The sequence below is a fragment of the Cupriavidus sp. genome, from assembly GCF_057315035.1.
Window position 1 is genome coordinate 646,052 of record NZ_DBHKYV010000001.1, and the last position, 115,343, is coordinate 761,394.

At 62.1% G+C, this 115,343-nt stretch carries 89 protein-coding genes, 1 tRNA gene and 2 pseudogenes (2 of these 92 running past the window's edge); 37 read left to right on the forward strand and 55 right to left on the reverse strand.

The features are described 5' to 3' along the window. Window positions 1–2,737: the 5' portion of a DEAD/DEAH box helicase gene (locus ACO550_RS03065; RefSeq protein WP_485994175.1), read on the reverse strand. The gene continues 587 nt to the left of window position 1, outside the view; the window shows 2,737 of its 3,324 coding nt (coding positions 1–2,737); the start codon lies at window positions 2,735–2,737; its stop codon lies beyond the left edge, outside the window. Between the two features lie 1,192 nt (window positions 2,738–3,929). Here ACO550_RS03065 and ACO550_RS03070 point away from each other — a divergent pair. The 3 genes and pseudogenes from ACO550_RS03070 (at window position 3,930) to ACO550_RS03080 (ending at window position 7,272) form a co-directional block, all read left to right on the forward strand. After that, window positions 3,930–5,492, forward strand: a complete 1,563-nt coding sequence (locus ACO550_RS03070; protein ID WP_315594769.1) for a recombinase family protein — start codon at window positions 3,930–3,932, stop codon at window positions 5,490–5,492. Further along, window positions 5,489–6,394 (forward strand): annotated as a pseudogene (locus ACO550_RS03075) (ParB/RepB/Spo0J family partition protein). Before ACO550_RS03070 ends, ACO550_RS03075 begins: the two are co-directional and overlap by 4 nt. Beyond that, window positions 6,391–7,272: a plasmid partitioning protein RepB C-terminal domain-containing protein gene (locus tag ACO550_RS03080; protein WP_315594768.1), complete on the forward strand. Its 882-nt coding sequence runs from the start codon at window positions 6,391–6,393 to the stop codon at window positions 7,270–7,272. Before ACO550_RS03075 ends, ACO550_RS03080 begins: the two are co-directional and overlap by 4 nt. Before the next feature lie 430 nt (window positions 7,273–7,702). On the opposite strand, the gene ACO550_RS03085 is transcribed toward ACO550_RS03080, so the two are convergent. The 11 genes and pseudogenes from ACO550_RS03085 to ACO550_RS03135 form a co-directional block, all read right to left on the reverse strand. After that, window positions 7,703–8,227: an AAA family ATPase gene (locus ACO550_RS03085; protein ID WP_315594767.1), complete on the reverse strand. Its 525-nt coding sequence runs from the start codon at window positions 8,225–8,227 to the stop codon at window positions 7,703–7,705. Window positions 8,228–8,230: 3 nt separating this feature from the next. Beyond that, window positions 8,231–8,692, reverse strand: coding sequence for an ASCH domain-containing protein (locus ACO550_RS03090; RefSeq protein ID WP_315594766.1), 462 nt, complete (start codon window positions 8,690–8,692; stop codon window positions 8,231–8,233). Beyond that, window positions 8,652–10,217 (reverse strand): GNAT family N-acetyltransferase, encoded by a 1,566-nt coding sequence (locus tag ACO550_RS03095; protein WP_315594765.1) that lies wholly within the window; start codon window positions 10,215–10,217, stop codon window positions 8,652–8,654. Before ACO550_RS03095 ends, ACO550_RS03090 begins: the two co-directional genes overlap by 41 nt. Before the next feature lie 400 nt (window positions 10,218–10,617). Then, window positions 10,618–10,869 (reverse strand): hypothetical protein, encoded by a 252-nt coding sequence (locus ACO550_RS03100; RefSeq protein ID WP_315594764.1) that lies wholly within the window; start codon window positions 10,867–10,869, stop codon window positions 10,618–10,620. 18 nt (window positions 10,870–10,887) lie between these two features. Next, the gene (locus ACO550_RS03105) at window positions 10,888–12,747 is read right to left on the reverse strand and encodes a TniQ family protein (protein WP_485994122.1); all 1,860 of its coding nucleotides are present in this window, start codon (window positions 12,745–12,747) and stop codon (window positions 10,888–10,890) included. Next, window positions 12,744–13,124: a hypothetical protein gene (locus ACO550_RS03110; protein ID WP_315594763.1), complete on the reverse strand. Its 381-nt coding sequence runs from the start codon at window positions 13,122–13,124 to the stop codon at window positions 12,744–12,746. Before ACO550_RS03110 ends, ACO550_RS03105 begins: the two co-directional genes overlap by 4 nt. A gap of 615 nt (window positions 13,125–13,739) precedes the next feature. Then, a pseudogene (locus tag ACO550_RS03115) lies at window positions 13,740–14,126 on the reverse strand (TniQ family protein); the annotation flags it as partial. Next, entirely contained in the window at window positions 14,123–15,088 is a 966-nt protein-coding gene (locus ACO550_RS03120; RefSeq protein WP_315594762.1) for a TniB family NTP-binding protein, read from the reverse strand. The pseudogene ACO550_RS03115 and the gene ACO550_RS03120, both read right to left, overlap by 4 nt. 9 nt (window positions 15,089–15,097) lie before the next feature. After that, on the reverse strand, window positions 15,098–17,065 hold the full coding sequence (locus ACO550_RS03125; protein WP_315594761.1) for a Mu transposase C-terminal domain-containing protein: 1,968 nt from the start codon (window positions 17,063–17,065) through the stop codon (window positions 15,098–15,100). After that, the gene (locus ACO550_RS03130; RefSeq protein ID WP_315594760.1) at window positions 17,025–17,612 is read right to left on the reverse strand and encodes a TnsA endonuclease N-terminal domain-containing protein; all 588 of its coding nucleotides are present in this window, start codon (window positions 17,610–17,612) and stop codon (window positions 17,025–17,027) included. The genes ACO550_RS03125 and ACO550_RS03130 overlap by 41 nt, the downstream gene beginning before the upstream one ends. Before the next feature lie 362 nt (window positions 17,613–17,974). Continuing rightward, the gene (locus ACO550_RS03135) at window positions 17,975–18,397 is read right to left on the reverse strand and encodes a helix-turn-helix domain-containing protein (RefSeq protein ID WP_315594759.1); all 423 of its coding nucleotides are present in this window, start codon (window positions 18,395–18,397) and stop codon (window positions 17,975–17,977) included. A 483-nt stretch (window positions 18,398–18,880) separates the two neighbouring features. On the opposite strand from ACO550_RS03135, the gene ACO550_RS03140 reads away from it, so the two are divergent. Next, a complete protein-coding gene (locus tag ACO550_RS03140; protein WP_315594758.1) occupies window positions 18,881–19,942 on the forward strand; it encodes a DUF4238 domain-containing protein in 1,062 nt (353 codons plus the stop codon). Here the strand turns inward: ACO550_RS03140 and ACO550_RS03145 are convergent. The 6 genes from ACO550_RS03145 to dnaA all read right to left on the reverse strand — a co-directional run bounded on the left by ACO550_RS03145 (window position 19,924) and on the right by dnaA (window position 30,164). Beyond that, window positions 19,924–20,883, reverse strand: a complete 960-nt coding sequence (locus ACO550_RS03145; protein ID WP_315594757.1) for an AbiU2 domain-containing protein — start codon at window positions 20,881–20,883, stop codon at window positions 19,924–19,926. The genes ACO550_RS03140 and ACO550_RS03145 overlap by 19 nt on opposite strands. Window positions 20,884–21,341: 458 nt before the next feature. Beyond that, window positions 21,342–22,430, reverse strand: a complete 1,089-nt coding sequence (locus ACO550_RS03150) for a hypothetical protein (RefSeq protein WP_315594756.1) — start codon at window positions 22,428–22,430, stop codon at window positions 21,342–21,344. Further along, window positions 22,427–23,719 carry a hypothetical protein gene (locus tag ACO550_RS03155; RefSeq protein WP_315594755.1) on the reverse strand — a complete coding sequence of 431 codons (1,293 nt, stop codon included), beginning with the start codon at window positions 23,717–23,719 and terminating at the stop codon, window positions 22,427–22,429. The genes ACO550_RS03150 and ACO550_RS03155 overlap by 4 nt, the downstream gene beginning before the upstream one ends. A 556-nt stretch (window positions 23,720–24,275) precedes the next feature. After that, window positions 24,276–26,801 (reverse strand): DNA topoisomerase (ATP-hydrolyzing) subunit B, encoded by a 2,526-nt coding sequence (gene gyrB, locus ACO550_RS03160; protein ID WP_315594754.1) that lies wholly within the window; start codon window positions 26,799–26,801, stop codon window positions 24,276–24,278. A 185-nt stretch (window positions 26,802–26,986) separates the two neighbouring features. After that, window positions 26,987–28,102 carry a DNA polymerase III subunit beta gene (gene dnaN, locus ACO550_RS03165; RefSeq protein WP_315594753.1) on the reverse strand — a complete coding sequence of 372 codons (1,116 nt, stop codon included), beginning with the start codon at window positions 28,100–28,102 and terminating at the stop codon, window positions 26,987–26,989. Between the two features lie 364 nt (window positions 28,103–28,466). Beyond that, window positions 28,467–30,164 carry a chromosomal replication initiator protein DnaA gene (dnaA, locus tag ACO550_RS03170; protein WP_315594752.1) on the reverse strand — a complete coding sequence of 566 codons (1,698 nt, stop codon included), beginning with the start codon at window positions 30,162–30,164 and terminating at the stop codon, window positions 28,467–28,469. Between the two features lie 853 nt (window positions 30,165–31,017). Here dnaA and rpmH point away from each other — a divergent pair. The 11 genes from rpmH to ACO550_RS03225 all read left to right on the forward strand — a co-directional run bounded on the left by rpmH (window position 31,018) and on the right by ACO550_RS03225 (window position 39,783). Then, on the forward strand, window positions 31,018–31,152 hold the full coding sequence (gene rpmH, locus ACO550_RS03175; protein ID WP_008650850.1) for a 50S ribosomal protein L34: 135 nt from the start codon (window positions 31,018–31,020) through the stop codon (window positions 31,150–31,152). 144 nt (window positions 31,153–31,296) lie between these two features. Further along, window positions 31,297–31,728, forward strand: a complete 432-nt coding sequence (gene rnpA, locus ACO550_RS03180; RefSeq protein WP_315594751.1) for a ribonuclease P protein component — start codon at window positions 31,297–31,299, stop codon at window positions 31,726–31,728. A gap of 8 nt (window positions 31,729–31,736) precedes the next feature. Further along, complete coding sequence (gene yidD, locus ACO550_RS03185; protein ID WP_315594750.1) at window positions 31,737–32,027, forward strand: membrane protein insertion efficiency factor YidD; 291 nt, start codon at window positions 31,737–31,739, stop codon at window positions 32,025–32,027. A 22-nt stretch (window positions 32,028–32,049) separates the two neighbouring features. Further along, the gene (gene yidC, locus ACO550_RS03190; protein WP_315594749.1) at window positions 32,050–33,726 is read left to right on the forward strand and encodes a membrane protein insertase YidC; all 1,677 of its coding nucleotides are present in this window, start codon (window positions 32,050–32,052) and stop codon (window positions 33,724–33,726) included. Between the two features lie 129 nt (window positions 33,727–33,855). Further along, window positions 33,856–34,626 (forward strand): trans-aconitate 2-methyltransferase, encoded by a 771-nt coding sequence (tam, locus tag ACO550_RS03195; protein WP_315594748.1) that lies wholly within the window; start codon window positions 33,856–33,858, stop codon window positions 34,624–34,626. An 89-nt stretch (window positions 34,627–34,715) separates the two neighbouring features. Further along, window positions 34,716–35,477, forward strand: a complete 762-nt coding sequence (locus ACO550_RS03200; protein ID WP_315594747.1) for a CHAD domain-containing protein — start codon at window positions 34,716–34,718, stop codon at window positions 35,475–35,477. Window positions 35,478–35,524: 47 nt separating this feature from the next. Further along, window positions 35,525–36,952, forward strand: coding sequence for a tRNA uridine-5-carboxymethylaminomethyl(34) synthesis GTPase MnmE (gene mnmE, locus ACO550_RS03205; protein ID WP_315594746.1), 1,428 nt, complete (start codon window positions 35,525–35,527; stop codon window positions 36,950–36,952). Between the two features lie 214 nt (window positions 36,953–37,166). Next, window positions 37,167–37,664 (forward strand): hypothetical protein, encoded by a 498-nt coding sequence (locus tag ACO550_RS03210; RefSeq protein ID WP_315594745.1) that lies wholly within the window; start codon window positions 37,167–37,169, stop codon window positions 37,662–37,664. A gap of 112 nt (window positions 37,665–37,776) precedes the next feature. Next, window positions 37,777–38,373, forward strand: coding sequence for a TetR family transcriptional regulator (locus ACO550_RS03215; protein ID WP_315594744.1), 597 nt, complete (start codon window positions 37,777–37,779; stop codon window positions 38,371–38,373). A gap of 68 nt (window positions 38,374–38,441) precedes the next feature. Further along, window positions 38,442–39,002, forward strand: coding sequence for an OB-fold protein (locus ACO550_RS03220; RefSeq protein ID WP_315594743.1), 561 nt, complete (start codon window positions 38,442–38,444; stop codon window positions 39,000–39,002). Window positions 39,003–39,195: 193 nt separating this feature from the next. Next, entirely contained in the window at window positions 39,196–39,783 is a 588-nt protein-coding gene (locus ACO550_RS03225; protein ID WP_315594772.1) for an Sbal_3080 family lipoprotein, read from the forward strand. A 22-nt stretch (window positions 39,784–39,805) separates the two neighbouring features. Here ACO550_RS03225 and ACO550_RS03230 read toward each other — a convergent pair whose 3' ends face one another. The 6 genes from ACO550_RS03230 to ACO550_RS03255 form a co-directional block, all read right to left on the reverse strand. Further along, complete coding sequence (locus tag ACO550_RS03230) at window positions 39,806–41,818, reverse strand: methyl-accepting chemotaxis protein (RefSeq protein ID WP_315594742.1); 2,013 nt, start codon at window positions 41,816–41,818, stop codon at window positions 39,806–39,808. A gap of 196 nt (window positions 41,819–42,014) precedes the next feature. Continuing rightward, window positions 42,015–42,989: a M14 family metallopeptidase gene (locus ACO550_RS03235; RefSeq protein WP_315594741.1), complete on the reverse strand. Its 975-nt coding sequence runs from the start codon at window positions 42,987–42,989 to the stop codon at window positions 42,015–42,017. 21 nt (window positions 42,990–43,010) lie between these two features. Next, window positions 43,011–43,991 (reverse strand): tripartite tricarboxylate transporter substrate binding protein, encoded by a 981-nt coding sequence (locus ACO550_RS03240; RefSeq protein ID WP_315594740.1) that lies wholly within the window; start codon window positions 43,989–43,991, stop codon window positions 43,011–43,013. 118 nt (window positions 43,992–44,109) lie between these two features. After that, the gene (locus ACO550_RS03245) at window positions 44,110–45,045 is read right to left on the reverse strand and encodes a LysR family transcriptional regulator (protein ID WP_315594739.1); all 936 of its coding nucleotides are present in this window, start codon (window positions 45,043–45,045) and stop codon (window positions 44,110–44,112) included. Between the two features lie 47 nt (window positions 45,046–45,092). Beyond that, window positions 45,093–45,965: a metal-dependent hydrolase gene (locus ACO550_RS03250; protein WP_315594738.1), complete on the reverse strand. Its 873-nt coding sequence runs from the start codon at window positions 45,963–45,965 to the stop codon at window positions 45,093–45,095. Further along, the gene (locus ACO550_RS03255) at window positions 45,962–46,831 is read right to left on the reverse strand and encodes an SDR family NAD(P)-dependent oxidoreductase (RefSeq protein WP_315594737.1); all 870 of its coding nucleotides are present in this window, start codon (window positions 46,829–46,831) and stop codon (window positions 45,962–45,964) included. Before ACO550_RS03255 ends, ACO550_RS03250 begins: the two co-directional genes overlap by 4 nt. 641 nt (window positions 46,832–47,472) lie before the next feature. Between ACO550_RS03255 and ACO550_RS03260 the strand changes: the two genes are divergently transcribed. The 5 genes from ACO550_RS03260 to ACO550_RS03280 all read left to right on the forward strand — a co-directional run bounded on the left by ACO550_RS03260 (window position 47,473) and on the right by ACO550_RS03280 (window position 53,298). After that, window positions 47,473–48,414 (forward strand): TetR family transcriptional regulator, encoded by a 942-nt coding sequence (locus ACO550_RS03260; protein ID WP_315594736.1) that lies wholly within the window; start codon window positions 47,473–47,475, stop codon window positions 48,412–48,414. A gap of 219 nt (window positions 48,415–48,633) precedes the next feature. Beyond that, window positions 48,634–49,488 carry a DUF1571 domain-containing protein gene (locus tag ACO550_RS03265; RefSeq protein ID WP_485994137.1) on the forward strand — a complete coding sequence of 285 codons (855 nt, stop codon included), beginning with the start codon at window positions 48,634–48,636 and terminating at the stop codon, window positions 49,486–49,488. Between the two features lie 228 nt (window positions 49,489–49,716). Beyond that, on the forward strand, window positions 49,717–51,084 hold the full coding sequence (locus ACO550_RS03270; protein ID WP_315594735.1) for a DUF2957 domain-containing protein: 1,368 nt from the start codon (window positions 49,717–49,719) through the stop codon (window positions 51,082–51,084). A gap of 60 nt (window positions 51,085–51,144) precedes the next feature. Then, window positions 51,145–52,425, forward strand: a complete 1,281-nt coding sequence (locus ACO550_RS03275) for a DUF2957 domain-containing protein (protein WP_315594734.1) — start codon at window positions 51,145–51,147, stop codon at window positions 52,423–52,425. Window positions 52,426–52,440: 15 nt separating this feature from the next. Next, window positions 52,441–53,298 carry an OmpW/AlkL family protein gene (locus ACO550_RS03280; protein WP_315594733.1) on the forward strand — a complete coding sequence of 286 codons (858 nt, stop codon included), beginning with the start codon at window positions 52,441–52,443 and terminating at the stop codon, window positions 53,296–53,298. 147 nt (window positions 53,299–53,445) lie between these two features. Here the strand turns inward: ACO550_RS03280 and ACO550_RS03285 are convergent, their stop codons facing one another. Genes ACO550_RS03285 through ACO550_RS03295 form a run of 3 tightly spaced genes read right to left on the reverse strand, consistent with a single transcriptional unit; the run spans window position 53,446 to window position 59,383 of the window. Next, window positions 53,446–54,915 (reverse strand): efflux transporter outer membrane subunit, encoded by a 1,470-nt coding sequence (locus ACO550_RS03285; protein ID WP_315594732.1) that lies wholly within the window; start codon window positions 54,913–54,915, stop codon window positions 53,446–53,448. A 2-nt stretch (window positions 54,916–54,917) separates the two neighbouring features. Then, window positions 54,918–58,070 (reverse strand): efflux RND transporter permease subunit, encoded by a 3,153-nt coding sequence (locus tag ACO550_RS03290; RefSeq protein WP_315594731.1) that lies wholly within the window; start codon window positions 58,068–58,070, stop codon window positions 54,918–54,920. 41 nt (window positions 58,071–58,111) lie between these two features. Continuing rightward, a complete protein-coding gene (locus ACO550_RS03295; RefSeq protein WP_315594730.1) occupies window positions 58,112–59,383 on the reverse strand; it encodes an efflux RND transporter periplasmic adaptor subunit in 1,272 nt (423 codons plus the stop codon). A 436-nt stretch (window positions 59,384–59,819) separates the two neighbouring features. On the opposite strand from ACO550_RS03295, the gene ACO550_RS03300 reads away from it, so the two are divergent. Further along, a complete protein-coding gene (locus ACO550_RS03300) occupies window positions 59,820–60,542 on the forward strand; it encodes a TetR family transcriptional regulator (protein WP_315594729.1) in 723 nt (240 codons plus the stop codon). Here ACO550_RS03300 and ACO550_RS03305 read toward each other — a convergent pair. Continuing rightward, entirely contained in the window at window positions 60,532–61,611 is a 1,080-nt protein-coding gene (locus ACO550_RS03305) for an ABC transporter substrate-binding protein (RefSeq protein ID WP_315594770.1), read from the reverse strand. The genes ACO550_RS03300 and ACO550_RS03305 overlap by 11 nt on opposite strands. 273 nt (window positions 61,612–61,884) lie before the next feature. Between ACO550_RS03305 and ACO550_RS03310 the strand changes: the two genes are divergently transcribed. Beyond that, on the forward strand, window positions 61,885–62,604 hold the full coding sequence (locus ACO550_RS03310) for a response regulator (protein WP_315594728.1): 720 nt from the start codon (window positions 61,885–61,887) through the stop codon (window positions 62,602–62,604). A 1-nt stretch (window position 62,605) separates the two neighbouring features. Further along, entirely contained in the window at window positions 62,606–64,099 is a 1,494-nt protein-coding gene (locus ACO550_RS03315; RefSeq protein ID WP_315594727.1) for a sensor histidine kinase, read from the forward strand. 6 nt (window positions 64,100–64,105) lie between these two features. Here the strand turns inward: ACO550_RS03315 and ACO550_RS03320 are convergent, their stop codons facing one another. The 9 genes from ACO550_RS03320 to ACO550_RS03360 all read right to left on the reverse strand — a co-directional run bounded on the left by ACO550_RS03320 (window position 64,106) and on the right by ACO550_RS03360 (window position 79,150). Continuing rightward, entirely contained in the window at window positions 64,106–64,954 is an 849-nt protein-coding gene (locus ACO550_RS03320) for a ChaN family lipoprotein (RefSeq protein WP_315594726.1), read from the reverse strand. Then, a complete protein-coding gene (locus ACO550_RS03325) occupies window positions 64,951–65,334 on the reverse strand; it encodes a DUF2149 domain-containing protein (protein WP_315594725.1) in 384 nt (127 codons plus the stop codon). Before ACO550_RS03325 ends, ACO550_RS03320 begins: the two co-directional genes overlap by 4 nt. Further along, a complete protein-coding gene (locus ACO550_RS03330; RefSeq protein WP_315594724.1) occupies window positions 65,331–65,849 on the reverse strand; it encodes a MotA/TolQ/ExbB proton channel family protein in 519 nt (172 codons plus the stop codon). The genes ACO550_RS03325 and ACO550_RS03330 overlap by 4 nt, the downstream gene beginning before the upstream one ends. 86 nt (window positions 65,850–65,935) lie before the next feature. Then, window positions 65,936–69,937 (reverse strand): cobaltochelatase subunit CobN, encoded by a 4,002-nt coding sequence (cobN, locus tag ACO550_RS03335; RefSeq protein ID WP_315594723.1) that lies wholly within the window; start codon window positions 69,935–69,937, stop codon window positions 65,936–65,938. Window positions 69,938–69,965: 28 nt separating this feature from the next. Beyond that, window positions 69,966–72,230, reverse strand: a complete 2,265-nt coding sequence (locus ACO550_RS03340; protein WP_315594722.1) for a TonB-dependent hemoglobin/transferrin/lactoferrin family receptor — start codon at window positions 72,228–72,230, stop codon at window positions 69,966–69,968. A gap of 345 nt (window positions 72,231–72,575) precedes the next feature. Beyond that, a complete protein-coding gene (locus ACO550_RS03345) occupies window positions 72,576–75,788 on the reverse strand; it encodes an efflux RND transporter permease subunit (protein ID WP_315594721.1) in 3,213 nt (1,070 codons plus the stop codon). A 4-nt stretch (window positions 75,789–75,792) separates the two neighbouring features. Then, window positions 75,793–77,046 (reverse strand): efflux RND transporter periplasmic adaptor subunit, encoded by a 1,254-nt coding sequence (locus tag ACO550_RS03350; protein ID WP_315594720.1) that lies wholly within the window; start codon window positions 77,044–77,046, stop codon window positions 75,793–75,795. Between the two features lie 265 nt (window positions 77,047–77,311). Then, a complete protein-coding gene (locus ACO550_RS03355) occupies window positions 77,312–77,956 on the reverse strand; it encodes an MOSC domain-containing protein (protein ID WP_315594719.1) in 645 nt (214 codons plus the stop codon). A gap of 180 nt (window positions 77,957–78,136) precedes the next feature. Next, window positions 78,137–79,150, reverse strand: a complete 1,014-nt coding sequence (locus tag ACO550_RS03360; protein WP_315594718.1) for an NAD(P)-dependent oxidoreductase — start codon at window positions 79,148–79,150, stop codon at window positions 78,137–78,139. A 520-nt stretch (window positions 79,151–79,670) separates the two neighbouring features. Between ACO550_RS03360 and ACO550_RS03365 the strand changes: the two genes are divergently transcribed. Beyond that, window positions 79,671–81,524, forward strand: a complete 1,854-nt coding sequence (locus ACO550_RS03365; RefSeq protein WP_315594717.1) for a phosphoenolpyruvate carboxykinase (GTP) — start codon at window positions 79,671–79,673, stop codon at window positions 81,522–81,524. A 137-nt stretch (window positions 81,525–81,661) separates the two neighbouring features. Here the strand turns inward: ACO550_RS03365 and ACO550_RS03370 are convergent, their stop codons facing one another. Together ACO550_RS03370 and ACO550_RS03375 are read right to left on the reverse strand one after the other, a co-directional pair. Further along, window positions 81,662–82,351, reverse strand: coding sequence for a response regulator (locus ACO550_RS03370; protein WP_315594716.1), 690 nt, complete (start codon window positions 82,349–82,351; stop codon window positions 81,662–81,664). Continuing rightward, window positions 82,348–83,730: a cache domain-containing protein gene (locus ACO550_RS03375; protein ID WP_315594715.1), complete on the reverse strand. Its 1,383-nt coding sequence runs from the start codon at window positions 83,728–83,730 to the stop codon at window positions 82,348–82,350. Before ACO550_RS03375 ends, ACO550_RS03370 begins: the two co-directional genes overlap by 4 nt. Before the next feature lie 379 nt (window positions 83,731–84,109). On the opposite strand from ACO550_RS03375, the gene ACO550_RS03380 reads away from it, so the two are divergent. The 3 genes from ACO550_RS03380 (at window position 84,110) to ACO550_RS03390 (ending at window position 87,062) form a co-directional block, all read left to right on the forward strand. Beyond that, a complete protein-coding gene (locus tag ACO550_RS03380; protein ID WP_315594714.1) occupies window positions 84,110–86,185 on the forward strand; it encodes a carbon starvation CstA family protein in 2,076 nt (691 codons plus the stop codon). Between the two features lie 16 nt (window positions 86,186–86,201). After that, complete coding sequence (locus tag ACO550_RS03385) at window positions 86,202–86,396, forward strand: CstA-like transporter-associated (seleno)protein (RefSeq protein WP_315594713.1); 195 nt, start codon at window positions 86,202–86,204, stop codon at window positions 86,394–86,396. A 231-nt stretch (window positions 86,397–86,627) separates the two neighbouring features. Continuing rightward, the gene (locus ACO550_RS03390) at window positions 86,628–87,062 is read left to right on the forward strand and encodes a hypothetical protein (RefSeq protein WP_315594712.1); all 435 of its coding nucleotides are present in this window, start codon (window positions 86,628–86,630) and stop codon (window positions 87,060–87,062) included. Between the two features lie 142 nt (window positions 87,063–87,204). On the opposite strand, the gene ACO550_RS03395 is transcribed toward ACO550_RS03390, so the two are convergent. Further along, window positions 87,205–87,453 (reverse strand): hypothetical protein, encoded by a 249-nt coding sequence (locus ACO550_RS03395; protein ID WP_315594711.1) that lies wholly within the window; start codon window positions 87,451–87,453, stop codon window positions 87,205–87,207. A gap of 188 nt (window positions 87,454–87,641) precedes the next feature. On the opposite strand from ACO550_RS03395, the gene ACO550_RS03400 reads away from it, so the two are divergent. Then, entirely contained in the window at window positions 87,642–88,565 is a 924-nt protein-coding gene (locus ACO550_RS03400) for a LysR substrate-binding domain-containing protein (RefSeq protein WP_315594710.1), read from the forward strand. Window positions 88,566–88,648: 83 nt separating this feature from the next. Here the strand turns inward: ACO550_RS03400 and ACO550_RS03405 are convergent, their stop codons facing one another. The 4 genes from ACO550_RS03405 to ACO550_RS03420 form a co-directional block, all read right to left on the reverse strand. Further along, window positions 88,649–91,372, reverse strand: coding sequence for a DNA topoisomerase III (locus ACO550_RS03405; protein ID WP_315594709.1), 2,724 nt, complete (start codon window positions 91,370–91,372; stop codon window positions 88,649–88,651). Between the two features lie 159 nt (window positions 91,373–91,531). Further along, a complete protein-coding gene (locus tag ACO550_RS03410) occupies window positions 91,532–91,939 on the reverse strand; it encodes a thioredoxin domain-containing protein (RefSeq protein ID WP_315594708.1) in 408 nt (135 codons plus the stop codon). A 36-nt stretch (window positions 91,940–91,975) separates the two neighbouring features. After that, on the reverse strand, window positions 91,976–93,103 hold the full coding sequence (gene dprA / locus ACO550_RS03415) for a DNA-processing protein DprA (RefSeq protein WP_315594707.1): 1,128 nt from the start codon (window positions 93,101–93,103) through the stop codon (window positions 91,976–91,978). A gap of 42 nt (window positions 93,104–93,145) precedes the next feature. After that, window positions 93,146–94,321 (reverse strand): LysM peptidoglycan-binding domain-containing protein, encoded by a 1,176-nt coding sequence (locus ACO550_RS03420; RefSeq protein WP_315594706.1) that lies wholly within the window; start codon window positions 94,319–94,321, stop codon window positions 93,146–93,148. Between the two features lie 164 nt (window positions 94,322–94,485). On the opposite strand from ACO550_RS03420, the gene def reads away from it, so the two are divergent. The 8 genes from def to ACO550_RS03460 all read left to right on the forward strand — a co-directional run bounded on the left by def (window position 94,486) and on the right by ACO550_RS03460 (window position 102,885). Beyond that, a complete protein-coding gene (gene def, locus ACO550_RS03425) occupies window positions 94,486–94,992 on the forward strand; it encodes a peptide deformylase (protein WP_315594705.1) in 507 nt (168 codons plus the stop codon). Between the two features lie 114 nt (window positions 94,993–95,106). Next, window positions 95,107–96,111 carry a methionyl-tRNA formyltransferase gene (gene fmt, locus ACO550_RS03430; protein ID WP_315594704.1) on the forward strand — a complete coding sequence of 335 codons (1,005 nt, stop codon included), beginning with the start codon at window positions 95,107–95,109 and terminating at the stop codon, window positions 96,109–96,111. A 169-nt stretch (window positions 96,112–96,280) separates the two neighbouring features. After that, entirely contained in the window at window positions 96,281–97,141 is an 861-nt protein-coding gene (htpX, locus tag ACO550_RS03435) for a zinc metalloprotease HtpX (RefSeq protein WP_315594703.1), read from the forward strand. 147 nt (window positions 97,142–97,288) lie between these two features. Continuing rightward, a complete protein-coding gene (gene rsmB / locus ACO550_RS03440) occupies window positions 97,289–98,662 on the forward strand; it encodes a 16S rRNA (cytosine(967)-C(5))-methyltransferase RsmB (RefSeq protein ID WP_315594702.1) in 1,374 nt (457 codons plus the stop codon). 10 nt (window positions 98,663–98,672) lie between these two features. Then, the gene (locus ACO550_RS03445; protein ID WP_315594701.1) at window positions 98,673–99,509 is read left to right on the forward strand and encodes a DUF4390 domain-containing protein; all 837 of its coding nucleotides are present in this window, start codon (window positions 98,673–98,675) and stop codon (window positions 99,507–99,509) included. Further along, entirely contained in the window at window positions 99,506–101,974 is a 2,469-nt protein-coding gene (locus tag ACO550_RS03450) for a PAS domain-containing sensor histidine kinase (protein ID WP_315594700.1), read from the forward strand. The genes ACO550_RS03445 and ACO550_RS03450 overlap by 4 nt, the downstream gene beginning before the upstream one ends. A 56-nt stretch (window positions 101,975–102,030) precedes the next feature. Next, the gene (locus ACO550_RS03455; protein ID WP_315594699.1) at window positions 102,031–102,750 is read left to right on the forward strand and encodes a response regulator; all 720 of its coding nucleotides are present in this window, start codon (window positions 102,031–102,033) and stop codon (window positions 102,748–102,750) included. A 59-nt stretch (window positions 102,751–102,809) separates the two neighbouring features. Continuing rightward, a tRNA-Phe gene (locus ACO550_RS03460) sits at window positions 102,810–102,885 on the forward strand. Window positions 102,886–102,980: 95 nt separating this feature from the next. Here the strand turns inward: ACO550_RS03460 and ACO550_RS03465 are convergent. From ACO550_RS03465 to ACO550_RS03500, 8 genes are all read right to left on the reverse strand, one after another. Further along, complete coding sequence (locus ACO550_RS03465; protein WP_485994151.1) at window positions 102,981–103,529, reverse strand: Abi family protein; 549 nt, start codon at window positions 103,527–103,529, stop codon at window positions 102,981–102,983. Then, window positions 103,456–103,629, reverse strand: coding sequence for a hypothetical protein (locus ACO550_RS03470; protein ID WP_485994177.1), 174 nt, complete (start codon window positions 103,627–103,629; stop codon window positions 103,456–103,458). Before ACO550_RS03470 ends, ACO550_RS03465 begins: the two co-directional genes overlap by 74 nt. Window positions 103,630–104,510: 881 nt before the next feature. Further along, the gene (locus ACO550_RS03475) at window positions 104,511–106,004 is read right to left on the reverse strand and encodes a dihydrolipoyl dehydrogenase family protein (protein ID WP_315594698.1); all 1,494 of its coding nucleotides are present in this window, start codon (window positions 106,002–106,004) and stop codon (window positions 104,511–104,513) included. 73 nt (window positions 106,005–106,077) lie between these two features. Continuing rightward, window positions 106,078–106,977 (reverse strand): patatin-like phospholipase family protein, encoded by a 900-nt coding sequence (locus tag ACO550_RS03480; RefSeq protein ID WP_315594697.1) that lies wholly within the window; start codon window positions 106,975–106,977, stop codon window positions 106,078–106,080. A gap of 8 nt (window positions 106,978–106,985) precedes the next feature. Further along, on the reverse strand, window positions 106,986–107,402 hold the full coding sequence (locus ACO550_RS03485; protein ID WP_315594696.1) for a hotdog domain-containing protein: 417 nt from the start codon (window positions 107,400–107,402) through the stop codon (window positions 106,986–106,988). Window positions 107,403–107,595: 193 nt separating this feature from the next. Then, window positions 107,596–109,110: a tripartite tricarboxylate transporter permease gene (locus ACO550_RS03490; RefSeq protein WP_315594695.1), complete on the reverse strand. Its 1,515-nt coding sequence runs from the start codon at window positions 109,108–109,110 to the stop codon at window positions 107,596–107,598. A gap of 34 nt (window positions 109,111–109,144) precedes the next feature. Then, the gene (locus tag ACO550_RS03495; RefSeq protein WP_315594694.1) at window positions 109,145–109,618 is read right to left on the reverse strand and encodes a tripartite tricarboxylate transporter TctB family protein; all 474 of its coding nucleotides are present in this window, start codon (window positions 109,616–109,618) and stop codon (window positions 109,145–109,147) included. 217 nt (window positions 109,619–109,835) lie between these two features. Next, window positions 109,836–110,804 (reverse strand): Bug family tripartite tricarboxylate transporter substrate binding protein, encoded by a 969-nt coding sequence (locus ACO550_RS03500; RefSeq protein WP_315594693.1) that lies wholly within the window; start codon window positions 110,802–110,804, stop codon window positions 109,836–109,838. A gap of 424 nt (window positions 110,805–111,228) precedes the next feature. Between ACO550_RS03500 and ACO550_RS03505 the strand changes: the two genes are divergently transcribed. Further along, window positions 111,229–111,723 (forward strand): hypothetical protein, encoded by a 495-nt coding sequence (locus tag ACO550_RS03505; protein WP_315594692.1) that lies wholly within the window; start codon window positions 111,229–111,231, stop codon window positions 111,721–111,723. 30 nt (window positions 111,724–111,753) lie between these two features. Here the strand turns inward: ACO550_RS03505 and ACO550_RS03510 are convergent, their stop codons facing one another. The 3 genes from ACO550_RS03510 to dinB form a co-directional block, all read right to left on the reverse strand. After that, window positions 111,754–113,532 (reverse strand): diguanylate cyclase, encoded by a 1,779-nt coding sequence (locus tag ACO550_RS03510; RefSeq protein WP_315594691.1) that lies wholly within the window; start codon window positions 113,530–113,532, stop codon window positions 111,754–111,756. A gap of 173 nt (window positions 113,533–113,705) precedes the next feature. Further along, window positions 113,706–114,935: an MFS transporter gene (locus ACO550_RS03515; RefSeq protein ID WP_315594690.1), complete on the reverse strand. Its 1,230-nt coding sequence runs from the start codon at window positions 114,933–114,935 to the stop codon at window positions 113,706–113,708. A gap of 108 nt (window positions 114,936–115,043) precedes the next feature. Then, a protein-coding gene (gene dinB / locus ACO550_RS03520; protein ID WP_315594689.1) for a DNA polymerase IV crosses the window boundary here: on the reverse strand, window positions 115,044–115,343 show its 3' portion. The gene runs 867 nt beyond the window's last position; the window shows 300 of its 1,167 coding nt (coding positions 868–1,167); the start codon falls outside the window, past its right edge — the gene reads right to left on this strand; the stop codon is at window positions 115,044–115,046.

Genomic DNA, 115,343 nt, shown 5'->3' on the forward strand with positions numbered 1-115,343 from the left:
GCAGCCGAGGATCGCAACACGCCTGACGCAGCTTGAGCAATGCCTCGAGAACGATGATATGGCTACGCGCGAGGCCTTTTTCAGCTACCACGTCACGAACCTTCTTCTGCATCGCCGTGCGCACGGTTTCGTACAGGTCACGCTGAATGCCGTCGAGTTCCACGGTCCGCACAATGGTTGTCTTCGGCGGCAACTCCGTGGCCACCTCGTCCTTGGTCCGCCGCAGCATGAATGGCCGGATACGCCGCGCCAGCAGGTCGCTCCGCGAGGTATCTCCCATTTTTTCGATCGGTGCGCGCCAGCGCTGCGTGAAGTCCTGGCGCGTGCCGAGGAATCCCGGCAGCAGGAAGTCGAACAGCGTCCACAGTTCACCAAGATGGTTCTCGAGCGGAGTCCCTGTGAGACAGAGCCGATGCCGCGTATTCAGCTTGCGGATGGTCTGCGCCGCCTTGGTCGACGCATTCTTGACGTACTGCGCCTCATCGAGAATCAGCAGATGGTAGTCATGCTGGCTGAATGCCGCTTCGTCACGCCACAACAGCGCATAGGTGGTCAGGACCAAATCATGTCCGGCGATCTCGTCGAAGCGCTCCTGACGCTGGGATCCGTGCAAGGCCAGCACGCGAAGTCCCGGAGCGAAGCGCCGGGCTTCGTCACACCAGTTTGCCACCAGCGTGGTTGGCACGACGATCAATGCGGGACGGTCGAGCCTGCCTGCCTCCTTTTCCTTAAGAAGATGGGTCAGCGTCTGGATGGTCTTGCCTAGCCCCATATCATCGGCCAGCACGCCCGACAGTTCGTGTTCGCGCAGGTATTGCATCCATGCCACGCCCTGCTTCTGATAGGGACGCAGCTCCGCATGCAGTCCGACCGGCATGGCAACCTCTGCCATGCCAGCGCCGGTCATCAGGCGTTGCGCAAGGGTGCGGATCGAGGCGTCCCCGTGAAACTCCCAGCGACCGGTCTGGTCGAGCGCGTGGATGCGCGCAAGGTCCAATGGCGGAATGCGGATATGCGCGTTGCGCGCATCGAACAGACCGATCAATGCGCCCACTACGGGCTTGATCCGGTCGGCGCGCAAGCTGAACCACGCTTTGCGATCGATTGTCAGCCAGACCGGCTCATCGTCGGGCACGGCATCCATCTTGCCCGCCAACCAACGCGCCTCGCGTGTAAACAACTCAGCCAGCAAGGGCTCCAGGCGCATCGTCTTGCCGTTGACCTGAATGCCCATCTCCACGTCGAACCACCCATCACCGGCCTGACGCAAGCTGCCATCGATCTCGTCGACTTCCACGATGCTGTACCGAAATGCGCTTTCCTGTACGACTTGCCACCCTCCCGCCTTGAGCCTGGGTACTACGCGCTTCAGGAAATCGGGCCAGTTATGGCGGTGGTCGGGCCTCAGGACACCGTCCGGAAACGACCTGGCCCTGTTTGAAGCTTCCTGACGTGAGATGCTGACGAAGCCACTCTTCGTCAGTTCCGCCAGGTATTTCCGTTCCGCTTCGAAATCACGTTTGACCTTGATGACATCGCCAGTGGAGGTCCGGATGATCGTGTCAGGCGCAGCGGGCGCGAAAGCATGCCCTGCGTAGTCAAAATTGAGCGCCGCGAAGTCGATTTTTGTGTCGGCCCAGTTCGGCAACATGTCGAGCGTCAGGACTGGCACTGGCGCGACGTCGATCTCTCGTACTGCGGCTGAGTTGAACGATGGTGGAGCGGGAACATCGGGAGCCACGTCACTGAGTACGCTGCCGACAAGATCCACCTCGTGTGGCGCAACTGGCGGCATTGTAAGCAAGTCTGCAATCTGTTCTCCAGCCCACGGCATATCCAGAACACCGGCCTCACCCGACTCCGGATCCGCATACCAGCATGGCAGCGTCGATGTGAACAGCAACTCAGCGGGCGGATCGATGTGCAAAGCCGGCCGCAAGTTCTTGTCGCTGCCGACTTCCCAGCATAGCTCGGCACGGCGTGCGGCACCGCGAATCGCCTTCACCGGGATGTCCCTTTGTTCGAGATCAGCTGTGACCCCGACAAACGCCCGGCCCGTGGCGATCAGCATCTCGAGGATGGCCGCGCCGGTCGCGCCACGCACGAAAAAGCCGATCGAATAGTCGAATTGAGAGGCACCCAGACACAAGCCGCGCAGGATCGGCAAATCCTCTTCCGCAACGAATTTCGGCGGCTCGCCCAGCGCCGTCTCCACGTTATGCCAAGGCTTCTCGAATGCCTTGATATGGCCATCCGAATCGATGCGCGACTTGTAGATCTGGACCACACAGTCGCGAAACATGGGCGCCAGCACGTAAGCCAGCGCATGAGTCGTGCTGGCAGTCTTCTTTTTGGACTTGCCGCGCCGCGCGCGGAATCCTTCGAGCCAGGTTACCAGTTCGGAGCGAACGACATTGCCGGAGCACGGTTCCAGATCCATTTCCAGATCCAGATCCGGTTCCGGCGCCAGACCGGCCATCAGCACCGCTGCCACATGCTTGCAGTTGTAGCCGACCGGGCATGTGCAACTGCCTTCGACCCAACTACCTTTCCTTCCTGCGAGCAACTCTATTCGCACACGATACGGATGTGCGCGGGAACCTTGTACGAGGGCCGTCAGGAACTCACCATCAATCCATTCTAGATCCCTCACGGCGCTTACGTAAGAAAGCGCTTTGGATACTGTGTGTGCACCAAGCCACTCAGTGACTTGCATGCGCTCGAATGAATCGGACATCATGGTGTACATCCCAAGCGCCCGGGCGTCGTGCTGCAGGCGTCGTCTAGAAACACATATTATGTACGTCGGCTGCCCTTAGGAAAAAAGCCCCGCACATCGATCAGACATGCAGGGCTTTTTATCAGGCCAGCGGCGGGTGCGATGAACCTACTCTTCGCACACTGGTGGAGTTTCAACCCACCTTGTCGGGTGACAAAGAAAGCGAAAAACGTACCGTTGACTCAAAAGTGGATTTTCACTTCTGTTGACAGACTCAGCGAGTGGATGTGTCACGGTTAGTGAAAAAATCCGCGATTTGTGTCACAGATAGTGAAAACATATTTTTCCGGTCCAAATTGGCCTATTGACCCGTCCGGCCGACGGCTACTTTAACTGTCACCAGGTTTCGATTGCCTGTCGATTCGTGACGAACCGATGATCATCAAAAGGGCCCCATCTCGCCGGGGGCTGAATTAGGACCCTTCCTACGTACTCTTCCAGCAAGCGAAAAAAGGCGAGGCGGTCCAATTTCGAGCAAGAATCCGAAAAACTATCCGATATAGGTATCGTTTTCTACACTTCTGCCTAGAAGCGTATCGGGCGGCATCAACTTGATGTCTACAACCAGAGCACGCGGCGCGTCGCGTGATCCGTGAGGGGGCATCGTGAAGATCCGAAAGTGCTCGAATTGCGGCCGACTCTTTGACGTGCGCCCACAGTCACCAGCCCAGCTATATTGCTCATCGCCGGAATGCCAGCGACGTCGACGCGCCGAATGGCAGCGGACGCGCCGGGCGACAGATCCCGACTACAGAGAGAACCAAGCTCGCGCTCAGGAAGCTTGGGTACAACGTCATCCGGACTACTGGAAGTTGTACCGACAACAACACCCCGACTATAGCGCTCGCAATCGCACCCAGCAGACTCAGCGCACATCCGCGAAGCGTCTTGCAAAGATGGACGCCTGCGAACCGTCGCCACCCTCACTCAAGGACGTCTACATGATTGCGCCGGCCTTCATGCATCGTCGTCGCAAGATGGACGTCTGGCTGGTCCGAATCGTTGCCCTACAGTGCGTCCCAGCTTCGGATCGTTGCTTGCAAAGAGAAGACGTGTAACCCGGCCCCGGCGATTTGCTAAAACTAGTTCGTATGCCCGTTGATCGCCTGGCCTGATCCTCGTGAGCATGCGAGAGCAGCGAATCGCCATCATGCAGTCGTACGCCATACAAGCTGACGCGGCACCTGAATCCACCGTTCGTGCGGCAGAGTACGTTCGCATGTCTACGGAGCATCAGCAGTACTCAACAGAAAACCAGCGCGCCAAGATCCGGGAATACGCCGCGAGTCGGGGGCTATCCATCGTTAGGACTTATGCTGACGAAGGCAAAAGTGGGCTGCGCATTGATGGACGGAGAGCGCTCCAAGAACTGATCCACGATGTCGAGACCGGATCCGCAGATTTCCAAGTAATTTTGGTGTACGACGTAAGTCGTTGGGGTCGATTCCAGGACGCCGACGAAAGCGCCTATTACGAATACATCTGCCGCCGTGCAGGCCTCCAGGTCGCATATTGCGCCGAGCAGTTCGAAAACGATGGATCGCCAGTATCCACCATTGTCAAAGGTGTGAAACGCGCGATGGCCGGCGAGTACAGCCGAGAGCTGTCGTCCAAGGTATTCGCCGGCCAGTGTCGTCTAATTGAGCTCGGATTTCGTCAAGGCGGTCCCGCAGGTTTTGGCCTTCGTCGAGTACTTGTAGATCAACATGGTGTGATGAAGGGGGTTCTAGACAGAGGCGAACACAAGAGCCTCCAAACAGACCGAGTCATTTTGATGCCAGGGCCGGACAGCGAGACTCGCACCATCAATCTCATCTACACCTGGTTCATCAATGAAGCACTCAACGAATATGAAATCGCTGCCCGCTTAAATAGCATGGGGATCGAAACCGACTTCAGTCGGCCTTGGAGCCGATCGACCATAAGGGAGGTACTGACGAACGAGAAGTACATCGGAAACAACGTCTATAACCGCGTTTCCTACAAGCTAAAAAAGGCTCGCGTTGTAAACACGCCTGACATGTGGATCAGGAAGGAGCACGCGTTCGAGCCGATCGTGCCTGCAGACGTCTTCTACACTGCCCAGGGAATCATGCGAGCGAGGGCCCGTCGCTACTCCGAAGATGAGCTTATTGAGCGTCTGCGCGCACTGTACAAGAGCCGAGGGATCCTGTCTGGCTTGATCATCGATGAGACCGAAGGCATGCCATCGTCGTCCGTCTACACCTACCGGTTCGGAAGCCTAATTCGCGCTTATCAAGTCGTTGGCTTCACCCCAGCTCGTGACTATCGCTACATTGAGGCAAATCGCTTCCTAAGGAAGCTGCATCCGGACATTGTCGAGGATACAGAGCATCGAATCGCTGATCTTGGTGGATTCGTCGAGCGGGATCTCGCAACCGACATACTCGCCATCAATGGGGAGTTTTCAGTCTCAATTGTCCTAGCCCGCTGCCAAACGTCATTGAGCGGACGTAATCGATGGAAAGTTCGATTCGATACCAGTCTACTGCCCGATGTGACGGTTGCCGTTCGACTCGACCAGCAAAACGTCGCACCGTTGGACTACTACCTCCTACCCCACTTGGACTTCTCCAGGCAACGCATCAATCTCGCGGAAAGGAATCCTGCAGAACTTGAGAGCTATCGATTCGATACTCTCGACTATCTTTATGGAATGGCTGCCCGCGCGAAGCTTCGGAGGGCAGCATGATCGAGCGCCCCATTCCTGGTGAAGTACGCATGGTACCGATTGACCGTGTTTAGGTTCTCAATACCCGAGAGCGAAACGGAAAAGTCTTTGAAGAGATTGTCACCAACATTAAAACCATCGGGCTGAAGAAGCCCATTACCGTAACTCCGCGACCAGCCGCGGACGGCGGCGAAAGGTACATGCTGGTTTGTGGTGAAGGCAGATTGAAAGCCTTTCGCTCTCTTGGCGAAACGATGATACCGGCTCTGGTCGTCAATGTAAGCGACGAAGATGCTTTCATCATGAGTCTGGCAGAAAACATCGCAAGACGGCAGTGTCGGTCATTGGAGCTACTCGCAGGAATCCGGCAACTGCATGAACAAGGGTATGCCCCAAAGGTAATTGCAGAGAAGACAGGGCTCAGACATTCCTACGTTCATGGCATTCTCACGCTATTGCGACAGGGAGAAGAACGACTTCTTGTGGCCGTTGAAAAAGGAACGATCCCTCTCAGCGCTGCAATGGCCATTGTTGGTGCCGGCGACGACGACAAGGCCATCCAGGCCGCCCTTCAAGACGCATATGAGACAGGCAAGCTGCGAGGGAAACAGTTGATGGACGCCCGTCGTGTCATTGAGCGTCGGCAAACTCTCGGCCGTACAGCGGCTCGCCGTATGCCTCGAGGATCGGGGACCGATGTTTCCACATCGAGCCTGGTAAGAACGTATCAAAACGAAGTGGAGCGCCAGCGAGCTATGGTACGAAAGGCGGAGTTCGCACAACAAAGATTACTGTTCGTCGTAGGCGCTCTGCGTCAACTATTCGCTGACGAAAACTTCGTCAATCTCCTTCGAGCGGAGGACCTTGCAACGCTTCCCAGGTATTTGTCGGAACGCGTTCTGGCAGGAGGGTACTCAAAATGAGCGGCATCACACTCGGCTTCATTCCGGAGCCTCGCTGCCTGCCGGTAGCCTGCATTCTTCCGTCCCGTCGGATACCTGAAGGACTGGGTACCTCTAGAAAGTTCAAACAGATCAAGTCCTCCATTGAGGAGATCGGCCTCATCGAGCCATTGACAGTAACGTCCGCGAACGAACAATCCGGGCAGCATGTCCTGCTCGACGGTCACATACGGCTTATCGCCCTACGCGACCTGGGCTTCGTCGAAGCGTCCTGTCTGATTGCGACCGACGACGAAGCGTACACATACAACAATCGAATCAACCGACTTTCCACAATCCAAGAGCACTTCATGTTGAGGAGGGCAATTGAACGTGGTGTATCCCCCGAACGCTTGGCGCGAGCGTTCAGCGTTGACATCACGCACATTCAGAAGAAGATCAACCTGCTGAATGGAATATGCCCAGAGGCGACTGAGCTACTTAGGGATCAGCAGTTCTCGCCAGAACTAGGCCGGGTGATTCGCAAGATGAAACCCACGAGGCAAGTGGAATGCCTTGAGTTGATGGTATCCGCCAACAACCTCACCGTCGCCTATGCAGAGGCGTTGCTCGTTGCCACACCAGTCGAACTACTCATCGATGGGAAGAAGCCCAGCAAACTCTTAGGCATTAGTCAGGAGCAAATGGCCAAGATGGAGAGGGAAATGACCAACCTTCAGGGTCAGTACCGTCTCGTCGAGCAAACATATGGGCAAGATATCCTGAATCTCGTCCTAGCCAAAGGTTACCTGGCAAAGCTACTGGAGAACCAGCCCGTCGCGAACTTCCTTCGGCTGAGACAACCTGACTTGCTTGCCGAGTTTGAACTGATTGTCCAGACTGTTTCGTTAGATCAGTAATTGCGCAAAAGTGATTCTCAGGTTCATTCACCCCTCTTTTACGCCGTTAGCGTGGAGACGCAGAAAGTAGAGAGGAGCCCGTCCAGATGCCGATCTGCTCTGTCCTCTACATGTGGAGTCGGAACGCTGCTCTTCGAGTGGCGAGCTTCCTATCGGCCGTCGTCTCCTGTCTTCCACATTCCGACAAAATACGTTTTAAGTGCATTCCGATCGGCGACATAGCTAGCGCTGCCAGCATAAGTGGCCCAAAAACAATGGAGCATCACTGCAGTGCGACTTCACCGTGCATGTACCCGACAAGATGAAGGTTGATTAGTCCGCGCAGAAGATGCGACAGCGGATGCAATTTAGCTCATCTCTGGCATACCAGAGGCACCGGTCCGGCAACTGGCTTGGCGATGCTACTTGCGTCAACCGGCTCAGACTCTCGTCAACCTAGAAGCCCGAGAACTGTCTCTCGTAATGCAGCCTCGGTGGGCGCGCTTAGTCTTACGAGTGGTATAGCCAGCTCGCTACAAACAAACTCTGCATGCTCTGATTCCAATTTGGCGAAAACCTTGATCTCCGCTCGGTCCCAAGTATCGTCGCCACGGCGCATTAGCCGCTCAGCAATGGTTTCTGTCGCCTCTTCAAGGAGAATCACTCCCTGAATGGCAAGCTGGGAAAACGTATCGACCCCAATCTTCTCGTGGACACCCACGGCCCGTCGCAGCACGAAATGACCATCCAGGACGATCGTCTGCCCGCCTTGCTGGAGTCGCTGCACTGAAGCAACCAAGGCACGTTGGTTGGCATCGATAGCGCCAACCTCTCGTGACATCGTCCAATTCCCTACGCCTTGCTGTTCCTTGATGAGTTGGCTTGCAGTTGCATGGCGCAGGCCAAGGCTCTCACACACAGGTTTAAGACCAAAGGTCTTACCGACTGCATGAATTCCCGCCACGAACAACGACATGCCCTACCCCTTCTGTCCAGTAACCTTGTGCTCCAACTTCATGAACTCCTTCGCATTCAAGTACCTGAAAGATTGGGGAGGCACAAAATTACTGATCACTTCGGTGGGGTTTAGGTGCTTTACTGCACTAATAACTCGTCCTAGCAAGACCGCGACGCCTTGGGATTTTCCGTCAAAGTACGCTCGAAGCTCCTGCCGCGTCAGCCCTCCGCCCATTTCGGCGCACGTCTTCCACAGCCTCGAAGGAGGAGCAATGACAACATCTTCCACCTCAACAAATCCGACGATCCTCTGGACCGGTGAACTCGCATAGAGGACGATCATACTCACATCCTCCGCAGCCCAAGAACGACGAAACTCAACGCGCTTGGTCCCGGAAAGAATGAGGTCCGCATACTTCGGCTTGATAGAAAGCAAGACAGCTCTACCGCCCGGACGCGGAAAGGACTCTTGAAAAAGCGACATCGGAAACCTTACGTATAGATTGAATGGGGCCCGTCACGACCCCATCCAGCAGGAGCCGGCCATACGGAACTACCGCTGGCAAGTGACCGACTAGTCGAAAGAGGATCACCTTGGTTGGCTTCTGGGCCAAGTCGTCAATCTCGCCAATGCTATACACAGTACGGCGACTGACTACGCTGGCGATTTGCGCACCATCGCTGGATACCTCAAATTGCTCGACCACACCCAGCGACGTTACTGCCTTCTCGTCATCTGTTCGATAGAACAGCAATATATCCCCGGGGACGATTGAATTTGTCTGGGCGTGACATAGGTATGCGAGCTTGATGGCATTGCCAACGTTACCTGTTGGCACAAACAACCTGGGTTGTAGTGGTGAGTAGTCGGGGAACAGGACCTCATGAAAGTGCGGTTGAATCGGTACTAGGAATTTCTGCACTGCCGCATCGGTTCGATAATGCGGGAAATATCGACGGATGTACTCGGCCGCTGACACGTCCTCCACCGGCGGCCGTTCCACCGGGTGCGACTTCACCAGTACCGTATCTCCACGATAGACACCCCGCTCCTCGAATCCAAAGTCCATCAGGACGCGAATGAGGTAGTCTTGGCTCTCAGGCCTTGCGGTGATAAAGATATGTTCGCAGGCGTTTTCCGTCGCGTACCGGAAGGCTGCTTTTAGGAACAGCTCGCCGATCTTTCGCCCGCGCACTGACTCGCCAACCTTGAAGGTGCAGAGCTTTAGCGCAGGGCCATTCAAGATATCGCCGGCATCGTTCAAGACTTCGTCAGTTTGAACCTGGTAGATGCATATTGCAGTCAGCGTACCGGTGTCGTCTCGGTAGACCCAGGCTCGTCGGTCTTCTCGCGCTTTGCGGCGAAACCAGTCGTCAAAGCCTGCTTGCCCTTGGGTTGCCGGATATCCGTTGCGAAGACTGTCAAAGAACGACGTTGAAAGCTCCGGAGTGAGACTGTGAAGTGGGGCATCCTGAATGTTGGGCAGAAGAATCTGCCGTGTCTCGTGAAGACGCTTTAGCCAGTCTTCCGCGGTCTGAATTGTGTAAACACGATTTGCGAGACCGCGAGCACGGGCCTTCGTGTGGATACCCCGATCTTCAGTAATTAGGGCGTGGACAGCGTCACAATGCAGTGCGTATAGAAGCTCATTGTCACAGGCATCGTTTGGGCTAGTATCGGACGTGTTCCAGACACATGGTGCAGGCTCCTGCAGCGCAGGGTACTGTCGAACTCGCTGTAGGTTCCGCTGCCGCCGCTCTTCGTTGGTATCTCGCTCGAAGTCGGCGACATTCGCAGGGTGGTACATCAACTGATGACCACCAATGCTAGCCAGACGGACGAAATTTGCCAGGTTGCCTTCAAGCACCTGGTAAGAATCCTGAAGCGGTATCAGGACATTCGTGTCCAGCAAGAACCGTAGGCGCTGCGGCACGATGGCTATCCCCCTGCGCTTCCGCTCACCCCCGAAATGGGTCCAAATGGCACCCTTGGCCTGATCGGCCGCCATGTACGCAAAATACATCCGCGCATTGAAGGCCGGACACGCTCCCACGGACTGCAAACCAGTCCGACATCAGCTCGTCTGGATGCCAGAGGGTGCCGCGTCTTCAAAGGAAAGTGCCTATAGTGAGAGTTGTGTCGCTCATCTTAGCAAAATAACCTACCAATTACCCTTCCCAGAAAGGTGGGGTAGCGGCAAGAATGGCAAGCAGATAAGCGGGACGACTCCGGAGCATAAAGCAAATTGCAGCTCAGCAGCGCTTGCTCCACCGCCTTTGCTGATGATGGCTCTTGGTCGGAAACAACAGCTTTCAGTGGAGATAAAACCAGGTGCCGGTCGCAATGATCGAGAATTCAGTCTTGTTCCGAGAAACTGCCCCTCGTACCTCGACCGTTTATTGATCGATCTACAATTGACGGGCGACTTTCATACCCTCAGCAACACTTACAGTAACCAATTCCCGTCGTCCGTCCGGCCATTCGCGCACCACATAACCAGGAAATTCCTCGTCACTATAGTAGATTGGGTTACCAGCCCGAAGATGCTCTCTGGCAACCTTTCCGTCATCGCGACGAAGACGGTCCTCGAAGCGTCGCCAGAACTGACGTTCCTCTTCAGGAGACATTTTTTCCAGCTGTGTAATGTTCCAGTCGGCCATCGGTTTCTGACTCCAGATTTAGTTCCCACACAGTGACCGCGAGGCACTTTGATGAGAGGCCCCCCCTTCAACTTTGAGATGGATCTCTGCTAGGTTGTTTGCGACGTCATCTCGCTGATAAAAATACTGTCGGGCGCCGTCAACCGTAGGCCCACATACCGGCCGAGCCGACAGGATAGCAAGTAGCCTGCGTGGTGCCATCCCCTGAGAGATAGCCAGCTCTGCGAGAGATATGTATCGCTGACCAAACGCCCTTAGCGCATCCCAGCTTACACGCCGGACACCGTTGTCTTCCTCTGCAAGCAGTAGTCCGCGGTAAACCAGTTGATACGCAACCTGCTGTTTGACACCCAAGCATTTCGCTGCCGTGTCCACGGACATCCAGGAACTGGTCTGAGCTCGATGCGCATCTAACCAGGAGCGAAGGGATTCCGTCGGTATGCCCGCCCGCCCCATCCCCCGGCCAACGGTTGTGGTGCTGGCAATGGTCACGTCGCCCGCAAGAAGCGCCCGTACTATTGCGGGGAACTCTCCGGTACGCAAGCGCCATGTCCGGAGTATGGTTGCCAAAGCCATATTCGCCTTGGACAAGCCGCTGACCATTGGCAACTCTGTGATGGACAACAACTTGCATGCGTCTTCCTTAGACAACCACCATACCGACGCGCTTGTTCGCCGCGGATCTATCCATGCGCGCAGAAGCCCCGCATCGATAAGCTCGCGTACTCGTTCTCGCCTCAGCCCTAACAAGTGCGCAGCCTCGCGTAAAGACAGGCTATCGGCTTTGCAAGCACTCACGCCCTTCGCATCGTCGCGATGCACTGCCATTGTCGTTCGTCCAGAGGCGTGCGTTACAGCGTGTCCACGAATTATGCCGAGGGACGCCAGCCGTCGTACGGTCGCCTTGCTGGCACACGCTGCCTGTGCAATCTCCTCTGGTGGTCTATGCAGATGTGCTGCGATCGTCCTAGGCTGAAGTCTGCGATTGCGTCGTCCCAAGAGTCCAAACCAGTTTTCATGCAGGTATGTCTCGAACTCTTGCCGCAGGAAGTCTAGTGAGCTGTCGTGCAGATCTCGATACAGGACGCGATAGAGTGGTCCGAATGCGTCGTCGATGTGGGTTGCAAGAGGGCGCGCGCCTCGAATGCGGGCCAGCAGATGCTCGAAGTTCGTCGGCCATTTCTCTAGGATGCGGGATGCACCCTTTGCAAGTTCAAAGGAAACATGCAATTCGTGTAGACGCTTCTGCTGACCAGGGCGAGTCGCGAACGGATCTTTGTCAAATCGCCCCAAGTACATGACCATGCGTATCCAGATAGCCGGCGTAATTCTGCCCGGCTCACCGCGTCTATACGTCAAGGCTTGCGCCAGTATCTTGTGGAGATCTACAAGGGCACGTTCTACAGGCTCTGGTGAAGCGCGCTCTAGCCTGTATCCGCAGGCGCACGTCGATACTGAGCATCGCTCTAGTGGCTGACTCTCGGTGCATTGCGGACAGTGATCCATCAACTTCACCTCGTGCTGAGCACACACGCAACAGAGCTTTACTCCCCATTCACCTCGCAGGTAATCCCCCTCGGACAAGCACTTCGGGCACCAGCGCATGAAGTAGTGGTTGAAGTCATCCCGGCGCAATCCGAACACGTCGGAAAGTTCCTCGCAGTAACGAGGAAATGGTCCGCGAAGACGAGCAAGCTCCGACGACCGCAGGCTCAGAGATGTCCGAAGCGAGGCTCTGTTTGCTTGAATCACTCGACAAAGCTCCCTGGGACTCTCGTATCCGTTGGCCGATGCAACTCTTACGAGATAGCCGAAGGCAAGCTCACCAGCATATGGCCGCGGCCGAATCAGGAAACCCCTTGAGTGCCTCACGGTCACTGACCATGCATCTGGTTAGCCGCAGCGATCATGCGGTCCAGCACAGTGCTTGGTGTCATCACGAGCGTGCCCCAAAGCTGACGCAAGAAGGCATCCTCATCGGAGTCCTCAAACTGGGGACATGACGCAATCCACGCTTGAAAAGCAGAATGGCATTTTTGAGGCTCAATGCCATCAGTGGCAATCCTGAAGAGCTCATTCAGCAGGTCAATAGCTCGTGCCTCCCGGCCTTCCGGGTAGGCGGTTACATACCCCGTCATTTCCGAGACAACAGCGGGATCGTTAGTGGCACACCCCTGCCTGAGGGACGTCCACCATAAGCGCAAAGCTTCGATTTTTCCCGCTCTCTGGTAATCGCCCAGCTTGGGGTTGAACATTACAAAAGTACGCGCTGGAAATGGCGCTCGTACCGAATCGATCAAGCGGAGGACGACTTGCTCTACCGTACTATCAGCAAGCGATATAGAAGTCGCAGCTCTCGTGTGTTGGATTCCATGCCAAATTGCGGAATCATCTTCTATGAGTATTAGGGGGCGACCATCGTTCCTACAAGCCCTGCGCACGAGGCGAATGAGACCATCTTCCAGATTGCGCGGCCATCTGGCCAAGAGGTCGTACTCCCACCGATGAGGTGCCGAACGAGCCTTGGATTTCAGTCGATCACTGTGAGCAAATGCCGGTGGCATGCCACGCATCAGACAGTCAACAATCAGGCGCCGAAGCCCATGAAGGACATACAGCGACTCGATCACAGTCGCATAGGGAAGCGGGGACCCGTCGTTCGCTTGCTTAGCTCCTTTGTCCTTTGGTTGAGGTATGGGGAGATCCGACGCATGGCAGATCGTGGAGGCTTGCTTGTCTTCCATAATTCCGGCCGGCTCAATCCGACCATCAGTGACTACAGCTCCGCAGTGACAATGCCAATCTGGGTGCAGGGAGGGCCATTCATATCTACTGCCGCACCGGCGGCAACTATTGACCAATCTGCAACGATGGAAAGGACATGCACTTATCAGAGGCATCTCCCATAGAGCGAAGTGAATCCCCTTTTCCGCAATACACGCTGGACAAAGTACAAGGCGCGGCCACTTCAACCGCGTCGCACGAATGCTAGAAATGTGTGTTCGCCACAGTCCCCTCCACGCTGCTGACCAATCGCACGCGCTGACGCGGGCACGACGACCAAGCAAAGCCTCGATCTTCTCCCATGTACATGGGTCAAGTGCCGCGATCCCTTGCCCGTATATATTGCCAACCAGAGTAGATGTATCTGCGGGGATCGCATGTCCATTGAGCGAGTGGGCTCGATAGACGTAGCCAGCAAGACTCTCCCCATACTGATGAGACGGTCGGATCGGAAAGCTATCAAGGAGTATCACTTTCGTACTCGAACTCGGTCTCGGTACGGCACAGTCAGAACTTGCTCAAATGGCTCGTTGGCGCGATTCAGTCGTCGGAACTCAAACCGCTCGTTGAATGGATTGAGCTGATCCACACCTTCCCACCAAACGTCCTGCGTGAAGGCTATCTCCAGAGTTTCAGGCCCGACATTTGGTAGCTCTTGCTCAAGGGCTAAGCGAATGCCGCCAGCGAGCAGCTTCTTGATGTAGGCAACCCGCCCGTCGCACGCGAAATATATGCGTTGCGCCATCTCACTCCACCCCATCGATCCACATGAAACCGGAATCGGAAAATTGTCACCAAGTGATAGAAAGAGTTGCAGACACTCAGCTTCGACACTTGTTTCACCCTGTTGCCCCATCTGTAGATACCTGCGCCGGGAGAATCGCCGTCGCACTTGCTCGTTGACTTGGAGCAAGCTCGCTACCCGCGGAAGGCCGAGTAATACGGTCGGAACACCGACTTCGTCCATGACAGTCTTCAGCCAGTCTCCGACGAGGTACTGAGTTGGCATCTGGCCACGGTCCCGAATATGTTGTGCCTCATCGATCAGCAGGAGTTCCACCGATACAGCACGTGCCAGCTTGACCGCGCGAGCTGTCTTCGCTGAGACGGTTCCTCTGGTGGGTGATGGGTCTCCGAGGCGCGCTAGCATCGCTTCGGTGACTGCTGCAATGGTGGCCACGGGAGGGATCGAGACATGCAGCACGGGAACCACGTCTCTTTCGGCCACGGCGACGCGAGGATAGCGAGTCGCGAAGTCTTGGCACAGCGTAGTTTTCCCAGTGCCACTCTCGCCCAGTACGAGTAGATGTTGGGCGATGCCGGCTTCCCGATACAGACGCAGAAGACTCTCTATGTCGTTGAACGCCGCCACATAAGCAGGGAACTGGAGAAGGTCGTCGTTGAAGCGTTCGAGGACCGAGTGTATTGATTGCATCGCCGTACCTCACCGCTTCACGCTAAACGAAGCATAGCGCGCTGTTGGTAGATCATCGTCGGATGCTGTAACGCTTGACCTCGCTGGAGCCACCGGCCTTGCCGGAACTAGCTGGACATCAGATTGCGGATTCGAGCTGCTGATTCCTCGAATCGCTGCAGCCTTTCTTCGATGCCCTTGCTTCCGACTCTGCATTAGTTTCTGGACTGCTGCGACCAACTCATATTTTGCCCGCTCCAGCGCGCCCTTGTTTTCGGTTGTCTCACCTTGTTCGCGCAATTGCGCCCTAATTAGATCATTCTGACGTGAGGTCAAGTTTCTCGCGTAGTTCTGATCTGCGGCAAGCACTGATATCGGCGACTCCTGGTGTGGGCCCCAGACTTGAATGACGCCGAGGTCTTCAGGGTCGAAGAGAACCCGGACGCGGACGCCCTCTCCGTATCGGGTCAGTATGGTCTGTAGCTCATCGTCGCAGTAGCGGATGCCGTGGAGCCATATCCCGTCACGGCGTAGTGACCGCTCCTCGGTCAAACCTATGCGTCGCTGAAGATCCTGGAAGTCGGCAGGCAGACCCGGCGTCCGGTGTCGCAATCCTTCTTCCCATTTATGCCACGGCGTAACACCAAGCGCTCGATGCCTTTGCTGCGCGTAAATGTCGATCACCCACTTCTCGAAGATGTGCTTGAATTCGGCCACCGTCAAAACTGCATGCTTCAGCGGATCGTAGTCGCCGCGATGATGCATGCGTGCGAAGCTCGTACCGGGGAGCTGATGAGCAAGGAAATAATTGATCGTCTTAAGATACCGCTCGACTACCCCCTTAAATCGCGGCTGATGTTTGGGGCAGTACTGAATGCGGATGTCGAGATCAAAGCAAACGCTCTCCAGATCACGCCCATGGAACTCGAGCCCGTTGTCAACGACCAAGACGTCGGGGCGCCCGTAGCATGGCCATTCTTTTGTAATTGTGATATTCGCTAGTGCAGGTACAGCAGCGGTCTTTGGGAGGATCGCATGGCGAAGTGCAGCCATCACTGCGGCGGCGGATGGGCTATCAAAGCTCACATGGTAGCCGAGTAGCATGCGACTGAAATGATCGACAACGACGGTAAGGGTTGGACGGCCCAGTGGTAGCCACGTCCTTTCATCAATGAGGAACAGGTCGAGAGGCGTGTGGTCGATCTCCACTCTCTCCAGGATGCGATTGCATTGCACTCCGGCCTTGTTTAGGCGCAGCTTTCGATCCGCCACGTTCTTGCCTTCTCGCAATGCGACGTGGTCGTACACGTCGGCACGCGCCAGCATTCGATACACGGTACGCAGCACCGGGCGTTTGAGCTGTTCTGCGGGAAGCCTCGTGCGATTCTCCTGCTCGATCTTCTTGATAAGATAGGTATAGATTGTCGGGACCGTCGCTCGAGGCGATGCGTTTATTGCTTCCTGCATCGCTTCGGCAGCAAGCTTGAGGATTTCTGAATCTTGCCGAAGGTTACGGCTACCGCGACGATCGGACCGAGGAATCAATACGCGCCGGTCCTGATGACACCTGTAACGTGAATACCACCGATACAGCGATGTAACGCTTGGGGGGGTGGAATCTCCGATCCGATCTGCCACAGCTGCAATGAATGGCTTCATAGCTTGCGGAGTGAACGCAACGCCGTCACTCTCTAACAACGACTGTACGTAGTGCCAACGTCGCGCCAGTTCGGTTTGAACGTGCGCTGGCAGTTCGTCTAGCGCCCGCGAGTAGATGGGCGGTGCGTTCGCGCTCGATATGCTCGCGGCCTGCGGCCGTACCGACACCCGTCCTTCGGCATAGTCGGATAGTAGGCGTTGGCGTGTTATCGACATGAATTGCCCATCCTCAAGCCGTTCGAGTAGCAAATCGCCGTTGGGTTGAAGGCGATCGATTCGGAAAACCGTGCTGTCCCAACTAAAAGTCGTGCCGCGGAGCAATACGAAACCAGGCATCATCTCCCTCCTTTGTTATATGGAGTGGAGTTTCAGGGAGAATCGGTTGGTCTAGATCGCAGCGCAGTAGGCCGGCGAGTAGCATGCTGTAAGGCTCCACGCCGCGATCAAGAAACAAAGTGGTGGCCGAAGAGATCGGCAAGGGAAACCTGAACGCGTGCCGGTCTAGCGCGGCCTTGTATGCAGAAATCGGTTGGCGAATACGCGGTGCAAGATGGTAGATTTGGCGCAGATTTGCCTGACGGGGCTCCATCCGCAATGTACTGTCGTCCAGTACCAGAAAGCACTGGTCCGATCGCTGCAGATGCATTCGCACGCGATCGAGCTTGTGTCGCACCGCCTCATCAGCCAGGCCGCTTAGTGCTTTGACTTCGACGAGTACGCTGTCCCCATTGCTTAGCGTCAGTTCGAAATCTGGCGTATAGCGTCGCAATCGCGGTCCATCCGGATAGCGTAGCGTGTTAGGTTGCTCTCGATACGCTGAGATCCGCGGCGAAGCTTCAAACAGATAGATTGCGTCGAGTTCTAGTAGCCCTTCGTGATGGACCATCCGACCGTTTTTGCGGCTCGGAAACTTGCCGCGAACTATGCCACCAGTGGGCCTGACTATTCTTCTCGCTCTTATATGAGGCTCGCCAGCGGGCCTTTGCCCGTGCCACAAGCCTCGCCAGGGTGTTGCCGACATGAGCGTCTCCCTGCCGGGTCGCTCCGGACCCAGCATTCGTCACTTGATACGCCTGTCTACGGACGTACGAACAACGCGTATGCGTCTTGTACGCTCGGATTACATTTAGGCGCTGAGTGGGAGGCTTGACGCTGGTGGGAAGGATGACGATACTGAAGGGGCCAACCGTGGGTATCGTCAGATGCCTACACCAGCGGGGCAAGCCGAAAGGTTTGTCCCGTTTCTTTTTACATGCTCACCTCCACTTTGCTGCGGCGTTTGATGCGCCGATTCAGCTTTGGGCCGGGCTCTGCAAAGACCCCTCTCAGGTCCAAAGCGTCTCGAATCATCTTGATTTGTAGCGGATGTAGTTCGTTCACCTGGTCACGCAGCTCCTTCAGCATCCAGTAAACGTCCGGGGAGCAATCTCCGTTCAACGCTAGCTTTCGCTGAGAGGCTTCGGCAATACTCCGAAGTTCTTGCCGCTCTCCTTCGCTCATGCCGAGCGCGGCAATCAATCTCTCTATGAACTCTGGCGTTGGTGGGCCTTTGACACCAATCTCTAATGCCGAGATGTAGCTTTGCTCATACCCGAGCAAATCCGCCAGTTCCGACTGTCGGATTTCGCGGCGCATGCGCAATTCGTAGAGATAATGGGAAAACGGGCTCATTGCTACCTACGCCTGCAATTGGAACTAAAGCCAGCGTAGGTAGCATTTAGTTTCGAGTCAAGGCAAATATCGAACCTAAGTCATTGACTAAAAACATATTTTTAGTCAATCAAAAGAGGCCATTTAGTTTTTATTCAGGCGGCGACATATCCGTCGTGAGCTTAATTCTCAGGCCAACAATTTAAATTTTAGGTATGACCAGTCACATATTTCCTTCGGACGAACCAACTGGTCGCGTGCTAACGGTATCCAAACCACCCTACGACCCGCTTGCGGCCGTGGTCGACCAAAGTGAGGAAGAGTGAGGGCAGACATCGGGCCACATTGTCTGCTCACGCACCAATCGCATGCGACTGAGCAGTCGCCTGGCATGCCGGCGCTCGAGGCGGCGGAAGGGGCGCTGGTGAGCGGCCTGAAAAGATTAGAATGCGCATCTGCAGCCATCGAGCATGCAAGTAATCTCGATTTGATGTGTCGTGCAGCATGCGGGAGACAGATTTGGACCGCACACCGAAATTGCAGGGGCCTAAGAGACAGCACTACCTCCCACGCATGTATCAGAAGGGCTTCGCTACAGAGGGAGGCGTGGCCGTGTTTGATCGTCATACAGGCGAAACCAGGCGTCAGACGGTGGAGAACACTGGCCTAGAGACGCACATCTACACTTTCGAGGATGACCAAGGGCGGCGACGGTACGAGATTGAAGAGATGCTCTCCCAGGTCGAAACCGGGCTGGCAGATGCGATTCCTCGATTCGAAGCCGCAAAGGGCTACACGGCCACCGATGTCGAGTTCTTGATCAGCTTCATCGCTTTCGCGGAGTTACGCACACCTGGCGCAATGACCGAGGCCAAGCGAGTAAAAGCCGGCTTCGTCGATGTTGTGGCACAAGTCGCAACGGAATCCGTGGAACGGACCATGAAGCTTCTCGCCGCTATGTATCGTGACAAGGGGGAGCGCCGGACGCATGAAGAGCTGCTAGCGGAGGCAGAGGGGATCGTGAAGTTCGTTCGCGGCGGCCAATACGACATCGAGGTGGACCCACAATCTGCGCTGATGGACAACCTCCGCCTGTGGAAGACGGTCGTAGACTCACTGATACACAGAGATCTGCAGATTATCAGACCAACCGACCCTCGGTCGCGGTTCATGACCTCCGATTCGCCTGTGGTGTTGGAATCCCGCTTCGGTGAGGACCGCGTTGGCTTCGGCTCAGACGAGGCCATGATCCTTTTCCCCCTCACTGCGACATGCCTGATCTTGCTAAGCGGCAACGGAGGGCGGCAAGGCATCGGCACCGCGGACGCACGGCGCGTGGACCACATGAACGAGGTGCTCGCGCTCAACGCGCATCGGTACATTATCAGCGGCGATGACGACGGCCTGCAGCGCTTGGTGGAGCGGCTTCAGATCGCGAGAACGAAGCGCGCTCCGAAACATGTCGTCAGCCGGTTCCCAACTGAAGACGGCGCCATTGCATTCGTCCAACGTGTTCTGCCCCACCGATCACCACCGGTGAAAATCGATCAGAACGACCCTGCGTGAGCCTTCGGCTCGTCGTCCGCGTCTGGCTGCGACACTAGAAACTGTTGATCGTATCCACTCTCCGCACAGCTCCACCCATCGCGCTCTCGGGAGTAGTCCGCCCAGAACTGTTGCAGGTCAGGCAACGTCTTACTGAGTGCGAACGGTGCATCCAAGTGCTGCGTTACGTCGTACTGCGGCGTTGCGACTACTTGAGAGCGATCGCTGTCGTAGAAGATCGCAGTCGAGATGAAATTGCTAACTTGGCAGAGCGTTCTCAGCGACTCGTCGATGTCGTTATATGTAGGTAGCTCAATGGCATCGGTGAGATGCTCAGCGTGAGCAATCACTTTATCCGTGTACGTCGTCACGCGGCGAATAGCATCGGACGTTAGCGCCGCGGACAGCTTGTCCAGCACCGACAGACTGATTAACTGCGCAGGATCGCGCCCTTCGCCGTCGCTTAGTTGGTCGAATCGCTTATGCTTGTATTGCGAGTGAACCCAATCGATGTGGCCGCGGTGAACCGCGTCCGCATTATCAACGCTGGCCTCGATGACATGGCGGAAATACTTCTCCTTCTCCACTTCGTAGTCATACGGATCGCCGCCAACTTCGACATAGTGCTGCCGCGTTAGAAGCTCTTGGCCGCCGCGCAAACGCGCAATGATTCCGGCAAGTGAACCCGCGCGCTTGTCCTTATCCACTAGCCTCCTGATTCCTGTAGCGAGTAACACTGCATGACCTGCGGCCGTCAGACGCCACGCTACGCCACTGACAGCCCTCCCCTCCTCAATACGCCTCGCCTCGTTCAACATCCGGAAGACGGCGTCAGAGAGAAAAAGGCTTCTTAGCTGGGACGCGACGGAGCTGGCCTGCTTGCCGGACAGTTGCTCGAGGCACGCAGACCGGAGCTCGTCGTAGAGTTTCATGCGGGCCTGCGCCTTGCGGTCGTTCGTCATTGGAGCATGCACGAGATATATAAGCTTCGGGAAGCGCCGGGTGAACCCAACTTGAAGGGAAGCCCGATAGCAAGGAGCATCCAATTCTTGGTTCGACGCGTGAACACTATCGATGAGAACGCACCAGTGCGACGCCAACGTCGGCACAGCGCTGAGTTTAAGGCCAGCGTCGCCGCGGAGCATTGAATAGAGGCCTTGAGCGGCCGATGTCTTCCCGCTGTTGATCGGTTGATCGCGCCGACGAAGATGGAAATCTTGTCATCGAAGTCAGTGACGACGTCACGCAGCCTGCGGTAGTTCCGTAGGCGATAGGCCTGAAGCTTCATGGGTGTTTTCGGTTAATTCGGCTGGAAGCCGCCCCAGAAGTCACCCGCCGCAGGCTCGGGGCGAGTGGCAGTCTCCAGCCATCTGTACAAAAGCAGGCCGCTCCAAGGACAAGCCTTTGGTCCGTCAGCGTGTTACACGGATGCAGTCGTTAGACACTCTTTAAGATGCTCCGAGCAATCCTGTAGCAATCGAGACAGTGAGCCAATATATCGATTCGCTGAAAGAGCAAACTGCCGCGCACGCGGATTGGACATCAGCTCATCCTTGATCCGAGCATCCGCCAGCAAAGTAGGTGTGGCCATCTCACGAAATGCCAAGTCCTTGATGGGTAGTGCAGAGCTGCCCGCAAGAAGTGGCGCATCTAGCAATGAGCGGATCAGCTCAACGAATGAGTCCCAGCCTGGCAGTTGAACCTCCTGGCCGTCCTCTTGACGGTTTGCGTGTAGGGCCGCCTGCAGCCGCTTACGAAGCTCATATCCTTCGCGGCCACCCCAAATGTAGTTACGCAATGACTTCTGGAAAGCCTCCAGTTTCATTTCGGGATCGAACAGGGTGTTGAACTCGCGAACGATGCCCGCAAGGAATGTGATGGCTTGGCTAACAACGATCCCATACAACATCCGGTGTTCGGGCTTAGAAACGTCAAACTCGCCTTCCGTTTGCTTCAGCCTCGAAAGCAATGTTCGAAAGCCAGCTGCTGGGTTCTGCTCAAAAGCCGCTTCGCTCGTGAGGTACTCAACCAAAATTGCGACTCTCGGAAATTTGATGCGCATATTCCACAGCGCATCCCAGGCAGATAAATTGTCCAAGTAGGTTATCTGGTTCACATAATTGGTTGACGAAGCCTGAGCGTACTGGTCGAACAGCTTCTCCGAGAACAAATGGACGCCAACTTTGCTTGCAGCGAGGCGATGGCCCTGCGGCGCAGCTTTGACAAGAATGACGAACGCTTCGTCAGCTGCAACGAGGTGCAGTAGTCCTGCTGCCCATAGTGCTCGATTTACCCCACTGGTCTTTGCCAGCGTCTTGCAATCGAAAATGAGGCGACGTGCGGGAGCTTCGCCTGCAGGTTGCACGCCAAGTACGTCTACGTCCGTAATATCCGATATGGAGTCAGATGTGTCTCCGGAAAATCTGACTAGGCATTCCATGTAAGGAACGTACCCGTGTGCCACGCAATAGCGAACCGCCTTTTGTTTTTGGGCTGAGTCTTTGATCATTTGAGATCGAGTAAGAGTTGTTCCATTTCGGCCTTGGCTTGTTCATCCAGGGCAGGTCGCGGCGTCTGTCTTAGTGCTGTCGAGGCGAGAATCGATTGCACATATGACTCGTCGCGCTGAAGAGCAATGCGCGCGTCTTCGGACACTCCTGCCGACAAGGGCTCTCCTCTCTGGAAAATGGTGATGGCATCGTTGACTGCCTGCATGTTTTCGGGCGTATCGATCAGATGAAATTGGTACCAACCAGAAGTACCGGTGGGCACTAGACGTCCCACTCGGAGAGTAACCAAGTTGGTGTACTGAAGCGCCGCTTCAGTACTCGCTTTAATCTTCTTATTGTCGCGGAGGGTTTCTAGCAGTCTGACCGGGGAACGAATTGCAAACTTGCTTGGTAGAAGCTGGCCCTTACGAACTGCGGCGACGATAGCCATGGTTCGTTCATAGATTTCGCGAGAAGCGCCGTCCATCGCGCGGCCACCAGGTCTTGGTGTGAACACAAAGTGCTCATCAGTATTAGATGCGGTGTTCCGCAGACTCGGCGGACGCAGAACGCCGTCCGCAACCATTTCCGTGAGTAATTGCAGCTCCGCCTTGGTCAGCTTGGTTCCGTTGATCTCGCCGGTACCTATGATGAGGGAAAGCGGCCAACCTTGAGCCTTCTTGAGGAGGTCCAGGACGCGTTGAACACCTTTAGCGCCACCTGCCGCAGCGTGATTTGCAAGCGCGTCCAAACTATCCGCAAAGTAGAACGGGCTAACTAAAACATCCTGTCCTCTCGCCCGCTTAGGAATCACCAGTCCCCCCGTCTGGGTGATGAGTTCGACGCGGGAAAAGACTTGCGTCGGTGCCCCCAATCTCCCGATGAGAGCATCCCGTTTTTCCGGTTTGCTCTTGAGCTCACTCAAAACCGCAATGGCAACTTCTTCGTGTTCGTTGAGGCTAATCGTCCCAACGTATTCACCTAGGCCGCTGTAGACCGAAGAGAAGTGGGGAACATCGGGGATAACCGAGTTGAGAGTCTTGCCAGTCGTGACAAGCTGGACATAACCAATCTCAGCGAGGATTTCTAGGACGGGCTGAAGTGCCATCGCAGGAATATCGAAGTAGTGATCTGCAACCGGCCTCAGAACCTCCGCTTTGATCTCTCCCAACCCCCGAATATTAAGGGCTAGTTTGCCTGCCATCCCAACCAGCGGGAGGTGGGCGAACTCAGGGACACTAGCTCGCGCTAAACCCACTTGCAAGTCGTGCGCAAATTCCGCCTTCACCTGATTCGATGTCGCTGTCATATCTGTCCCTCATATTCTTTGTTACACACATTCTATTATGTAGCGCGAAACATGGGAGTCTGGCGGCAACGTACGGCGGATCCTGTCGAGCCAAATTCAGGCAGTAGACGGATTCCATATCTGAAGACGACCGCCCGCTCAGCGTTGGGTGAACGCCATTGAGCCGCAGTGTGCGAGGGTTGCCAATCGCTGCCAAGCAGACGGAGGGGTGCATCACGCGAGAAGGACCGGAACGGGTTGCGGATTCAACCGGTCGCTCAGGAAGTGCTGTGCCCTTCGGAGTGCTTCGGTGCGAGCTTCATTAGCCAGCCTCGGTGCCACATCATTTGACCAGCCGTATCGGCCCTTTCTACCCGGAGAACGCTGCAACAGCCCCGACAACGCGTCTCGCCTTTTCTAAGATGACGGTCGCTACTCACGTCAGAACTCTCCAGCAGACCGCTCGTCAGCGTCTGCTTACGAAAAAACCGCCACGAAGGCGGTTTTTTCATTTACTGCGTCACAAAATTTTCAATAACTTGGCACGGTTTTCACTTTCTGTGTCATCCGACACACCTCAAACATCAATATTGCGCGCCACCAGTGCATTGCTTTCAATGAAGTTGCGGCGTGGCTCGACCTCATCGCCCATCAGTGTGGTGAAGATCTGGTCCGCGGCGATTGCGTCTTCGATCTGTACCTTGAGCAGGCGGCGTTGCGTGACGTCGAGCGTGGTTTCGAACAGCTGCTCGGGGTTCATTTCGCCAAGGCCCTTGTAGCGCTGGCGCGTTACGCCGCGTTCGGCTTCGCTCAGCAGCCACTGCATGGCCTGGTGGAAGTCCGCCACGGTCTGCTCGCGCATCTTCTCACCCTCGCCGCGCTTGACGCGGGTGCCGTCCGGGATCAGGCCCTGGAACGTGGTGGCCGCGCGGGCCAGCGCAGCGTAGTCCGCGCCATGCACGAAATCGGCATCGAGGTGCGACAGGCGCACGTTGCCGTGATGGCGACGCGCAATCATCAGGCGATGCTTGTCGGTCTTCTCGTCGAATTGCGCATAGACGTCGGCGGTGCCATCGTCGTTCACCGCGGCGCCGAGCAGCGTCTTGGCGTGCATTTCGGCAAGCTTGGCCTTCAGTGCCACGGCCGAGGCCTCGGCTGCGGCGGCATTGTCGAGGTCCAGCGCCACGCCATCGGCGATGGCACGCAGGGCCTCGGTATCGACGATGCGCGACAGCCGGCCGATCACCCCTTCGGTCAACTGGTACTGGCGGGCCAGTTCGCCAAGCGCGTCAGCGGCAATCTCGCTGCCATCCGGGCGGATCAACGCGGCCTTCTCCATTGCCAGCTTCAGCAGGTAAGCATTCAGCTCGGTGTCGTCCTTGATATAGCGCTCTTCCTTGCCGTGCTTGATCTTGTAAAGCGGCGGCTGGGCAATGTAGACGTAGCCACGCTCGATGATGTCCGGCATCTGGCGATAGAAGAACGTCAGCAGCAGCGTACGGATGTGCGAGCCGTCCACGTCCGCATCGGTCATGATGATGATGCGGTGATAGCGCAGCTTTTCGAGGTTGTAGTCGTCCTTGCCGATGCCGGTGCCAAGCGCGGTGATCAGCGTCAGCACTTCCTGGCTCGACAGCATCTTGTCGAAGCGCGCGCGTTCCACGTTCAGGATCTTGCCCTTGAGCGGCAGGATTGCCTGGAACTTGCGGTCGCGGCCTTGCTTGGCCGATCCGCCTGCGGAGTCACCCTCCACCAGGAACAGTTCGGATTGCGCGGGATCCTTTTCCTGGCAGTCGGCCAGCTTGCCGGGCAGGCCCATGCCGTCCATCACACCCTTGCGGCGCGTCATTTCGCGCGCCTTGCGCGCGGCTTCGCGCGCGCGGGCAGCATCGACGATCTTGCCGCAGATGATCTTGGCGTCGTTCGGCGTTTCCAGCAGGAAATCGGCCAACGCCTTGCCGACCAGTTCTTCCACCGGCAGGCGCACTTCGGACGACACGAGCTTGTCCTTGGTCTGCGAGCTGAACTTCGGCTCGGGCACCTTCACCGACAGCACGCAGGCCAGGCCTTCGCGCATGTCATCGCCACTGGTTTCGATCTTGGCCTTCTTGGCGATCTCGTTTTCTTCGATGTACTTGTTGATGACGCGCGTCATCCCCGCACGCAGGCCGGTCATGTGGGTACCACCGTCGCGTTGCGGAATATTGTTCGTGAAGCAGAGCACCTGCTCGTTGTAGCCATCGTTCCACTGCATGGCCACTTCCACGGCGATACCGTCCTTCTCGGCGTTCGCATAGAAGATGTTCGGGTGCAGCGTCGTCTTGGCGCGGTTGATGTACTCGACGAAACCCTTCACGCCGCCCGAGAACGCGAAGTCCTCTTCCTTGCCGGTGCGCTGGTCAACCAGCTTGATATGCACGCCATTGTTCAGGAACGACAGTTCGCGGATGCGCTTGGACAGCACCTCGTAGTGGAACTCGACGTTCGTGAAGATTTCCTCGTCGGCCAGGAAATGCACTTCGGTGCCGCGCTTGTCGGTGGCACCGACGATCTTCATCGGCGACACTTCGACGGGCTGGCCATCCGGACCCGTTACGGTCTCGACGATGCGGTTCTGCACTTCGCCCTTGGCGAATTCGATCAGGTTGACCTGGCCATCGCGGCGCACGGTCAGGCGCAGCCACTTCGACAGTGCATTCACGCAGGACACGCCCACGCCGTGCAGGCCGCCGGACACCTTGTAGCTGTTCTGGTTGAACTTGCCGCCGGCGTGCAGCTCGGTCATCGCGATTTCCGCGGCGCTGCGCTTTGGCTCGTGCTTGTCGTCGAACTTCACGGCAGGAGGAATGCCACGGCCGTTATCGACGATCGAGATCGAGTTGTCGGTATGGATCGTGACCAGGATCTCGGTGCAATAGCCGGCCAGCGCTTCGTCGATCGAGTTGTCCAGCACCTCGAACACCAGGTGGTGCAGGCCGGTGCCGTCCGATGTATCGCCGATATACATGCCGGGACGCTTGCGCACCGCTTCCAGGCCTTCCAGGATCTGGATCGAAGAGGCGCCGTAAGTGTTTTCCTGCTGCGGTTTCTGCTGATCGGTCATGTTTTCCTACTCACGATACTCACGGCAATGGCGGAGAAAACCGGACCCTCGCCTCGGTGGCGACGGGTGCGGCAATACCGCCATTGCGGGTTACTTAAAAACGGCAAAAGGGGCGGATCGCCTGGATCCGGCCCCTGCTGCGGTGTGTGCCCGATTGTGTATGGATGGCGACTCGGTCTTGGCCATCAAATGCGCATCGGCATCACGACGTACTTGAAGTTGTCGTCTTCCGGCACGGTAATCAGCGCACTCGAATTGGAGTCGCCGAGGCTGACCTGCACCTGCTCGCTCTTGAGATTGCCGAGCACGTCGAGCAGGTAGGTCACGTTAAAGCCGATATCGAGCGCGTCGCCCGAATAATCGAGTTCCAGTTCTTCCTGCGCCTCTTCCTGATCGGCGTTGGTCGAGCTGATTTTCAGCACATGCGTATCCAGGATGCAGCGCACGCCCTTGAACTTGTCCGTGGTCAGGATCGCGGTACGTTGCAGCGCCTGCTGCAGCTGGACCCGGTCGATCGCGAACGCATTCTTGTAGCCCTTCGGGATCACGCGCTGGAAATCCGGGAACTTGCCTTCCACGAGCTTGCTGATCAGCTCCACATTGGCAAACGTGAACTTGACCTGGTTCGCGGCCAGCTGCACCTGTACGGGATCATCGTTGTCCTCGAGCAGGCGTTGCAGTTCCAGGATGGTCTTGCGCGGGATGATCACTTCCTGGCGCGAACCCACGCCGGTAGCTTCGTTCTCGAGCTCCACGCCGCAGTACGCCAGCCGATGGCCATCGGTTGCCACCGCCATGACCTTCTTGCCGTCGACCACCAGCAGCATGCCGTTCAGGTAATAGCGGATATCCTGCTGCGCCATCGCGAAGTGGACCATCGCCAGCAGGTGCTTGAACGTCTTCTGCGGCAGGCTAACGCTCGCGTTGAATTCGGCGGCTTCCGCCACGGTCGGGAATTCCTCGGCGGCCAGCGTCTGCAGCGCGAATCGGCTCTTGCCCGATTGCACCGTCATGCGCTTGTCGTTCAGCGACAGTGCCACGTCGCCGTCAGGCATCGCACGCAGGATGTCCAGCAGCTTGCGCGCGGCCACGGTGGTTGCCACGTCGTCGCTGCCAACGCCGCATTCCGCATGCGTGGTGATCTGGATTTCGATGTCGGTCGAAAGGAAGGATACGTTCGAGCCGGACTTGCGAATCAGCAGGTTGGCCAGGATCGGGAGGGTGTGGCGGCGCTCCACGATGCCGCTCACGATTTGCAGCGGACGCAGCAGATTGTCTCGCGAGGTTTTGACCAATTGCATTGAATTTATCCTTCGTCGGTTGTCGTCGGCGACCGCGGAATAAGGCGATACTCCGTGATATCCAAATTCACTTAGGAATCAAGGAGTTAATGTCGCGCATTGTACCAAGGATAAGCCGCTGCGGTGAAGCGGGACGAATCCGGCGGGCGCCCGGCTGTGCACAAAATGCCACGCTTGGGTCACCACTCCCGCCAACTCGTCCCGACTCACCGCAAAGCCTTATCTGAGGCCGAATTCCCGCGATACAACAGTTGCACTGGCGTCCGCTTGCCGCCGGACGCGCACCCAGTAGTATGCCAGCCCGGCAAGGCCGGCTTTCAAAAACCCGTTCGGGCATCGGCGCGCCAGGAAACGGCGCGCCCGTTCACCCCTTGAGCGTCTGCTCCAGCACGTGCAGTTCGTGATTGAGCTGCGCGTCCTTGCTGCGCTCGTCGGCAATCTTGCGCACCGCATGCAGCACCGTCGTGTGATCGCGGCCACCGAACAGTTCGCCGATCTCGGGCAGGCTCTTCTGCGTCAGTTCCTTGGCCAGGTACATCGCGATCTGGCGCGGCCGCGCGATATTGGCCGGCCGCTTCTTCGAGTACATGTCCGCGACCTTGATGTTGTAGAAATCGGCACAGGTCTTCTGGATGTTCTCCACGGAGATCTGGCGGTTCTGCACGGTCAGCAGGTCCTTGAGCGCCTCGCGCGTGACATCGATCGTGATGTCCTTGCCGTGGAAGTTCGAGAACGCCAGGATCTTGCGCAGCGCGCCTTCGAGCTCGCGCACGTTGGAGCGCAGGTGCTTGGCCACGAAGAATGCGACTTCCTCGGGCACGCTCACGTTTTCCGCGGCCGCCTTCTTCATCAGGATGGCCACGCGCATTTCCAGTTCGGGCGGCTCGATCGCCACCGTCAGCCCGGAATCGAAACGCGAGATCAGGCGGTCGTCGATGCCGGTGATCTCCTTCGGATACGTATCGCTGGTGATGATCACCTGCGCACGGTTCGCGATCAGCGCCTCGAACGCATAGAAGAACTCTTCCTGCGTGCGGTTCTTGCCCGAGAAGAACTGGATATCGTCGATCAGCAGCAGATCCAGCGAGTGGTAATACCGCTTGAATTCGTCGAACGCCTTCCGCTGGTAGGCCTTCACCACGTCAGACACGTACTGTTCGGCGTGGATATAGCGGATGCGCGCGCGCGGGTTCTCCATCAGCATGAAGTTGCCGATGGCATGAATCAGGTGGGTCTTGCCCAGGCCCACGCCACCATACAGGTAGAGCGGGTTGTAGGACTTGCCCGGGTTGTTGGCCACCTGGATCGCCGCGGCACGTGCCAGCTGGTTGGCCTTGCCGGTCACGAAGTTGTCGAACGTCAGGATCGGGTTCAGGCGCGAGCGCTCGTGTACCGTGTCGTTCGGCTGGGCGCCTGCGGCGGCCGGCTGCTGGGAAGGCATACGGTGAGAGCGGGCACTGGCTTCGGACGGATCCATCTGGGCCACGTCGATCTCGCCCATATCCGGCATCTGCGCACCGCCATTGCCCTGCAGCGGGTGTCCGGTCGGCGAAGCACCACGATTCGGCATCGACCCGGGCGCCGACGGATAGGGCGCCTGGCCAGCCATCGCACCGTAGCCGGCCTGACCGGCATTCACCTGGCCGGGATAGTCGTTGTAGCCGCCCATCTGGGACGGATGCGGCTGGTGCACTGGCGCGCCCGCAGGGCCGCCAGGGTAGGGCGCGCCGCCCGTACCCATTGCAGCGTGAGCGCCGCCATGATCAAGGCCCTGCTGCATGGCCTGCTGCGTATAGGTAGCTGCGCGCCCCGACGCTGCGGGATCCAGAACAAAGTGAACGCTGACCTGCGTTTCCCAGTATTCGCACGCGAGCGCGGTAATGCGGCCCGAGAACTGGCTCTTGACCCAATCGAGCTTGAAGCGGTTGGGCGCGGCAATGCGCAGCGCATGGGCTTCCTCGTCGAACGCGACGGGCGCCAACGGCTTGATCCAGGTCTTGAACTGTTGCGGCGTCAGCTCGCGCTCGAGTTGCGCAGCTGCCGCCTGCCAGAAATCTTGCATGTGTTCTTCTGAGTGATCGTACCGCCCTATGGACGGCATTTCACGAGTGGCGCGGCGCTCACTCCCAGCGAGACCTCCTGCATGCCTGAGGCGTCATTCCCGAACGCGAAAGGCAATACGCCGTCCACGAATGCAATGCATCGCAACGGCGGTCAACATGGGTATACGTTTTCGGTATACCGAAGGCAGGCAGTCCCGGGTTGTGCGTGTGCCACGCGGCCCGTGTAGTGTTTGGACCGGGATTGTACCCCCCGCCCCAAGTTATCCACAAAGGATAACCCTGTGGACAAGTTGTGAAGATTCAGTGGATTTGTGTGCACAACCGGTGTGGATAGCCGCCACCCGAGAGGCTCGAAACGGTTGATAATCCATCGGAAACAAGGACTTGATGGCTCCCGCTACTACATATGGGTGACCCCCGATACCCACAGAGTTACCCACCGTCTGTTGTGGACAATGGCGCACCGGCGTTTACCTGCATCAGATTCGGCCCGCACATGCGCGTTGGAATTGGCCATCTGGATCCTTGACACTCGCGACGAAAATCGGTTAAATGGCGGGTTCTGCGATGCGGCAGGGGATCACGTATGCGCATCGCCGGGTCTGGCCCGTACCGCCACGTGTAAACACGGCGGCATCAGGCAAGCGGCCTGATCCCCGCCAGTGCTTGGCCCCAGCGGCGAAGCCAGCGGCGGCCGGCAGCAAGACAGAACCAGAATCGTCGGCATCGCCGCAGCAACCTCGCAGCAATTGTGTCTGCAGTGCGGCAGCCCCATGCGAACCATACGCGGCGGCAAAGGCGCACCGGCACCAGCCGACGCCCGGAAAGCCCGGATCAACCAGAGAGTGCAACATGAAACGTACCTACCAACCTTCCGTTACCCGCCGCAAGCGTACCCATGGTTTCCGCGTGCGCATGAAGACCCGCGGCGGCCGTGCCGTGATCAACGCACGTCGCGCCAAGGGCCGCAAGCGCCTGGCTATCTGAGCGCCTGGCGACCGGCCGGGACGGCAGTGATCGCGATGGCTCGCCATCGCACCTGACACTGCCCCCCCCCCTGCCAAGCGCCTCGCACTCAGGATGGCCAGGAACGCCGCCGCCGAAGCCCGCTTCCCGCTAGCTTTGACCAGCGTGTCGGACCATGCCTTTCCCAAAGCCGCGAGGCTTACAAAGACGGATGAGTTTTCATCCGTTTTTGCTTTGCGGCCCCGGCGTCGAAGTACGCACTTCGTGCTGTACGTGCGCGCCAACGGCCTGGCCCAGGCCCGGCTGGGGATCGTCGTCGGCAAGAAGTTCGCACCGCGCGCGGCCGAGCGCAATCTCGTGAAGCGCATGGTGCGGGAACTGTTTCGCGGCAGACAGGCCCAATTCGCGGGCCGTGACATCTTGTTACGGTTGCAGGCAAAGTTTCCGCGTGCGGACTTTGCCAGCCGGGCTGCCATACGGCGTGCCTGCCACGCCGAACTGAGCGGCCTGCTGGATGTTGCAGCAAAGCCGTTACCAGTCCCGGCCGCACCGTCGCCGGCTGCCGAAGCACCGGCTACACCCGCGGCGCCCGCCTGACCATCACCATGAAGCGAATCCTGCTTGCCCTGCTGCGCATCTACAAGATCGCCCTGAGTCCTTACCTGGGCTCGCAGTGCCGCTTCATGCCAACGTGTTCCGACTATGCCCGCGACGCCATCGTCAGCCATGGCCCCGCGCGTGGCACCTGGATGGCCGCGTGCAGACTCTGCCGTTGCCATCCTTTCGCAAAGGGCGGGTATGATCCCGTGCCCGAGCCTGCAGTAAGCAGTACTGGCACCACGGTGCCCGCCGCACCTGGCCGCCCGACTGTCACGGTCCGGCTCCCCAGACCCTGATTTCCTCCGACCATAGCGAGACATGGATATCAAACGCACCATCCTGTGGGTCATCTTCTCGATGTCCCTCGTGCTGCTCTACGACAACTGGCAGCGCGCCAACGGCCACGCGTCGATGTTCTTCCCGAGCGCCAACACGCAACAGCAGGCCGCCCCTGCCAATGGCGCGAGCGGCGCAGCGGCCCAGGGTGACGTGCCCCGCGCCAGCGCGACGAACGCTTCGGCACCTGGCGCCGTTCCTGGCGCACCGCAGGCTGCCGCCCAGCCCACCGGCGAGAAGGTCGTGGTCACCACTGACGAAGTGCGTGCCGAGATCGATACCGCCGGCGGCATTCTGTCGCGCCTGGAGCTGCTCAACGAGCACGAAAAGGACGGCAAGCCGGTTGTGCTGTTCGAACGCGACGCCACGCGTACCTATCTGGCCCGTTCCGGCCTGATCGGCGGCGACCTGCCCAACCACACCACGGTGTTCACCGCCGCCCCGGGTGCCCGCACCCTGGAGTCGGGCCAGGACAAGCTTGACGTGGTGCTGACCGCAGAGAAGAACGGCGTGAAGTTCGTCAAGACCTACACGTTCCGCAAGGGCAGCTACGTGGTCGATGCCCGCTTCGACGTCACCAACGCAGGCACCGCGCCGGTATCGCCGACGCTGTACCTGGAACTGGCACGTGACGGCAGCAAGGTGGAACAGTCGCAGTTCTACAGCACGTTCACGGGCCCGGCCATCTACACGAACGCCGACAAGTACCACAAGCTCAGCTTCGAGGACATCGCCAAGGGCAAGGCCACCGTGCCGGCTGCTTCCGACAGCGGCTGGGTGGCGATGGTGCAGCACTACTTTGCCTCGGCCTGGATCCCGCAGACCGGCAAGCAGCACACCTTCTACGCCGAGCAGATCGATCCGAACCTGTACCGCGTGGGGATCCAGCAGCCGCTGGGCCAGATCGCCCCGGGCGCCACGGTGAGCACCGATGCCCGCCTGTTCGCCGGTCCTCAGGAAGAGCGCATGCTCGAGAAGATCACGCCGGGCCTGGAACTGGTCAAGGACTATGGCTGGCTGACCATCCTGGCCAAGCCGCTGTTCTGGCTGCTGGAAAAGCTCCATGGCTTCCTGAACAACTGGGGCTGGTCGATCATCGCGCTGACCGTGCTGATCAAGCTGGTGTTCTTCCCGCTGTCGGCTGCCAGCTACAAGTCGATGGGCAAGATGAAGGACCTGCAGCCGCGCATGACGGCCATCCGCGAGCGCCACAAGGGCGATCCGCAGAAGATGAACCAGGAGATGATGGCGCTGTACCGCACCGAGAAGGTCAACCCGCTCGGTGGCTGCCTGCCGATCGTGATCCAGATCCCGGTGTTCATCGCGCTGTACTGGGTGCTGCTGTCGTCGGTGGAAATGCGCGGTGCCCCGTGGCTGGGCTGGATTCACGACCTGTCGGTTCCGGATCCGTTCTACATCCTGCCGGTCGTGATGGCCGTGTCGATGTTCGTGCAGACCAAGCTGAACCCGACCCCGCCGGATCCCGTGCAGGCCAAGGTCATGATGATCATGCCGCTGGTGTTTTCGTTCATGTTCTTCTTCTTCCCGGCCGGCCTCGTGCTGTACTGGGTTGTGAACAACATCCTGTCGATCGCCCAGCAATGGCAGATCAACCGGATGCTTGGCAAGGGCAAGGCCGCCGCGGTGGCCAAGAGCTAAGCGCAAGCGATCGAACCCGATCTACAAGGAACCCGGCCTGGCGCCGGGTTTTTTGTTTTCCTGTTTGAGGCGTATGCTTCGAGTCTTATATAAGACTTCGCAACCAACGAACCTCAAAAAGGGGATGCCATGACCTGGTCGGCCAGCCAATACGTACAGTTCGAGGATGAACGGACCCGCCCGGTGCGGGACCTCGTGGGGGCCATTCCCACCGCCACTGCCCGGCGCGTGGTCGATATCGGTTGCGGGCCTGGCAATTCCACCGAAGTGCTGGCCGCGCGCTACGGCGATGCCCAGGCGACTGGCCTGGACAGCGACGCCGACATGATTGCCGCCGCCCGCAAGCGCCTGCCTGACCTGCAGTTCGATATCGCCGACGTCACACAATGGCAAGACGCGGGCCCCTGGGACGTGATCCTGGCCAATGCGGTGTTCCAGTGGGTACCCGATCACGCGACGCTGTTTCCGTCGCTGGTCGGAAAGCTCGCCCCGGGCGGCAGCCTGGCGGTCCAGATGCCGGACAACCTCAACGAGCCACCGCATTTGCTGATGCGCGAGACGGCCCTCAAGGGGCCCTGGTCGGCCAAGCTCACGGCCGCCGCCGATGCCCGCACCGCGCTGGCTTCGGAACGCTGGTACTACGAGATGCTGAAGCCGCACTGCTCGCGCGTGGATATCTGGCGCACGATCTACCAGCATCCGCTGAAAGGCGGTGCCGCCGCGGTGGTCGAATGGTTCAAGGGCAGTGGTCTGCGCCCGTTCCTGGCACCGCTGGACGATGCCGAGAAGGCCGACTACCTGGCCCAGTATGAAGCCGCGCTAGCCAGCGTCTTTCCAGCGATGGCCGACGGCACGGTGCTGCTGCCGTTCCCGCGCGTGTTTATCGTCGCAACGCGATAGCAGGCTCGGCCTCCGGCGCCGGGGTGCGCCATCGCCTACACTAGACGGACGCTGCGCAGTCATTCTCTTTCCTGATCAGAGATACCGCCATGAGCCGCCAGCCTTTGCTGCACCGGAAGATGCGCCCCGCCGCCGCGTTCGTCGCCTTGGGCGAAAGCGGCTTGCGCAGCGTCAACGACCTGCTCGACACCTTGCAGCATCGTGACCAGGTGGAGGATATCCACGCGCTGCGCGTAGCCGTGCGTCACCTGCGCGCCGTCAGCTGGGCGTTTGGCCCCGTCCTGCCTGAGCCGGTCAGGCTGCGCTGGAAGCAGGCGCTACGCGACGTGGCCAACGCGGCTGGCGATGTACGCGACTGGGACGTCTTTATCGCCGAAACGCTTGCCCCGGCATTGGCGCAGCAGCCCGAAGACCCCGTGCTGGTCGCGCTGATCGACACCGCCCAGGCAAGGCGTGCCACTGCGCATGCCTCGATGATGTCGCGGCTGTCGCGCTATCGGCAGTCGCCGCTGCCCACACTGAACCGCGACCTGCTGCATCTGTCAGAACAGAAGTCCGACGGGCGCATGGAAACCTTTGCGCCGCGCCGCATCCGCAAGGCACGCCGCCGGGTGCGCGATCTGGCGCGCATCGCGCGCGATGGCCAGACCGCGCATGTCCACAAACTACGCATCGGCAACAAGCGCCTGCGCTATGCGATCGAGGCCCTGTCCGACGTGCTGCCGGGCCGCTATCGCAAGCGCCTGCGCAAGAAACTGGTAGCGCGGCAGACCGAGCTCGGCGCCGTGATCGATGGCGCCGTTGCGCGCCGCCTGATGAGCGAATGCCTGTCAGTTGGCCCGCAAGCCTGAACCGCGGCCCCTCGGTTTTGCAAAAGCGATCTGCGACAATACTGCCCATGACTGCAAACCAGCTTCCCATTGCCGCGATCGCCACCGCACCGGGCCGCGGCGGCATCGGCGTCGTACGCGTGTCGGGCCCCGATGTCGGCACCGTGATGCGCGCTGTTTGCGGGCGCGCCTTGCAACCGCGCCATGCCACCTACCTGCCGTTCCTCGATGGGCACGGCAAGGTCATCGACCATGGCCTGGCACTGTACTTCCCGGCACCAAACTCCTACACCGGCGAGGAAGTGCTTGAATTGCAGGGCCATGGCGGCCCGGTGGTCATGCAGATGCTGTTGTCGCGCTGCCTCGAGGCCGGCAAGTCCATTGGCCTGCGCGTGGCCGAGCCGGGCGAATTCACACGCCGCGCGTTCCTGAACGACAAGCTCGACCTGGCCCAGGCCGAGGCGGTAGCCGACCTGATCGAGGCCAGCACCGAGGCAGCCGCACGCTCTGCCGCACGTTCGATGGAAGGTGAGTTCTCGAACGCGATCCACGCGCTGGTTGAGAAGGTGATTCACCTGCGCATGCTGGTGGAAGCCACGCTCGACTTCCCCGAGGAAGAGATCGATTTCCTCGAAGCCTCGGACGCCCGCGGCCAATTGGCACGCATCCGCGAGGATCTTGCCGGCGTTCTCAAGCAGGCGCGCCAGGGATCGTTGCTGCGCGAAGGACTTTCAGTGGTGCTGGCCGGCCAGCCTAACGTTGGCAAGTCGTCGTTGCTCAATGCACTCGCCGGCGCGGAACTGGCCATCGTCACGCCGATTGCCGGCACCACGCGCGACCGCGTGCGCGAGACCATCCAGATCGACGGCATTCCGCTTCATATCATCGACACCGCCGGCCTGCGCGACGACGCCGCCGACGAAGTGGAGCGCATCGGCATCGAGCGCACCTGGGATGCGATTCGCCGCGCCGATATCGTGCTGCATCTGGTGGATGCCGCCGACTATCTGGAGCACGGCATTTCCGAAATCGACGACCATATCGACGACCGCCTGAGCGGACACCTGCCACCGGGCTCGCCAATCGTGCGCGTGGTTAACAAGATCGATCTTGCGCCTGCTGCCGGTGCGATGGGATTCGCTGGCAACCGTCCGCATGTGGTAGCCGCCAACGGCCCCAATCCGACCGAGATCTGGATCTCGGCGCGCAGCGGCACCGGCATCGACCTGATGCGCGGCGAACTGCTGCGCCTGATCGGCTGGCAATCTGGCAACGAAGGCACCTTCCTGGCACGCGAACGCCATCTCACAGCGCTACGCAATGCACAGTCGCACCTCGACTGCGCGGTGGAACGCGCCGAACAGAACGCCCAGGCGCTGGACCTGTTCGCGGAAGAACTGCGACTGGCACAGGACCACCTGAACAGCATCACGGGCGAGTTCACCAGCGATGACCTGCTCGGTACGATTTTTACGCGGTTTTGTATTGGGAAGTAAGCAGTCGATTCTGCTGGAGCACAGTTGCGCATCCCTTGATATCAATCAGCCCCGCCTGTGAAGCCGACAAGGCAAAGCAGGCCTGCCAGCGTTCCGGCCGGGAGGTCGTCGACCATTTTGTCGACGCCGACAAAATGGTCTCCTTGGGTTCCAGAGCCAAGCGAAAGGTGGAAGACTTTCCCCTCTCCCGCTACCTGAACGTACAGCAAGCCCCATGAACACCTCTGCGCGCAGCCGCTCACTCACTTCCGGCGAAGTGTCCCTGGCCCGCGAGATCTATGCGGACTCGGTCGACTACGATCGCGTGCGTATCCACTACCGCAACTTTGTGTTCTGGCAAGGCGCGCGCTACATCATCACGCCGAACGGGCAGATCTACCTTGGCCGCAGGTTGCGCGGTATCGCGGACTTCAGCAAGACCGGCCTGCCGATGCAGGGCTTGTTCATCCACGAGATGGCACACGTCTGGCAGCATCAGCATGGCGTCCGTGTCTTGCTGCGCGGCGCTATCGAGCAGATCCTGCATTTCCTGGGCTTCGACCAGTATCGATACCGGCTGGAAGCAGGCAAGGCACTCGCGGCATACCGGCTTGAACAGCAGGGCGAGATCCTGCGCGACTATTTCCTGGCGCGCCGGGGGCAGAACGCACCGTACAGCGCCGGGCAGTACCTGGCGATGCTTGGCGGACATGACACCACCACCATCGTGTGACACCGCGCGGGTGTGCGTGTTGCATTGAACCGAAGTCTCATTCAAACCGAACCGCGTTGACTTGCGGTGCGATGTGGCGGACCATCGGCCACACAGCGACCTGGAGCAGATCATGCCGCGCGTATCGAAGGCGGAAGCGGAGAAGAACCGCGCAATCATTGAGCAGGTATCGTCACGGTTGTTCCGTGAGCAGGGTTTCCACGGCATCAGCGTGGCCGACCTGATGGGCGCCGCCGGCCTGACGCATGGCGGCTTCTATGGCCATTTCGAATCCAAGGACGCACTGGCGGCCATTGCCTGCACGCGCGCCTTCGAGGAGTCGGAAGCACGTTGGCGCAAGCGCGTGGACGATGCACCGGACCGCACCGCGGCCCTGACGGCGCTGATCGACGGCTACCTCAGCGCACGCAACCGCAATAGCGCAGGCACCGGCTGTCCGGTGGCGGCGCTGGCCAACGACGTGGCACGCGAGCCGGACAACAAGCCAGTGCGTGCAGCGTTCCACGAAGGCCTCGAGAATCTGCTCGAGATCCTGTCCGGCATCCAGACCAGTGCCGACGACGCTGCCAATCGCAGCACGGCGCTGGCACAGATGGCCACGCTGGCCGGTGCCCTGATGCTGGCGCGCGCCACGCAAGGCACCCCGCTGTCGAATGAGGTGCTCACCGCTGCCAGGTCGTTCCTGCTGGCGCAGGTGGTTGAAAGCTAGGCGCGCTACACTGGCGGACTTCCCTACCTTTTTCCGCCCCAAGGCTCGGTTCCAGCCACCCTCAAAAGATGTTGAGTCGCCTCCAGCAAACCCTCATTGCCGTCGTTGCCGTTGTTGTGTTGTGCCTGCTGTGGTTTGTCGGCAACGACAAACAGGCCACTGTGCCGGTCGATACCGCTGGCGTATCGGACACACCCGCCAGCGTGCCGCGCGGTATTCCGCGCAATGGCACGCTCGACCCGATCAGCATCGATCCGAACCGTTCGGCCGATCCGCTGCCCCAGTACCAGGCAGACGGCCTGGCCGATGACTATCGCGACAACGCCGGGGCCGCCGACGACCTGTACCGGGGCAAATACTTCATTGTCGAAGGCGTGGCCAGCGGTATCCGGCGTGACGATGCCAAGGTATTCCTGGAAATCCGCACCAACAATCCGGGCGAAGTGGTTCGCGCGGGCCTGCTGCAGCAGCAGGTCTGTGGCCCGGCCGGGCGCACCTGTGAAGTCGAGGCGCGCGCCACGATGGTTCGCCGTGGCCAAAAGGTGGCGGTCGAGTGCACGGGTGCGGGTCTTGGCGATGGTGGCACGCCGTTGCTGGCCGACTGCCTGATTCGCGGCGGCGCCAACTAGGATTGGCGGCGCGGTAAAGCGCCGCCGGCACTACATCTGGATTTGGGGCCTCTGTCGCCTGCTGTTCGGCGCTTTGAATCGTTGCCGCTACGCCTACAGTACGCAGGCACGCTGCCGGCAATGCGTCCCTGAACCGCCACCGATTGGCGCCCCGGGCCGCCGGCACCCTCGCCGACGCGATCCAGGATCCATGATGAAGAGAGTAACGATTGCCGCCATGCTGGCCTTGCTGGCCACCGGCTGTTCCACGTACCAGAGCGTGACGCCGGTTGACCGCGCCGACCAGCCCGACCCCATTGCCGGCTACCGGCCCGGCGCCTATGGCGGCCCGGCGCAGTTCCGCGTGGACGGCAACCAGGTGGTGGGTGCCGACGGCGCATTGTTCTGCGTGATCACCAATCAGGTGAATGGCAATGCCTTCGTGGAGAGTTTCACGAAAGCGCTGCGGGCACGCAACTTCGAAGTGAAGATACTGCCACCGTACTCGTCGGTGGCATCGTGCCCGATGACGGCCACCTATAGCGCGCAACGCCAGACCTATATCACGCCGTTCCTGGTGTCGGCCGACATCGTGGTATTCCGCAATGGCGAGCGCGTCGGCAAGGCCGTGTTCAATGCCAACCGCAGCGCGGGCGGCGTGAACCTCAGCCATCTGATCCAGCCCGATGCCAAGATCGAGGATCTGGTCGACCAGCTGTTCCCGGGCCTGAAGCCCCAGCCGGCGCCTACGCAGGCCGCACCGGCACCGCAACCGGCATCGGGTACGGCGCCAGCGGCCTGAAGCCAGGCCGCCCTGGCGCCGCTCAGGCCAGGCGGAACACCTCCACCGCCTGGCGCAGCTCCTGCGCCTGGTGATGCAGGCTCTCCGCGGCTGCGGCAGCTTCTTCCACCAGCGCGGCATTCTGCTGCGTGACGGAATCCATCTCGGCCACCGCACCGCTTACCTGGGCCAGCCCCTGCGACTGCTCGCGTGACGCCACGCTGATATCGCCCATCAGTACGGCAATGGCTTCCACGCGACGCACCATGTCGTCGATGGCGGTGCCCGCCTGCTGCACGGATTCATTGCCGCTCTTCAGATCCGTCACGGTACGCTCGATCAGTTGCTTGATCTCGCCCGCCGCATTGGCACTGCGCTGCGCGAGGCTGCGCACTTCGCCCGCCACCACGGCAAACCCGCGTCCATGCTCTCCCGCGCGTGCCGCTTCCACGGCCGCATTGAGCGCAAGGATATTGGTCTGGAACGCGATACCGTCGATCATGCCGATGATGTCGACCACCTGCTGCGCATTGCGATGAACATCGGCCATGGTGGTCACCACGCGACCCACCGTAGTCCCGCCGGCACGGGCCGCATCGGCGGCGCTGGCCACGGCCTCATTGGCATCGTGCGCGTTATCGGCGTTCTGCTTCACCGTGGCGGACAGCTGCTCGATACTGGCCACCGTCCGCTCCAGGCTGCCGGCCTGCGATGCCGTGCGTGCCGACAGGTCGGCATTGCCACTGGCAATCTGGCTGGTACTGCCGGCAATCGCGCCGACACTGCCGCGCACCTTGTCGACAATGCCCGTCAGCCCCTGGCCCACGCCGTCGATGGCCCGCATCAACTGGCCGATTTCGTCGTTGCGTGCGCTATCCAGACGCGCGGTCAGGTCGCCCGATGCCAGGCGTCCGGCCACATCGGCGGCATCGGCCAGCGGCCGGCTGACCATACGGCGCAGCAGCCACCAGAATGCAGCTGAGACCGCCAGAGCGGCCAGCAAGCCGCCCGCCAGGAAGCGGTTGCGGCTGGCTACCAGCTCATCGCGCAACGATGCCAGCGGCACGGTACCCGCAATCAGCCATTGCCATTCGGGGTAGGTCGCAAACGCGGTCAGCCGCTCGGTGGGCGCGCTGTTGCCGATCGCCACCGTATTGACCACCGCACCATCCTTGGCGGCGATCATGTCGCGCACCCAAGGCTTGCCTTCACCATCCTTCGCGTCGATCTGCACGGTACCCTCGGAACCCGAGCGGTCCACCATCACCTTGCCCTGGTCCGCACCGGGCTTGGCATCGATGACGATAAACTGGCCATCGGCGCCAATGTTCTTGCGACGGATGCGGTTCTTCAGCGCTGCCAGTTCGGCTTCCACGTTCACGCCGACAAAAAGCGCACCGACGATCTTGCCAGCGGCATCGCGCACCGGTTCGTACTTGCTCATATACGGCTTGCCGAACAGCCATGCCAGCGACCGGTAGGCTTTGCCGGCAGCTACTGCCGCATAAGCCGGACTGGCGCGGTCGAGCACGGTACCAACAGCACGCTGGCCGTCCTGCTTCTTGAGCGAAGTGGTCACGCGGATATAGTCATCGCCAGTTCGTGCGAACACCGTGGCCACTACACCACCGGTATTGGCGAAGAACTTGTCCGGTACCTCGAAGCTGTTGTTAAGGACCAGTTCACCGCTGCGAAATGCGGGCGTGGCCTTGCCAGCCACCTCGATGGTCTGCGCGGGGTCCACCGCGTATGGGCCGGGCAACACCGCGGCCAAGCTCAGCAGGAAGCGGTCGGCCTCCTGCAGCATGGTGTCGTCGAGCTGGGCTACCAGTTCGCGCAGCGTCGCGCTTTCGGCGCTGATGGCCTCGCGGGCCTGCGTTTCGAGCTGGTTCATGCTGCTCAGCGACAGCGCCAGCGAGAAGGCACCAAACGCAACGACCTGGACGGCGAGCACGACCAGCGCAATGCGCGTGCCGATGCTCCAGCTGCCGGCCAGCGCGCGCACGCGGCCAGCCGACGCCTGCCTGGGCAGGGTAAGGGAAGAAGTAGAGTACAAGGGGCGCTCCGTGAATAACGCCATGCGCCGTCATGGCGCACGGATGACGCCTGCTCTGCCGGCAGGTCGTCACCACTGCGTTATCGGATGAGCAGACATCCACCTTGAATTCAGGAAATGCTTACTCTAGTTCGCCCTTGCATATGTCATGGAGTGACATGAAATGGCACTTGCAGCGGTGGTGCTGCAACCATTTTTACAGGTCAAGCTGCCCAAGGCGAACGACTGTGACACCGGGCCGCAACTGACGCAACGACGGCATCACCAGCACGCAGTTCGGATATGGCGTCACCACTGGCGCACCATCGCGCCAGCCAATCACGGTACCGGCTTCGTCAAACGTTTCCAGCCCCGTGTACGGACCGGCAAAGCGGAAATCCATGCTGCTGGCGACCACGGGTTCGGTGACGCGCACCACGCGCTGCCCGGCGGCCACCGGACGCAACCAGCCGTGCGGCAGATCGCCCGGCTCGATGATGCCCGCGTTCAGCAGGAAGCGGGCGGTACTGTCGCGCGCCACGTCCACCGCCGACGTCTCCCAGTGCTGGCCACATTCGATCAGCAGTGCATTGCGCGGGCTGGCGGCGTCGCCAAAGTCAGCGTAGTCGCGCATGCGGCGGCCCTCTGGATGGCCTTCGTCGACGATGATGTCGGCCGGGGCGCCAACCGCGCGCGATAGCGCAATACCTTTGTCCAATGGACCCGAGACAATCAGCGGACGGCTTTTCTCGTGCATCGAGTGCAGGTCGAGCAGCAGGTCCACCGTATCGATCACCGGACGCATGGCGCGCGCACGACGCAGCTCCGACGAATCACGCGACAGGTCGTCCAGCACGCTGGACGTCCACACCCGATTGAAATCCTGGTCGACGAAACGCGACGCGTCGGGCTGCGCCGCATCGAAGGTGGCGTAGGCGTCAACGTTCGCGAACGAGAGCGTCAGCTTGCCGCGCCGCGGACGCAGGCCATGTGCGAGCAAGCCGGCCACGGTGATGGCGCCGCACACTTCGTTGCCATGCGTCAGCGCATTGATCATCACATGCGGCCCGGGCAAGCCGCTGTCGAATGTGTGGACGTAGGCGATGCCGGTGTTGCCTGCGGCATACGGACTGATATCGGGAAACTCGACTTCGACCGGGTAGGCCTCGAAGGACGGGGGACTTTGCGTCATCTCTGGACTTCCTTGGCGGTGTTATTCGTGGATATCGGCGGCCTTGACGATGGCGCGGTACTTGCCGGTTTCACGTTTCACGAAGCTGCCGAATTGGGCTGGATTGGCGGGCGAAACCTCCACGCCAGCCTCAGCCAGCTTCTTGCGCACGTCCGGCATGGCCAGTACGGCCTGCATTTCAGTATTCAGCCGATCGATAATCGAGGTAGGTGTAGACCTAGGCGCCATCAATCCGAACCATACTCCCATGTCCACACCCTTCAGTGCCGGGGTCTCGGCCAACGCCGGTACGTTTGGGGCGACGCTGGCGCGCCTGGCTTCGGTCACGCCATAGACGCGTACGCGGCCGGCCTGGATATGCGGCAGCGCCGACGACAGCACCATCACCGCCAGGTCGATCTGGCCGCCGAGCAGGTCGGTGGCCATGGCCGAGGCGCCCTTGTACGGCACGTGCGTGATATTGACCTTGCCCTGCTGCTTGATCAGTTCGCCAGCCAGGTTCAGCGGCGTACCCACGCCCGACGAGGCATATGACAGGCTGCCGGGCTTGGCCTTGGCCAGTGCGATCAGTTCGTTGGCGTCCTTGGCCGGCAACTGGAGCTTGCCCACCAGCACCATCGGCTGCGTGCCGACAAACGTGATCGGCGCCAGGTCTTTCTCGCCGTCATAGCGCACGGCCTGATTGGTCAGTCGGGCAATCGATACTTCGCTGCCCGAACCCATCAGCAGCGTGTAGCCATCGGCTTCGGCCTTGACCACCTTCTGCGCGCCAATCGTGCCGCCGGCGCCACCCAGATTCTCGATCACCACGCTCTGGCCCAGGCGCTTGCCCAGTTCGGGCGCCACCGTGCGTGCCACCAGGTCGACACTGCCACCTGCCGTGTAGCCAACCACGAGCGTGATGGGCTTGGTCGGGTAGGCGCCAGTAGCACCAGCGGCACCTACAGCGAAAGCACAACTGGCAAGGGATGCGGCAACGGCCGCGCGCAGCAGGGTCTTCATGATTTCTCCGGCAGAACTTGTGTGGATGTTTTCCGGCGATGTTAGAGAGCGCGCGAGGTCATGACGTGCGGCTTTGGCAACGGGGATTGCCGTTTCGGCAATGAGCCAGATTGGTGCGCTACGCGGTGGCGGCGCGCCAGAATGCCTCCGCCAGCGGGCGCATTTGCGCGCGTGGCCGGTACAGGCGAATATCAAGCGCAAGGTCGGCCGAATCGCCGCCCTGCAGATCGGCGCGCACCAGTCGTCCGGAGTGCAGATCGTCGGCGATCAGTCGCGCGGGCAACCATGCCAGCCCCATTTTCTGGCGCACCATCTCATGAACCGATTCGGCGAAATCGCTGACGGCAATCACGTCGAGCCAACTGGCCAGCTTGCGACGCGCAATTTCCTGGTTGACCATGCGGCCCATGGTCAGGGTTTCCGCATAAGCGATCATTGGTACCGCCGCGGTGCGCGCGCCGGTCTTCGGTTTCTGCAGCCGAAACTCCGGTCCGCCACGTGCGGTGGCCGCCGCCACGCACACCAGCCGCTCCACACCGACCGGATGAAACTGGTAACGGGCGTCGTCGAGCATGACGGGCAGGTCGTGCGGACTGTAGCAAAGCAGGAAATCCGCATCGCCTTCGGTGAACATCTCGAGCGCATCGTGCGTGGCGTGCGTCGACAGCCGGGTGCGGAAGCCGGCGCCGGCCGGGTCGTCACGCAACGCTTCTCGCAAACCGGCCAGCCATGACGGCACCATCGAACGCGCAAGCGTCTTGCCGGTGGCAATCGTGACGGTGCTGGCATCGGCGCGATGCGCGGCACGCAGCGACAGCCGTGCTTCATCGAGCGTGCGCAACGCTGTCTGCGCGGCCTCCAGGAATTGCCGTCCTTCGTTGGTCAGCCTGACCGGAAATGCGCTGCGATCGATCAGCGGCGCCCCGGCCCAGACTTCCAGCGCCTGCATGCGGCGGCCAAACGCCGGTGGCGTGACATTGCGCAGCTCGGCAGCGCGCGCGAGACTACCGGCCTGCGCGAGACAGACGAAATCTTCGAGCCAACGGATATGCATGGGGACGGCTGAGAGTGTTGCCGCATTGTAGCGAATCCCCTCGGTTTTCAGGCAGCACTGCGGATCGATGGCGCTCGCGTGCTTGCGCCGGCGCGAATCGCCGTGTCTTCGATCTCCGCAATCAACGGCATGATGCGACTCAGTTCGGCACGGTTGTCGTGGTCCCACGGATGGAATCCGGGCCGGAAGTAGTCGAGCCATTCCGGAATCATCTTGCGCAGCACGCCCGGTGATCCCCACAGGAAGTTCACGACCCGTGCGAAGCCCGACAGCTTGTTACGGCAGCTCTTGTCCGCCATGACCAGGCGTACGTGGAACACGAACACCAGCGCCCAGAACGTTACGGTAGTGCTCAGCATCGTGAACGTGCGCAGCAAATATCGATACGGCCCCGGTTTCATGACCGCGTTCCAGACATCGTAGGCCACGGCCTTGTGCTCGGTTTCCTCCAGCGCATGCCAGGTCCAGACCTGGCGATAGCCGGTTTCCGATTCCCCCATATGACGCGGGTCCGACAGCATCCCGCCTGCGAGCATGGCCGTGTAGTGTTCGAGCGCGATGGTATGCGCGAGCTGCCATGACTTCGGCAAGATCCTGCGCAGCAGGTTCAGCAGCTTCGCCACGCTGTTGTCGAGCTGCGTCGCGGGCAAGCCGGCATCATCCATCAAGCGGTTGTAGAGAATATGCTCGCGCGTGTGCATCGCTTCCTGCCCGATGAATCCGGTCACGGCCTGCTTGAGCTCGGGATCGGTCATGCGCTCGCGATAGTTGCGCACGCTGTCCATGAAAAAGCGTTCGCCGGCCGGAAAGAAGATCGACAAGGCATTGATGAAGTGGGTGACGTGCTGCCCGCGCTCATGCCAATCGCAGATGCGTTGCGGCGGAAGGTGAGGGTGTACGTCGCGGCGGACAGGCATCATGATGCGAGCTCCTGGGTTACCCATTGCTTGCGCTTGCGCCGCGTCTCGCGCACTACCAGCGATTGGTAGGTGGCTGGCAGCAGTCGCGCCATCGCGTCGGCCGCGTAGGCATCGGGGCCGACCAGCACGCGACGCTTGTTGGCGCGCACGCCGTCCAGAATCACACGTGCCGCCTTGTCGGCCGTGGTGATGAAGAATTTTTCGAACTCTTCACGCCCTTGCAGTGCGTCGCGCACCAGCAATCCGTTGACGCTAGGCGACACACGGCTGGCGCGCGCGATGTTGGTCTTGATACCGCCCGGATGCACGCTGGTGGCCGACACGCCGCAGTCCATCAGGTCCAGTTCCTGCCGCAGCGATTCGGTAAAGCCGCGCACCGCATACTTGCTGGCGTTGTAGGCGCCCATGCCCGGTTGCGCGAACAGTCCGAACACGCTCGACGTATTGACGATATGGCCTGCGCCGCTCGCCTTCAGATGGGGCAGGAACGCCTTGGTGCCATGGACAACGCCCCAGAAGTTGATGCCGATGATCCATTCCAGATCGTCGTAGCCCATGCCTTCGACGGTGCTCGATAACGCCACGCCGGCGTTATTGAAGATCATGTTCACGCGCCGGTGCACCTGCACGACTGACTCCGCCCAGGCGTGGACCGCGGCGCGCTCGGCCACGTCGACGCGGTCGAGCGTTACCGTCACGTCCGGTGCGGCACATTGCACATCGGCCAGCGTCTGGGCCAGTCCCGCCTCATTGCAGTCGGACAACGCCAGATGGCAACCCTGCCGCGCGAGCTGCACCGCCAGGCAACGGCCCATGCCCGAGCCTGCGCCGGTAATCGCGGCAACCTTGTCGCGGAAATCCTTCATGCATGTCTCCTGTTCGAGCCATCTCAGATCGCCTGAAGCATTGCTCCATTTTTTGGGCATTTCCAGCAACGCATGGCGCACATGAAACGCCATGCATGCCGTGAAGATGGCGTGTCCGGTAGCCGTCAGTCGTGCGTTTGAAACCTGTGGCCCAATGCAAAAAAATCCGGTCGATTTCGGCAGAATTGCAACGCAGTCATCGCAGACGAAAAACCGAACGGAGACACGAAGCCCACAACAGCATCCCACTATTATTCGTCTGATGAATTTAATCGCCGCAAGAGTGACATAGAAAATTGATACGATTCATCAACCCGGCGGCCTGTTTGTCGTGGATGACTCGGTGCTCTTTCACCAGCATTGGTGCCAACCAGCATTTGTCAGTGATTGCATTGGCGGCGCAGAATGCTTGCATGCTGATCGAGACCATCATGGCGTGATGTGGTTTTTGCCATGCAGAATCGGGCTTGCAATTTAGAGCGAGACCTCGAAAAATGGTCTTGTGAAACACACGGAGCGGTAGATAGGCTCCACCCAACCGTTTCAAGCATCCGTATGCCGATAGAGCGCGGAGCAGGGCGGTCGCGGATGTTTCATTTTTTTTGCAGGGGTCCACAGCGCATTTGAGCGAGAGACGCCCCATGAAGACCGGGAAAACCACCGCAGGAGACACCAAGGCTCGCATCCTCGATGCGACCGAGAAGTTGTTCATTGAGGTCGGCTATGAAGCGACTTCGCTCAGACAGGTTACGTCACGGGCGATCGTCAATCTGGCCGCCGTCAATTATCACTTCCGCAGTAAGGAAATCATGATGCAGTCGGTGCTCAGTCGCCGGCTGGATCCGCTCAATACCCGACGGCTCGCATTGCTCGATGCATGCGAGGCACGCTGGCCGGGTAACGACATACGTTGCGAACACGTGATGGGCGCACTGTTCGTGCCCGCGCTGCAGATGGCGCGCGAGCCCGAACTGGGCGGCCCGTCGTTCCTGCGCCTGCTTGGGCGCGTGTATTCCGATACGTCCCCGTTCATCCAGTCCTGGTTGATGGGGCACTACGCACCGGTGTTCGGACGCTTCTTCGAGGCGTTTGCGCGCGCGCTGCCGGACGTGCCGCGCCAGGAGCTTGGCTGGCGCCTGCATTTCGCCCTCAAGGCGCTGGCAGGCGTACTGGCTGGCGATGAACTCGGCAACCTGATGCCTGCATTCACGCAAGGCAAGCGGATGAGCGACGCGCAGGTTCTGGCGCAACTGACATCGATGGTGGTGGCCGCGCTCAAAGCTCCATCGCCCGCGACGCAGGAGCTTGGCGCATTGCAGGATGTGTTCGAGATCGGCGAGACCCAGTATGCCGACGAGCAGGCCCATCTCGCAGCGTTGGCCGCCACGGTGGAAAGCGAGGCCGAGCAGGTCGCGGCAGCCGCCGCAGCTGCGGTGAACCGCGCCCGACGCAGTGCGCGGACTGTTCGCAATGAGGGCGCATCGCGCTCGGCCACCGCCAGCATGACAGTGCGTCGTGAGCACTGCGCCACCTTCCCCAGCAATCCGCTCGACGACTGGATGCGCACCCGCCCCAGGACCTAGCCGCGCGTCGCGGCGGTCTCCATCGGGACCGCCGCGCATACGGCACCGAGCCGCGACGGCTTCCGTCGCTTCCGCTTTCGACATCTTGATTCGCCACGCAAACCGCGAGGCGTGACCCGCCGCGCGCCGCGGTTTCCCGCGTGCATTCGCCTGCTGTGCTCCGCACATGCGGGAGGGCCTCGTCTTGCCATAAGAAAACGATAAGACAGGAGACACGCGATGAAGCAACTGCAACTGCTTGTGATTGCCGCATTCGGTGGCATGCTCGGCTGCCTGGCCACTCCGCCCGCACGTGCGGCAACACCCTACGACGGCCTGCCTACCGCACAGCAAACGTCGCTGCTCGCCAAGCAGACTGCCAGCAGCGAACTCGCGGCAATGAGCGACGCGCAGGTACTGGCCGTGTTCGACGCGCTGCAGCCCGATGCACTGTTGACGTGGGCACGCCAGGAGATCAACCGCTTCCCCGAGTACGAGTACGCGATGACACGGCAGGAGCGGCTCAACGGACAGTGGCAGGACAAGCCCGCACGCATGGTGATCCGCTACCGCCATATGCCGCGGCAGCTCTATGCGAAGTGGTTGCCCAATGGCGCGCAGGCGGGGCAGGAAGTCATCTACGACGAAACCCGGCGCAAGGACGAGATGTACGGCCATCTGGGCGGCATCATGGGTTTCACGTCGATCTGGACCGCTATCGACGGCACGCTGGCGAAGTCGCAATCGAACCATACCGTGCGCGACCTGGGCTTCCAGTTCGTACTGTCGATGCTCGAGCGCGACGCAAAGACCGTGCGTGCTGAGGGCCTCTCCGAGAAGTACAGCCGCGTCGAGATCGTGCAGGAGCAGGGTACGCGCATGGTGGCACTGACATGGGAACTGCCCGAAGGCGCGCCGAAGTACTACGCGAAGAAGGTACAGCTGATGTTCGACCTCAAGCATCCCTGGCCACGCGCGGAAACGGCATGGGACGCCGACGGCAACATGGTCGAGAAGATCGTGTTCGAGAAGGCCGTGAAGAAGACCTTCGATGCAGCAACGTTTGACCCCTCGAACAGCGAATACAAGTTCTGAAGTTGCCGAAGCATGGTGCTTCCGTCCGTTTGAATTCGTGCACATGTGATGGTTTGCGCGGTTTGAACAGTGACGCGACGCGCTTGGCTGCCAACGGCACACGGAGCGGCAGCGGTGTTTGGAACGTGCGCTCTATTGCGCGTCGGCGCTTGAAACGCGAGATTCCGACCACCGTGCGACTTCCCGGCAACAGACCGGCGCACCGGCCATAAGAACGAGGAGACAACCATGCAGCAGTCGAAACTTCGACGCACCATTTGCGCCTTGGCTGGGGTAAGCCTGACGATCGCCTTAACTGCGTGCGGCGGTGGCGATGGCGACCCGGGCGGCACCACGCAACAGGCAACCGCCCAGCAATGTGCCAACAATGGAACGTGCACACCATCCGGTCCCACCGTGAATGCCCCCACCGCTGTCATCTGCCCGAGCGTGCTGGACTACAACACCACGTACACCGGCGGATCAGGCGCCGGCGAATTCCTGAAGATCCAGCTCGACAGCGTCAAGGGTACTTACAGGATCCAGATCCTGGAGTCGGCCGTACCGAAGCAGGTCAACACGGTCTATCCCACCCGTGCAGGCGTCACGCTCACCGGCACGATGTCGCATCCGGCCAAGCCGCTACCCACTGCTGCGCAAAACGATTGTGCGTTCGAGCTGAAGACCGTCATGGCCGACGACGGCATCTCCGAGGTCATCATCGATCCCGCACATCCTCCCATCCTGTTCGTGGGCAACGGCGTGGCCGGCGGCGGCATTCCTGGTGCGACGATCGCGTACGACCCGGGACTTGGTGGTATCGGAGCGATTCCGTCCACCACCTTCCCGACCTACCCGGTGCTCGCCTTTGCCCAGACCGAAACCGACTTCAGCAAGGTAGCAGGTACCTACAACGTGCTGGGCTACCACCTGGTACCTTCCGGCGGTGACTTCACGCAGATCGGCGTGAACTTCGTCCCGGCAATCGCGCGCACGGTGGAAGCGCTCAATGCGAACGGCAGCTGCACCGCGGCATCGGGCAACTGCGTCACCACCGGCCACGCGTGGGAGCTGCGACCGGGCAGCGACGGCGCCTTCGAAAGCAACAACAACAGCGGCATCACGCCGTACCCGTACTTCTACAAATCAGCGTGGTTGGCGGGGTCCAACACGCTGTCCAAAGGCGTGCTGATCGTCGGCAAGCTCGAAGGCAGGCTCGTGCCCTTGCTGGTGCGCGTGGGCTACGCGCGCGTGGATCTTCTTGCCGGCGCTCTCAGCGTCGATGACGAATCCGGGATCGCACTGTTGTCGCCTACGGTGAAGACTTCCGCGGCAGACCTGAAGGGCGGCTATATCGGCTCCGGCAGCGACTTCAAGTACACCGCCTCGGCACTGCGCGACAACGTCGGCGCGTGGCTCGATCCGCAAGATCCGTCGCTTACGCCCACCGGCGCCTTCCAGATGGATTTCACGCAGGCCACGCTGCCTGGCGTGGTGACCACCGTCGACAACAGCGGCCTTGCCGGCTCGCTCATCACCACGGGCCCAGTCTACGCACACCTGTTCGGCCCTGACAGCAATCCGACCTTCCGCGTCAGTGCGGTGGCCAGCCGATAGCGAACGTGAGCCGAAACGAACCCTGCCACACACATAAGAAAGCCCCAAGGAGACGCCAACATGCAGCTGCCGCAATTGCTTGATCCGCTCGCCGCCACCACGCGGCGCACCTGGGTGCCACGCCTGGCGCTGGCCCTCACCACCATCACGTTGCTGGCCGCGTGCGGCGGCGGCGATGGCGGTAGCGGCGGCACTTCCACGCCCGCGGCGGTCACGCCGCGCCTGTGCCCCGCGTCGGTCGACTACTCGACGCCATATATCGGCGGCACGGGCTCGGGCGAACTGGTCAAGGTGCAGATCGACACCAACAGGAAGACCTGGGCCGTAACGTTCCTCGATTCATCGGTGCCGCGCACCACGGGCACTGTCTCGCCCACGCGCTCCGATCCCACCGACAGCAAGAACGTGATGACCGGCACATTGGCGCAGGAAACCGGCCTGCCCACCGATAAACTCAACCAGTGTGCATTCGTGCTGCAGGGAGCGAGCCTCGATGCCTCACGCCCGGCCAAGCTGTTCCTGGGAGAGGGCGTAATGGGTGGCACCATCCCCGGCGCGCGTATCCAGTTCAACGGTTTGCTCGGCGCTGGCGCGGTGCCCGACACCACGTTCCCGTACTTCCAGTTCATCGGTTTTGTACAGACCGAAAACGACCTGGGCAAGGTCGCCGGCATCTACAACGGCTCTGGCTACCACGAGATTCCCTCACAGAATTTTGCGCCGGTCGCGCAGGACTACAAGATGTCGCTGGCCGCCGATGGCTCGTTCACGGTGTGCGACAACAAGTCGGGGGGCACCTGCAAGCAGAAGGGCAACAAGTTCGTCGCGCAGTCCAACGGCACGCTGCTGTCGACCAGCTACGAAGGCGAACAGGCACCTACGCTGGGGGCCGTGAAAGGGCGTGCATACCTGATCGTCGGCAAGCTGCGTGGCGCGCTAGTGCCAGTCATGATCCGTGTCGGCTATGCCAGTGACAACCTTGCCAGCTCACCGGGCGCCGACGACGAGATCGGTATCGGCATGATGGCGCCGGCGGTATCGGCCACGCAGGGCAGCGTCAATGGCGAGTACGTGGGCGTCGACAGCAACTTCGACTACAAGACCACGGCGCTTGTCGGCGCCGAGGCCGCGATGCTCGATCCGTTCCATGCCTCGGATGCGACGCGGGCCATTGCGCTGAAGCTCGACTTCTCGCAAACCACCGCAGGCGTGATCACTACCACGCGCAAGGAAGGCACGGCCGGCATCACCGGCAAGCTGATGTTCACGGGCGGAGTGTTTGGTTTCCTGGAAAACCGCAATGGCAGCCCGTATTTCACGATCGGCGCCTTTGTCGAATAACCCCGGGGAGACAACATGCAAAAGCAAATAGCTCGTCTCACCCCGGCACGGCTGCTGTGTGCCGCCACCGCGCTGATCGCCTTCGCAGCAATACCCGCCCATGCCCAGAAGGCTGGTGACAACGTAGTGTCAGCCGGCTGGTTCCATATCCAGACCTTTGGCACCAGCGGGCCGCTGACCACCAATGTGGTCGATGTCCCAATCAACTATCCGCTTGGCCTGCCGTCGTCGTTCTCGGCACCGGGCAGTGGCTTGTCGACCTCGAACGCGGACACACTCGGCCTTACGTTCAGCCATTTCGTCACCGACCATATTGCAATCACCGGCGTGGGGGGCATTCCGCCCGAGTTCAAGATCTATGGCCACGGCGAACTGATTCCGCCAGGTCCCGCCGGCGCGCTAGGTCACCAGAGCCTCGGCGATCCGTCGCTGAATCCGATCATCACGCGCGCGCGCCAGTGGAGTCCTGCGGCCATGGTGCAGTATCACTTCCGCTCGCCGGGCGTGACATTCCGGCCGTTCGTGGGTGTGGGAGTCTCGTACAACTTCTTCACCGATATCAAGGTGAATCCGGCGTTCGCACAATCGGTGAACAATAACCTCGGCGCAATCCTGGCCGCTGGCGCGGGGATTCCGGGGCCGACTTCGGTCAGTGCCGATGCGTCGTCATCATGGGCGCCGATCTTCAATATCGGTGGCACCTATAACTTCAACGATCACTGGGGCGTAACCGGTGCCGTGACGTATATCCCGCTGAAATCGGAATCCACCATGACGATCAAAGCGTCAGACGGCACCGTACTGTCAACGTCGAAGACCACGTTGCGGCCCAATCCGATTGTTTTCTTTCTTGCGGCGACGTACAAGTTCTAAAACCAACTACCTCTGTCACGCGTGTGTTTGCTCCCCTCTCCCGCACGCGGGAGAGGGGCGGGGGAGAGGGCCAGCGCATCCGTTTGCGATCAACATAAAAAAAGGCGAAGCCGCAGTGGCTTCGCCTTTTTTGCTTGCAAACCGACCTTACTGCGTGGTGGTTTGCGGCGCTGTCTGTGCGACTGCGCCGGTTTCGATCAGGCCGCCGCCCAATGCGCGATACAAATCGATGGCATTGGTCAGCCGCAACTGGCGCGCCTGCACCAATGCCTGCTCGGCCGAGAACAACTGGCGTTGCGCATCGAGTTCGTCGAGGTAGCTGGCTACGCCGGTGCGGAAACGCAGGCGCGACAGTTCGTAGCGCGCGGCTTCCGCATTGCGTTGCTGCTCCTGGCCCGCAACCTGCTCTTCAAGCGTGCCACGTGCCACCAGCGCATCGGCCACTTCGGCAAATGCGGTCTGGATCGTCTTCTCGTAGTTGGCGATCTGGATGTTCTTGCGCACGTTGGCGAGGTCCAGGTTCGACAGGTTGCGGCCGTAGTCGAAGATCGGCAGCGTCAACTGCGGCGAGAACGACCAGATACCGGTACCCGAATCGAACAGTCCCGAGAACGACGGGCTGATGGTGCCTGCGCTCGCCGTCATCGTGATGCGCGGGAAGAATGCCGCGCGCGCTGCGCCGATATTGGCATTGGCGGACAGCAGCGCCTGCTCGGCCTGGCGCACGTCGGGACGCTGCGTCAGCAGATCCGAAGGCAGGCCCTCGGGGATATCGCTGATGATGCGTTCGTCGGACAGACGCGTCGGCGCGGGCAGATTCTGGATCTCGGCGATCGGCTTGCCTACCAGCACTTCAAGCGCGTTCTGCGCCTGTGCGCGCTGGCGTGCCAGTTGCGCGGCACTCACGCGGGCCTGTGCGACCAGCGACTCGTTGTCGCGCAGGTCGAGCGCCGACGTGGCACCGGCATCGAAACGCTTCTGTGCCAGTTCGTAGGTGTCCTGGCGCGCTTTCAACGTATCGCGTGCCAGGTCGTACTGCTCGGCGGCGGCACGCTCGGCCAGATAGGCCTTGGCCACTTCCGACACCAGCGAGATATACGCGGCGCGATGCGCCTCCTCGGTGGAGAAGTACTGCGCCAGCGCCGCATTCGACAGGCTGCGCACGCGGCCGAAGAAGTCGAGCTCCCACTGCGTTACCGACAAGCCAACCTGGTAGATATTGCCCGTGAACGACTGGCCCGTGCCCGATGACAGCCCCGAGATCTTGCCGCGCTGGAAGCTCGCGTTGCCGTTCACGGTGGGCAGCAGGTCAGCGCGCTGGATCTGGTACTGCGCGCGCGCTTCCTCGATGCGCAACGCCGCGGTGCGCAGGTCGCGGTTGTTTTCAAGCGAGGTGGCGATCAGCACCTGCAGACGCGGATCGGTGAAGAACTCGCGCCAGCCGATGTCGGTGGCCCGGCGCGTTTCGCCGGTCTTCACTTCGGCCGTGGCGTAGCCATCCGGCGCGGCCGGGTAGCTGCCCGCCACGGGCGCGGCAGGGCGATCATAGTGCGGTGCCAGCGTGCAACCGCTCATCACCCCGGCCACCAGCAGCAATGTGGTCAAAGTCTTGGTCATAGTCAGATTTCCTTCTGGCCTTCCAGGCGCGCCTGTTCACGCTCATGCTGGGCCTTGCTGCCCTTGAAGCGCCCACGCACCACCACGAAGAACACCGGCACCAGGAAGATCGCCAGCACCGTGGCCGTAATCATGCCGCCCATCACGCCGGTACCAATGGCGCGCTGGCTGCCCGAACCGGCACCCGTGGAGATTGCCAGCGGCAACACACCGAGGATAAAGGCCATCGACGTCATCAGGATCGGGCGGAAGCGCAGATGCACCGCTTCCAGCGTCGCGTCGATCAGGCTGCGTCCCTGCGCCTGCAGATCCTTGGCGAATTCCACGATCAGGATCGCGTTCTTCGCCGACAAGCCAATCGTGGCGATCAGGCCCACCTTGAAGTACACGTCGTTAGGCATGCCACGCAACGTGACACCAAGCAGTGCGCCGATCACGCCAAGCGGCACCACCAGCAGCACCGCCACCGGAATCGACCAGCTCTCGTAGAGCGCGGCCAGGCACAGGAACACGATCACCAGCGACAGCGTGTAGAGAATCGGCTCCTGCGAACCGGCCAGGCGCTCTTCGTACGACTGGCCCGACCATTCGAAGCCAAACCCCGGCGGCAGCTTGGCGAAGTTCTCTTCCATCACGCGCATGGCTTCGCCGGTGGACTTGCCCGGCGCGGCCTGGCCAGCCAGCTTCACGGCCGGCATGCCGTTATAGCGTTCCAGTCGCGGCGAACCCATGATCCACTGCGAGGTCGAGAACGCGGCAAACGCCACCATGTCGCCATTGGCATTGCGCACGCGCAGCTTGGTCAGGTCGTCGGGCAGACGGCGGTCGGCACCTTCGGCCTGCACTATCACGCGACGTACACGGCCTTCGTAGATGAAGTCATTCACATACGAGGAGCCGAACGCAATCGACAGGGTCGAGTTGATGGACGCCACCGATACACCAAGCGCGCGGGCCTTCTCGCGGTCGATGTCGATGCGCAGCTGCGGCGCGTCTTCCTGGCCTTCCGGACGCACGCCCTGCAGCGCCGGCGATTTGGCCGCCATGCCCAGCATCATGTTGCGCGCTTCCATCAGCTTGGCGTGCCCCTGGCCGGTACGGTCCTGCAGGCGGAAGTCAAAGCCCGACGAGTTGCCGAGTTCGGAAATTGCCGGCGGGTTCAGCGGGAAGATGATCGCGTCCTTGATGAACGACAGTGCGCCAAACGCACGGCCCACCAGCGCCTGCGCGGTCTGGTCCGCACCGGGACGCTCCTTCCAGTCCTTGAGTCGCACGAACGCGATACCGCCGTTCTGGCCGCGGCCAAAGAACGAGAAGCCCGCCACCGTGATCATCTGGTCCACCACCTTCGATTCCTTCTGCAGGTAGTAGTCCTCGATCTGCTTGAGCACACCGATCGTGCGCTCCTGCGTGGCACCCGTGGGCAACTGCACCACGGTAATCATGTAGCCCTGGTCTTCGTCAGGCAGGAACGACGACGGCAGGCGCTGGAACAGCAACACCACGCCGGCGATGATCAGCGCATAGATGATCAGGTAGCGGCCGCTGCGCTTGAGGATGCGCGCCACAATGCCCTGGTAGCCCGTGGACGCCGTAGCGAACGTGCGGTTGAACCAGCCGAAGAAACCCTTCTTCTCGTGGTGATGGCCAGCTTCCACCGGCTTGAGCAACGTTGCGCACAATGCCGGGGTCAGCGTCAGTGCCAGCAGCGCCGAGAATGCCATCGACGAAATCAGCGACAGCGAGAACTGGCGATAGATGTTGCCGACCGAGCCCGAGAAGAACGCCATCGGGATGAACACCGCGGTCAGCACCAGCGTAATGCCGACGATGGCACCCGTGATCTGGCCCATGGCCTTGCGGGTGGCCTGGCGTGGCGAGAGACCTTCCTCGCTCATGATCCGCTCGACGTTCTCCACCACCACGATCGCGTCGTCCACCAGGATACCGATGGCCAGCACCATGCCGAACATGGTCAGCACGTTGATCGAGAAGCCGAACGCCAGCAGCGTACCAAACGTACCCAGCAGCGCCACCGGCACCACCAGCGTCGGGATCAGCGTGGCGCGGAAGTTCTGCAGGAACAGGTACATCACCAGGAACACCAGCACCACGGCTTCCAGCAGCGTCTTGACCACTTCCTCGATCGAGATCTTGACGAAGGCCGAGGTGTCGTACGGCACGCTGTATTCGTAGTCCGGCGGGAAGAAGCGCGACAGCTCTTCCATCTTCGCGCGCACGGCGTTGGCCGTGGCCAGCGCATTGCCGGTAGGTGCCAGCTTGATGGCGATGGCCGAGGCCGGCTTGCCGTTGATGCGGGCCAGCGTCGAGTAGTCGGCACCGCCCAGTTCCACGCGGCCCACGTCCTTGATGCGTACCGACGAACCGTCCGGGTTCACGCGCAGCAGGATATTGGCGAACTGCTCGGGCGTGGTCAGCCGGCTTTCGGTGTTCACGGTCGCGTTGAGCTCGGTACCCGAGGGCGACGGCGTGCCACCGAGTTCACCAACCGCGACCTGGATGTTCTGCTCCGACACCGCTGCCGTGACGTCGAGCGGCGTCAGGTTGAAACCGGTCAGCTTGGCCGGATCGAGCCAGATACGCATCGCGTATTCGGTACCGAACAGGTCGGCCGCGCCCACGCCGGGCACGCGGCGAACCGAGTCCACCACCTGTGCCGATACGAAGTTGCCCAGTTCGATCGCGTCCGACTTGCCTGACTTGGACGAGACCGTGATGAACATCATGTAGTTGTTGCCGGCCTTGTCGACCCTCACGCCCTGTTGGCGCACTTCCGCCGGCAGACGCGCTTCCACGCGCTTCAGGCGGTTCTGCACCTCGACGGAATTCAGGTCCGAACTGGAGCCCGGCGCGAACGCGATATTGATCGTGGCCAGCCCCGACGATTCACTTTGTGATTCGTAGTAGAGCAGGTTGGGGGCGCCATTGAGCTCCTGCTCGATTGGCGTGACCACCGAGTCCTCGATCGTCTTGGCCGACGCACCGGGGTAGGTGGTGGTCACCGTGATGATCGGCGGGGCGATATTGGGATATTGCGCGATCGGCAGTTGCAGGATCGCCAATACCCCGCCCAGCGCGATGATCAGCGCGAGTACCCACGCGAACACCGGCCGGTCGATAAAAAACTTCGCCATGAATCTGGCTCCCTAAATGTTGCTTGGTCGAAGGCGGAGGATCAGCCCTGCTTGGCCGCGGACTTGTCGTCGGCCTTGGCGTCCCTGGCATCCTTGCCGGCCGCCGGCTTGTCGCCCTGCGCGGTGGCGTCAGAGGCCGGTGCCGCGGCCGGCGCTTCGGCCGTCTTCGGCGCCTGGAACGGCACGGCCTTGGCCGGTGCACCGGGTCGTACCTTCTGCAGGCCTTCCACGATCACCTTTTCACCGCCCTTCAGGCCTTCGGTCACCACCCAGCGATCACCGATTGCCTGCGGCGCCTTGACCGGCACCGCGGCTACGTTGCCGTCGGCACCCACCACCAGCACGCTGGCACCCTGGGCGCTGCGGATCAGCGCGCGCTGCGGCACGGTCAGTGCGTTTTCATCGATACCCTGTTCGATCTTCACGCGCACGAACGTGCCGGACAGCAGTTCACGCCTGGGATTCGGGAATTCGGCCCGCAGCGTGATCGCACCGGTGGTCGGGTCGACGGTCATGTCCGTGAACAGCAGCTTGCCGGTGGCGGCATATTCCTTGTCGCTGGCTTCGGGGTACAGGTGCACACGCGCACCGCCGTTCACGCCCTTGACCTTGCCGGATTCGATCGCGGCACGCAGGCGCGCCACTTCGGAAGCTGGCTGGGTGAACGTCACCCAGATCGGATCGACCTGTTCGACGGTGGTCAGCTTGGTGGCTTCGCCCTTGCCGACGAGCGCGCCTTCGGTCACCAGCGCACGGCCCACGCGGCCCGAGATCGGCGACGTGACCGTGGTGTAGCCGAGGTTGATCTGCGCGGTGGTAACGGCGGCCTTGGCCGCGGCGATATCCGCATTGGCCTGTCCGGCCGCAGCCACGGCATCGTCGAACTCCTGCTTGCTGACGGCGTTGACTGCCACCAGCGGCTTGTAGCGTTCGGCCTTCTGGCGCGCCGATACCGCATTGGCCTCGGCACGCTCGAGCTGGGCCTTGGCCGACGCCAACTGGGCCTGGTACGGGGCGGGATCGATGCGGAACAGCACCTGGCCGGCCTTCACTTCGCCGCCTTCGGTGTAGTTGCGCGACAGCACGATACCTTCCACGCGCGCCCGCACTTCAGCGGTACGCACGCCTTCGAGACGGCCCGGCAATTCATTGACGACGGCAACGGCAGACGGCGTGACGGTAACCACACCCACTTCCGGCGGCGGCATGGCGCCGCCCTGCGGCGCTTTCTGGCCGCAGGCGGACAACGCCAGGGCTGTCGCGGTGACGACAGCAGCGGCAGCTACGCAACGGATACGTTGGGACTTCCTCATCGATAACCCCATTAAGGCAATTTGAGATCTGCCGCGGCGACCCAGACGTACCAGGGTGACGTCAGGGGACATGCGCACCCCGGGGAGGGATGCGGCGGCTAAAAAGTGATGCTTGAATCAGGTGGACCCCGGGTGGCATGACCAACTGGTCACAGAGACGGCGTAAAAAACGCCTTGGCCGAATCCCGAGCAAGCGCGTAGTATAGATACATTCGCGCATGTATGTAAGCGAAACTTTCAATTTGGCGCCTTTTGCAACACATGGCACCAATTGCGAGCATTGGAATGTTCGGGCTTTTCGAGCACGATTGTTCCAATCACGGTACGATGCGGCCCGCCAGTGCCATCGTGCAATTTGGAGAGAACCGTCCTGCGCAGCAAATGCGAGGGCGTCAGGAGACCCGGGCGGCAAACCACTGCCCCGGGAAAAGAGGAAATGGTCAGACGTACCAAGGAAGAAGCGCTAGAGACGCGCAACCGGATTCTGGATGCGGCGGAGGCCGTGTTTCACGCCCGTGGCGTGGCACGCCCGTCGCTGGCGGACATTGCCGAAGCGGCAGGTGTCACGCGCGGTGCGATCTACTGGCACTTCAAGAACAAGAGCGATGTGTTCGCTGCCATGTGCGATCGCGTCAACCTGCCGGTGGAAGCGCTCTGCGCGCCCGAGCGTCCGGCCCTGCAGGAAGATCCGCTGGGCGGCATCCGCGACATCTGCGCGTTTGTGTTCCGTCAAACCGTGACCAATCCGCAGTGGCGTCGCGTGTTCGAGATCATCTTCCACAAGTGCGAGATGGTCGAGGACAACGGTGCCATTTTCGAGCGCCAGCGCCAGTCCCACGTGGAAGGTACGGTCAAGATGCGCGAACATCTGCGCCTGGCCATGGAGCGCGGCCAGTTGCCGGCCGACCTCGACCTGGACCTCGCCGTGATGGCCTTCCACGCCGCGATCGGCGGCGTGCTGGCCCACTGGCTCTTCTCCCCCGAGGATTTCGACCTGAACCGCGAGGCCGAGCGCCTGGCGGACACCTTTATCGACACGCTGCGCCTGTCGCCAGCGCTGCGCAAGGGCTATGTGCCGCGCCCGATGGCCCCGCTCGACGCGGAAATGGCGGCGCTGTGCGAGCGCCAGCCGCAGCAAGTGGCCGCCGTCAACTCCTGAGCGCGTCGCGCCAGCGCGCGAGAAACGCCTTCTTGCGCAGTGCATCCTGCGCCGCCAGCAACCCCGGCCCCACGCTGATCGGCTTGAGCGCATAGCCAAGCCGTTCGGCCAGCGCATTGGCCGTGTGGGTACTGTCGGTATCGTTGCGGATCGTATAGAGCTGCGACGTGGACTGGCCTAGCAGCACCTGGCCTTCGCGCGACAACAGGTAGTCGAGCCACAGCCGCGCGGCATTCGGCCGCGGCGCCGTGCGGGCGATGAACGCCACACGCGACAGCACCAGCGTGTAGTCACGCGGCGCGATCACCCCGATCCCTGCGCCGCGCTCCATCAGCGACAACGCATACGACCCCAGCAGGTTATAGCCGAGCACCAGTTCGCCACTGGCGATGCGTTCGATCATCTCGGACGTCGACGGCGACAATTGCACGCGTGCGCGGCCCAGCGCCTGCGCGAGATACCAGAATTCGCTGCCCATGCGCGCATCCTGCTGCGCCAGCAGATACCCCACGCCCGAGCGCTCCACGTCATACGTGACCACCTTGCCGCGCCACTGCGGCGCACGCTCCTGCAGCAGCCGCGCCAGTCCGCTGCGGCTGCCCGGCACATGGGCGCCCTTGAAATGCGCACGGTTATAGACGATTACCGCGGGCTCGAACGTGGTGCCCCATGCCTCGTCGCGCCACACCGCCCAGCCGGGCAAGCCGGCGCGTTCCGGCGAGTCGTAGCGCTGCGCATGGCCATCGTTGACGAGCTTGATCTGCAAGTCCATCGCGGTGCTCCAGAGTACATCGGCGTACTCCGCGTGCGCCGCCTCGCGGCCGGGCTGCACCGGCCCCTGACCCGTGCTCTGCGCCAGGAAGCGCTGGTGAAGTTCCAGCGTGTTCAGGTCCTGGTAGCGCACACGCACGCCCGGATAACGGGCTTCAAATCCGCGGATCAGTGGCGTCACCACTTCAAGATCGGTCGACGCATAGACGTTCACCGTGCCTTCGCGCTGCGCACGCGCAATGATGTCGGCGTAGTCGGCCGGGTAGCCGTCTGGCACGCGCGGCGCGGTCTGCGCCATGACCGGCAGGCTGGCGGCCAGTGCGGTGCCGGCAAGCAACAGCTGGCGGCGTGTGGCGTTGGCGGAATCAGGTTGGTAGCGGGGCGCGGTGGACACGGGATCGGGATCGGGGAGCAAGGCGTGGCGCTGGATCGTGCGACCGGATCGTGGTCCTTATTGTTGGTCTCGATAACGCCAGCGGACCCCACCGGGCGGGGCGGAGGTATTATAGGCGCCCGCGGGACGCACGGGCGCCCTGCGCGACACAACGAGAGCGGGCAGAGGAGGTCCGGCATGCGCATCCTGCTGGTGGAAGACGAAGTGGAACTGGCCCGCTGGGTGGCGCGCGCACTGGAGCAGGGCGGATTCGTCATCGAGCACGTCACCGATGGCCTGCAGGCCGACGCCCGCCTGGCAGCCGAGGAATACGATGCCGTGGTGCTGGACCTGCGCCTGCCCGGCAAGGATGGCCTGGCCGTACTGAAGACCATGCGCGGCCGCGACGATCGTACGCCGGTACTGATCCTGACCGCGCAGGACACGCTCGATGAACGCGTGCGCGGCCTGAACCTCGGCGCCGACGATTACCTGCCCAAGCCTTTCGCGATTGCCGAACTCGAGGCCCGCATCCTGGCACTGATTCGCCGCAGCCGCGGCCGCGCGCACCCGCGCCTGCAATGCGGCACGCTGGTGTTCGATGGCGAGACGCGCAGCTTCACGCTCGGTGGTGCGCCGCTGTCGCTGACGCCACGCGAATCAACCCTGCTTGGCGCCTTGCTGGCCAGGAGCGGACAGCCGCTGACCAAGGCCCAGTTGCTCGACAAGGTTTTTTCGCTTGACGCCGATGTCAGCCCCGATGCGATCGAAGTGCTGGTGTACCGCCTGCGCAAGAAGCTCACCGGCCATGGCGTCACTATTGTCACGCTGCGCGGATTCGGCTACCTGCTGGAACCGGAGGCACCGCTTACACCCGACACGCCGGACGCCCCGGCGTCCCCCGCCACCGGAGCCTGACATGTGGCAACGCCGGCTGCGCCAGCGCGCCCGCCTGCCGCTGCGCTTGTGGCTGCGCGGCAGCCTGCGCCGCCAGTTGCTGATCCTGCTGGTGCCGGCGCTGGCGCTGATGATGGCGGTGGATACGTGGTTCACGTATGGCACGCTGCGCGACGCGGCCAACACAGCCTACGACCGTTCGCTCTATGGCTCGGTGCGCACCATCGACAACGCGATCGGCATGGCCGGCGAAAGCGTGCAGCTGACGCTGCCCGATGCCGCAATGGAAATGTTCGAGACCGCCGCGCAGACCCATGTGTTCTATCGCGTGTCGATGGAACGCAGCGGCAGTATCGAAACCGTCACTGGCTACGACGACCTGCCGCTGCCGACCGGCACGCTGATCAACAACCAGCCGCGCTTCTATGACGCCGTCTATCACGGCGATCCTGTACGCATTGCGGTGATGGCGCGTCCTGTATATCGTCCCGATGCGCACATGCGCGTGATCATCCAGGTGGCCGAAACCGCGGAGCCGCGCGCGGCCCTGATCGGCAACGTCTGGCGCAGTGCACTACTGCGCGATATCGCGCTGATCGCGCTGTCGGCACTGATCCTGGTCGGCGGCATCACCTACGTGCTCAAACCGCTGCAACGGGTACGCGACGATGTACGTGCCCGTCCACCCGACGATCTCACGCCGCTTGAGTTCGATCGCGTGCCGTTGGAGGTTCGTCCGCTCGTCGATGCGATCAACCTGCATGTATCGCGCTCCGAAGCCATGACGCAGTCGCAAGCGCAATTCATTGCCGATGCCGCGCACCAGTTGCGTACGCCGCTGGCCATCCTGAAAACGCAGGCCGAATTCGCGCAACGCCAGTTGCAGATGCGCCATGACGAACCCGCGCGCGAGGCCGCATCCGAAGCGGTAGGCGGCATCGTCACCCAGCTCGAACAGGCCGCGCGGCTGACCAACCAGTTGCTGGCACTGGCGCGCGTGCGGCAACCCGCGCGCGATGGCGCCGTGCAGGATGAGGAAGCCGCCATCATCGATGCGGTCGCCGTAGCCGGGCAGGTTGCGCTGGACTACCTGCCGCTGGCCCGTGGCAAGCAACAGGATTTTGGATGGGAGCGCCCGGTCGACCTGACACTGCCGATCCGCGCCGATGCCGCGCTGCTGCGCGAGGCGTTGGCCAACCTCGTGCACAACGCGATCCAGTATTCGGGACGCGGCAGCCGCATCACGCTATCGGCCGCACGCGTGCATAACCATGCGTTGCTGGTAGTGGAAGATGATGGTCCCGGCATTCCGGACAGCGAACGCGAGAAGGTCTTCGCACGCTTCTACCGCAGCGTGGAGAACACCGAACCGGGCTCCGGCCTGGGCCTGGCCATTTCCCGCGAGATGGCCGCACGCTTCGGCGGCAAGGTCACGCTGCGCGATGCCACGCAAGGACGCGGCCTGCGCGCCGAAGTCGAGTTCGACTTGGCCGAGACGGTCGGGCCGGACGCCTGAATCCGTCTATTGCGGCATGGCCTTGCCCATCACCGCACCCTTGCACGGATCTTCGCGATCCTTCGCTGGCACGCGCACCACAGCATCGAAACCGGCGGGAGGCGCATCTGCCTCCAGATAGCCAACGCTGAACGCGCTGGCACCTCGATCAGGCAACCAGCGTGGCACGCCTACGTCGCGCCGCACATGTCCGTTGCCCGCAATCAGCACGGCGCCGCGCTCCGCATAGGGGCGCAACGTGCCAGCCATCACGGCATCACGCGCGGCCTGCGCATTGAGCATGCCGGGCAACATCGCCTTCGGAAAGTGACCGCAATGGCCAGCATCGAGCGCCGCCGTCTGCGCGGCCACGATGTCCTGCGGCAGCGCCTGGTCGAGCCCCAACGTTACCAACTGGCTGTTGGCGAATACATCGCCATAGCCGCCCCGCACGATCTTTGCCGCATCGGCGCGCGACAAGTTTGCCGCCAGCAACGGCAAGTCGTATTGCAGCGCCAGCGCGATCACCGGCTTGTACAACGCCCAGTCCCAGCCACTCTTGCCGCCGGCCGCCTGCGCGATCAGGTATTCGGCATCGCGTGGCCGCTCGCGCCGCGCCCGATCCAGGTCAGCCTGGCGTTCGCGATCGAACTGCTCCATGGCGATGGCTGGGCGCCATCCGCCTTCGACCGCATGCGTCAATGCTTGTAGCCGCTGCTGCTGGCCGGCGGCGCTATCGTGGACCTCGCCCAGCAGTACATAGGACTTGCCTGCAAACCGGTGGCTAACGGACTCGGGAGTCGGCGCGGTCGATGCGCAGCCGGCGATCATGGCCAAGGCAACGGTAGCGGTGGCGCCAAGAATCGAACGGATCATGGCTTTGCAGCCTCCGGTTGTGCCTGTGCCTGCGTGGCATCGCGGCTGGTGTTGGCGTTGGCGCCGACATTGGCATGCTCGGGCACATAGACCATCGAGCCATCCTTCATGCGATAGGCAACACCGGCCTTGATACCGTCGCCGCTGCCCATCTGGCCGCTGGCCTGGTAGCGCACGATCTTCTCGCCCTGGCGCGAAACGATTTCCATGTTCGGCTTGCCCGGATTGGTGATGATCGTGACGTCGTCGTGCGTGAACGGATTCAGCGGGTTCTGTGCGATCGTCACCAGCAACGCGGCAATCACCACCAGGAACACGTCGATCAGGTTGACGACCGACAGGATCGGGTCGTCGCCTTCGCTGTCCTCGAGGAACTTCATGCCTCGGCCCCCCCTTCGTGCCATTGCGGACGCGACTGGCCAAGCCACACCAGTTCCTCGGCCAGCCAGCGCCGCCGCACATTGACCACCCAGAACGTGATGCTGGCGGCGATCAGCGCGAGGATCACCGCCGAGAACGCGATGGTCAGGTTCTCGCCCACGTTGGCGAGGTTGCCGCCGGAGAGGCTTTTCAGGGCCGGCCCCATTGGAATCATCGTGGCCACCAGGCCCAGCATCGGTGCGACGCGCGTGGCAATGCGCGGCCGCTCGAGCAACTTGTGCGCGGCCACATCCAGCGCATCGGGATGGCTGACCTGATTGCGAAGTGCCCAGGCCACCAGCAGATAGCCTCTCCCCGATTCAATCGGATGGCGGCCGCGCAACCAGGCCTGCATCGCGAACTCGCCAAGGGCCCAGAACGCATACAGGAACAACAGGCCAATCAGCGCCAGCGTCGGGTACAGGAACAGCTGGCCGACGTCATACATCAGGGTCTCAAGCAAGGTAGGAGTCATGGGTCTACAGGCTCAAATCAATTAATTCTAATAATGAGATATATCAATTTTACGATCAAACAATCCATACCACGAATAACTATCTCTCAACCACTTGGTCGCCGCCGTGCGTTGAGGGCGCCGCCGATCACCGCTGCCGCCAGGGCGATGCCACCGGCCAGCCAAGATAGCACCGGCACCAGCACGGCAGCCGCCGGATTGCGTTCTTCCAGCTTCATGCCCTGTACTGGCTGGGCCTGCGGCATGGCTGGCGGTTGCGGCTCGGTCTGGGCCTGGGCGGCGGGCTCGGGCACCGGGGGCGCTGCAGGCACACGCCTCGACTGCGGCGGTGCAGCCGGCGCCTGCAGCCCATAACCAGCGCGCGCATTGGACAGCGTCTCACGGTAGGCATTGAACTGCCGATTACTGCTGCGGATATCGTGGCGTTGCGCAAGTTCGTCGTAGCGCTTCGCCAGTGTCTTGAGCAGCGCGGGATCGGCATGCCAATACCCCTTGCGCGCGGCCTCGAGCATGCGCTCGACCAACTGCGCCTGGGCTTGCGGTGCGGTGCGCTCGAACCATTGGTTCAGGCCGAGCTGGTGCTTGTCGTTGACATAGACTTCGGCGAACTCGGTCCACTGATCATCGCGCACGATCTCCGGCGCAACCGCAGTCCAACCCCAGAAATTGTTCACGGTATCCAGCATGTTCAACGCGCCGCTGTAACCCTCGGCCTTCATGCCTTCGATCCAGCCCGGATGGAAATAGCGCGTGCGCAATTCGGTTGCCATGAAACTCGCGGCGGTTTCGGTCCTGGCGTGGCTGGCATCACGCAGATTCGAGATCAGCAACTCGGGCGACTTGCCGGTCAGATGCCGCACGGCCACGCCAATGCCGCCGAGGTACTGGAACGGGTCGTCGGTGGTCAGCATGCCGTACAGGTTCGAACTGCGCGCCAGCAGCGCACCATCAACGCCCTTGAGATTCTCTGCATAGAGGTTGGCCTGCGGGTTGGCCACCGGAAGCTTCTCGCCCCAATGCGCTTCGTCGGGGCCATATGCATACTGCATGCGCGACAGATACAGCCGGGCCAGCTTTGCGTCGGCGGCCTTGCCGCTGCCGAACGTATCGGTGGCCTGCGTGGCATCGTTCAGTCCGGTACCGTAGTTGCCGGATTCGCTCGCGAAGATGCGCGTGACCGCCAGATCGTCGAGACGGGACTCCGCCACGCCAAGCCGGGTCAGTTGCGCACGCATTGCACGCGTATTGGCCGCGACGATATTGTCAGGCTCGCTCTGCGCCGCAGCCAGCCTGACCGCTTCCGCAAGCCATTTCATCAGGTTCGGAAAGTGGTCGCGATAGAGCCCCGTGGCGGACAACACCACGTCCACGCGCGGGCGGCCCAGCTCGCTGGCAGGAATGGCCTCCACGCCAATCACGCGGCCGCCACCATCCCATTTGGGACGGATGCCAAGTACCGCCATCGCCTGTGCTTCGAGCATGCCCTGGTGCCGCATGGTCTCGACGCTCCACAGCGAAAACGCGAGCTTCCCTGGCCACTGCCCGTGACGCTTGCGCCAGTCCTGGAGCATTGCTTCCGCAGCGGCCTGTCCTGCTTGCCACGCTTCGCGACTCGGTACCTTCGACGGATCGAAGCCATAGAGATTCCGACCGGTCGGCAAAGCATCGGGATTGCGAATCGGATCACCACCGGTTCCGGCGCGCACATGCCGTCCTGACAGTGCCGCCAGCAATCCTTCGGTCTCTGGATGCGCATCCAGGTTTGCGTAGAGTTGCCGCGCACGCTGCATGTCCTCGCGCTGCTGTGGATCTGTCAACGCTTCCAGGCCGGCCTGCTCCACCACATGGCGACGCAGCAGTGCGTAGGGCCCGGTGTGCGAGAGCTGTGCGTAGTCCACCGCGAACAATTCCTCGGGCTCTTCCGGAAACATGCGCTTGAGCCAGTCCTTGCCGAGCATGGCCATGGTCGTGTACAGACGCAGCCTTTCCTCCTGCGATTGGCCAAACGTGTGCAAACCATATGGCTGCAGCGTGCCACCGAGATCGTGCAGATGCGTGTGCAACGCATCGAGATATGCCGTGAATGCCGATCTCGCGCGCGCTTCGGTCCAACCCATGTCCTCGAAAACGTGCATCGACTTGCTGCGCGCGAGGATGTCGTCGGCCAGCCGGTCTTTCACCGCCCCTTCGTCCTGCGCCATCCACACGTGCAGTTGGTCGTGCAACTGCGTGAGATCGGTATGCAGGCCAGCGGGCTTGAATGGCGGCGTCTGGTGACTGACGATGACCGCGCGTCCGCGCCGCCTGGCCTGGATCGCTTCGCCCACATCGTCAACGATATACGGATAGACCACGGGCACGTCACCGAGCACCAGGTAGGGCGCGTCACTCACCGACAGTGCACGCTCCTTGCCCGGCGTCCACTCCTGCGTGCCATGCGTGCCGTAGTGCACCAGCGCCTCGCGGCCCTGTCGCGCCCACAGATAGGCCGCCATATAGAAATGGTTGAGCGGCGTGCTGGTCGAGTGATAGAGCGCCTTCTCGTTTGACTCGCCACGCTCGCCACGCGGTGGCAGCGGCATCAGCGCGATGTTGCCGAGTTGCAGGCGAGGAATCACGAAACCCGTTTCACCATTGCGCGTAGTCGCCATCGACGACTGCTCGGGCTGACCCCAACGTGCCGTCACCGCTTCGCGCAGCGTTGCCGGCTGGGCATCGAACCAGGCGCGGTAGTGCGACATCGGCATCCACACGCCAAGGTTGGCATCGAGCAATGGCTGATGGCTGCCGGCGCGGTAGAACGGCGCAAGCAGGGCGCCGAGGTCGCGCTGCAACGTTGCCTCGTCGGCGGCATCGGTACGGTATCCAGCGGCTTGCAACGCGGCCAGCGTACCGGCCAGGCTCTTCGGCAGGTTGAGGAACGACGCCGACAGGTTTTTATCGCCGGCGGGATAGTTGTAGAACAGGATTACCACGCGTTTGTCGGCGTTCGGCATACGCTGCAACCGCGTCAGCGCGATGGCCTTGCCGACCACGGCATCGAGTTGGGCGGGCAGGCTAACGATGGCACCGTCGGGCTTTGCAGTGGCGGCTGCCAGGATCGGATCGATCACGCCTGCCATTTCCGGCTGCACGAGATAGAACGGCGTATCGGTCAGGCTGATGCCGTGCCGGTCGGCGGCCCAGTCGGCGGCGTCGCCCTTGCGGTAGGGCATGACCTGCAGCACGGGAATGCCAAGCGACTCGAATTCGGCCTTGCGTCCCTGCGCATTGAGCATGATCTGGGCATTGACCAGCACGTCGACGATGCGCTTGCCCTCGGGTGCCGCCATGCGCGTGATGCCGTCCGCATCCATCACCGGGCCATAGAACACCAGTGCGCGCGCGTGCCCCGCTTCGATGCGCGCGATCAGGTCATCGATGAATGCGCTATCGAGTCCGGACACATAGGCCTGGTGGATCGCAACGCCAATCACCGGTGTGCCATCTGCACCAGACTCGGCGCCAGACGCCAGCAACGCGTCCGTAGCGGAAGTCGTGATCATGTCCGGCAGGCGCGGATGATAGTAGGCGGCTTTCGGAAAAATCACGGGTGCGGGAATCGACGGGTCGCTGCGCAGATGGAATTGCTCCGTCGCCAGCGTGCGCAGCATGGCGTCGAAGTTTGCGCGACCGCCGTTGACGTAGTAAGCCTGCAGTCGCGCCGCGAGGACCTCGGGCACGCCGTACGATTCATGACGGTCGGTAGCCACCAGCACGCGCGGCGTCTTCGATGTCGTCCATGCAGGACCGAGCTGCGCGGTGATCGCTGCCACGATGTGGTCGCGCGGCGCGTCGACGATCAGCAAGTCGGGCTGCGTCGCGAAACGCGCGAGATCCTGCGCCGACAGCTTGTCAATGTAGCGCGACTCCAACGCAATACCGTGCTGGCTCGCCATGTTACGCAGCGGTTCGAACTTGCCGGCCGGTACCGGCGAGCTGGTCAGGATATGGATCGTGGGCGCCGCCAGGGCAACCTGCGCGATCAGTACAACCAGCATGACGCCGAGGAAGGCCAGCCACTTTATATGTATCGATTGTGGGGACATTATTAATTCCTGTATGCGCGTCAGAACGTCAGAACGCCAGCTTCACGCTGGCGGCAACGGTGCGGCCCGGCTGCGTGTAGAAATCAAGACCGGGCTCGGTGGCAGTCACGCCGGTCTGGCGTATATCGCCCCACAGCCAGTACTTCTTGTCGAACAGGTTGTTCACCGCCAGGGTCAGCGTCGCCCGCTTGCCGAATCGCCACCACGCCTGCAGGTCGACCACGCCGTAGCCTCCGGGCCTGAAGTAGTTGATGGTCGTGTCATCGGTGCGCGTAACGGCACGGGCACCACGCCAGCGCAGTGCCGCACCCGGGCCCTCGCTCAGCGACGGTTCCCACGTCAGGCCGGCCGACGCGCGCAGCGGTGAGACGGTGTTCAGCGGCTGGTTGGTTTGCTCATTGGTGCCATGCGCATACGCCACCGCGCCATCGATGCGCCACTGCGGCTGGAAGCGCCAGGTGCCACGCCATTCAGCGCCGTAGATGCGCACCCTGGCCTGGTTGCGGTGCTGGGACGTGACGCGCATGCCTGGCAGGCAGGACGGATCGGACGGGCAATTGAGCCGAACCTTTTCGATGAAGTCCTTGTAGCGGTTGTCGAATACTGAGACGCTGGTCTGGACGTGGTCGTCGGAATAGCGCACGCCGACTTCGAACGAGCGGCTTTTCTCCGGTCCGAGATCGCCATTCGGCACGGAGCCGTAACGCTGCACCGGGTTGCGGAAACTTCCATTGATTTCCGTATAGCTCGGCGCGCGGTAGCCAAACACATATTGCGTCCAGACATTGACGCGGTCCGTGGCCTGCCACAACGCCGAGAGTTTTGGCGAAACGTTCGCGTCGCGCTTGCTGACTGCTGGCTTCGCGGCCACGCTGTTGTAGAGCGGGTCGTTATCGGGACCAAGCGCGTAGTGGTCGAAACGCACGCCAGGTGTCAGCGTCAAGCGACCGTTGAATCCGCGCAGCTCGTCCTGCACGAACACACCGACCTGGCGCGATGCGCCGCGCGGAAAATCGTGGATCGGAAACGTCTCACCCGCCAGCGACTTCATCGTGGTACCGGTAGCCGTGTTGCGTGCGGTGGCATCGCGCATTTCTTCCGACTCGGTGCGAATGAAGTCGACACCGCCGATCAGGCGATGTTCGACGCTGCCCGTGTTGAACGATTTGTCGGCCTGCATATTGAAGCCGGTTTGCTGTTGCCCGAAGCCGAATTCCAGCGCAACGTCGCATCGGCTCGATCCCGTGCGGGTTCCGGAACACCGGTTGCTGGTACCGCTACGCACCTGCCTCGTATTGGTCCGGGTACGGCTCTTCTGGTAGTAGGCCGAAGCAGTCAGTCGATCGATCGCGCCCCTGCCAGGCCGCCATTCGTAGTCGAGTGAGACACGGTCACGCTCGCTGTCCTGGATACCGTTTGCCGATGTCACGCGCGGCAGCGACGCAGACAATCGCCGCATATCGGTTGCGGTGCTGCCGTCGCGATGCTCATAGGTGAGTTTGAAGCGTTGCCGCTGCGTGGCGTTCAGCACGACTTTGCCGAGATAGGCGTTGGTCTCCGCGTGCTGCGGGTTCGGCGCGGTGCGTGACACCGATATCGAGTCGTCGCCGCCCATGCTCTTCATCTCGTGCGCCTTGCGATGCGCGTACATGAACAGGCCCTGGATCGCATCGTTGCCACCGGCCACGCCAGCCGTCTGGCCAAACGCATTGTCGATGCCGTTCCAGTGCAGGCCGGCTTCGCCAGCAACCGGCTTGCCACGCATCACATCGTCGGGGTCCATGGTGGCGTATGCCACCGCACCACCAATCGCATCGGAACCATACAGGCTCGATGCCGGACCGCGCAGCGCTTCGACGCGCTTCAGGAAGCCGAACTCTGGTGCATCGCGCGTGGCGGTGGTGATGTTCGATGGGCCACCGCCGCGATAGAAGTCAGGCAGGCGCACGCCATCGACCGTCTGCAACACACGGTTGCCCTCGATGCCCCGGATATTGATATTGCCTGCGCCAAAGCGACGGCGGTCGCGCGGCACATCGATATCGGGCTCGTCGGCAAACAGGCCCGTTTCGTCGACCGGCATCGCGTGCCCGATCTTGCGTGCGTCTTCGACGGTGATCGTCGACGCCACGGCATCGGCACGTTCCTCGGTGCGCGTGGCCGTAACCACGACTTCGCGCAGTTGCCGGACCTCTTCGGCCCACAACGGCGTGCAAAGCGTGGCGCAAACGGTGGCAACAGGTGTGACCCCACCAGCGGCGCGCATGCGACGCGCCAGAGAACAGCGTTTCATTGGATTTCCCCTTCAAGAAAACGAAACGCTGGCTGGCTGGTGGCGCGGGGTCGTCAATGACCGGCACCGGTACTGATGGACTGGCTGGCGTGAACGGCGGACCCTGCGCCGTAACGCGGGCCGTCTATTGATAGCGAGAATTATTCTCGTTTGATCGCTTTTAAACAAGCCCCCGCGATCGAAAGAACGCAGAAAACCTGTGGTTCACGCCAAGCGGGAGAAGGCACAACGTAACAACGCAACAACTGCGGTGCAGTCGCGCAGCAATCACCATGTACACGCCTCTCCGGCAACGCGGAGAGGCGGTAGTGATGGTAGAGGCGATAGCGGCGGTGGAGACAAAGCTCAGTGCTGGCCGACCGTAGCGGGCTGCCGCGCTGGTTGAGTCTCTGCAAGCGGATTGCCTTCCGAATCGATCTGCAGCGGGCCAGTGCCCGAGAATCGATCGAGAGCCAGGTAGATGACTGGCGTGATGAACAGCGTGATGACCTGCGAGAACAGCAGGCCGCCCACCACGGCCAGGCCCAGCGGCTGGCGCAGTTCGGCACCTGCGCCCAGGCCCAGCGCCAGCGGCAGCGCACCCATCACGGCCGCGAACGTCGTCATCATGATTGGCCGGAAGCGCAGCAGGCAGGCCTGCCGGATCGCCTTGGCCGGCAACATGCCCTGGTCGCGCTGCGCCGCCAGCGCGAAGTCGATCATCATGATCGCGTTCTTCTTCACGATGCCGATCAGCATCAACACCCCGATGGTTGCGATCAGTGACAGTTCGACATTGAAGATGAACAGCGTCAGCAACGCGCCTATGGCCGCCGACGGCAAACCCGCCAGGATCGTCAGCGGGTGGATATAGCTCTCATAAAGCACGCCCAGCAAGGTGTAGATGACGGCAATGGCCGCCACCAGCAATACCACCTGCGTGGCTTGCGACGACTGGAACACGGCCGCGTCACCACCCCAGCTCGTGAAGATCGACGTGGGCATCTCGATCTCCTGGCGATAGCGGTCGATCAGCTTCGACGCATCGCCAAGCGCCGCACCGGGCGCAAGGTTGAAAGACACTGTGACCGAAGGCAGCTGGCCCTGGTGGTTCACTGCGATCGGTCCGACGCGCCGTTCGGTCGTGGCGAACGCCGACACCGGCACCATCTGCCCGGTCTTGCTGCGCACGTAGAGCTTCGAGAATGCGGTCTCGTCCACGCGATCGATATCGGCGGCGGTCAGGATCACGTAGTAGTTGTCGATCGGCGTGTAGATCGTCGACACCTGCCGCTCGCCAAATGCGGTGTACAGCGCAGTCCGCACGTCCTGCATCTGCACGCCCAGCGCGTTGGCCTTGTCGCGGTCGATTGTCAGTTGCGCCTCGAGACCCGACTGCTGCGAGTCGCTGGTCACGTCGCGAAACACCGGCTCGGCGCGCATCTTCGCCATGAGCTTGTCGCTGAATTCCTGCAGTTGGCCCGCCTTCACGCTCTGCAGCGTGTACTGGTAGCGGCTCTTGCTCTGGCGACCACCGAGGCGCAGGTTCTGCACCGGCGAGAAATACACCTGCAGGCCCGGCACGCCCGACACATCGTGACGCAACGATTCCACCACCTGCGGCATCTTCGGCCGCTGGCCCAACGGCTTCAGTTCCACGAACATGCGGCCCGTATTGATCGCGGGCGAGGGGCCGCCACCAATCGACGCCACCACGCTTTTCACGGCCGGATTCGCACGGATGCGCTCGGCTGCATCACGCAGGCGTTCGGACATTGCATCGAAGGAAATATCCTGCGGACCTTCGGCATTGACCTGGATCTGGCCAATGTCTTCCTCTGGGAAGAAGCCTTTCGGAATTTTCACGAACAGCACGGCCGTCAGCACGAACGTCATGGCGGCAACGCCCAGCACCACGCGCCGATGCGCAAGGCACCAGTCCAGCCCGCGCGCGTAATTGTGCAGCGTCCACTCGAACAGGTCTTCGAACCATTGCGTGGAGCGCATCCCGAGCGTCTGCTTCTGCTGCACATGATGCGTCGGTGCACCTGCCGCGTGGTCGCCGTAGGCATGCTGCGATTCGTCGATCGGCACGTTTTCCGCCGACAGGAAGCGCGCGCACAGCATCGGGATCAGCGTCAGCGATACCAGTGCCGACACCAGGATCGACAGCGACACCACCGCCGCGAATTCATGGAACAGCAGGCCGATCACACCCGGCATGAAGAAGATCGGGATAAACACCGCCACTAGCGAGATCGAGATCGAGAGAATCGTGAAGCCCATCTCGCGCGAACCCACCAGCGCGGCTTTGAGTGGCGGCACGCCTTCCTCAATATGACGGACGATGTTTTCGAGCATCACGATCGCGTCGTCCACCACCAGGCCCACGGCCAGCGTGATGGCCAGCAGCGACACGTTGTCGAGGCTGTAGCCGAACGCCTTCATCAGCGCCACGGTGCCGATCAGCGAGATTGGCAGCGACACGGTAGGAATCAGCGTAGCCGCCGCGCGACGCAGGAACAGGAAGATCACCATCACCACCAGCGCCACGGTCAGCGCCAGCGTGAACTGCACGTCGTGGATCGATTCACGGATCGAGTTCGAGCGATCGTTCACCACACTGACGTTGACCGAGTCCGGCATCTGCTGCAGCAGGCGCGGCAGCGCACCCTTGATGGCATCGACCACCGCCACCGTATTGGCATCGGGCTGGCGCAGCACCGCCAGCACGATCGAGCGCTCGTTGTTGAGCCAGCTACCGGTCTTGATGGTCTCGACGCTATCTTCCACCTCGGCGACATCCGACAGGCGCACGACCGCACCACTGGGCTGGCTGGCCACGATGATGTTGCGGAACGCATCGGCGCTCGTCATCTGGCGGTTGGCCTGGATCGTCAGCGTCTGGCGCGCGCCGTCGAGCGTACCCACCGGGGTATTCGCATTGGCGCGATTGAGCGCAATCGCCAGCTCATCGAGCGTCAGGCCCCGTGCGGCCAGCGCATCCGGGTGGGCACGCACGCGTACCGAAAAACGCTTCTGGCCGAAGATCTGCACCTGGGCCACGCCGGGCAGCGTGGCCAGCGTCGGCGAGATCAGGTTGTCGCCAAACGCATTCAGGTCGCCCAGGCTCATCGACGGTGAATTGATGGCCAGCAGGATCACCGGTGCATCGGCCGGGTTCACCTTGCGATACGACGGCGGCACCGTCATCTCGATCGGCAGCGAGCGTTGCGCGCGGAACAGTGCGGCCTGCACGTCCACGGCCGCATCGTCGATATTGCGGTCGCTGTTGAATTCGATCGTGATGCTGGAGTTGCCGAGCGTGTTCGACGAACTGATCACACTCACGCCCGGGATGGTCGCGAACTGCTTTTCGAGTTGCGTGGCCACCGACGCGGCCATGGTCTCGGGACTTGCTCCGGGTAGTGTGGCCGTGACCTGAATCACGGGCGAATTGAAGCTGGGGAGTGCCGCGATCGGGATCGTCGGGTACAGCACGATGCCGGTGACGATCACGGCCAGGCACAGCAGCACCGTCATCACGGGCCGGCGGATACAGAGCTCGGACAGCGTCATGATGTCAATGCTTGTTGTCGGCCGCAGCGGCGGCGGCTGCAGCAGCCGGTGCCGATGCCGCGCGTGCCGTGGCTTCACGCACCATGCTGCCCGGGCGCAGGTTCTGCGCGCCTTCGGTCACCACGCGCGCACCCGCCTGCACGCCTTCCACCACGGCCGCGGCGGCAGTGGTGGCCAGAACCCGCACCGGCACGCGTGCCACCTTGTGGTCAGGCTGCACGGTGTAGACGAAACGGCCTTCCGGGCCGGTCACGATCGCTTGCGGCGGTACGCTCAGCGCGTTCTTCAGCACCTGCACCGTGGCATTCACGTTGGCATAGGTGCCGGGCCAGAGCCGCTGCTCCTCGTTGCCGAACATCGCCTTGACGCGGATGCTGCCGTATTGCGGGTCGACGGTATTGTCGACGAACGTGATCTTGCCGGTTACTGGCGCCTTGTTGCCGTCGTTCGGCTGCGCGGTAACGGTGACCGGGCCTTGCTGCAGCGCCTCGCGCAACGCGGCAAGCTGGCGTTCGGGCAACGTGAACATGACCGTGATCGGGGCGATCTGGGCAATGGTCACCATCGGGGCGGTGGCGGTGGTGTTGGTCGGTGTGACCAGCGAACCGGGGAACACGTTGATGACGCCGGTGCGTCCACCGATCGTCGCGCGGATCGAACCGTAGCTGATCGCTACCTGGCTGGCTTCGATGGCGGCCTGGTCGGCGCGGATCGTGGCTTCGAACCCGTCGACCTTGGCCTGGGCCGTATCCACCGCGCTTCGCGAGATGAAATTGCGCTGCAGCAGTTCCTGGCTCCGTACCAGTGTACGGCGCGCATCGGACAAGTCAGCCTGGTCGCGCATCAATTGCGCGCGGGCCTTCGCCAGGTTGGCTTCGTCCATGCGCGTATCGAGCGAAAACAGCAGGTCACCGGGCTTTACCGACTGGCCTTCCTTGATGTGCACGGCGCGCACGGTGCTCGATACCTGCGGACGCACTTCCACGGTCTGCATGGCGGTGACCGTGCCGTTGGCGGTGACTTCAACCGGTACATCGCCTTGCGCGACCACGGCCGTGCTCACGGTGGCGGCGACGGGAGCCTTGGCAGCCGGCTTGGGCGCGAACCACGTCTTCCAGGCGTACCAGCCAGCCACGACCAGCACAACCAGCACCACGATTGCCACCCAGGGCGAAGTGCGGCCACGGCCCGTGCTGGCGGCCGCGCTCCAGTTGCCATCGACGAAGCCCTTCGGCTGGTCGATCCCGTCTGTTTTCATGTGAGGACCCTCAATGCCCATGGCGCGCTCCCCAATGGCGCCGGCTTCATGGAGCCGGCTTGGCCCGCGCAAATAGCTACTAGTACCGCATCGGCCCTTTCAGGCAAAGCGGGTTGTATTACAAGTCATTACAGCATCGCAGGGGATGGTTGTCGGGCCAACGGGGAGGGGTTGGCCGAAATGCTTGTATCAGATACAAAACATTAGCAGAAAAGCGTGACACGTCCACTCGGGACTAACGCGGGACTGCCACTGGCGGCCGGATTCAGGCGCTTTGATGGCGGTTCAGGCTGTCGAGCGATACCTGCCGCAGGCCGGGCGTCAGCACCATGGCATCGCCGGCACGGATCACGCCTGGGCGCGCAACGCTCAGGTACACGCCCGAAAAGCCGCTGCGTGACATGTCGCGTACCGCGTGGGCATAGCCCATGACCGCATTGAGCTTGAAGCACGGCCGGCGTGGCGATTCCACCACAAGTTCGACATCGCCGATGCGGAGCCGGTCGCCAACCCAGAGCGAGGTCTCGAGCAGGCCCTGGATGGTCAGGTTCTCGCCCATCGCGCCAAAAGCGAGCGGGCGCGCGGCTTCCTCCACGCCGGCCTCGCGGCGGCGGGTATTCCACCAGCAATAGTGTTCGATCGGGTAGGCGTAGATGGCCTTGTCCGGACCGCCGTGTACCGTGCGGTCCATCTGCTGGTCGCCCGCCACGCCCAGCCGGTGCACGCCAACGGCGATCGGGTGGTGCAGGGTGCTCAGCGGATGCTTGCGGATGGCCGACATCACCACTGCTTCGGTGCCGGCACCTGCAACGACCAGCGGCAGCGCCGTGCCGACGTTGACCGCCAGGACGCGGCCGACGGCTGTGCCGCCAGCGCCTGCGGGATAGGGACGCGGATCGGATTCGGCCACGGTACGCCCTCCTTGCGTGTGCGGGCCCACGCGGATGCACCGCAAATGGGTGTCACGCGCTGACGTTGTGCATCGAGTGTACCGGGCCGATTGCCGGCCGAAGGGGAGGAAATGTGGGCAAACAGACGCACGAATGGCCGCACCCGAGCCAGCGTGCGGCCATTCGTGGAGTGCGACGGTTCAGCGCGAGAGCGCCGGCGTCAGGGCCTTCGGGTTGGCGATGCTGTCGTGCTTGCCGTCCAGCACGTCAAGGATGTTCTGGAACGCCGTGCGGAAGTAAAGCTCGTAGCTGTCGCGCTCCACGTAGCCCAGGTGCGGCGTGCAGATGCAGTTTTCCATGCGCAGCAGCGCGTGTCCCTGCAGGATCGGCTCGGATTCGAAAACATCCACGGCTGCCATGCCGGGGCGGCCCCGGTTCAGCGCGGCCACCAGCGCGTTTTCCTCGATCAGCTCGGCGCGGCTCGTGTTGACGAACAGCGCCGTCGGCTTCATGCGCTGCAGGTCAGCCAGCCTGACGATGCCGCGCGTCTCGTCATTGAGGCGCAGGTGCAAGGACAGTACGTCGCTGTCTGCAAACAGCTGGTCGACCGATTCGGCCACATTCAGGCCATCCTCGCGCGCGCCTTGCTGCGACGCCTCGCGGCCCCAGACCAGCACGTTCATGCCGAACGCCCGCCCATAGCCGGCCAGCAGGCGGCCGATCTTGCCGTAGCCCCAGATGCCCAGCGTCTGGCCGCGCAGCACCTGGCCCACGCCGAAGTTCGGCGGCATGGTGGTCGACTTCAGGCCCGACTGCTGCCAGGCGCCGTGCTTGAGGCTGGCCACATACTGCGGAATGCGCCGCTGGGCGGCCATGATCAATGCCCAGGTCAGCTCTGCCGGCGCCACCGGCGAACCCACCCCTTCGAGCACGGCCACGCCGCGGTCGGTGCAGGCGTCCAGGTCCACATGACCACCGGCACGTCCGGTCTGGCTGATGATCTTCAGCTTGGGCAACTTTTCGAGCAACTGGCGCGTCACCCGCGTGCGTTCGCGGATCAGGACCAGCGCTTCCACGTCCGACAGGCGCGCGGCCAGCTGGCCCACGCCCTTGACGGTGTTGTTGAAGACCTTGACGTCGTGGCCTTCCAGCAGGGAAAAGCAGGGCAGCTTGCGGACGGCGTCCTGGTAATCGTCGAGAACGGCAATCTTCATTGGTGACTCTTTGATCTCGGGGGCTTGGTGCGCGCGACCACAGAATCGGCGCGCGCCCGACAGTATTGTTGACTTCCCTGACGCAACATTGACAACGGACACGTCGCTACGGGTTTCCCCGCGCAACGATGCCGCGCGGTGGCGAACGGGCATTTTGACAGGGGACACAATGCTGCGCAGCAAAAAACAGGGGGTCCGTACAGTGGTATTCTTGCCCGCTCTCGCGACACGACAGTGCGGTCGAGCGACGCTCCCGCCTCCTGTCTGCCGCCAGACAATGCCCGACCGGCCCCTGCCGCCCGCCAAAAGCGGGCGAAGCGCAACTGTATCGCAGCCGCAGGGACCCCCGCGACCTTTGCACGGATTTGGTCGCCGCCGAGTTGTAACGGGATGTGACGATTACACGGCGAGTGCGCCATGCCCAACCCGGCATGCCACTTGACGGACCAGTCTTCCCCGTGACAGCCGCAACCCCGGACACGGACATTGCAAGAATTCCTTTTCGCTTTGGAGCAGTCAGATGAACCACCCCACAATGCAAGGCACTCCGGCACTGAACGTGCCGGCCTGGGTAAAGAACCAGAAACTGGTCGCCTGGGTAGCCGAGATCGCCGCCCTGACCAAGCCGGACCAGATCTACTGGTGCGATGGCTCGCAGGAAGAATATGACCGCCTGTGCGAGCAGATGGTCGCCGCCGGCACCATGCAACGCCTGAACCCGGCCAAGCGCAAGAACTCGTTCCTGGCCCTGTCCGATCCGTCGGATGTGGCGCGCGTGGAAGACCGCACCTTCATCTGTTCCGAGAAGAAGGAAGACGCCGGCCCCACCAATAACTGGACTGCGCCGGCCGAGATGCGCACCACGCTGAATGGCCTGTTCGACGGCTGCATGCGTGGCCGCACGCTGTATGTGGTGCCGTTCTCGATGGGTCCGCTGGGTTCGCCGATCGCGCATATTGGCGTGGAACTGTCCGATTCGCCGTACGTGGCCGTGAACATGCGCATCATGACCCGCATGGGCAAGGCCGTGTACGACGTGCTGGGCGCCGAAGGCGAGTTCGTGCCTTGCGTGCACACCGTGGGCAAGCCGCTGGCCGCTGGCGAGAAGGACGTGCCATGGCCATGCAATTCGACCAAGTACATCGTTCATTTCCCCGAGTCGCGCGAAATCTGGTCGTTCGGTTCCGGCTACGGCGGCAACGCACTGCTGGGCAAGAAGTGCTTCGCGCTGCGGATCGCCTCGACCATGGGCCGCGACGAAGGCTGGCTGGCCGAGCACATGCTGATCCTGGGCGTGACCTCGCCCGAGGGCAAGAAGTACCACGTGGCCGCTGCGTTCCCGTCGGCCTGCGGCAAGACCAACTTTGCCATGCTGATCCCGCCCAAGGGCTTCGACGGCTGGAAGATCACCACGATCGGCGACGACATCGCCTGGATCAAGCCGGGCCGCGATGGCCGCCTGTACGCGATCAACCCCGAGGCCGGCTACTTCGGCGTGGCACCGGGCACGAGCGAGAAGACCAACTTCAACGCGATGGCGACGCTCAAGGAAAACGTCATCTTCACCAACGTGGCGCTGACCGATGACGGCGACGTGTGGTGGGAAGGCATGACCAAGGAAGCGCCGGCGCATCTGGTGGACTGGCAGGGCAAGGACTGGACGCCGGCAATTGCCAAGGAAACCGGCGCCAAGGCCGCGCATCCGAATGCACGCTTTACCGCGCCGGCATCGCAATGCCCGTCGATCGACGACAACTGGGACAACCCGGCTGGCGTGGCCATCGACGCGTTCATCTTCGGCGGCCGCCGCAGCACCACGGTGCCGCTGGTAACCGAAGCCCGCAACTGGACCGAAGGCGTCTACATGGCCGCCACGATGGGTTCGGAAACCACGGCCGCCGCGGCTGGCCAGCAAGGCGTGGTACGCCGCGACCCGTTCGCGATGCTGCCGTTCTGCGGCTACAACATGAGCGACTACTTCGGCCACTGGCTCGCGCTGGGCAAGAAGCTCGAGGAAGCGGGCGCGAAGCTGCCGAAGTTCTACTGCGTGAACTGGTTCCGCAAGGACGCCGACGGCAACTTCGTGTGGCCGGGCTTCGGTGAAAACATGCGCGTGCTGTCGTGGATGATCGACCGCGTCGAAGGCCGTGGCGAAGGCGTGGATCACGTGTTCGGCACGTCGCCGCGCTATGCCGACCTGAACTGGGACGGCCTGTCGTTCACGACCGAACAGTTCGACCAGGTCACGTCGATCGACCTCGACGCATGGCAGAACGAGCTGAAGCTGCACGATGAACTGTTCACGCAGCTCAAGCACAACCTGCCGCAGGCACTGGTGGAAACCAAGGAAGCCCTGGCCAAGCGTCTGGCCTGAGTTTTCCAGCCATAAGAAAAACGCCGAACGGTTCACAGCCGTTCGGCGTTTTTTGTTGGGCGTGTTGGGCGTAGATATGCTTTCGGTGTTCGCCTCTGTCCCGCACTGCGGGAGAGGGGAGCAAACATGTGGGCGTCTTAACTTCCTTCGACGTCCAGACCAAGCTGCTGCACCGCATACTTCACCAGCTCCGCGCGGCCTTCGATGCCGAGTTTGCGTTTCAGGTTCAGGCGGTGCGTCTCCACGGTTCGTACTGACACGCCGAGCCGCGCCGCGATTTCCTTGTTGGCGTGGCCGCGGCCTATGCCATGCAGGATGTCGCGTTCGCGGGGTGTCAGCGCGTCGAGCGGACTGATGGTGTGCTCGGCCATGCCGCGCGCAATGCGGGCGCTATAGAACACTCGCCCTGCCAGCACGGTGTGGATGGCGGCCATCAGCTCGTCGGCCGGCGCGTCCTTGAGTACGTAGCCACGCGCGCCGGCACGGATGGCCTGGCGTACGTATTCCAGGTTGTCGTGCATCGACACGATCAGCACGGCGAGTTCCGGATACCGGTCATGCAGCGCACTGGCCAGCGCGATACCGCCCATGCCGCGCATGCCGATATCGGTGATGACCAGTTCCGGCAGGCAATCGGGTCCCGCATTGGCCAGCCACGCCAGCGCGGCTTCACCATCGTCGGCTTCGCCAACGACATCGAGATCGGGATGCAGTGACAGGTGCATGCGCATGCCATCGCGCACCAGCGCGTGATCATCGATCAGCAGCACGCGGGCGGGCTTGTCCGAAGCGGCAATGACGGAATCGTCGTCGTGCGAAATGGTCATGACAGCGGAGTATCGGATGGGGAGGTGGTCAGGGGCAGCGCCGCCACGAGCCGCGTGCCGGCAGGCGTCGACGTGATATCGAACTGGCCACCCAGTGCAGCCATGCGCTCGCGCAGGTTGCGCAGGCCGATGCCGCGCCGCGGGTCGTGCTGCATGCGGGCCACGTCGAAACCGGCGCCATTGTCGCGCACGGTCAGCCGCGTGCCCGATGGCGAGAATTCAAGCGCTACGGCGACACGCGTGGCATGGGCATGGCGTTCGACATTGGTCAACGCTTCCTGTGCAATGCGAAACAATGCCGTGGCATGTTCCTCGGAAAGTTCGCGCGGTTGGCCGGACTGTGTCACTTCCACCGTCAGCGTACTGCCGGCCTGCATTTCGCGCGCCAGGTGCTGGAGCGCGGCAAACAGACCGAGGTCATCGAGCAGGGCAGGGCGCAGGTTGCGCGCCACGCGCCGTACCTCGTTGAATACGGTATCGAGGCGATTCAGCGCCATGCCCAGGATTGGCGCTACCGATGCGCCCTCGGCAGGTGCCATGCGAATCCGGTTGGTGGCGGCTTCGAGCACAAGCTTGACCGACACCAGCAACTGGCTGATGCCATCGTGCAGTTCGCGCGACAACCGTGCGCGTTCCTCTTCCTGCGACTGCACCACGCGTTGCGCCAACTGGCGCAGCTTGGCGTCGGCCTCGCGATGTTCGCTGATGTTGAGCGCCAGTCCGCTGGCCGCCACCAGCAGGATGCTGATGCCGGCGATCACGCCGATCCACGCCATGGTTTCGCGAATATCGGTTTCGGCGCGCGCATCGAGCTGGCGCAGCGTCTGCTCGACATCATCGAGATAAATGCCGGTGCCGAGCATCCAGTTCCAGGCCGGCACGGCCACCACGTAGCCAAGCTTGGGCACCTCCTGCTGCGTCGAAGGCTTTCTCCACAGGTAGCGCACCGATCCGCCCCCGGCCTTGGCGGCGCTGACCAGCTTCTGGATCGTCAGCGCACCTTGCGGGTCGCGCAGCAACCACAGGTCCTGGCCGACCAGTTCAGGCTGGCGCGGGTGCATCAGGTTCCGGCCTTGCAGGTCATACAGGAAGAAATACCCGTCGGGCCCGTAGTCGAGCCGGGCCAGCGCGTCCATGGCCGACTGGCGCGTTGCCGCGTCATTGCGTCCCGATTGAACCATCGGCGCAATCGCGCTCTGGGCCAGTTCCACGTAGTGGCGCAGCTCGGTTTCCTTACTCTGCAGATAGGCGGCTTCCACCAGCGCGCGCTCGTGGCGGGCCAGTGCCGTGGCCTGGTAACGCACGGCCAGCGCAATGCCCAGCATCGCGACGGCGAGCGGTGCCACGGCAAGCAAAAGTATCTTTTGGCGGAGTTTCATCTGAACCGGGGGTAAACACCGATGCCGGCGAGGCCGCTTGGCATCGTCGCGCTACGTACTACTACGCACGGGTGCTGCGTAGTTTCGCGCTTGTGCCGACATGGGCGGCTGTCAATACTACACGCCGGATTACGCCCGGGCCTGCCTGCGACGCAATCCGACGCAGTAGGTGCGCGCCGATCCTTGCGATTTCGCTGTCGGCTGCACTGCCTGCCTGCACGACAAGATCCGGTACCAGACGAGAAACAGACCGGGCGCCGCAGACATCCAGGAGACCCCTTTCCGCGCGATCGTCGGCGGCCGCTACCCGGCACCGCCCCCGCTGCCCGTCATCCGTCGACGCAGGTTTCATTCAGCCGGTCTGAGGAGACCCTTCAACATGAATCGCATCGGACAACACCTGTTGTGGCTGGCCGTCGCCGTCCTCGGCGCGTTTGCCTTCGCCACTGTCGCGCTATCGCGCGGCGAAGCCGTCAGCGCACTGTGGATCGTGGTTGCCGCGCTCTGCATCTACCTGATCGCCTACCGTTACTACAGCCGCTTCATCGCCGACAAGGTGATGCAGCTCGACCCCAAACGCATGACGCCGGCATGGCGGCATAACGACGGCCTGGACTACGTGCCGACCAACAAGGCGGTGCTGTTCGGCCACCATTTCGCGGCGATCGCCGGGGCCGGACCGCTGGTGGGTCCGGTGCTGGCCGCGCAGATGGGCTACATGCCCGGCATGCTGTGGATCCTGGCCGGCGTGGTGTTTGCCGGTGCGGTGCAGGATTTCATGATCCTGTTCATTTCCACGCGCCGCGACGGTCGCAGCCTGGGTGACCTGGTCAAGTCCGAGATGGGCACCGTGCCCGGCCTGATCGCGCTGTTCGGCTGCTTCATGATCATGATCATTATCCTGGCGGTGCTGGCGCTGATCGTCGTGAAGGCGCTGGCCGGTTCGCCGTGGGGCACGTTCACCGTGGCGGTGACGATTCCGATCGCCATCTTCATGGGCGTCTACACGCGCTATATCCGACCGGGCCGTATCGGCGAGGTATCGGTAATCGGCTTCGTGCTGCTGATGCTGGCCATCATCGGCGGCCAGTACGTGCATGAAAGCGCCGCGCTGGCGCCGCTGTTCACGTACGACGGCAAGGCGCTGACCTGGATGCTGATCATCTACGGCTTTATCGCCGCGGTGCTGCCCGTGTGGCTGCTGCTGGCGCCGCGCGACTACCTGTCGACGTTCCTGAAGATCGGCACCATCATCGCGCTGGCCATCGGCATCCTGATCGTGGCGCCGGAGCTGAAGATGCCGGCGTTCACGCAGTTCGCGCAAGGCAATGGTCCGGTGTGGTCGGGCAACCTGTTCCCGTTCCTGTTCATCACCATCGCCTGTGGCGCCGTATCGGGCTTCCACGCACTGATCTCGTCGGGCACCACGCCCAAGCTGCTGGAGAACGAATCGCACGCGCGCTTCATCGGTTATGGCGCGATGCTGGCCGAGTCGTTCGTCGCCATCATGGCCCTGGTGGCAGCCTCGGTGATCGAACCGGGCGTCTACTTCGCCATGAACAGCCCGGCGGCCGTGATCGGCACCACGCCGGAAGCGGTGGCGCAAGCCGTGTCGAACTGGGGTTTCGTGATCACGCCCGACGTGCTGATCCAGACCGCCAAGGACGTTGGCGAGAACACGATCATCTCGCGCGCCGGTGGCGCACCGACGCTGGCCGTGGGCATTGCCCACATCCTGCACCAGGTGGTGGGTGGCCAGGCCATGATGGCCTTCTGGTACCACTTCGCGATCCTGTTCGAGGCGCTGTTCATCCTGACCGCGGTTGACGCCGGCACACGTGCGGGACGCTTCATGCTGCAGGATCTGCTGGGTAGCTTCGTGCCGTCGCTGAAGCGCACCGATTCACTGCCCGCCAACCTGATTGCCACCGCGCTGACCGTGGCGGCCTGGGGCTACTTCCTGTACCAGGGCGTGGTCGATCCGCTGGGCGGCATCAATACGCTGTGGCCGCTGTTCGGTATCTCCAACCAGATGCTGGCCGCCGTGGCGCTGGTGCTCGGTACCTGCGTGCTGGTGAAGATGAAGCGCGGCCAGTACGCCTGGGTCACGCTGCTGCCTACGTGCTGGCTGCTGATCTGCACGCTGACCGCCGGCTGGCAGAAGCTGTTCGATGCCGATCCCAAGGTCAGCTTCCTGACCCACGCATCGAAATTCAGCGCGGCCATTGCCGAAGGCAAGGTGCTGGCACCGGCCAAGTCGATGGAACAGATGCATCGCATCGTGTTCAATGACTACCTCGATGCCGGCCTGTGCGCATTGTTCATGTTCGTGGTGCTGTCGATCGTGTTCTACGGCTTCAAGACCGCCATGGCGGCACGAGGCGCGTCGAAGCGCACCGATAGCGAAACGCCGTTTGAAGCGATGCCGGCCCAGGCATCGGCATCATCGCACTGACCTGCCGGAGGCCATCATGCTGGACCAGATCGGAAACATGGGACGTTACCTGGGTCAGTCGCTGCGGCTGATGGTGGGCCTGCCCGACTACCAGACCTACGTGACCCATATGGAAAGCACCCATCCCGACCGCGCGCCAATGACGTACGAGGAATTCTTCCGCGAACGTCAGGAAGCACGCTACGGCGGCGGCCAGGGCAAGTGCTGCTAACCGGTCGGCACCGCTGACAGGATCAGGCGGCCCCACGGGGCCGCTTTTTCTTGGGGGCGTTTGTGACGTCTGGTCGGCGCATGGTGGCCCGATGTTGCATCGAAACATCGCTTTTTAACGGTTGGATACCGTTTCTGCAGCGGGTTACAGGGCCTCACAACTAGTTACAGCAAGGGAAGGGACGCTTCTCTACACTCCGGTACCAGATACACACCACACAAGGAAAATACGATGTCTCGCCATCTCCGCAGTCTGACCCTGGCCCTTGCCCTCTCGGCGGCTACGCTGCCGGCGTTTGCAGGGGGTGATCTGAACAACGCGCTTGGCGGCGGCCTCGGTGGCGTCGCAGGTGCCGCTGTCGGTGGCGCACTCGGTGGCAGCACCGGCTCCGTGATCGGTGGTGCCGTTGGCGGTGGTGCCGGTGGTGCACTGACCTCGAATCGCCGTGAGCGCACTGGCGCCATCATCGGCGGCGCCCTGGGCGGCGGCGCGGGTACTGCGGCGGGCAACGCCATGGGCGGCCGTACCGGCGGCCTGGTTGGCGCAGGCCTGGGCGGTGCCGCGGGCGCGGCGCTGGGCGGCAATGTGTCGCGCAGCAATTCGTACGACGATGACCGCCGCTACTACAAGCGCAGCAAGCATCGCCGTCACCGTCACGACGACTGATCAGGTAGAGAAATTGAGAACGGGCCCATGAGGCCCGTTTTCTTTTGAGCTTTCTTTTGGCTTATCTTCTGGCTACTCCCGGTGCCGGAAAACAAAAAGCCCGTACCGGTTGGTACGGGCTTTTGCCGGAATACCTTGCGAATCAGAGCTTGGCGCCGTCGGAGTACACGTCAAACGACTTGGCGCCGTCCGCGAACGGATCGAACTTGCCAGCCTTGGCACCATCCGTGAACGTATCGAACTTGCCGGCCTTCGCGCCGTCGGTGTACGGGTCGAACTTCGTGGCCTTGGCGCCATCGGTGTAGGGGTCGAACTTGCCAGCCTTGGCAAATGCGGGGGCTGCCGACAGTGCGACGGTCATTGCAGCAATCAGGGCGATCTGGCGCTTCATGGCGATTCCTTCACTTTCTTGAGGATGCCGTGAATTCTGGGAATTGCTGCGTCGCGGCATCGAATAGTGGGATATTAGGCATTTCCCTGATATGAATAAATATTCCCGTCCACAATGATTGATTGTGGTTTCAACAATAAACTACCCGTATCGTGTAAAAATTCACGGCGGAAACGGGAGACTATGTCATGGATCGGCTGCAATCGATGCGCGTTTTCGCCAAGGTCGTCGAGCTTGGCAGCTTTGCCCGTGCGGCGCAGCAACTGGAAATGTCCAACGCCGTCGTCACGCGCTACGTGGCCGATCTGGAAAGCCATCTTGGTACGCGGCTGCTCAACCGCACCACGCGCAGCCTATCCCTGACCGACGCCGGAGAAACCTATCTCCAGCGCTGTGCGCAGATCCTCGAGGATGTCGAGGAGGCCGAGTCGATTGTCACGGCACGTAGCCAGTCACTATCCGGCACACTGCGGCTGGTAACACCGGTCATGTTCGGCCTGCACCTGCTGCCACATACGCTGGAGCGTTTCCAGCGGCTCTATCCCGATGTGGTGTTCGACGTGCAGTTGTCCGACCGGATGGTCGATATCGTCGAGGAGGGTCGCGACGTTGGCGTGATGCTTTCCGACCTGGGCCTGGGCTCGCACCTGGTGGCGCGGCCGCTGATCTCGGCCGAGATCGTGCTGTGCGCTTCACCGGGCTACCTGCGCGAGCACCCGCCGCTGCGCACTGCTCACGACCTGACCAACCATCGCGCCATCGCGATGCGGCTGCCGACCGCGGAACATGAATGGACGCTATCCGGCCCCGAGGGCGAGGTGACCGTACCGATTCGCCCGGGACTGCTCTGCAGCAATGCGGAACTGGCCCACCAGGCAGCGTTGGCCAATATGGGGATCGCCATGCTGTCGTCCTACCTGGCGCGGCCCAATATCGAGGCCGGCCGGTTGATGCATATCCTGCCGCAATATCAATTGCCACGCCGCGACGTCAGCGTGGTCTATCCAAGCCGCAAATTCCTGCCCACCAAGGTGCGCGCGTTTATCGACTTCCTGCTTGAAGAAGGTCAGCAACGCGCCGGCGAGACTGTCGGCAAAACCTTCCACAAATAGAAAAAGAAAACGGCGAGGTGGAAACCTCGCCGTTGTCATGTCGCCATCGCGGGCAGCCATCGCGCGCAATCTGAAGACCAGTCTTACTCTTCAGCTTCCGCAGTCTGCTTGGGCGTGGCGCGCGTCTTCTTGGCGGCCGCCGTTTTCGCAGCGGCGGTCTTGCTTGCCGCGGTCTTCGTTGGGGCCTTCGTGGCTGTCTTCGTCGCAGCCTTCTTGGCCGGCGCCTTCTTGGCGGCAACCTTCTTCGCCGGCGCGGCTTCCGCCTCCTCGGCCTTGCCAGCCGACTTGGCTGCGGTCTTCGAAGCCGTCTTGGCCGCGGTCTTGGCCGCCGCACCGGCCTTCGGCTCGCGTGCCTCGAACTCGAAGCCGATCTTGCCGTCAGGTTGCTTGGCCAGGAACGCCTTGAAGTTGCGGCCCGTACGCGATGACTTGAAACCGGTCAGCAGATCGGTCTTGCCATTGGTCAGCAGCTTGCCAATCTGTTCGCGCGAGATTTCCTGCTGCAGGATGATCTTGCCCGTCGTGAAGTCACAGGATTTCTCGCTACCGACCGCGTTCTCGCAGACGTACTTCATGCCGTGCTCGTAGACTGAGCCACTGCATTTCGGGCAATGGCCCACCGGCGTCTGCTCGCTGAAATCGATCGGTTCACCGTCGCCTTCGTCGTCGTTCTGGCCGAAGTCGAACTCCATCTTCCAATGGGCATCGTCATCCTTGGCCAGCTTCAGGATGGCCGCGAACGGACGACCCATCTTGCTGCGGAAACCCTGCAGGGGGCCGATTTCCTTCTTCAGCAGCAGTTCCTCGACTTCCTCGATCTCGAACTGGCGTCCGCCGGGGATCTTGCTGATCGAGAACTCGCAGGCCGTGCAGGCAAAGCGGCGGTAGTTTTCCTTGACCTGGCCGCCGCACTGCGGGCACGGCGTGTCCAGCGTCGCGTAGTCGCCCGGGATCGTGTCGCTGTCGTACTCCTTGGCACGCTTGACGATCTGCTGCGTCATCTGCGCAATCTCGCGCATGAACTCGTCACGCTTGAGGCGGCCACGCTCGATCTGCGACAGCTTGTGTTCCCACTCGCCGGTCAGTTCGGCCTGCGTCAGTTCCAGCACGCCCAGGCCGCGCAACAGCGTCATCAGCTGGAACGCCTTGGCCGTCGGGATCAGCTCGCGGCCTTCGCGCACCAGGTACTTTTCGGTCAGCAGGCCTTCGATGATGGCCGCACGCGTGGCTGGCGTGCCCAGGCCCTTGCCGGCCATGGCCTCGCGCAACGCATCGTCGTCCACCAGCTTGCCGGCGCCTTCCATGGCCGACAGCAGTGTGGCTTCGTTATAGCGCGCGGGCGGGCGCGTGGTCAGGCCCACGGCCTCGACCTTGTCGGTCTTGACCTTCTCGTCCTTCTGCACCGGCACCAGGTTGGCGTTGTCGTCCTTGCCCTGCGCCTCGCGACCATAGATCACGAGCCAGCCCGGGTTGACCAGCACCTTGCCTTCGGTCTTGAAATGATGGCCCGCGACCTCGGTAATGCGCGTGGTGACCTGGAACTCGGCCGCCGGGAAGAACACCGCCAGGAAGCGGCGCACGACCAGGTCGTACAGCTTCTGCTCGGGCTCGGACAGGTTCTTCGGTGCCTGCAGCGTCGGGATGATGGCGAAGTGGTCGCTGATCTTGCTGTTGTCGAAGATCCGCTTGTTCGGCTTCACCCAGCCGCTCGACAGGATCTTCTTCGCATGCGGCAGATAGTTCGGCGAGCTGTCGGCCAGCATGTCCATGGTCTGCTTGACCGTGTCCAGGTAATCCTCGGGCAGTGCACGGGCGTCGGTACGCGGGTACGTCAGTACCTTGTGCTTTTCGTACAGTGCCTGCGCCAGGCCCAGCGTGTTCTTGGCCGAGAAGCCGAAACGCGAGTTGGCTTCGCGCTGCAGCGTGGTCAGGTCGAACAGTGCCGGCGACTGCTGCGTGGACGGCTTCGATTCCTCGGAGACGGTGCCCGGCTTGTCGCGGCAGGCCGCCACGATGCTCTTGGCCTCGGCCTCGCTCCACAGGCGCGAATCGCGCGCCTCGGGGTCGAATTCGTTCTTCTTGAACTTGGGGTCGAACCAGCGCCCCTCATACAAACCCGCGGCAGCGATAAATTCGGCGCGCACTTCCCAGTAGTCGCGCGGCACGAAGTGTTTGATCTTCTCCTCGCGCTCCACCACGATCGACAGCGTCGGGGTCTGCACGCGGCCCACGGTAGTCAGGAAGAACCCGCCACCCTTGCTGTTGAAAGCCGTCATCGCGCGCGTGCCGTTGATGCCGACCAGCCAGTCGGCCTCCGAGCGGCAACGGGCCGCATCGGCCAGCGGCAGCATGTCCTCGTCTTCACGCAAGGCGACAAAGCCGTCGCGAATCGCCTGCGGCGTCATCGACTGCAGCCACAGCCGGCGCACCGGCTGCTTCGCCTTGGCCTGTTGCGCGATCAGGCGGAAGATCAGTTCCCCTTCGCGCCCCGCGTCACAGGCATTGATCAGCGCCGTCACGTCCTTGCGCTTGATGAGGCGGTTCAGTACCTTGAGCCGCGACTCGGTCTTGGCAATCGGGCGCAGGTCGAAGTGCGGCGGGATCACCGGCAGGTTGGCGAAGCTCCACTTGCCTCGCTTGACCTCGTACTCGTCGGGCGCGGCGATTTCCACCAGGTGACCGACGGCCGAAGACAGCACGTAGTCGTCGCTCTCGAAGTATTCGTCGTGCTTGGTAAAGCCCCCGAGGGCGCGCGCGATATCGGCGGCGACCGATGGCTTTTCCGCGATGATGAGGGCTTTAGACATTCAACGGGTCCTTGCGGCACGGCTCCCATAAGGGCAGCCAGCGCCTCTTGAAATTCACAGCAAACTATGTAAACAGCACGCCTGGGCTTTGAGGCGCCAATAATAAGCGCGGTTCCGACGGGCGTGCAAGCAATCGGCACCCCGGCGACCTGCCCGCGCTCAACCTTGGCCAGTGTTCGGCTCACGCAACCAGGACAGCACTTCGGGAAACTCCGACGCCGCAGCACGCATTGCGGCGCCTCTTGCCAGCATCCGGTCCAGCACATCAAGGTGCGGCAACACGGTTCCGTAAAAATGCGGTGCGCCGCCAGCAATGGGCTGAATCAATACAGTAGGAAAATTTTCGATGTCGATGTCCTCGCCCAGTCGATCCGAATGGGTTTCGATATCGATCCAGACAAAACAGTCGTTCGGATAACGCGCTGCCAGCGCCACAAAACCGGCCAGATACTCCTTGCAGGTCCCACACCATTCCGCGCACAGACAAGCCACCAGCCTGCCTTGTGGACGGGCAGCCAGGGCTTGGCGCAGGGCAGCAGGATCTTGCTCGGGAAAGTAAACGGCCATTTCAGTCGAAATATGAGACGAAGGCGATACCGCGGATCATGCCAGACGCCGGAACCGGTTGCCTGGCAGCCGCTCGACCTCACCGTCCAGCTCCATCTGCAAAAGGGCGGCCGACACTTCTGCCGCCGCCATGCCGGTCCGTTCGCACAAGCCGTCGAGCGTGACAGGATCATAGGCGAGGGCGGCCAGAAACACGTCGCCGCTGGCCGACGCGGGAGCGGGGGCGCGATCCACTTCTGGCGCGCATGCCGGCCCGGGCAGCCGAGCCAGATCGGCAAACTCCTCCAGCACATCGGCGGGAGACTCTACCAGCTTGGCCCCCTGGCGGATCAGCTTGTGACAGCCGCGCGCCAGTTCGGCATGGATCGACCCGGGAATTGCGAACACCTCTCGCCCCATCTCCGAAGCCAGCCGTGCCGTGATCAGCGAGCCCGACCGCTCGGCGGCTTCCACCACCAGCACACCCCGCGCCAGTGCCGCAATGATGCGGTTACGGCGCGGAAAATGGTTCGGCCTGGCGGGCGTACCCAACGGAAACTCGCTGACGATGGTTCCGCCCGCGGCAATGATCTGGTGGGCCAGTGTGTGATGGCGCGCCGGATAGACGATGTCCACGCCCGTACCCACTACTGCGACCGTACCACCGGTCCCCTCTAGCGCGGCCGCATGTGCCGCTGCGTCGATACCGAGCGCGAGCCCCGACACCACGGTCAGGCCAGCCTCCGAAAATGCCGAGGCAAATGCATGCGCATCGCGCGCGCCCTGGGCCGTGGCCTGGCGGGCGCCCACCATACCGAGCGACTGGCCATGCAGGCGCGCCACATTGCCATTGATATAGAGCAGCAGGGGTGGATCGGCGAGGTCGAGCAACCGTGGCGGATAGGCGGCGTCTGCCATCGTCACCAGGGAATGGCCCGGCATGTCCAGCCACTGGAGCGTGCGAGCAATGCGCGCGCTGATGGCGGCATCGGGCGCCGCGCACAAGGCGCTGGCCACTGCAGGCTCCGCCACCTCGCGCAGGCGTGCGGCATCCTGCGCCAGCACACCTTGCGGCAGGCCGAATGCGGCCAGCAGGCGTCGGCCGGTCTGGGCGGAAACGCCTGGCGTAGCCGTCAGTCGCACCCAGGCGGCTACTTCGGCAGGTTCGCGGGTCGATTCGGTCATCGGAAACGCGGCAGGGCGTGCCAGATGGCACGCGCCCGCCGGTTACTGCGGCGTCGTGGCCAGGTCGCCCACCTTCATCACGTTGGTTGCATCGGTCACCAGCGCATAGGCCAGGCCCGGGAAGACGCGATAGACATAGGCCAGGCCATAGCGATCGTCCGGCAGCGTGATGGTGCGATTGCGGTCAGTCGAGTCCGTCACCTTGCCGCCCGTGCGGGACAGCGCCAGCACATGGCCCGGCTCCAGGCCGGCATTCGCGCCGAGGTTCAGCACCACCACCTGCTTGGCGCCGCCGTACTCCACGCCGCCATACACGGCAGCAATGCGTGCCTGTACATTGCTGTCGGGCGCATGCGGGACGTAGCGCACCAGTTCACGCTCGGGCTGAGGCAAAAGCAGCGATCCGGCGCCCATCTCACGCGGCGACTGGGTGGCCTGCACCGTCGTCACGGCATCGGGGCCTTCCGGGCCGCGCATCACCCGCACGCTGCCCTGGTATTGCGCCTCAAAGCCGATCACGGCCTTGGTTACGGGATCCCGCACCGGCAGTGCCGGCTGGTAGGCCTGCCAGTCGCTGCCGACCGATGCGTCGGTCGTCGCGATGCCACGCGCATAGCCGGTATCGCCACGCCCCATGTAGACGCGCGCATCGGTCAAGGCCACGATGCGGGCGGAAGTGTCCACCGTGTTCTGGTCGACCACCAGCGGGCGCATCAGGAACGGCTCGATATCGGATGCCGGAATGCTCAGGATGGCGTCGCCGTTGGCCCCTTCGCCGCGCACGCGCGGTGACAGGCGCGCATCGCCGCTGGCGCCGCCTGGTGCCGTGGTCGACAGGTAGGCCCGGCCGTCGCGCTGCACCAGGTAAAGAATCTGGCCCGGATAGATCAGGTGCGGGTTGCGGACCTGCTGGCGGTTCATGCCCCACAGCGCCGGCCAGCGCCAGGGCTGGCGCAGGTACTGGCCCGAGATGCCCCACAGCGTATCGCCGGAGCGCACCGTATACTGGCTCGGCGCATTGGGTGCCAGTTCGCCAACCGGGATACCCTGCTGGGCCGTGATGTCGGCCTGGGCCTGCTGCGCCGAAGAGACGCTCAGGTCGGCTGCCTGGACCGCCATGGCAGCCCCTGCAGTGACGCCTGCGGCACATAACATGGCGAGGGTGAACGCGTGCAGCCTGCGGCCCGACGCCGCCTGTTCTTTGGTAAGATCGCGCATTTTCCTGAACCGGTCGGGAGAACGACCGGATTGACCCTAGGTAGAGCGTGCCTGCTGCGGCGCGCCTTGAATTTTTGTACTAGCGCCCCGATTCTGCATGGAAACCCCGCACGCCGCAACGGCGGTCGGGCAGTGGACAGCACCCGGCGTTGCGCCCGAGCATCATGGCCAAACTCGACATCCTCACCTATCCCGATCCTCGCCTGCACAATGTGGCCAAGCCCGTGGCGGTGGTGGACGATCGCATCCGCAAGCTCGTCACGGACATGGCCGAAACCATGTACGAAGCGCCCGGAATCGGCCTGGCCGCCACGCAGGTGGACGTCCACGAGCGCGTCATCACGATCGACATCTCCGAGTCGCGCGATGCGCTGATGGTTTTCATCAACCCGGAAATCATCTGGGCCAGCGATAACCGCAAGGTCTGGGAAGAGGGCTGCCTGTCGGTGCCCGAAGTCTACGACCGCGTGGAACGGCCGGACCGCGTCAAGGTACGCGCGCTCAACGAAAAGGGCGAGACGTTCGAGATCGAGGCCGACGACCTGCTGGCTGTATGTATACAGCACGAGATCGACCACCTGAATGGCAAGGTGTTCGTCGAATACCTGTCGCCGCTCAAGCTCAACCGTATCAAGAGCAAGCTCCAGAAGCGCGTACGCGCGCGCATGTAAGGATGTAACAGTCGGGTGCCATGGAAGTGGCGTCTGCTATCGTTACACCTTCCGAAGACCATTCACGTACCGGCCGCTATGCGGCCGGTGTCGTTTCCATCGCGGATTTCTGCCATGACTCAAGCCCAGCCACTGCGCGTCGCGTTTGCCGGCACCCCCGAATTTGCGCGCGTTGCCCTTGAGGCCATCCACGCCGCCGGATTTCCGGTGGTGGCCGTCCTGACCCAGCCCGATCGCCCCGCCGGCCGTGGCATGCAACTGCAGGCCAGTCCGGTCAAGCAGTTTGCCGTGGAAGCCGGGCTGGGCCCGGTGCTGCAGCCGCGCTCGCTGCGCCGCAACGGCAAGTACCCCGAGGAAGCCGGCGCGGCCGTCGACACACTGGCGCAGATCGCCCCCGATGTCATGGTGGTGGCAGCCTACGGACTGATCCTGCCCGCGGAAGTCCTGGAGCTGCCGCGCCATGGTTGCCTGAATATCCACGCCTCGCTGCTGCCGCGCTGGCGCGGTGCGGCACCGATCCACCGCGCGATCGAAGCCGGCGATGCCGAGACCGGTATCACGCTGATGCAGATGGACGAAGGGCTGGACACCGGCGCCATGCTGTCGCGCGAAGCGGTGCCGATCGGCCTGCAGGACAGTACCGGCAGCCTGCACGACACGCTGGCGACCCTTGGCGGACGCATGATCGTGGACGCGCTGCGCGAACTGGCGGCCGGTCGGACGCTGGCTGCCACCCCCCAACCCGAAGCCGGCATTACCTACGCCGAAAAGATCGCCAAGGACGAAGCACCGCTTGACCTCACCCGGCCCGCCGCCGTATTGGCCAGCCAGGTGCGCGCGTTCAACCCGTTTCCGGGAGCCACGGTCCAGGTGGGCGATACCGTGATCAAGTGCTGGCAGGCGTTGCCACTGGCGGCGTCGGGCAGCCTGCCGCATCCGCCGGGCACGGTACTGGCGGCCGATGCTGCCGGCGTGATCATTGCCTGTGGCGAGGGCAGCGCGCTGCAGGTCACCGAACTGCAGAAGCCCGGCGGACGCCGCCAGCCGGCGCAACAGTTCCTGCAAGCCATGCCGCTGCCGCCGGGCACGCGCTGCCTGGTGACGGGCGCGACCGCATAAGCGCCTTGCATTGCACATCGCAGCTAATGTCCCTGCAGGCTTAAAACCCTGCAACCAGCATTGAATTTCTGGGCTCCTGACCCTATCTAACCGTCAACGCGTAGCCGCAGGGCGGGTACGCGCCGGGAAATCCCGGACGATTAGCCCTGAACGATTTGGAGACCAAACCATGTTCAACTGGGTCAAGACCTTCATGCTGATGGCAGCCATCACGGCGCTGTTCATCGTCATCGGCGGCATGATCGGCGGACGCAGCGGCATGATGTTCGCGCTGCTGATCGCGCTCGGGATGAACTTCTTTTCCTACTGGTTCTCGGACAAGATGGTCCTGCGCATGTACAACGCGCAGGAAGTGGATGCCAGCACCGCGCCGCAGTTCTACAACATGGTGCAGGAACTGGCACAACGCGCCGGCCTGCCCATGCCGCGCGTGTACCTGATCAACGAGGACGCACCAAACGCGTTTGCCACGGGCCGCAACCCCGACCATGCGGCGGTAGCCGCCACCACGGGCATCCTGCGCGTGCTGTCGGACCGCGAGCTGCGCGGGGTGATGGCCCACGAGCTTGCGCACGTGAAGCATCGCGACATCCTGACCTCGACCATCGCCGCCACCATGGCCGGTGCCATTTCCGCACTGGCCAACATGGCGATGTTCTTTGGCGGGCGCGATGCAAATGGCAACCGGTCCAACCCGATTGCCTCGATCGCGGTGGCGATCCTGGCACCGCTGGCGGCATCGCTGATCCAGATGGCGATCTCGCGCTCCCGCGAGTTCGAAGCCGACCGTGGCGGCGCCGAAATCAGCGGTGACCCGCAGGCGCTGGCCAGTGCGCTGGACAAGATCCATCGCTATGCGCAGGGCATTCCGTTCCAGGCGGCGGAAGAACACCCGGCCACGGCGCAGATGATGATCATGAACCCGCTGTCGGGCGGCGGCATCGCCAATCTGTTCTCGACCCACCCGGCCACCGAGGAGCGGATTGCCCGCCTGATGCAGATGGCGCAGACGGGCCACTACCCGGCCTGAGCACCAGTTTGACGGCACCGGTCCCGACAACGGGTAAACTGCCCGCTGTGTTCCCTTGGGAACTGGCGGGCAGTTTCATATCCGCCGCATCCTGGCGCCATGGCGCCACCGTTTCTTACGCTGTTTTCTGGATTTTCCGTCTTACCCATGCGCCTGCCTCACGATTCCCTTGCCTTCCAGATGCTCGGTGCCGCCGCGGCCGTTCGCGGCGTGCACGAAGGCACGGCCCTGCCGCAGGCCATCGAGGACGTTGCCACGCATCTGCGGCTGGACCGCGTGCGCGACGCCGCCACGCGTGGCGCCATCCAGGACCTGGCCTACCGTTCAGTGCGCCAGTTCGGCACCACGCGCGCGCTGGTCACGCAACTGGTCACGCGTCCGCCCGGTGCGCTAGTGGATTCGCTGCTGGCCGTGGCGCTGGCCCTGCTGATCGAGGGCGAGGACGGCGATCGCAGCAAGGTAGGCCGGGGCGGCTATTCGCCATTCACGGTCGTGGACCAGGCAGTCAGCGCTGCCGCGTCCGAACCCAAGACTGCGCACGCGCGTGGTCTCGTCAATGCGGTATTGCGGCGCTTCCTGCGTGAACACAAGGCCTTGATGCCTGCCGTGCTGAAGGATGACGAGGCCCGCTGGAACCTGCCGCAGTGGTGGCTCGCGCAACTGCGTCTTGCCTATCCGGACCAGTGGACGACGCTGGCTGAGAGCGTGAATGCGCGGCCGCCGATGACGTTGCGCGTGAATCCGAAGCGCATTTCCGTCCAGCAGTATCTACAGCTGCTGGCCAACGCCGGCATGGCGGGGACTGCGGTAGGCGACCAGGCCGTGAGGCTGGCGCGCGCGTTTCCGGTGTCACAGGTACCCGGCTTCGCCGAAGGCGATGTCTCGGTGCAGGATGCCGGCGCGCAACTGGCTGCGCCGCTCTGCGAAGTTGCCGACGGCATGCGCGTGCTCGATGCCTGCGCGGCGCCCGGAGGCAAGACGGGCCACCTGCTGGAACTGGCGGACATTCACGTGACCGCGGTCGAAAGCGACGCGCAACGCGCGGCACGCATTGACGAAAACCTGGCCCGCCTGGGCCAGCGCGCCGAAGTCATCGTGGGCGACGCCAGCCGTCCGAGCGATTGGTGGGACGGACAGCCATTCGACCGTATCCTGGCCGACGTGCCGTGCTCGGCATCGGGCATCGTGCGCCGCCATCCCGATATCCGCTGGCTGCGCCGTGAAACGGATATTGCGAAACTGATGACGGAGCAACGCCGCATCGTTTCGCAACTGTGGCCGCTGCTGAAACCGGGCGGCATCCTGGTCTACGTAACCTGTTCTATTTTCCCAACGGAAGGCGAGGAGCAGGCGCTCTGGTTTGGTGCGCAGCTACCAGATGCGATACGATTGCAGGCGCCGGGACAGCTCCTGCCCGGTATCAAGGCGCCTGAGACGGCCGGCGGCGCTACCGCCGGCAAGGCAAGCCTGCCATCGGATCACGATGGCTTCTACTACGCCCGCTTCCAGAAACGCGCCTGATACTGCCACGATGCCGAGCCTGTTGCGCCTGTTCGTCCTACGTGCCCCCGGCCGCGCGGTGCGCGAAAGGCCGGCAGCATCGCTGGCCGTCGCACTGCGCGCTTGGTGTGCGGCCGCGCTGCTGCTGTTGGCGCTGTTGTCCCATGCTCCCCAAGCCGGTGCGCAGTTGATCGAGAACACCGAGGCCCGCATCGAGTACCAGGACGGTGCATTCGAGCTGGCCGCGGCGTTCGACTTCGATTTGCCCCCCGCACTCGAAGACGCCTTGCACAAGGGCATCTCGCTCTATTTCGTGGTCGATTTCCAGCTCACGCGTCCGCGCTGGTACTGGTTCGACGAAAAGCCGGTCAATGCCACGCGCTCGGTGCGCCTGTCCTACCAGCCGTTGACGCGGCAATACCGCGTCTCCACCGGCGGGCTGCAATTGCCGTTCAACCGCCTCAAGGGTGCCCTGCAATTCATGCAGCAAGTACGCGGATGGCGCGTATTCGAACGCAGGGACGTCAAGACCGGCGAGACCTATCACGCGGAAACGCGCATGCGCCTGGATCTGTCGCAATTGCCCAAGCCATTCCAGATCAACGCAGTGAACACACGCGAATGGAACCTGTCGTCGGAGTGGAAGCGCTTCAACTACACGGTGCCGACCAATCTCGACGCGCCTTCGCCGCCCCCGGCACCACCACCGGCCCCACCGCCCGTGGCACCGCCCGCACCACCGGCGATGCCGGGGTCCGCACCATCGGCCGCATCGACGCCTTCGGCTGAAATACGCACCCCGTTCGCGCAGACCGTATCGACTGTGCTGTCACCCAACCAACTGGTCCAACCGGCCAGCCAGCCATGAACGGCAATCCGTGGGATAGCAGATTCCGCCGCCTGCTGTATCGCGTGGTGGTCGGGATCATCGTGTTCCTTGCACTGGTACTGGTTGGACTGCTGGCCGGCGCATCGGCCAACACCGAGTTCTTCGACCGCTATTTCACGCTGCTTTTCAAGATCAACCTGGTCGTCGGCGTACTGCTGCTGCTGACCGTTGGCGCGCTCGCACTGACACTCTATATACGCTATCGCCGTGGCAAGTTTGGCACGCGGCTGATGAGCAAGCTGGCGGTGTTCTTCGGCGTGGTGGGTGTACTGCCCGGCGTGCTGATCTACCTGGTGTCGCTGCAGTTCGTATCGCGCAGCATCGAATCGTGGTTTGACGTGCGCGTGGAAACCGCGCTCGAAGCTGGCCTGAATCTCGGACGCTCGACCATCGACAGCCAACTGGCCGACCTGCAAGGCAAGGCGCGACTGATGGCCGATCAGCTCACGGGCTCGTCGGGCATGGCCACGTCGCTGCAGCTCAATCGCCTGCGCGAGCAATACGGGGTACAGGAAGCCGCGATCTTCACGGGCAGTGGCCGCGTGCTGGCCACGGCGTCGAGCAGCTATGCATCGCTGGTACCCGATATCCCGTCCGGCGTACTTGCGGAACAGGCGCGCATGGCTGGCGGCTACGCGGCAGTGGAGGGCGGCACGGATCCTGCGGGTGGCGACAAGCCGCCCGTCAATCTCGACAGCAGCCATCTCTACCGGATCCGGGTCATCATTCCGCTGGGCCCTGCGCCGGCTTCCGCATCGGCCGAGGACCAGGCCAAAGCCAATGCAAGCGCTGCCGCGGCAGCCGCCGCGCGGGCACGCAATACGTTGACCGCGCCAGGCACCCGCTGGGCCGGGTCCGGGCTCTCCATCGAGCGGCGGCCAGAGGATGCGCCGGCCACCGGCTTCGGGCTGGTAGGCGATACCGTGCGCGAGGAACGCTACCTGCAGGTCCTGCATCCGGTGCCGGCCGTGCTGGCGCGCAATGCCGACGAAGTCCAGCGCGCATACCAGGAGTACCAGGAGAAAGCGCTCGGCCGTACCGGCCTGCGCAAGATGTACATCGGCACGCTAACGCTGACACTGTTCCTGGCCGTGTTCATCGCGGTGATGCTCGCGCTGTTGCTGGGCGGGCAGCTGGCGCGGCCGCTGCTGATGCTGCTGCAGGGTACCAAGGAGGTCGCGGAGGGCGATCTTTCGCCGAAGCGTGAACTCAAGAGCCGCGACGAGCTTGGCATGCTGACGCAGCAGTTCAACCAGATGACACGCCAGTTGTCCGAAGCGCGCATCGCGGTGGAAGAGAATCGTGTGGCACTCGAACAATCGAAGGCTTACCTGGAAAGCGTGCTACAGAACCTGACCGCGGGCGTGCTGGTGTTCGACCGCCGCTTCACGCTGATCACGGCCAATCCCGGTGCCGAACGTATTTTCCGGCAACCGTTCGCGGGTGTGCTGGGCCAGCCCGTGGAACAGATTCCCGGCATGGGCGACTTTGCCGACATCGTGCGACAGGCATTTTCCGAACAGGCCACGCGTGAAGTTCTGGGCGGTGCGCAGCACTGGCAGAAACAGATCGAACTGCCACAGGGCGATGAGGAACAACCGCTCACATTGCTGGTGCGTGGTGCCCATTTACCGGGCGGCAGCCGCGACGAACCCGGGTATGTAGTAGTGTTCGACGATATTTCCGATGTGATCTCGGCCCAGCGCTCGGTGGCGTGGGGCGAGGTTGCGCGCCGGCTCGCGCACGAAATCAAGAATCCGCTTACGCCGATTCAGCTGTCAGCCGAACGTCTGCAGATGAAACTGTCGCCCAAGCTCGAACACGGCGATGCAGAAGTGCTAAAGCGCGGGGCCACCACGATCGTTAACCAGGTAGCGGCAATGAAACGCATGGTGGACGACTTCCGCGACTACGCGCGCACGCCGCCGGCCGTCATGCAGTCATTGCCGTTGAACAGCCTGGTGGCAGAAGTCTTGCATCTGTACGGGATCGATGATCCCGCCGTGCACGAACATCCGGTGATTCATCCGACGCTGGATGCGGATCTCCCTGAAATCAAGGGCGACCCGACGCAGTTGCGGCAGGTGATTCACAACCTGTTGCAGAATGCGCAGGATGCGGCGGCAGACAACGTGGCAGCCGGTAGGGCGGCGCCCCATATCACTCTGCACACCGAGACTGTAGAATACAAAGATTCTGCCGGCGAAGACCGGCAAGCCGTCAAGTTGTCCATTACGGACAATGGTCCCGGATTTGCACCACGAATCCTGAGTCGTGCGTTCGAACCGTATGTGACCACGAAAGCCAAGGGTACGGGTCTCGGGCTTGCGATGGTAAAAAAGATCATTGACGAACATGGCGCGCGCATCGAGCTGCGCAATCGCATGAACGGTACCGAGATAGTAGGAGCACAGATCTCGATCCTGTTCGTTAAGCTGACTTAGTCAATCTTGCGCGCCGGCGCCTCCGGTAGCGCTGCGGTGGGGTTAAGAGGGGAAGTATGGCAACCATCCTCGTAGTCGATGACGAAATGGGTATCCGGGAACTGCTCTCGGAGATCCTGAGTGACGAAGGACATGTGGTGGAGCTGGCGGAAAACGCCCAGAAGGCGCGCGAGTTCCGCGCGGCCACCACGCCTGACCTGGTACTGCTCGATATCTGGATGCCGGATACCGACGGGGTAACGCTGCTCAAGGAATGGTCGGCACAGGGATACCTGACGATGCCGGTCATCATGATGTCGGGCCACGCCACGATCGATACGGCTGTCGAAGCCACCAAGATCGGCGCGCTGAATTTCCTTGAGAAGCCGATTGCGCTGCAGAAGCTGCTGTCCGCCGTCGAGGCGGGCCTGGCCCGCGGTGTCGAGCGTCCGCGCACGGCACCCGCGACAGCTGTCGCATCCGTAGCAGTGACTGGTGCACCCGATCTGGTTACGGCATCGGCCATGCCAGTCGAAGCGCCCACGGAAGCCGTCACAAACGGCAACCCGTCGCGCGGTGTTCCCGAAGGAGAGATGCAGTTCTCGTTCGACATGCCGCTGCGCGAGGCACGTGACCTGTTCGAACGTGCGTATTTCGAGTATCACCTGGTACGCGAGCACGGCAGCATGACGCGCGTGGCTGAAAAGACCGGTTTGGAACGTACCCACCTGTACCGCAAGCTCAAGCAGCTTGGCGTGGAACTGGGCCGCAACAAGCCGGAACCGACCGAACAGTAGGCGGTGACCTAGAAAACGCTTGACGAGGCCGAATCCCACGGTTATAGTTTCGCTTCTTTGGCCCGGTAGCTCAGTCGGTAGAGCAGAGGATTGAAAATCCTTGTGTCGGCGGTTCGATTCCGTCCCAGGCCACCAGCTTCAAGAAAACGGACGCCCTTGGCGTCCGTTTTTGTTTTTGGGGCTTTCCTACGACTACAAATTCCTGCAATGGATGGCGTGCTTCCGCAGCGCTAATTCCAAAGCGGCAGCGTCACCCACTCAGCCGGAAAACCCATGGTTTGCGGTGTTGCAATCGGAGAGGCTGAGGGAAAGTCGCTCAGCAGAGCCTTAAGTTCTTCCGGCCAGGCGGTCTCAAAGCCTGCGCTCTTCAACAAGTATTGCATCACTGCAAGCGTGCCATAGACGTGAAGCCGGGCACGTTCGTCTTGCCGAAGGTGTTCGAGCTCCGGCACTTCGTTGCGGCCCGGTGGCTTAGGGTTGTCGACAAGCGAGCGATTCCAGAGCCGACTGTGATGAGCACAAATATTCCTCAGGTGGCTGATCGAACGTAGCCAACTTGCCAGCAGGACGGCCCGAGCGACTCCGAACTGGTCCGCAAGCTCGCGCCTATGGGATTCGTTCAGTCCCGCATAGAAATGTGAAAGCAGTCCGAAATCCCATACTTGAAATCCTCCCCGCCCTAAACGACAGGAATTCCTACCGCGCTTAGGCCGCGAGGGCCTGAGTCGCCTCGGTGGGTTCCTGCTTCTTCGAGCGGCCCGACTGCACCGGCTCTCCACAGGCTAACAAGCGCTTTCCGCGCTCTAAAATACTGATCGCGCCGACGTGATCGGCGTTGTTCTTGTACCCGCATTGGACACAGACGAACAGCTCCTGCATCAGTACGAATCTAAACGCTTGGAGTCGTTGCATCGGCCACATGGTACAAGTGGTCTATGAGTAGAGACATTGACATTGGGCAACGGACGGCATTGTGGTGTCTTCGCCAGCGTGTGCGCCGACTTCGAATCAGCGTTGGTTGAGTTCGACGCAGAAGACGACTCCTAAAAGGAGGGCTTCGCCGTCTGCGATCACCAAGCCGCGATCCTTCAGTAGATCGAGCTGCTGCGGATATGTGAGATGCGGCTTCGTATACGGTACTGGCACAAGTGTCCCTCCTCCGTAAACGAGAAAACCCGACCGTGCTTGCGCAGAGGGCCGGGCCGTATTGAGTGCAAGACTAGCCCAAATTTCGCGTGTTGGTAACGTGCACTTAACAAGATGCTAGATTTTTCAGAGTATTCTCAAATCTGCGGCAAGAGGGGCCTGCAACCACTCCTCCTCATCGTCATGCACCATCGCGCTCGAAGAACAATGTGAACCCACGAGGCCAACGTCAATACCTTGACGCCAATCATCGACGCGCAGATGGTCACTGAGGCTCAATTTCCCCATGATTCTATGGCCGATACCGTGACTGGTATCGCAGCCCTGGGACTGTGAAAATTCAGCAAGTGAGCAAGCGCGATGAAGGCACCTACCAGCATCCAGTTCATCAACGGCACCGACGGCTTACCCGCGTTCGTTGTGATCCCCTACGCCGATTACCTCGATACCTATCGCGATGCGCGCGGACTCGAGCGATGATCTGTTTTCCTGCTGCGCATAGGCAGACTGCGAAACGCCGAGGCGCTCGGCCATGACGGCGCAAGGCATCGCGCGAAAAGGTCGCCATGGCACTCGGCATTCGGCCGGAACTGCTCGATATCTGACGCGCTACGCTACCCGAACAACTCCTCGGCCACCGTCGGATGCAGCGGCATCGTCGTCTTCAGGTGCGATGCCTTCACGCCAAGCCTTAACGCCAGCGCAAACGTCTGGATGATTTCGGGAGCGGCGCCATCCATCAGGTGTGCGCCGAGCACGCGGCCGCTGCGGGCGTTAAACACGAGTTTGAACACCGACTGCTGGGCCACGCCGCCAAAGCGGTTTTCCAGCGATACGAAGCGCTTGATCTCGGTACACACGCGTTCGGCCTTGCCGCCCGCTTCCTCGATGGCTTGTGCCTCGGTCAGGCCTACGGCCCCGATCGCGGGTTCGCAGAACACCGCGGTGGGTACGAAATCGAAGTCGGCAATATCGCCGCGCTTGCCGAACAGCCGATCGGCAAGCCAACGCCCCTGCGCGACGGCCACTGGCGTCAGATGGATGTTGTCCGCCATGCAATCGCCGATCGCATAGATCGAACGCACGGCGCTACGGAACTGGCGGTCGACACGAATGCCACCCTTTTCGCCAAGCTTCACGCCCAGTGCTTCGAGACCGAGGCCACTGACATTGGCCTTGCGTCCGATGGCTGCCAATGCCGCCTGCGCACGCACGGTCTGCGTGCGGCCAGGGTTGTTCTCCTGCGTGTAGCAAACCTCGGTGGCGCCGTTCGACTGCGACACCATCGTGACCTTGGTCTGGAAGTGGATGCGCACGCCCTTGGCGGTCAGCGCCTCGGCCAGTGATGCAGCAATGTCGTGATCGAATTTCTGCAGCAGACGATCTTCGCGAACCAGAAGATCCACCTTGACGCCATAGCGCGAGAGGATCGATGCCATCTCTACCGCGATATAGCCGCCGCCAATCACAACGATGGAGCCGGGCACGGTCTGCCATGTGAACACATCGTCCGATGAACTGACCAGTTCACCGCCCGGCACCGGCAATGCAAGCGGACTTGCGCCAGTGGCAATCAGCGTCTTGCCGGCACGGATCACTTCACTGCCGACCACGATATCGCCACGTTCATTGAAATGCGCCTCGCCGTGCCAGATCTCGACACCAGACTCATTGAGCCGCTGCTTGTACGATGCATTGAGCCGCGCCACCTCGGCATTCACACGAACGATGGCGTCGCGCCAGTCTTCTTTCCCACCGGTATGCGACAGGCAGGTCGACAGGATCGATGCCCAGCCGGCGCCGTACGACAGCATCTTCTTGGGCACGCAGCCGCGATTGACGCAGGTGCCGCCAATGGCGTCGCGCTCTACCAGTATCACGCGCGCGCCCAGCATTGCCGCTCGCCGTGCCGCGGCCACGCCGCCGGAGCCAGCGCCGATCACGACCAGATCGGCTTCACGGGCCTTGAGCCGCGTATCGCGCTTGCGGCGCGGCACGCGTTCGACAACGGGTTCCGCGCTGATCTCGCTGGCGCGGCGGCGCGGCTTCTTCAGCGCGCTCGTGGATGCCTGGGTTGCGGTTTCGGGTGATGCCTGACGCTTTGTCATTCATGCCTCCTTGCCTGCGCGGCGCATTGCCGCATACCTAACCATCGACCGGCGCCACGCTGGCGTGTTCCCCTTATGTTGCCGGCAATAATTCCTGCTGGATCGCGGGCCACTCGCGCAGGAACGCTTCCGCGTCGCGCCGGCCCAGTTCGTATGCATGCGTCATCGCCTCGGGCTTGGTGTAGTCCCAACTCGAAATCGGCACACGTTGCGAAGGTTGCAGATAGAGGCGACGCTGGCCGCCCGTTTCGATCACGAAGCGGCGCGGCCGCGGATACAGCCGCGTCACCAGCACCAGCACATTGCCCGGCGTCGCATCGAGCGCATCGACGGGTACGTTGTCGACCAGCCCTCCATCGAGTACGGCACGGCCACCACGACGCAGCACTGGTGTGAACGGCGGCGTCGAGGCCGATTGCAGCAGCAGGTCGGCCAGGTCCTCGGGCGAGCGGCAATCCTGCGCCAGCACGAACTCGGGACGGAAACCAAGCTTGCGTCCCAGCCGCGGATGCAAGGTCTTCAGCAGATGCTTGTCGATGTTGTACGCCAGCAGCCCCGTGGCCACGGCCAGACGCGGACCGCTCCAGCGCGGGATATGCGCCACGCCGATACGAATCTCGGGCGCCTGTTGCAGCCGCTGCAGGCGGTTGTCTCCGAACAGCGAGAGCAGCGCATTCCGGTAGATGCCATAGTGCGGAAACACGCACTCGCGTCGCAGCAGGTTGCCCCAGTACGCATTGCGCGAGTTGTTGGCCAGCACCTCGCGATAGTAGGCCATGGTCTGGTGCGAATCGTGCGCATAGACCATGCATGCAGTGGCCGCGCCAGCCGAGATACCTGCGATGATGCGCGGCCGCAGGTGCAATTCGGGCGCCACGGTATCCCACCATCCGGCCTGCCACCAGCAGCGGTTACCGCCACCGGCAAAGACGATCTGGTCGAATGGCTGGGGAAAAGAGGCTGACGTCGACATGTCCGGAATCAGAGCAACGCGTAAGTGGTAGTGGCTTGCACCGCAAGCTTGCCATCCTGGCCCGTGAGTTCGATCTCGCCGAACACCACGGTCTTGCCCAGACGCAGCACGTTGGCGCGTACCAGTACGTCGCCTTCGATCACGGGGCGCATGAAGTTGGTGGTAAGGCTGACGGTAGTCATCGGCCGGAATTCACCGAGCGCGGCCGCGATGGCCACGATCATCGCCGTATCGGCAGCCGACATCAGCACCTGGCCACACACCACACCGCCGGCATGGCGAAAGTCTTCCTGGAAGGGCAGCAACAGCGTTACGCCGCCGGCGTCGACCGCCTCGGCACGCAGGCCAAGCTGGCGCACCCATGGCGCGAGCACGCGATCCAGCGTGGCGTCGATATCGGCAAGCGTAAAAGTGGATTCGGGCACGGTCCGGTCTCCTCGGCGCGCGACATGTTGTTTGCGCCAATGATACAGGTGCCGGAGGGATATGCTTCTAATGCAACGGGAAGCAGGGGAGAGGGCGGGGTGGTTCTGATTGCCGATGTCGCGTCTTGAGAGGCTGGCCCTCTCCCCCGGCCCCTCTCCCGCGATGCGGGAGAGGGGAGAAACCACAAGTAGTTTATGCGGCGTTGTCGGCTTCGGCGCGCGAGGTCGAGCGGTTGGCATGCCAGCGCAGCACGCGCGGCACTACCACCACGGCTACCGTCATGGCCAGGATGGTGGCCGAGATCGGTTGCTTGATAAACAGGCTCCAGTCGCCCTGGCCAATCGACAGCGCATTGCGCAACTGCTTCTCGGCCATCGGTCCCAGGATCAGGCCTACGATCACCGGCGCGGTCGGGAAATCGAAGCGGCGCATCGCCATGCCCAGCAGGCCGATCACGAACAGCAGCAGCAGGTCGAACCACGACTGGCGGATACCGTATGCACCCAGGCCCGCGAAGATCAGGATGCCGCCGTACAGCAGCGGCGTCGGTACGCGCAACATGCGCACCCACAGCCCGATGGCCGGCAGGTTCAGCACCAGCAGCATCACGTTGCCGATATACAGCGACGCCAGCAAGCCCCACACCAGATCGCCCGAGGTCTGGAACAGCATCGGACCCGGCTGCAGGTTGTAGTTCTGGAATGCTGCCAGCAGGATGGCCGTGGTGTTCGACGTCGGGATGCCCAGCGTCAGCAGCGGGGCCAGCGTAGCCGTCACCGCCGCGTTGTTGGCGGCTTCCGGTCCGGCCACGCCTTCGATTGCGCCCACCTTGCCGAACTCCGCCTTGTGGTTCGACAGCTTCTTCTCGGTGGCGTATGACAGGAACGTCGGAATCTCCGCACCACCGGCCGGGATCAGGCCGAACGGAAAGCCGATCAGCGTGCCGCGGATCCACGCCGGCACCGAACGTTTCCAGTCCGACTTGGTCATGTGTACCGAACTGAGCTTGTTGAACGTGCCGTCCGGTTGCGGGAAGAACGCGTTGAACAGTGCTTCACCCACGGCGAACAGGCCCACTGCCACCACGACGATATCCACGCCGTCATAGAGCTCCTGCACGTTCATCGAGTAACGCGTCTGGCCCGACAGGGAATCCATGCCGATCAGGCCGATGCCAAGGCCCAGGAACAGGCTGGTCATGCCACGCAGCAGCGACGAACCCAGCACGGCCGACACGGTCGTGAAGGCCAGCAGCATGATCATGAAATACTCGCCCGGGCCGAACTGCAGCGCAACGTCCGCAGCAACCGGCGCGAACATCGACAACAGCACCGTGCCGATCGTGCCGGCCACGAACGAGCCGATCGCGGCCGTGGCCAGCGCAGGGCCTGCACGGCCGTTCTTGGCCATCAGGTTGCCTTCCATGGCGGTGACCATGGTCGACGATTCACCGGGCGTGTTCATCAGGATCGACGTGGTCGAGCCACCGTACATCGCACCGTAGTAGATGCCGGCGAACATGATCAGCGCGGCGGTGGGTTCCACCTTGGCGGTCAGCGGCAGCAGCATGGCCACGGTCAGTGCCGGGCCAATGCCAGGCAGCACGCCGATGGCGGTACCCAGGAAGCAGCCCACCAGGGCCCACATCAGGTTGATTGGCGTGATGGCCACGGCAAAGCCGTGCATCAACTGGTTCAGGGTATCCATCTAAAGTTCCTCCCGTTGGCGTTGGGGTACGGGCTCAGAAGCCCGCTACCGGCAGCAGCGGCAGGTTGATGCCGAGCAGGAAATCGAACAGCGCCCACATCGGCACTGTCAGCAAGAGGCCGATCGCGGCGTCGCGCACGATACGGCGGCTACCGTAGCCGCGTGCCACGCACACCATCATCAGCGTCGACGAAAAGACAAACCCCAGCGTGCCGATCAGTGCCATATTGGCCACCAGGCCAATTGCCACCCACAGGAAGCCCTTGAAGTTGTGCGGCGCCGATGGCAACTCGGCATCCTCTTCCGGCATGTTCCTGAAACCGCCGCGCACACCTTGCCAGGTCAGCAACGCGCCGCAGACGGCCAGGCCGATGGCTACCAGCGTGGGCACGAAGCGCGGCGACAGGCCGGCATAACCTTCGTCGCCCGAAATGCCCGGTATTCCGGCAAAGAAAAACACGGACACCGCCAGGACGGCGACACCGATGCAGACATGGGATGGCTTCATGATGGGGCTCTCGGATGGTCCTGCCACCCACGCGGTCACGGGGCCCGGTGACGATATTGGTATGTTTTTCGGTGTTGCGCAGGTGGCGGCACCGGGGCCCCGTGCCGTCCTCCGTGCTGGAACCGATCAATGATCGGCAGCCGGGCGGGAACGACAGGTTGAAACGAACTTCCGCGACAGACTACTGGCTACGGCTGATGCTTTGGTACTTTGATGCTTACTTGGCGACGCCCAGTTCACGCAGCGTGCCACCCAGGCGGGTCGACTCCGCTTCCACGAACTTGCCGAACTCGTCGCCGGTCAGCAGGAACGGGGTCCAGTCGTTCTTCTGAACGGCGTCCTTCCAGACCTGGTTCTCGGTGCCCTTCACCACGGCGTCGATCAGCGCCTTGCGCTGGTCTGCGGTAATGCCAGGCGCGCCATACACGCCGCGCCAGTTGTAGATCTCCACGTTGACGCCCTGTTCCTTGAGGGTAGGAATGTCAGCGGTGCGATCCTTCGACGTCACGGCCAGCGCGCGCATCTTGCCGGTCTTGATGAACGGCAGGAATTCAGACACGCCCGCGATGCCCACCGTCACGTGGCCACCCAGGATCGACGCGGATGCCTCCCCGCCGCCCTGGAACGGCACGTAGTTGATCTTCTTCGGGTCCACGCCAACGTCCTTGGCGATCAGGCCGGCCAGGATGTGGTCGATCGAACCTTTCGAACCGCCGCCCCAGCTCACGCTGCCCGGGTTGGCCTTGAGCTGCGTGGTCAGGTCCTTGAGCGACTTGATCGGCGAGCTGGCCGGTACCGTGATGACCATCGTGTCGGCGAACAGTCGCGCGATCGGCGTGGCGTTCTTGAGCGTGACCGGCGGGTGGTTGGTTTCGATTGCGCCGACCATCACCGCACCCGTCACCACCAGCGCGTTCGGGTTGCCCTTGTCGCTGTTGACGAATTGCGTGAGACCGATGGTGCCACCGGCGCCGCCCTTGTTGTCATAGGACGCGCTCTTGGCCGTACCGGCAGCTACCATCGCCGCACCGATGGCACGGCCGGTCTGGTCGTAGCCACCGCCCGGGTTGGCGCCGATCATCACCTTGAGGTTGTCGACCGCATAGGCCGGAGCGGCCACCACGGCGGCGGCCAGCGTCGCCGAAGCAACGAAGACATGGGTAAAGCGGGCAAGCATGCGAGGCATTGCGGTCTCCTGTCTTTTTTGAATGTGTGGTTGTGCTTTTACGGTTGACTTTGGGTCCGCACGGATACAGCGGTAGCCATGGCCCGGATTCTAGAAGGGTGAAACTGTCAAAACCCTGTCAAAACGTCTGCTTTCGAATCGGGGTTTACGTGGTGTTGTCTGCTTTGTCCGTGGCGTGCCAACCCGCTGCTTGTCGTTTTTTGGCACCGGGGCATGACCCAGATCTGATCTGCACATCTTTGACTTGGCGCGCGTCAGACATCTCACTACGATTGATCTCAGTTGCCTGCCGCACCGACTTTGTCGCGGACGGCGCAGCAGGACAACAACTGAGATGGACCATTGCACAACGATGCGATGGCCGATTCGGGATTTATTTCGGGTAGTTCGGGTGTCAAAAAAGAAGGGTGTCACAGGGGTCAACATGGATACAACGATCAAGGCATCGGACGGCTGGCCGCCGGAGCTCGATGGGGGGGCCGATCGCGGCCTGTGGAAAAGCACCGTGGCCGCTGCCAACCAGGCGCTGGAGGCCGCCAAGGGCATGCAGGCTGCCGTGGGGCAAACGCTCAAGCTGCAACACAAGATCATGGCGTTGCGCGACGAACTGCATCGTGCCGAAGCCGAGCGCGATCTCTATCGCGACCTTCACTCGCGCACTGTCGATGAACTCAATCACACGCTGGACCTGAGTCCTGCCGAATGGCAGCGCCTGCGCGCGGACAACGAAACGCTACAGATCCGGCATCGCGCCTACAAGCTGCTGGTGCAACATTACGCGCGCAGTGGCACACCCATCGATCCAGCTACCTTTGCGGACCAGCGCAGCCGTGTGCAGCAGCACATCCTGTTCCAGCGCCGCAAGGGCATTCCGGTTTCGGTCATTTCCGCCGACGATATCGGGTTCCTGTTGCGCTGAAACTCGCCGAGGAGTCGTCCATGAACTGCCTTATCCCTGGACAGGCGGCGCCGCTGCATTGCCGGCCGGCGCATCCGCCGCGCGTACCTGATTGCGCCCCGCTTCCTTGGCGGCATATAGACGGCGGTCGGCCGTCGCCAGCATGGCATCGAGCGTCTGGCATTCGTCGCTCACGGCTTCTGCGACGCCAATCGACACCGTGAAGTGGATGTGCGTGTCGCCAGTGTCGGCGGCATCGGGGGCCGGCACCACCGCGATCGCCTGCACCGCGGCGCGCAGGCGTTCCGCCGTGGCTGCTGCTTCAGCCAGCGTGGCACCGGGCAGCAGCACGGCGAATTCCTCGCCGCCAAGACGCGCTGGCAGGTCGACCTCGCGGAGGTTGTGGCGCAACACATCGGCCAGCGCCACCAGTACATGGTCGCCGCTGGCGTGACCCCATCGATCATTCACACGTTTGAAGAAATCGATGTCGAGCATCAGCATGGCCAGTGGCTGGTGAGCGCGATCAGGCTCGCGGCTTTGCTCGCGGTCCCGGCGCGCGGATTCCCTGCCGAAGAGTTCACCAAAATGCCGACGGTTGGCCAGGCTTGTCAGCGGATCGGTCTCGGCAAGCTGTTGCAGCCTCTCGCCGGCGGCCAGGTAATGTCTGAACAGCAGCGTCACCACGCGCAACGTCACGAACATCAGTAGCGGCAGTGCCAGCCAGATCGCCAGCAATGGGGTACTCGTGCGCTGCAGTACCGCGCGATAGACCTCGCGGTCGGTCAGCGTGTCCAGCATCAGCCAGTTGCCCAGATGCCCCACACCCTGGAAGAACAGGTATTTGCCATTGGCATGGCGCATGCCCGAGCCGGCATCGAACAGGTCTTGCAGCGGCACGCTGCGCCATACGGGATCGATATCGTCTGGCCAGCGCAGGCTGGTTCCGGCGACCGGGCGGCTCGATACGATGATGTCACCTTTGCGATCCATCAGGAAGCGCGCGGATTCCATTTCTTCCGGCGTACCGATCAGCGTGCGCAGATGTTGCAGGTCGACGTCGACAGCAACCGCGCCACGAAAGCGGTTCTGCACGTAGACCGGGATGCTCAGCGTGGTCCGCAATTTCGTACTTTCGAATTGCGTGTAGACCGGCGCCCAGCGGACGCCGCGCTCCGGATCGTTTTCCGGCAGCAGGTCACGGTAGTACGGGATGCTGCTGAAGCGACGGAGCAGGGCGGGGGCCTTGTCTGGTGCAAGCATCGGATACGTGACGTAGATGCCGTTGCTTGAAATGAAGCTCACATTGCCTTCGGCGCTGGTGAACTGCAGGTTCTGGTTCAGGCTCAGCACATGGCTCAACTGGCGCGCGGCGAACAGGTCCGCACGCAGATCGTCATCGCGGCGCGCGAAGCCCTCGAGGCCTTCCAGCGTTCCGGCAGACACGCCGATCACGGGCGCATCGCCCAATGGCACCGGCATTTGCCACACGGGTTCATTGCGCGAGCGGAAAGCCTGCTCGATAGCGGGATCGAAAGGCACTGCGTCAGGGCCCTGCTGGATCGCGATCAGCTGCTGCGCGTAGTCGCGCACGAATGCGAGCTTGAAGCGCTCGGCGGAGAAGACCGCGTCGACACCGAGTGCGCGCAAGGTGAGGTCATGCTGCCGGCTCGAGAGAACGCGTTCCTTCAGCAGGTACAGGTCCCTGATACCGACGGCGAGCATCAACAGCATGGCCAGGCTGAAGCCCACCACCACCACGCGCTGTGGATGCATGAGGGCCGCGCGCGGCAGCCAGCGCGGGCGCGGCAGCAATTTGCGCCATGACATCGAACGTCTCCCCGGCAAGGCCCGCGCGTGGCGGACGTGAAAACGCGTTCAGCTTGCAGCGTGCAACATCGATAGCGGCCAGGCACTGCGCGGCGCTCGGCACAGTGTAGTGCAGGCACGCGTTGCGTGCCATCGCGCAGGCTTGCCGGGTAGCCTGCGCGATAACGTGGAACTCAGCGTGGTTCGGTACGGAAGTACAACAACGCGACGGCGGGCAGCGCAAACCCGATCCAGCTTGCGAGCGGCCAGCCGGCATGCGCATAGGCCCATGCGCCGACCGACGATCCGATCGCACCGCCAGTGAAGAAGATGGCCATGTAGAGGCCATTGAGACGGCTGCGATGTTCGGCGGATAACGCGAAGATGGCACGTTGGCCGATCACGAGATTGGTCGATACCGCGAAGTCGAGCAGCACCGCGGCCGCCGTCAGCGACAGCAACGACAGCAGCGAGCCTTCTGCCCCCACACGGCTCAGCAGGAAGGAGCCGGCGCCGAGCACCAGTGCCAGGGCAGTCATCTGGCGCCCATGGCCGCGATCGGCATAGCGGCCCGCCATCGGTGCGGCAATGGCGCCCGCCACACCCACCAGCGCGAAGATCGCAATGCCGGTCTGCGACATACGGAACGCGGGACCTGCCAGGTAGAGCGGCGTGGTGGTCCAGAACAGGCTGAAAACCCCAAACATGCTGGCCTGGTACGCCGCCCGGCGACGCAGCACCGGTTGTGTACGCAGCAGATGGATCATCGAACCAAGCATCTGCACATAGCTGACGCCGGGCGCGGGTTGGCGCCGCGGCAGCTTGCGCGCCAGCACCACGCCCAACAGCAGCATGGCCACCGCGGAGATGGCGAAGATCGCATGCCAGCCGAACAGGTCCGCAACCAGGCTCGATACCGGGCGCGCCAGCATGATGCCCATCAGCAGTCCGGCAGTGACATTGCCCACCACACGCCCGCGCTCATGCTCCGGAGCCAGATGCGCGGCAAAGGGCACCAGTACCTGTACCGCCACCGAACACAATCCGATCGCACAGCCGGCGATCAGGAACACGCTTGCGTGCGTGGCCAGCGCGGCGGCTACCAGCGCCACGGCACAACCGCCAATCAGCGTCAGTACAAGCTTGCGGTTCTCGACGATATCGCCCAGCGGCACCAGCAATAGCAGTCCGGCGCAGTAGCCAATCTGGATCAGCGTCACGATCAGCCCCGCGATTGCAGGGGACAGTTGCAGCGCGTGTGCAATCGGCCCTACCAGCGGCTGGGCATAGTAGAGGTTGGCAGCGAGCATGCCGCAGGCCACGGCCAGCAGCGGCGTGATCCAGGCGGCTGGCGCGGCAGATCGTTGTCCGCTGTCGGTGATGGAAGCGGCGGAGGAGGTGGGAGTGTTTGTGGACGTGGGCATCGGCGGAATCCGGGCGCCTGGGGAAGCCGCCGATTCTACCGGGAGATAGATAGAGACGTATGACGTGGGGTTATTACGGTTGCGCCCAGTACGTTACATCACGGCGCGTCACGTCACATCGTCGTCGAAATGAAACTCTTCCTGGACCGGCGCCGGATTGTCGCCCTGGTCGGCGGCGGGCAGCAGCGCACTGACACGGACGCCCAGCAGGCGGATGCGGCGCTCCAATGGAATGCGCTTGAGGCACTCGGTTGCGCCGCGGCGGATCGTGGCGCCGTCAGCGGTATGCGCGGTCATCGTTAGGTCGCGCGTCACGGTGTGGAAATCGTCAAAACGCAGCTTGATGCCGACCGTGCGGCCCACGTAGCCCTTGCGCCGCAAATCATCGGCCACGCGCATGCAGAGTTT

What these genes read in the sequence shown, in the direction of transcription:
- ACO550_RS03070 (WP_315594769.1), top strand. Translation starts at nt 3,930, where the DNA reads ATGCAGTCGTACGCCATACAAGCTGACGCGGCACCTGAATCCACCGTT.
- ACO550_RS03080 (WP_315594768.1), top strand. Translation starts at nt 6,391, where the DNA reads ATGAGCGGCATCACACTCGGCTTCATTCCGGAGCCTCGCTGCCTGCCG.
- ACO550_RS03085 (WP_315594767.1), bottom strand. Translation starts at nt 8,227, where the DNA reads ATGTCGTTGTTCGTGGCGGGAATTCATGCAGTCGGTAAGACCTTTGGT.
- ACO550_RS03090 (WP_315594766.1), bottom strand. Translation starts at nt 8,692, where the DNA reads ATGTCGCTTTTTCAAGAGTCCTTTCCGCGTCCGGGCGGTAGAGCTGTC.
- ACO550_RS03095 (WP_315594765.1), bottom strand. Translation starts at nt 10,217, where the DNA reads ATGGCGGCCGATCAGGCCAAGGGTGCCATTTGGACCCATTTCGGGGGT.
- ACO550_RS03100 (WP_315594764.1), bottom strand. Translation starts at nt 10,869, where the DNA reads ATGGCCGACTGGAACATTACACAGCTGGAAAAAATGTCTCCTGAAGAG.
- ACO550_RS03110 (WP_315594763.1), bottom strand. Translation starts at nt 13,124, where the DNA reads ATGTTCAACCCCAAGCTGGGCGATTACCAGAGAGCGGGAAAAATCGAA.
- ACO550_RS03120 (WP_315594762.1), bottom strand. Translation starts at nt 15,088, where the DNA reads ATGCAATCAATACACTCGGTCCTCGAACGCTTCAACGACGACCTTCTC.
- ACO550_RS03125 (WP_315594761.1), bottom strand. Translation starts at nt 17,065, where the DNA reads ATGATGCCTGGTTTCGTATTGCTCCGCGGCACGACTTTTAGTTGGGAC.
- ACO550_RS03130 (WP_315594760.1), bottom strand. Translation starts at nt 17,612, where the DNA reads ATGGTCCATCACGAAGGGCTACTAGAACTCGACGCAATCTATCTGTTT.
- ACO550_RS03135 (WP_315594759.1), bottom strand. Translation starts at nt 18,397, where the DNA reads ATGAGCCCGTTTTCCCATTATCTCTACGAATTGCGCATGCGCCGCGAA.
- ACO550_RS03140 (WP_315594758.1), top strand. Translation starts at nt 18,881, where the DNA reads ATGCGGGAGACAGATTTGGACCGCACACCGAAATTGCAGGGGCCTAAG.
- ACO550_RS03145 (WP_315594757.1), bottom strand. Translation starts at nt 20,883, where the DNA reads ATGACGAACGACCGCAAGGCGCAGGCCCGCATGAAACTCTACGACGAG.
- ACO550_RS03150 (WP_315594756.1), bottom strand. Translation starts at nt 22,430, where the DNA reads ATGATCAAAGACTCAGCCCAAAAACAAAAGGCGGTTCGCTATTGCGTG.
- ACO550_RS03155 (WP_315594755.1), bottom strand. Translation starts at nt 23,719, where the DNA reads ATGACAGCGACATCGAATCAGGTGAAGGCGGAATTTGCGCACGACTTG.
- gyrB (WP_315594754.1), bottom strand. Translation starts at nt 26,801, where the DNA reads ATGACCGATCAGCAGAAACCGCAGCAGGAAAACACTTACGGCGCCTCT.
- dnaN (WP_315594753.1), bottom strand. Translation starts at nt 28,102, where the DNA reads ATGCAATTGGTCAAAACCTCGCGAGACAATCTGCTGCGTCCGCTGCAA.
- dnaA (WP_315594752.1), bottom strand. Translation starts at nt 30,164, where the DNA reads ATGCAAGATTTCTGGCAGGCGGCAGCTGCGCAACTCGAGCGCGAGCTG.
- rpmH (WP_008650850.1), top strand. Translation starts at nt 31,018, where the DNA reads ATGAAACGTACCTACCAACCTTCCGTTACCCGCCGCAAGCGTACCCAT.
- yidD (WP_315594750.1), top strand. Translation starts at nt 31,737, where the DNA reads ATGAAGCGAATCCTGCTTGCCCTGCTGCGCATCTACAAGATCGCCCTG.
- yidC (WP_315594749.1), top strand. Translation starts at nt 32,050, where the DNA reads ATGGATATCAAACGCACCATCCTGTGGGTCATCTTCTCGATGTCCCTC.
- tam (WP_315594748.1), top strand. Translation starts at nt 33,856, where the DNA reads ATGACCTGGTCGGCCAGCCAATACGTACAGTTCGAGGATGAACGGACC.
- ACO550_RS03200 (WP_315594747.1), top strand. Translation starts at nt 34,716, where the DNA reads ATGAGCCGCCAGCCTTTGCTGCACCGGAAGATGCGCCCCGCCGCCGCG.
- mnmE (WP_315594746.1), top strand. Translation starts at nt 35,525, where the DNA reads ATGACTGCAAACCAGCTTCCCATTGCCGCGATCGCCACCGCACCGGGC.
- ACO550_RS03210 (WP_315594745.1), top strand. Translation starts at nt 37,167, where the DNA reads ATGAACACCTCTGCGCGCAGCCGCTCACTCACTTCCGGCGAAGTGTCC.
- ACO550_RS03215 (WP_315594744.1), top strand. Translation starts at nt 37,777, where the DNA reads ATGCCGCGCGTATCGAAGGCGGAAGCGGAGAAGAACCGCGCAATCATT.
- ACO550_RS03220 (WP_315594743.1), top strand. Translation starts at nt 38,442, where the DNA reads ATGTTGAGTCGCCTCCAGCAAACCCTCATTGCCGTCGTTGCCGTTGTT.
- ACO550_RS03225 (WP_315594772.1), top strand. Translation starts at nt 39,196, where the DNA reads ATGAAGAGAGTAACGATTGCCGCCATGCTGGCCTTGCTGGCCACCGGC.
- ACO550_RS03235 (WP_315594741.1), bottom strand. Translation starts at nt 42,989, where the DNA reads ATGACGCAAAGTCCCCCGTCCTTCGAGGCCTACCCGGTCGAAGTCGAG.
- ACO550_RS03240 (WP_315594740.1), bottom strand. Translation starts at nt 43,991, where the DNA reads ATGAAGACCCTGCTGCGCGCGGCCGTTGCCGCATCCCTTGCCAGTTGT.
- ACO550_RS03245 (WP_315594739.1), bottom strand. Translation starts at nt 45,045, where the DNA reads ATGCATATCCGTTGGCTCGAAGATTTCGTCTGTCTCGCGCAGGCCGGT.
- ACO550_RS03250 (WP_315594738.1), bottom strand. Translation starts at nt 45,965, where the DNA reads ATGATGCCTGTCCGCCGCGACGTACACCCTCACCTTCCGCCGCAACGC.
- ACO550_RS03255 (WP_315594737.1), bottom strand. Translation starts at nt 46,831, where the DNA reads ATGAAGGATTTCCGCGACAAGGTTGCCGCGATTACCGGCGCAGGCTCG.
- ACO550_RS03260 (WP_315594736.1), top strand. Translation starts at nt 47,473, where the DNA reads ATGAAGACCGGGAAAACCACCGCAGGAGACACCAAGGCTCGCATCCTC.
- ACO550_RS03265 (WP_485994137.1), top strand. Translation starts at nt 48,634, where the DNA reads ATGAAGCAACTGCAACTGCTTGTGATTGCCGCATTCGGTGGCATGCTC.
- ACO550_RS03270 (WP_315594735.1), top strand. Translation starts at nt 49,717, where the DNA reads ATGCAGCAGTCGAAACTTCGACGCACCATTTGCGCCTTGGCTGGGGTA.
- ACO550_RS03275 (WP_315594734.1), top strand. Translation starts at nt 51,145, where the DNA reads ATGCAGCTGCCGCAATTGCTTGATCCGCTCGCCGCCACCACGCGGCGC.
- ACO550_RS03280 (WP_315594733.1), top strand. Translation starts at nt 52,441, where the DNA reads ATGCAAAAGCAAATAGCTCGTCTCACCCCGGCACGGCTGCTGTGTGCC.
- ACO550_RS03285 (WP_315594732.1), bottom strand. Translation starts at nt 54,915, where the DNA reads ATGACCAAGACTTTGACCACATTGCTGCTGGTGGCCGGGGTGATGAGC.
- ACO550_RS03290 (WP_315594731.1), bottom strand. Translation starts at nt 58,070, where the DNA reads ATGGCGAAGTTTTTTATCGACCGGCCGGTGTTCGCGTGGGTACTCGCG.
- ACO550_RS03295 (WP_315594730.1), bottom strand. Translation starts at nt 59,383, where the DNA reads ATGAGGAAGTCCCAACGTATCCGTTGCGTAGCTGCCGCTGCTGTCGTC.
- ACO550_RS03300 (WP_315594729.1), top strand. Translation starts at nt 59,820, where the DNA reads ATGGTCAGACGTACCAAGGAAGAAGCGCTAGAGACGCGCAACCGGATT.
- ACO550_RS03305 (WP_315594770.1), bottom strand. Translation starts at nt 61,611, where the DNA reads ATGGCGCAGACCGCGCCGCGCGTGCCAGACGGCTACCCGGCCGACTAC.
- ACO550_RS03310 (WP_315594728.1), top strand. Translation starts at nt 61,885, where the DNA reads ATGCGCATCCTGCTGGTGGAAGACGAAGTGGAACTGGCCCGCTGGGTG.
- ACO550_RS03315 (WP_315594727.1), top strand. Translation starts at nt 62,606, where the DNA reads ATGTGGCAACGCCGGCTGCGCCAGCGCGCCCGCCTGCCGCTGCGCTTG.
- ACO550_RS03320 (WP_315594726.1), bottom strand. Translation starts at nt 64,954, where the DNA reads ATGATCCGTTCGATTCTTGGCGCCACCGCTACCGTTGCCTTGGCCATG.
- ACO550_RS03325 (WP_315594725.1), bottom strand. Translation starts at nt 65,334, where the DNA reads ATGAAGTTCCTCGAGGACAGCGAAGGCGACGACCCGATCCTGTCGGTC.
- ACO550_RS03330 (WP_315594724.1), bottom strand. Translation starts at nt 65,849, where the DNA reads ATGACTCCTACCTTGCTTGAGACCCTGATGTATGACGTCGGCCAGCTG.
- cobN (WP_315594723.1), bottom strand. Translation starts at nt 69,937, where the DNA reads ATGTCCCCACAATCGATACATATAAAGTGGCTGGCCTTCCTCGGCGTC.
- ACO550_RS03340 (WP_315594722.1), bottom strand. Translation starts at nt 72,230, where the DNA reads ATGAAACGCTGTTCTCTGGCGCGTCGCATGCGCGCCGCTGGTGGGGTC.
- ACO550_RS03345 (WP_315594721.1), bottom strand. Translation starts at nt 75,788, where the DNA reads ATGACGCTGTCCGAGCTCTGTATCCGCCGGCCCGTGATGACGGTGCTG.
- ACO550_RS03350 (WP_315594720.1), bottom strand. Translation starts at nt 77,046, where the DNA reads ATGAAAACAGACGGGATCGACCAGCCGAAGGGCTTCGTCGATGGCAAC.
- ACO550_RS03360 (WP_315594718.1), bottom strand. Translation starts at nt 79,150, where the DNA reads ATGAAGATTGCCGTTCTCGACGATTACCAGGACGCCGTCCGCAAGCTG.
- ACO550_RS03365 (WP_315594717.1), top strand. Translation starts at nt 79,671, where the DNA reads ATGAACCACCCCACAATGCAAGGCACTCCGGCACTGAACGTGCCGGCC.
- ACO550_RS03370 (WP_315594716.1), bottom strand. Translation starts at nt 82,351, where the DNA reads ATGACCATTTCGCACGACGACGATTCCGTCATTGCCGCTTCGGACAAG.
- ACO550_RS03375 (WP_315594715.1), bottom strand. Translation starts at nt 83,730, where the DNA reads ATGAAACTCCGCCAAAAGATACTTTTGCTTGCCGTGGCACCGCTCGCC.
- ACO550_RS03380 (WP_315594714.1), top strand. Translation starts at nt 84,110, where the DNA reads ATGAATCGCATCGGACAACACCTGTTGTGGCTGGCCGTCGCCGTCCTC.
- ACO550_RS03385 (WP_315594713.1), top strand. Translation starts at nt 86,202, where the DNA reads ATGCTGGACCAGATCGGAAACATGGGACGTTACCTGGGTCAGTCGCTG.
- ACO550_RS03390 (WP_315594712.1), top strand. Translation starts at nt 86,628, where the DNA reads ATGTCTCGCCATCTCCGCAGTCTGACCCTGGCCCTTGCCCTCTCGGCG.
- ACO550_RS03395 (WP_315594711.1), bottom strand. Translation starts at nt 87,453, where the DNA reads ATGAAGCGCCAGATCGCCCTGATTGCTGCAATGACCGTCGCACTGTCG.
- ACO550_RS03400 (WP_315594710.1), top strand. Translation starts at nt 87,642, where the DNA reads ATGGATCGGCTGCAATCGATGCGCGTTTTCGCCAAGGTCGTCGAGCTT.
- ACO550_RS03405 (WP_315594709.1), bottom strand. Translation starts at nt 91,372, where the DNA reads ATGTCTAAAGCCCTCATCATCGCGGAAAAGCCATCGGTCGCCGCCGAT.
- ACO550_RS03410 (WP_315594708.1), bottom strand. Translation starts at nt 91,939, where the DNA reads ATGGCCGTTTACTTTCCCGAGCAAGATCCTGCTGCCCTGCGCCAAGCC.
- dprA (WP_315594707.1), bottom strand. Translation starts at nt 93,103, where the DNA reads ATGACCGAATCGACCCGCGAACCTGCCGAAGTAGCCGCCTGGGTGCGA.
- ACO550_RS03420 (WP_315594706.1), bottom strand. Translation starts at nt 94,321, where the DNA reads ATGCGCGATCTTACCAAAGAACAGGCGGCGTCGGGCCGCAGGCTGCAC.
- def (WP_315594705.1), top strand. Translation starts at nt 94,486, where the DNA reads ATGGCCAAACTCGACATCCTCACCTATCCCGATCCTCGCCTGCACAAT.
- fmt (WP_315594704.1), top strand. Translation starts at nt 95,107, where the DNA reads ATGACTCAAGCCCAGCCACTGCGCGTCGCGTTTGCCGGCACCCCCGAA.
- htpX (WP_315594703.1), top strand. Translation starts at nt 96,281, where the DNA reads ATGTTCAACTGGGTCAAGACCTTCATGCTGATGGCAGCCATCACGGCG.
- rsmB (WP_315594702.1), top strand. Translation starts at nt 97,289, where the DNA reads ATGCGCCTGCCTCACGATTCCCTTGCCTTCCAGATGCTCGGTGCCGCC.
- ACO550_RS03445 (WP_315594701.1), top strand. Translation starts at nt 98,673, where the DNA reads ATGCCGAGCCTGTTGCGCCTGTTCGTCCTACGTGCCCCCGGCCGCGCG.
- ACO550_RS03450 (WP_315594700.1), top strand. Translation starts at nt 99,506, where the DNA reads ATGAACGGCAATCCGTGGGATAGCAGATTCCGCCGCCTGCTGTATCGC.
- ACO550_RS03455 (WP_315594699.1), top strand. Translation starts at nt 102,031, where the DNA reads ATGGCAACCATCCTCGTAGTCGATGACGAAATGGGTATCCGGGAACTG.
- ACO550_RS03470 (WP_485994177.1), bottom strand. Translation starts at nt 103,629, where the DNA reads ATGCAGGAGCTGTTCGTCTGTGTCCAATGCGGGTACAAGAACAACGCC.
- ACO550_RS03475 (WP_315594698.1), bottom strand. Translation starts at nt 106,004, where the DNA reads ATGACAAAGCGTCAGGCATCACCCGAAACCGCAACCCAGGCATCCACG.
- ACO550_RS03480 (WP_315594697.1), bottom strand. Translation starts at nt 106,977, where the DNA reads ATGTCGACGTCAGCCTCTTTTCCCCAGCCATTCGACCAGATCGTCTTT.
- ACO550_RS03490 (WP_315594695.1), bottom strand. Translation starts at nt 109,110, where the DNA reads ATGGATACCCTGAACCAGTTGATGCACGGCTTTGCCGTGGCCATCACG.
- ACO550_RS03495 (WP_315594694.1), bottom strand. Translation starts at nt 109,618, where the DNA reads ATGAAGCCATCCCATGTCTGCATCGGTGTCGCCGTCCTGGCGGTGTCC.
- ACO550_RS03500 (WP_315594693.1), bottom strand. Translation starts at nt 110,804, where the DNA reads ATGCCTCGCATGCTTGCCCGCTTTACCCATGTCTTCGTTGCTTCGGCG.
- ACO550_RS03505 (WP_315594692.1), top strand. Translation starts at nt 111,229, where the DNA reads ATGGATACAACGATCAAGGCATCGGACGGCTGGCCGCCGGAGCTCGAT.
- ACO550_RS03510 (WP_315594691.1), bottom strand. Translation starts at nt 113,532, where the DNA reads ATGTCATGGCGCAAATTGCTGCCGCGCCCGCGCTGGCTGCCGCGCGCG.
- ACO550_RS03515 (WP_315594690.1), bottom strand. Translation starts at nt 114,935, where the DNA reads ATGCCCACGTCCACAAACACTCCCACCTCCTCCGCCGCTTCCATCACC.